Source organism: Telluria sp. GW821-FHT07G12 (assembly GCF_059418525.1).
Genome location: NZ_JBWKQA010000003.1, coordinates 564817 through 679424 on the forward strand (window position 1 = coordinate 564817; position 114608 = coordinate 679424).

98 protein-coding genes, 2 tRNA genes and 1 pseudogene (2 of these 101 only partly in view) are annotated in these 114608 nt (G+C 65.5%); 53 read left to right on the top strand and 48 right to left on the bottom strand.

Features of this window, described 5'->3' with window-relative positions; genetic code table 11:
• Both AC07PE_RS15040 and AC07PE_RS15045 read right to left on the bottom strand, forming a co-directional pair.
• Positions 1-2216, bottom strand: partial view of an ATP-binding protein gene (locus AC07PE_RS15040; RefSeq protein WP_498765761.1) — the 5' portion only. It extends 646 nt beyond the left edge of the window; only the first 2216 of its 2862 coding nucleotides appear in the window; the start codon lies at positions 2214-2216; the stop codon falls past the left edge of the window.
• Positions 2217-2422: 206 nt separating this feature from the next.
• A complete protein-coding gene (locus tag AC07PE_RS15045; RefSeq protein ID WP_498765763.1) occupies positions 2423-3517 on the bottom strand; it encodes an alkene reductase in 1095 nt (364 codons plus the stop codon).
• A 486-nt stretch (positions 3518-4003) separates the two neighbouring features.
• On the opposite strand from AC07PE_RS15045, the gene AC07PE_RS15050 reads away from it, so the two are divergent.
• The gene (locus tag AC07PE_RS15050; RefSeq protein WP_498765765.1) at positions 4004-5584 is read left to right on the top strand and encodes an ATP-binding protein; all 1581 of its coding nucleotides are present in this window, start codon (positions 4004-4006) and stop codon (positions 5582-5584) included.
• Positions 5585-5594: 10 nt separating this feature from the next.
• On the opposite strand, the gene AC07PE_RS15055 is transcribed toward AC07PE_RS15050, so the two are convergent.
• On the bottom strand, positions 5595-6008 hold the full coding sequence (locus AC07PE_RS15055; RefSeq protein ID WP_498765767.1) for a GFA family protein: 414 nt from the start codon (positions 6006-6008) through the stop codon (positions 5595-5597).
• A gap of 113 nt (positions 6009-6121) precedes the next feature.
• Here AC07PE_RS15055 and AC07PE_RS15060 point away from each other — a divergent pair, with 113 nt between their 5' ends.
• From AC07PE_RS15060 to AC07PE_RS15095, 8 genes are all read left to right on the top strand, one after another.
• On the top strand, positions 6122-7033 hold the full coding sequence (locus tag AC07PE_RS15060; RefSeq protein ID WP_498765769.1) for a LysR substrate-binding domain-containing protein: 912 nt from the start codon (positions 6122-6124) through the stop codon (positions 7031-7033).
• Positions 7023-8711: an FAD-dependent oxidoreductase gene (locus AC07PE_RS15065; RefSeq protein ID WP_498765771.1), complete on the top strand. Its 1689-nt coding sequence runs from the start codon at positions 7023-7025 to the stop codon at positions 8709-8711. Before AC07PE_RS15060 ends, AC07PE_RS15065 begins: the two co-directional genes overlap by 11 nt.
• A gap of 112 nt (positions 8712-8823) precedes the next feature.
• A complete protein-coding gene (locus AC07PE_RS15070) occupies positions 8824-9309 on the top strand; it encodes a (2Fe-2S)-binding protein (protein WP_498765773.1) in 486 nt (161 codons plus the stop codon).
• A complete protein-coding gene (locus AC07PE_RS15075) occupies positions 9306-11480 on the top strand; it encodes a xanthine dehydrogenase family protein molybdopterin-binding subunit (protein WP_498765775.1) in 2175 nt (724 codons plus the stop codon). Before AC07PE_RS15070 ends, AC07PE_RS15075 begins: the two co-directional genes overlap by 4 nt.
• Positions 11477-12091, top strand: a complete 615-nt coding sequence (locus AC07PE_RS15080) for an Isoquinoline 1-oxidoreductase subunit (protein ID WP_498765777.1) — start codon at positions 11477-11479, stop codon at positions 12089-12091. The genes AC07PE_RS15075 and AC07PE_RS15080 overlap by 4 nt, the downstream gene beginning before the upstream one ends.
• A 289-nt stretch (positions 12092-12380) precedes the next feature.
• Positions 12381-13373, top strand: a complete 993-nt coding sequence (gene dusA / locus AC07PE_RS15085; RefSeq protein WP_498765779.1) for a tRNA dihydrouridine(20/20a) synthase DusA — start codon at positions 12381-12383, stop codon at positions 13371-13373.
• Between the two features lie 347 nt (positions 13374-13720).
• On the top strand, positions 13721-15529 hold the full coding sequence (locus AC07PE_RS15090) for a methyl-accepting chemotaxis protein (RefSeq protein ID WP_498765781.1): 1809 nt from the start codon (positions 13721-13723) through the stop codon (positions 15527-15529).
• Positions 15530-15604: 75 nt separating this feature from the next.
• On the top strand, positions 15605-15946 hold the full coding sequence (locus tag AC07PE_RS15095) for an energy transducer TonB (protein ID WP_498765783.1): 342 nt from the start codon (positions 15605-15607) through the stop codon (positions 15944-15946).
• A 55-nt stretch (positions 15947-16001) separates the two neighbouring features.
• Here the strand turns inward: AC07PE_RS15095 and AC07PE_RS15100 are convergent, their stop codons facing one another.
• Complete coding sequence (locus tag AC07PE_RS15100) at positions 16002-16604, bottom strand: vanadium-dependent haloperoxidase (protein ID WP_498765785.1); 603 nt, start codon at positions 16602-16604, stop codon at positions 16002-16004.
• A 1193-nt stretch (positions 16605-17797) separates the two neighbouring features.
• Here AC07PE_RS15100 and AC07PE_RS15105 point away from each other — a divergent pair.
• Together AC07PE_RS15105 and AC07PE_RS15110 are read left to right on the top strand one after the other, a co-directional pair.
• Positions 17798-18172, top strand: coding sequence for a YXWGXW repeat-containing protein (locus tag AC07PE_RS15105; protein ID WP_498765787.1), 375 nt, complete (start codon positions 17798-17800; stop codon positions 18170-18172).
• Between the two features lie 127 nt (positions 18173-18299).
• Entirely contained in the window at positions 18300-18707 is a 408-nt protein-coding gene (locus AC07PE_RS15110) for a hypothetical protein (protein WP_498765789.1), read from the top strand.
• 58 nt (positions 18708-18765) lie between these two features.
• On the opposite strand, the gene AC07PE_RS15115 is transcribed toward AC07PE_RS15110, so the two are convergent.
• Together AC07PE_RS15115 and murI are read right to left on the bottom strand one after the other, a co-directional pair.
• Positions 18766-18841: transfer RNA gene (locus AC07PE_RS15115), tRNA-His, on the bottom strand.
• 74 nt (positions 18842-18915) lie between these two features.
• Positions 18916-19779 carry a glutamate racemase gene (gene murI / locus AC07PE_RS15120; protein WP_498765791.1) on the bottom strand — a complete coding sequence of 288 codons (864 nt, stop codon included), beginning with the start codon at positions 19777-19779 and terminating at the stop codon, positions 18916-18918.
• A gap of 75 nt (positions 19780-19854) precedes the next feature.
• Between murI and AC07PE_RS15125 the strand changes: the two genes are divergently transcribed.
• Positions 19855-21237 carry a serine hydrolase domain-containing protein gene (locus AC07PE_RS15125; protein WP_498765793.1) on the top strand — a complete coding sequence of 461 codons (1383 nt, stop codon included), beginning with the start codon at positions 19855-19857 and terminating at the stop codon, positions 21235-21237.
• Positions 21238-21289: 52 nt separating this feature from the next.
• On the opposite strand, the gene AC07PE_RS15130 is transcribed toward AC07PE_RS15125, so the two are convergent.
• Positions 21290-22825: a fumarate hydratase gene (locus AC07PE_RS15130; RefSeq protein WP_498765795.1), complete on the bottom strand. Its 1536-nt coding sequence runs from the start codon at positions 22823-22825 to the stop codon at positions 21290-21292.
• A gap of 16 nt (positions 22826-22841) precedes the next feature.
• Positions 22842-23450 carry a TIGR00645 family protein gene (locus AC07PE_RS15135; RefSeq protein ID WP_498765797.1) on the bottom strand — a complete coding sequence of 203 codons (609 nt, stop codon included), beginning with the start codon at positions 23448-23450 and terminating at the stop codon, positions 22842-22844.
• A gap of 198 nt (positions 23451-23648) precedes the next feature.
• Here AC07PE_RS15135 and acs point away from each other — a divergent pair, with 198 nt between their 5' ends.
• Positions 23649-25643 carry an acetate--CoA ligase gene (gene acs / locus AC07PE_RS15140; RefSeq protein ID WP_498765799.1) on the top strand — a complete coding sequence of 665 codons (1995 nt, stop codon included), beginning with the start codon at positions 23649-23651 and terminating at the stop codon, positions 25641-25643.
• A gap of 107 nt (positions 25644-25750) precedes the next feature.
• On the opposite strand, the gene AC07PE_RS15145 is transcribed toward acs, so the two are convergent.
• From AC07PE_RS15145 to AC07PE_RS15170, 6 genes are all read right to left on the bottom strand, one after another.
• A complete protein-coding gene (locus AC07PE_RS15145) occupies positions 25751-26089 on the bottom strand; it encodes a KTSC domain-containing protein (protein ID WP_498765801.1) in 339 nt (112 codons plus the stop codon).
• Between the two features lie 19 nt (positions 26090-26108).
• Positions 26109-26849 (bottom strand): SDR family NAD(P)-dependent oxidoreductase, encoded by a 741-nt coding sequence (locus AC07PE_RS15150; protein ID WP_498765803.1) that lies wholly within the window; start codon positions 26847-26849, stop codon positions 26109-26111.
• A gap of 3 nt (positions 26850-26852) precedes the next feature.
• Positions 26853-28136: a family 1 glycosylhydrolase gene (locus AC07PE_RS15155; RefSeq protein ID WP_498765805.1), complete on the bottom strand. Its 1284-nt coding sequence runs from the start codon at positions 28134-28136 to the stop codon at positions 26853-26855.
• A gap of 120 nt (positions 28137-28256) precedes the next feature.
• Positions 28257-30950 carry a polysaccharide deacetylase family protein gene (locus AC07PE_RS15160; protein ID WP_498765807.1) on the bottom strand — a complete coding sequence of 898 codons (2694 nt, stop codon included), beginning with the start codon at positions 30948-30950 and terminating at the stop codon, positions 28257-28259.
• Positions 30951-31085: 135 nt separating this feature from the next.
• The gene (locus tag AC07PE_RS15165) at positions 31086-31742 is read right to left on the bottom strand and encodes a PEP-CTERM sorting domain-containing protein (RefSeq protein WP_498765809.1); all 657 of its coding nucleotides are present in this window, start codon (positions 31740-31742) and stop codon (positions 31086-31088) included.
• A 256-nt stretch (positions 31743-31998) separates the two neighbouring features.
• The gene (locus AC07PE_RS15170; protein ID WP_498765811.1) at positions 31999-32364 is read right to left on the bottom strand and encodes a VOC family protein; all 366 of its coding nucleotides are present in this window, start codon (positions 32362-32364) and stop codon (positions 31999-32001) included.
• Positions 32365-32448: 84 nt separating this feature from the next.
• On the opposite strand from AC07PE_RS15170, the gene AC07PE_RS15175 reads away from it, so the two are divergent.
• The 5 genes from AC07PE_RS15175 (at position 32449) to AC07PE_RS15195 (ending at position 37937) form a co-directional block, all read left to right on the top strand.
• Positions 32449-32775 carry a helix-turn-helix domain-containing protein gene (locus AC07PE_RS15175; protein WP_498765813.1) on the top strand — a complete coding sequence of 109 codons (327 nt, stop codon included), beginning with the start codon at positions 32449-32451 and terminating at the stop codon, positions 32773-32775.
• 69 nt (positions 32776-32844) lie between these two features.
• Positions 32845-32935 (top strand) — tRNA-Ser (locus AC07PE_RS15180).
• A 268-nt stretch (positions 32936-33203) separates the two neighbouring features.
• Entirely contained in the window at positions 33204-33911 is a 708-nt protein-coding gene (locus AC07PE_RS15185; protein ID WP_498765815.1) for an HNH endonuclease, read from the top strand.
• A gap of 157 nt (positions 33912-34068) precedes the next feature.
• A complete protein-coding gene (locus AC07PE_RS15190; RefSeq protein ID WP_498765817.1) occupies positions 34069-35358 on the top strand; it encodes a sugar MFS transporter in 1290 nt (429 codons plus the stop codon).
• Positions 35359-35369: 11 nt separating this feature from the next.
• Positions 35370-37937, top strand: coding sequence for a family 20 glycosylhydrolase (locus AC07PE_RS15195; RefSeq protein ID WP_498765819.1), 2568 nt, complete (start codon positions 35370-35372; stop codon positions 37935-37937).
• Positions 37938-37966: 29 nt separating this feature from the next.
• Here AC07PE_RS15195 and AC07PE_RS15200 read toward each other — a convergent pair whose 3' ends face one another.
• Entirely contained in the window at positions 37967-38368 is a 402-nt protein-coding gene (locus AC07PE_RS15200; protein ID WP_498765821.1) for a hypothetical protein, read from the bottom strand.
• A 164-nt stretch (positions 38369-38532) separates the two neighbouring features.
• A complete protein-coding gene (locus AC07PE_RS15205) occupies positions 38533-39171 on the bottom strand; it encodes a PEP-CTERM sorting domain-containing protein (protein ID WP_498765823.1) in 639 nt (212 codons plus the stop codon).
• A gap of 261 nt (positions 39172-39432) precedes the next feature.
• On the opposite strand from AC07PE_RS15205, the gene AC07PE_RS15210 reads away from it, so the two are divergent.
• Positions 39433-41643: a TonB-dependent receptor plug domain-containing protein gene (locus AC07PE_RS15210; RefSeq protein WP_498765825.1), complete on the top strand. Its 2211-nt coding sequence runs from the start codon at positions 39433-39435 to the stop codon at positions 41641-41643.
• Here the strand turns inward: AC07PE_RS15210 and AC07PE_RS15215 are convergent.
• Entirely contained in the window at positions 41594-42571 is a 978-nt protein-coding gene (locus AC07PE_RS15215; RefSeq protein WP_498766072.1) for a GlxA family transcriptional regulator, read from the bottom strand. The genes AC07PE_RS15210 and AC07PE_RS15215 overlap by 50 nt on opposite strands.
• 115 nt (positions 42572-42686) lie before the next feature.
• On the opposite strand from AC07PE_RS15215, the gene AC07PE_RS15220 reads away from it, so the two are divergent.
• The gene (locus AC07PE_RS15220; RefSeq protein ID WP_498765827.1) at positions 42687-43478 is read left to right on the top strand and encodes an MBL fold metallo-hydrolase; all 792 of its coding nucleotides are present in this window, start codon (positions 42687-42689) and stop codon (positions 43476-43478) included.
• Here the strand turns inward: AC07PE_RS15220 and AC07PE_RS15225 are convergent.
• The 5 genes from AC07PE_RS15225 to AC07PE_RS15245 form a co-directional block, all read right to left on the bottom strand.
• Positions 43462-44598 (bottom strand): serine hydrolase domain-containing protein, encoded by a 1137-nt coding sequence (locus AC07PE_RS15225; protein ID WP_498765829.1) that lies wholly within the window; start codon positions 44596-44598, stop codon positions 43462-43464. The genes AC07PE_RS15220 and AC07PE_RS15225 overlap by 17 nt on opposite strands.
• 46 nt (positions 44599-44644) lie before the next feature.
• Complete coding sequence (locus AC07PE_RS15230; RefSeq protein ID WP_498765831.1) at positions 44645-46969, bottom strand: xanthine dehydrogenase family protein molybdopterin-binding subunit; 2325 nt, start codon at positions 46967-46969, stop codon at positions 44645-44647.
• A complete protein-coding gene (locus AC07PE_RS15235; RefSeq protein ID WP_498765833.1) occupies positions 46966-47982 on the bottom strand; it encodes an FAD binding domain-containing protein in 1017 nt (338 codons plus the stop codon). The genes AC07PE_RS15230 and AC07PE_RS15235 overlap by 4 nt, the downstream gene beginning before the upstream one ends.
• Positions 47979-48506, bottom strand: a complete 528-nt coding sequence (locus AC07PE_RS15240) for a (2Fe-2S)-binding protein (RefSeq protein WP_498765835.1) — start codon at positions 48504-48506, stop codon at positions 47979-47981. Before AC07PE_RS15240 ends, AC07PE_RS15235 begins: the two co-directional genes overlap by 4 nt.
• A 157-nt stretch (positions 48507-48663) precedes the next feature.
• Positions 48664-49002: a hypothetical protein gene (locus AC07PE_RS15245; protein ID WP_498765837.1), complete on the bottom strand. Its 339-nt coding sequence runs from the start codon at positions 49000-49002 to the stop codon at positions 48664-48666.
• On the opposite strand from AC07PE_RS15245, the gene AC07PE_RS15250 reads away from it, so the two are divergent.
• A complete protein-coding gene (locus tag AC07PE_RS15250) occupies positions 48991-50898 on the top strand; it encodes a sensor domain-containing diguanylate cyclase (RefSeq protein WP_498765839.1) in 1908 nt (635 codons plus the stop codon). The two genes, AC07PE_RS15245 and AC07PE_RS15250, sit on opposite strands and share 12 nt — an antisense overlap.
• Before the next feature lie 18 nt (positions 50899-50916).
• Here AC07PE_RS15250 and AC07PE_RS15255 read toward each other — a convergent pair whose 3' ends face one another.
• Complete coding sequence (locus AC07PE_RS15255; protein WP_498765841.1) at positions 50917-52797, bottom strand: potassium transporter Kup; 1881 nt, start codon at positions 52795-52797, stop codon at positions 50917-50919.
• Between the two features lie 161 nt (positions 52798-52958).
• Between AC07PE_RS15255 and AC07PE_RS15260 the strand changes: the two genes are divergently transcribed.
• The 10 genes from AC07PE_RS15260 (at position 52959) to AC07PE_RS15305 (ending at position 64699) form a co-directional block, all read left to right on the top strand.
• Complete coding sequence (locus tag AC07PE_RS15260) at positions 52959-53666, top strand: hypothetical protein (protein ID WP_498765843.1); 708 nt, start codon at positions 52959-52961, stop codon at positions 53664-53666.
• A gap of 25 nt (positions 53667-53691) precedes the next feature.
• The gene (locus AC07PE_RS15265; protein ID WP_498765845.1) at positions 53692-54447 is read left to right on the top strand and encodes a TorF family putative porin; all 756 of its coding nucleotides are present in this window, start codon (positions 53692-53694) and stop codon (positions 54445-54447) included.
• Between the two features lie 113 nt (positions 54448-54560).
• Entirely contained in the window at positions 54561-54650 is a 90-nt protein-coding gene (locus tag AC07PE_RS15270) for a potassium-transporting ATPase subunit F (protein ID WP_498765847.1), read from the top strand.
• Positions 54650-56419: a potassium-transporting ATPase subunit KdpA gene (gene kdpA / locus AC07PE_RS15275; protein WP_498765849.1), complete on the top strand. Its 1770-nt coding sequence runs from the start codon at positions 54650-54652 to the stop codon at positions 56417-56419. Before AC07PE_RS15270 ends, kdpA begins: the two co-directional genes overlap by 1 nt.
• An 82-nt stretch (positions 56420-56501) precedes the next feature.
• Positions 56502-58547: a potassium-transporting ATPase subunit KdpB gene (gene kdpB / locus AC07PE_RS15280; protein ID WP_498766074.1), complete on the top strand. Its 2046-nt coding sequence runs from the start codon at positions 56502-56504 to the stop codon at positions 58545-58547.
• Positions 58548-58561: 14 nt separating this feature from the next.
• Positions 58562-59146 carry a potassium-transporting ATPase subunit KdpC gene (gene kdpC / locus AC07PE_RS15285; protein WP_498765851.1) on the top strand — a complete coding sequence of 195 codons (585 nt, stop codon included), beginning with the start codon at positions 58562-58564 and terminating at the stop codon, positions 59144-59146.
• 10 nt (positions 59147-59156) lie between these two features.
• Positions 59157-61886, top strand: coding sequence for a two-component system sensor histidine kinase KdpD (kdpD, locus tag AC07PE_RS15290; RefSeq protein WP_498765853.1), 2730 nt, complete (start codon positions 59157-59159; stop codon positions 61884-61886).
• Positions 61879-62574 (top strand): two-component system response regulator KdpE, encoded by a 696-nt coding sequence (kdpE, locus tag AC07PE_RS15295; RefSeq protein ID WP_498765855.1) that lies wholly within the window; start codon positions 61879-61881, stop codon positions 62572-62574. Before kdpD ends, kdpE begins: the two co-directional genes overlap by 8 nt.
• An 82-nt stretch (positions 62575-62656) precedes the next feature.
• Complete coding sequence (locus AC07PE_RS15300; RefSeq protein ID WP_498765857.1) at positions 62657-64216, top strand: sensor domain-containing diguanylate cyclase; 1560 nt, start codon at positions 62657-62659, stop codon at positions 64214-64216.
• 21 nt (positions 64217-64237) lie between these two features.
• Entirely contained in the window at positions 64238-64699 is a 462-nt protein-coding gene (locus AC07PE_RS15305; RefSeq protein WP_498765859.1) for a MarR family winged helix-turn-helix transcriptional regulator, read from the top strand.
• Here AC07PE_RS15305 and AC07PE_RS15310 read toward each other — a convergent pair.
• Both AC07PE_RS15310 and AC07PE_RS15315 read right to left on the bottom strand, forming a co-directional pair.
• Positions 64696-66810, bottom strand: coding sequence for a putative bifunctional diguanylate cyclase/phosphodiesterase (locus AC07PE_RS15310; RefSeq protein WP_498765861.1), 2115 nt, complete (start codon positions 66808-66810; stop codon positions 64696-64698). The two genes, AC07PE_RS15305 and AC07PE_RS15310, sit on opposite strands and share 4 nt — an antisense overlap.
• An 83-nt stretch (positions 66811-66893) precedes the next feature.
• Positions 66894-67703 carry a hypothetical protein gene (locus AC07PE_RS15315; protein WP_498765863.1) on the bottom strand — a complete coding sequence of 270 codons (810 nt, stop codon included), beginning with the start codon at positions 67701-67703 and terminating at the stop codon, positions 66894-66896.
• A gap of 59 nt (positions 67704-67762) precedes the next feature.
• On the opposite strand from AC07PE_RS15315, the gene AC07PE_RS15320 reads away from it, so the two are divergent.
• From AC07PE_RS15320 to AC07PE_RS15335, 4 genes are all read left to right on the top strand, one after another.
• Positions 67763-68836: an aldose epimerase family protein gene (locus AC07PE_RS15320; RefSeq protein ID WP_498765865.1), complete on the top strand. Its 1074-nt coding sequence runs from the start codon at positions 67763-67765 to the stop codon at positions 68834-68836.
• A 162-nt stretch (positions 68837-68998) separates the two neighbouring features.
• Positions 68999-70705, top strand: coding sequence for a methyl-accepting chemotaxis protein (locus AC07PE_RS15325; RefSeq protein WP_498765867.1), 1707 nt, complete (start codon positions 68999-69001; stop codon positions 70703-70705).
• An 87-nt stretch (positions 70706-70792) separates the two neighbouring features.
• On the top strand, positions 70793-71488 hold the full coding sequence (locus AC07PE_RS15330) for a fumarylacetoacetate hydrolase family protein (protein ID WP_498765869.1): 696 nt from the start codon (positions 70793-70795) through the stop codon (positions 71486-71488).
• Complete coding sequence (locus AC07PE_RS15335; RefSeq protein WP_498765871.1) at positions 71485-72423, top strand: 2-hydroxyacid dehydrogenase; 939 nt, start codon at positions 71485-71487, stop codon at positions 72421-72423. The genes AC07PE_RS15330 and AC07PE_RS15335 overlap by 4 nt, the downstream gene beginning before the upstream one ends.
• A 138-nt stretch (positions 72424-72561) precedes the next feature.
• Here AC07PE_RS15335 and AC07PE_RS15340 read toward each other — a convergent pair whose 3' ends face one another.
• Genes AC07PE_RS15340 through AC07PE_RS15355 form a run of 4 tightly spaced genes read right to left on the bottom strand, consistent with a single transcriptional unit; the run spans position 72562 to position 77173 of the window.
• Entirely contained in the window at positions 72562-73719 is a 1158-nt protein-coding gene (locus AC07PE_RS15340) for an HlyD family secretion protein (RefSeq protein ID WP_498765873.1), read from the bottom strand.
• Between the two features lie 23 nt (positions 73720-73742).
• The gene (locus tag AC07PE_RS15345; protein ID WP_498765875.1) at positions 73743-75167 is read right to left on the bottom strand and encodes an efflux transporter outer membrane subunit; all 1425 of its coding nucleotides are present in this window, start codon (positions 75165-75167) and stop codon (positions 73743-73745) included.
• Between the two features lie 18 nt (positions 75168-75185).
• Positions 75186-76688, bottom strand: coding sequence for an MDR family MFS transporter (locus tag AC07PE_RS15350; RefSeq protein ID WP_498766076.1), 1503 nt, complete (start codon positions 76686-76688; stop codon positions 75186-75188).
• Between the two features lie 35 nt (positions 76689-76723).
• A complete protein-coding gene (locus AC07PE_RS15355) occupies positions 76724-77173 on the bottom strand; it encodes a MarR family winged helix-turn-helix transcriptional regulator (RefSeq protein WP_498765877.1) in 450 nt (149 codons plus the stop codon).
• A gap of 142 nt (positions 77174-77315) precedes the next feature.
• Between AC07PE_RS15355 and AC07PE_RS15360 the strand changes: the two genes are divergently transcribed.
• Positions 77316-78173 carry a hypothetical protein gene (locus AC07PE_RS15360; protein ID WP_498765879.1) on the top strand — a complete coding sequence of 286 codons (858 nt, stop codon included), beginning with the start codon at positions 77316-77318 and terminating at the stop codon, positions 78171-78173.
• Between the two features lie 275 nt (positions 78174-78448).
• Here AC07PE_RS15360 and AC07PE_RS15365 read toward each other — a convergent pair whose 3' ends face one another.
• Complete coding sequence (locus tag AC07PE_RS15365; protein ID WP_498765881.1) at positions 78449-79483, bottom strand: asparaginase; 1035 nt, start codon at positions 79481-79483, stop codon at positions 78449-78451.
• Between the two features lie 279 nt (positions 79484-79762).
• On the opposite strand from AC07PE_RS15365, the gene AC07PE_RS15370 reads away from it, so the two are divergent.
• Positions 79763-80137, top strand: a complete 375-nt coding sequence (locus tag AC07PE_RS15370; protein WP_498765883.1) for a hypothetical protein — start codon at positions 79763-79765, stop codon at positions 80135-80137.
• Between the two features lie 49 nt (positions 80138-80186).
• Here the strand turns inward: AC07PE_RS15370 and AC07PE_RS15375 are convergent, their stop codons facing one another.
• On the bottom strand, positions 80187-81044 hold the full coding sequence (locus AC07PE_RS15375) for a pirin family protein (RefSeq protein ID WP_498765885.1): 858 nt from the start codon (positions 81042-81044) through the stop codon (positions 80187-80189).
• 118 nt (positions 81045-81162) lie between these two features.
• Here AC07PE_RS15375 and AC07PE_RS15380 point away from each other — a divergent pair, with 118 nt between their 5' ends.
• The 7 genes and pseudogenes from AC07PE_RS15380 to AC07PE_RS15410 all read left to right on the top strand — a co-directional run bounded on the left by AC07PE_RS15380 (position 81163) and on the right by AC07PE_RS15410 (position 91847).
• Complete coding sequence (locus tag AC07PE_RS15380; protein ID WP_498765887.1) at positions 81163-82695, top strand: dipeptidase; 1533 nt, start codon at positions 81163-81165, stop codon at positions 82693-82695.
• Positions 82696-83045: 350 nt separating this feature from the next.
• Complete coding sequence (gene galT, locus AC07PE_RS15385) at positions 83046-84140, top strand: galactose-1-phosphate uridylyltransferase (protein WP_498765889.1); 1095 nt, start codon at positions 83046-83048, stop codon at positions 84138-84140.
• Positions 84137-85240, top strand: a complete 1104-nt coding sequence (locus AC07PE_RS15390) for a M24 family metallopeptidase (protein WP_498765891.1) — start codon at positions 84137-84139, stop codon at positions 85238-85240. Before galT ends, AC07PE_RS15390 begins: the two co-directional genes overlap by 4 nt.
• Positions 85237-86349, top strand: coding sequence for a galactokinase (gene galK / locus AC07PE_RS15395; RefSeq protein ID WP_498765893.1), 1113 nt, complete (start codon positions 85237-85239; stop codon positions 86347-86349). Before AC07PE_RS15390 ends, galK begins: the two co-directional genes overlap by 4 nt.
• Complete coding sequence (locus AC07PE_RS15400) at positions 86336-88141, top strand: glycoside hydrolase family 2 protein (RefSeq protein WP_498765896.1); 1806 nt, start codon at positions 86336-86338, stop codon at positions 88139-88141. Before galK ends, AC07PE_RS15400 begins: the two co-directional genes overlap by 14 nt.
• Positions 88142-88238: 97 nt before the next feature.
• The gene (locus AC07PE_RS15405; protein ID WP_498765898.1) at positions 88239-90854 is read left to right on the top strand and encodes an FAD-dependent oxidoreductase; all 2616 of its coding nucleotides are present in this window, start codon (positions 88239-88241) and stop codon (positions 90852-90854) included.
• A gap of 75 nt (positions 90855-90929) precedes the next feature.
• Positions 90930-91847, top strand: a pseudogene (locus AC07PE_RS15410) (TraB/GumN family protein).
• On the opposite strand, the gene AC07PE_RS15415 reads toward AC07PE_RS15410, so the two are convergent.
• From AC07PE_RS15415 to AC07PE_RS15445, 7 genes are all read right to left on the bottom strand, one after another.
• Entirely contained in the window at positions 91848-92576 is a 729-nt protein-coding gene (locus AC07PE_RS15415) for a hypothetical protein (protein ID WP_498765900.1), read from the bottom strand.
• A 165-nt stretch (positions 92577-92741) separates the two neighbouring features.
• Positions 92742-93143, bottom strand: coding sequence for a VanZ family protein (locus AC07PE_RS15420; RefSeq protein ID WP_498765902.1), 402 nt, complete (start codon positions 93141-93143; stop codon positions 92742-92744).
• A gap of 122 nt (positions 93144-93265) precedes the next feature.
• Positions 93266-93586, bottom strand: coding sequence for a hypothetical protein (locus AC07PE_RS15425; protein WP_498765904.1), 321 nt, complete (start codon positions 93584-93586; stop codon positions 93266-93268).
• Positions 93587-94049: 463 nt separating this feature from the next.
• A complete protein-coding gene (locus AC07PE_RS15430; protein WP_498765906.1) occupies positions 94050-94835 on the bottom strand; it encodes an SDR family NAD(P)-dependent oxidoreductase in 786 nt (261 codons plus the stop codon).
• A 54-nt stretch (positions 94836-94889) separates the two neighbouring features.
• Positions 94890-95411 carry a TPM domain-containing protein gene (locus AC07PE_RS15435; RefSeq protein WP_498765908.1) on the bottom strand — a complete coding sequence of 174 codons (522 nt, stop codon included), beginning with the start codon at positions 95409-95411 and terminating at the stop codon, positions 94890-94892.
• Positions 95411-96268, bottom strand: coding sequence for a TPM domain-containing protein (locus AC07PE_RS15440; protein WP_498765910.1), 858 nt, complete (start codon positions 96266-96268; stop codon positions 95411-95413). Before AC07PE_RS15440 ends, AC07PE_RS15435 begins: the two co-directional genes overlap by 1 nt.
• Positions 96269-96283: 15 nt before the next feature.
• On the bottom strand, positions 96284-96907 hold the full coding sequence (locus AC07PE_RS15445) for a LemA family protein (RefSeq protein WP_498765912.1): 624 nt from the start codon (positions 96905-96907) through the stop codon (positions 96284-96286).
• A gap of 145 nt (positions 96908-97052) precedes the next feature.
• Here AC07PE_RS15445 and pyrF point away from each other — a divergent pair, with 145 nt between their 5' ends.
• On the top strand, positions 97053-97874 hold the full coding sequence (gene pyrF / locus AC07PE_RS15450) for an orotidine-5'-phosphate decarboxylase (protein WP_498765914.1): 822 nt from the start codon (positions 97053-97055) through the stop codon (positions 97872-97874).
• A 45-nt stretch (positions 97875-97919) separates the two neighbouring features.
• Here pyrF and sbcB read toward each other — a convergent pair whose 3' ends face one another.
• Both sbcB and AC07PE_RS15460 read right to left on the bottom strand, forming a co-directional pair.
• Positions 97920-99368, bottom strand: a complete 1449-nt coding sequence (gene sbcB / locus AC07PE_RS15455; RefSeq protein WP_498765916.1) for an exodeoxyribonuclease I — start codon at positions 99366-99368, stop codon at positions 97920-97922.
• An 88-nt stretch (positions 99369-99456) separates the two neighbouring features.
• Entirely contained in the window at positions 99457-100416 is a 960-nt protein-coding gene (locus AC07PE_RS15460; protein ID WP_498765918.1) for a GGDEF domain-containing protein, read from the bottom strand.
• Positions 100417-100523: 107 nt separating this feature from the next.
• Here AC07PE_RS15460 and AC07PE_RS15465 point away from each other — a divergent pair, with 107 nt between their 5' ends.
• Positions 100524-101330 (top strand): helical backbone metal receptor, encoded by an 807-nt coding sequence (locus AC07PE_RS15465; RefSeq protein WP_498765920.1) that lies wholly within the window; start codon positions 100524-100526, stop codon positions 101328-101330.
• Here the strand turns inward: AC07PE_RS15465 and AC07PE_RS15470 are convergent.
• The 5 genes from AC07PE_RS15470 to AC07PE_RS15490 form a co-directional block, all read right to left on the bottom strand.
• Positions 101324-101707 (bottom strand): HPF/RaiA family ribosome-associated protein, encoded by a 384-nt coding sequence (locus tag AC07PE_RS15470; protein ID WP_498765922.1) that lies wholly within the window; start codon positions 101705-101707, stop codon positions 101324-101326. The genes AC07PE_RS15465 and AC07PE_RS15470 overlap by 7 nt on opposite strands.
• Before the next feature lie 76 nt (positions 101708-101783).
• A complete protein-coding gene (locus tag AC07PE_RS15475) occupies positions 101784-102494 on the bottom strand; it encodes a DUF1345 domain-containing protein (protein WP_498765924.1) in 711 nt (236 codons plus the stop codon).
• On the bottom strand, positions 102494-103753 hold the full coding sequence (locus tag AC07PE_RS15480; RefSeq protein ID WP_498765926.1) for an MFS transporter: 1260 nt from the start codon (positions 103751-103753) through the stop codon (positions 102494-102496). The genes AC07PE_RS15475 and AC07PE_RS15480 overlap by 1 nt, the downstream gene beginning before the upstream one ends.
• 58 nt (positions 103754-103811) lie before the next feature.
• Positions 103812-104549 (bottom strand): class I SAM-dependent methyltransferase, encoded by a 738-nt coding sequence (locus AC07PE_RS15485; RefSeq protein WP_498765928.1) that lies wholly within the window; start codon positions 104547-104549, stop codon positions 103812-103814.
• 32 nt (positions 104550-104581) lie between these two features.
• Positions 104582-105610: a CDP-6-deoxy-delta-3,4-glucoseen reductase gene (locus tag AC07PE_RS15490; RefSeq protein WP_498765930.1), complete on the bottom strand. Its 1029-nt coding sequence runs from the start codon at positions 105608-105610 to the stop codon at positions 104582-104584.
• A gap of 12 nt (positions 105611-105622) precedes the next feature.
• Between AC07PE_RS15490 and AC07PE_RS15495 the strand changes: the two genes are divergently transcribed.
• Both AC07PE_RS15495 and AC07PE_RS15500 read left to right on the top strand, forming a co-directional pair.
• Positions 105623-106510, top strand: coding sequence for an NAD-dependent epimerase/dehydratase family protein (locus AC07PE_RS15495; protein ID WP_498765932.1), 888 nt, complete (start codon positions 105623-105625; stop codon positions 106508-106510).
• Between the two features lie 261 nt (positions 106511-106771).
• The gene (locus tag AC07PE_RS15500; protein WP_498765934.1) at positions 106772-107041 is read left to right on the top strand and encodes a hypothetical protein; all 270 of its coding nucleotides are present in this window, start codon (positions 106772-106774) and stop codon (positions 107039-107041) included.
• Positions 107042-107106: 65 nt separating this feature from the next.
• On the opposite strand, the gene AC07PE_RS15505 is transcribed toward AC07PE_RS15500, so the two are convergent.
• The 3 genes from AC07PE_RS15505 to AC07PE_RS15515 all read right to left on the bottom strand — a co-directional run bounded on the left by AC07PE_RS15505 (position 107107) and on the right by AC07PE_RS15515 (position 112041).
• Positions 107107-107880 carry a glycine-rich domain-containing protein gene (locus tag AC07PE_RS15505; RefSeq protein WP_498765936.1) on the bottom strand — a complete coding sequence of 258 codons (774 nt, stop codon included), beginning with the start codon at positions 107878-107880 and terminating at the stop codon, positions 107107-107109.
• Between the two features lie 293 nt (positions 107881-108173).
• On the bottom strand, positions 108174-110024 hold the full coding sequence (locus AC07PE_RS15510) for a sensor histidine kinase (RefSeq protein WP_498765938.1): 1851 nt from the start codon (positions 110022-110024) through the stop codon (positions 108174-108176).
• Between the two features lie 259 nt (positions 110025-110283).
• Positions 110284-112041, bottom strand: a complete 1758-nt coding sequence (locus AC07PE_RS15515; protein ID WP_498765940.1) for a glutamine--tRNA ligase/YqeY domain fusion protein — start codon at positions 112039-112041, stop codon at positions 110284-110286.
• 124 nt (positions 112042-112165) lie between these two features.
• Between AC07PE_RS15515 and AC07PE_RS15520 the strand changes: the two genes are divergently transcribed.
• From AC07PE_RS15520 to AC07PE_RS15540, 5 genes are all read left to right on the top strand, one after another.
• Positions 112166-112315, top strand: a complete 150-nt coding sequence (locus tag AC07PE_RS15520) for a hypothetical protein (protein WP_498765942.1) — start codon at positions 112166-112168, stop codon at positions 112313-112315.
• Between the two features lie 61 nt (positions 112316-112376).
• Positions 112377-112667: a DnaJ domain-containing protein gene (locus AC07PE_RS15525; RefSeq protein ID WP_498765944.1), complete on the top strand. Its 291-nt coding sequence runs from the start codon at positions 112377-112379 to the stop codon at positions 112665-112667.
• 60 nt (positions 112668-112727) lie between these two features.
• Positions 112728-113243 carry a hypothetical protein gene (locus AC07PE_RS15530; protein WP_498765946.1) on the top strand — a complete coding sequence of 172 codons (516 nt, stop codon included), beginning with the start codon at positions 112728-112730 and terminating at the stop codon, positions 113241-113243.
• Entirely contained in the window at positions 113240-114022 is a 783-nt protein-coding gene (locus AC07PE_RS15535) for a hypothetical protein (protein ID WP_498765948.1), read from the top strand. Before AC07PE_RS15530 ends, AC07PE_RS15535 begins: the two co-directional genes overlap by 4 nt.
• Before the next feature lie 17 nt (positions 114023-114039).
• On the top strand, positions 114040-114608 hold the 5' portion of the coding sequence (locus AC07PE_RS15540) for a hypothetical protein (protein WP_498765950.1). The gene runs 316 nt beyond the window's last position; the window shows 569 of its 885 coding nt (coding positions 1-569); the start codon lies at positions 114040-114042; its stop codon lies beyond the right edge, outside the window.

Below are 114608 nucleotides of genomic sequence, written 5' to 3' on the forward strand. Positions count from 1 at the left end.
CCGGAAAGCCGCGCATTGCGCACCGCTTCGTCCATCGTCCGTTTTGCCTGGTCCGGATAACCGAGCACCCACAGGACATTTCCGAGGACCGACAAGGTGGCGATGCGCTGATCCACCTGAAAGCGTGCAATATGGCGGTCGTGCGCCGCGATTTCGGTGCGCTCCAGCATGAGCTCGAGGTGGCGCCGTGCGGCGGGTTCTTCGCCCAATGAGTGGTAGGCCGTGCCGACCAGGCGCTCGACGCTGGCGCTGGCAGCACGATCGCCGATGCGCACGGCGATCGCACGGAAGCGTTCGGCCAGCAGCAATACCGAGCGGAATTCCCCGACGTAGCCGCGATGCATCCCCAGGCCCCACAGCGCACGAAGCTGGTATTCGTCGTCTCCGAGGCCTTCCGCGAGTTCGAGCGCGCGGATCCAGGCATCGCCGGCTTCATCCAGCGGGCCGCGGGTGTGCAGCGTAGCGCCGGCATGCGCCGCGTACAGCTTCATCAGGTCGGCGGGCGCGGGCTGGTGTTCGCCATCGCCGGCGGCAAGTGCGCGCAGTGTCGCTTGGCGGCATTCGTCGACCAGCGACAAGTGCATCCATAGGGGAATCGCCGTCACCGTCAGTTTGATGCCTAGCGGGATGTCGCCGCTGGCGGCGTAAGCCCATCCGAGCGCGCCGCGGACGTCCTCGAGCCAGCGGCTCTGTTCGCTTTTAGGGCCGGCGCCGCCCGCGAAGCGGCCATCTTCTCCGGCGCGGCGCAGCCAAGCCAGCACGAATTCCGCATGGCGCCGGCGCAGTACCGATGTTTCATCGGACGCATCCAGCTTTTCGAGGGCATAGGCTCTGGTGGTGTCGAGCAGGCGATAGACCGCCCCGGCGCCGCCGAGGTCCGCCACCAGCAGTGATTTCGCCACCAGGTTGCCTACGCCATCGATGATCGCCGCCGTGTCGAGCTCAGGCGAGGACAGCACTGCGGTTGCCGCGTCGATCGTGAAAGCATCGGCAAATACGCCTAGGCCGCGTAAAATCTTGCGCTCGCTCTCCGGCAGGAACTCATAGCTCCAGTCGAGCGCGGCTGCAAGCGTGCGGTGGCGTATCTGCGCACCGCGGCGTCCGCGCTTGAGAAGGCGGAAGCGGTCGTCCAGGCGCGCCGCGAGTTCGATGGCACCGAAGGCGTCGATGCGGGTCGCCGCCAACTCGATGGCAAGCGCGATGCCTTGCAGCCGGCGACAGATTTCCGCCACCGCCGGTGCATCGGCGTCGCTCAGGCGATAACCTGCGCAGCTGTCGGCTGCGCGTTCGACGAACAGTTGCACGGCGGCGTACTGCAGGGCTTCCGTTGCGCGCAGTGGCACATCGTCGACCGGATAGTTCAGCGGAGCAAGGTGGTGGACTTGTTCGCCACTGATCCTCAAGGGTTCGCGGCTGGTCGCCAACAGCACCGTGCCCGGCGCTTCGGTCGCGATGCACTGCACCAGATCGGCTGCGGAATCGATCACGTTCTCACAACTATCGAGCACGAGCAGATGCCTGCGCGGGCGTAGCCAGGTCAAGACAGCTTGTACGGGGTCGCCTGAGTGGATGGTAAGCCCAAGTGCCGTTGCTACAGTTCCGGCAGTAAATTCTCCGCTCGAGATGCGGCTGAGGTCGACGAAACAGACCTCTACGCCGGTTTCGCTGGCGAAGGCGGCGGCGGTTTCCACCGCAACGGTCGTCTTGCCGATACCGCCCGGACCGACGACGGTCAGCAAGCGGCGCGGCGCCAGCGCTTCCACCAGTGCCGCCACCACCTCCTCGCGTCCTATCGTGCGTGTCAGCGGCGGCGACAGATACCGTGTCGGCAGAGCGGCGGCGGGTACGATGCCGCGACCGTCGTCCGGCCCGGTACTGACCGGCGTGACGAAGCTGTAGCCGCGCCCGCTGGTCGTGACGATGTGGCTGCGCTCCGGGTCGACGTCGCCGAGCGCACGCCGCAAGGCGGCAACGTGCACCTTCAGGTTGCTCTCTTCGACGACATTGACAGGCCATACTCGCGCAATCAGCTCACGTTTTGAAACCAGTTCGCCGGGCCGCTCGAGCAGGGTCAGGAGTATGTCGAGCGCGCGCGCGCCCACGCGCACAGGCTGGCCTTCGTACAGCAGTAGTTGCCTTGCCGGAATAAAGCGAAATGCACCGAAATGGAATTCACGTTCAGTGGGGGAGGAAGCGGGTTCGCTGCGTGCTTGCATGGGACCACCGATGTCGAGCGGCGTGCGGAAAGCGCACGCCGTGACTGCAGAGTCTAGCACCGCGACGGAAGTTGGGCAGGCAGCCGTAGGCTCAGGGCATGTAGTGGTTTGCATGCCACGCATCCTGCGGCATGCCGGGGGAACACGCAAATCGAATAAATGTATGACCGGTCATCCACTTGGCAAATACATGCGCGGCAGGCGTGTCAGGCGAGCCTTGGGTAGTCGGTATAGCCATGGGCGCCGCCCCCGTAGAAGGTCGTATGGTCGGGTTCGGCAAGCGGGAGGTTGCGGTGCAGCCTCTCGACCAAGTCGGGGTTGGCGATCATCGGGCGGCCGAACGCGACCATATCCGCATGGCCGGATGCGACTGCTGCGATCGCCATCTCGCGGTCATAGCTGTTGTTGGCGATGTAGGCGCCTCCGAATGCCGCGTGCAAACGCTTGAAGTCGAAGGCTGCGGCGGCATTGCTGCCGCGGGTCTGTCCTTCAATACAGTGCAGGTAGGCCAGCCCCAGCTTGCCGAGTTGTTCCGCATAGTAGCCGTAGGTGCCTTGGGGATCGCTGTCCAGGGGCGTATCGCCGACCGCGCGGGTGATCGGCGACATGCGCACGCCGACCCGCCCCGGCTCCCAGACCTCGGCAACGGCGCGCACGACCTCGATGGGAAATCTGGTGCGGTTTTCCACGTTTCCGCCGTACTGGTCGGTGCGGTGGTTGGTGCTGTCGCGTACAAACTGTTCCAGCAGATAGCAGTTCGCCGAATGCACTTCCACGCCGTCGAAGCCCGCCGCCTTCGCGCACCGGGCGGCATGCCGGTAGTCTTCGATGACGCGGGGTATTTCAGCGGTGTCGAGCGCGCGCGGCATCGAAGGAGCGGCAAACGTATTTGATGCGAGGAAGATCTGCTCGCCGGCGCGAATGGCCGACGGCGCGACAGGTGCGGCGCCGTTTTCCTGCAAATCGACGTGCGACATCCGGCCGACATGCCAAAGCTGGCAAACGATCTTGCCGCCTTCCTGATGCACGGCCTCCGTCACGCTTCGCCAGGCGTCGATGTGTGCCTCGGTAAAGATACCGGGGGTCAGCGCGTAACCCTGGCCCTCACGCGAGATGTTGGTGGCCTCGCTGATGATCAGCCCCACCGAAGCGCGCTGCCGGTAATACTCGACCGCCAGCGCCGAGTGGACGCCGGACAGGCTGGCGCGTGAACGCGTCAGCGGCGCCATCGCGATGCGGTTGGCGACCATGATGTCGCCGATCCGGGTGGGAGAAAATAGTGTCGATTCGCTCATGGACATGCAGCCTCCGAAAAAATGTCACTTACCTTAGCCCGTACGAAACGCGGTTTGAAGTTAAGTCTGGTTTATTTCCGTTGACGGCGGGTCTCCCTGTTTTTAACCAAATGCGCCGAAAAATAACCGGACACGGCGCTGTCGCAGGCATTAACTGCTTGCTTGAGATTGGAAAGGAATCTTCATGAAGTTGCAGCTCGACGATATGGCGCGCGTCATCCAGTTCACCGCAACCACCTCATCCGGCTTGTCAGTGTGCGTGGTCATTGCCACGCTCTTCCCGGGGAATAGCACAAGCCTACCGCTCGCACGCCGCCGAGCTCGGCGATTCTCCTGTGGTGGTGTCGATAGGCGCAGGTATCGGATCAGCAGGATGAGGCGGAACGGGAAGCGAATTGTTGTTAAGCCGCTGGTCATCTGCCGGGGTAGCTTTTACCAAAATTTACTGGAACTTACTGGACCAGGTAGCGGGTTTTGGTGTCCCTTATACGGATGCTAACAAAGACCAACAAAGACGCATGGCTGCCGGTCGCGCACGAGCGGCGGCCGTCAGGGATCGAGCGGGAATACCGCTTCGGGCCTTTCCGTTACATGCCAGCGCGCCAGCGTCTACTTTGTGGCGACACGCAAGTGCGGGTTGGCGGCCGGGCGCTGGATATCCTGGCCGTCCTGTTGGAGTACCCTGGGGAAGTCGTATCAAAAAGCGAGTTGATCAAACGGGTATGGCCGCGTACCGTCGTCGAGGACAGCAATCTCAAGGTCCAGCTGTCTGCCCTTCGGCGAGCACTTGGGGAAGGCGAGGATGGAAAAAGTTACGTCGTCACCGTGAATCGGCGCGGATACCGTTTCGTCGCGCCCGTGACCTACAGGCTGACGAGCAAATCGGATGCGGTGCTGATGCTGTCCGCAAGGTCCGACGCCGACAGCGGCGACCATCTGCCGGTCTCACCTGTGAAAGCGATAGGCCGGCGTGAAGCGATCGAAAGCCTGGCCGGGATCCTGGCGCTGCGCCGGGTGGCGACCATCGTCGGTCCCGGGGGCGTCGGCAAGACGACCGTTGCACTTGCGGCCGGCGAAGCATTGGCGGAACAACAATCGGCGCGGCTCTGCTACGTCGATCTGGGGGAGGTGGCGGGGCATGCGGGGGGCACTGCGGCGCTGGCCGGGGCACTGGGCATCGCCGACCGCGAAGGCGACGCCATGGCCGCCGTGCTGGCAACCCTGCGCAGACTGCCCGCGCTGCTGATCCTCGACAGCTGCGAACGTGTGCTGGATGCGGCCGCCGTGTTGGTCGAGCTCATCAGCGTGAACGCGCCGGGAACGAGCATACTCGCCACCAGCCGCGAAGCACTCAGGATCCCTGGCGAATATGTCTACCGCCTTCCTCCTTTGGCCGTGCCCCCGCAACAAGCCAGCTTGAGCGCACTGGAGGCGATGGCGTTTCCAGCAGTGCGCCTGTTTGCGGAGCGCGCGGCCGAATGCGTCGAAGGCTATCAGTTGAGCGATGCCGATGCACCGGCTGTCGCGGAGATCTGCCGCCGTCTTGACGGCATGCCGATGGCAATCGAACTGGCCGCCATACGCATGGATGCCCTCGGTGCCTGCGAGCTGGCGGCTCGTCTCGACGAGCGATTCCGGCTGCTGGGAAGAGGACGGCGCAGCATCCACGCACGGCACCGTACGCTGGTGGCAACGCTCGACTGGAGTTATGCGCTGCTTCCCGCCGACGAACAGCGGATCCTGCGCGGCCTGGCCGTGTTCGGGGGCGCGTTCACGCTGGATGCCGCGCTCGCGCTGTTCGCGGACAGTGGACTCGATGCGAGCCAGGTCGTGGATGGCGTGGCGAATCTGGTCGAAAAATCCTTGTTGTCGGCGGACCTGGGCGAGACGATCGTGCGCTACCGTTTGCTTGCAACGACGCGCGCCTGTGCGATCGACAAGCTCGAGGCGTCCGGCGAAGCGCAATCGATACGCTGGCGCCATGCCGAGCTGCAGTATGGGGCGCTGAACCTTGCGGCCCAGGCCGAATGGCATGCCCATGAGTATGGAACCGAGCATGTCCTGCCGGGATAGCCGCGCGGTTTCAGGACGGCATGGCCGAAAACTGCGGCACGTCCATGGGACGCACCCATTCGAGCCTGCGCTTCGTGAACATCTCGAGGCCGGGGCGGATGCCGGACGGATCGACGAGGCTGCCAATCGTGACGAATACCATGCCGGGGAAAGACTCCAGATTCGACGTGAACAGCCGGGCGCCGCAATCCGGACAAAAATTCCGGTCCAGCTTCTTGCCGGATTCGCTCACATAAGAAAACGATATCGGCGTCCCGCGCAACAAGGTGAAATCGCTGGTTGGAACGCCAAAAAAGGTCGCCATCGCACCGCCAGTGGCGCGTTTGCAGTCGTTGCAATTGCAATTGGCGATGAAGTCCGGATCGGTGTCGAACTCGAACGCGATCTTGCCGCAGGCGCACTGGCCTTGGTGCTTCTTGCTCATGGGTTCTCCAAGTTGGGTAGACGCGCTTCGATGGCGCTCTGTAAAAGTCTAGGATGGCCGGCATGGCGTGTCCAAGACCGAATTTGCATCAACCGAGTCTTCGTGGGTCTCATATGCTGGATCTTCGCCAACTTTCCTATTTTGTCGCCGTCGCAGAAGAGGAGCATGTCGGACGCGCGGCGGTCCGGCTGCATATGTCGCAATCGCCGCTGAGCCGGCAAATCGCCCAGCTCGAGGACATGCTGGGCCTGGTACTGTTCGAGCGCATACAGCAGCGCATCCGCCTGACGCGTGAAGGGCGGGCGTTTCTGGCGGAGACCAGGCTGGTCCTCATGCAGGCGCAGCGCCTGGAAGCACTGGGCCGCAGTCTTGGCTGCGGCACGGATGGCGAACTGCATATTGGCTATGTCGAGAAAGCAGTTCACGCCGGCATCCTGCCAGCCGGCCTGCGAGGTGTACGCGAGCGGGAGCCCGCGGTGCGCGTCGGGCTGCACAGCTTGCGAGCGGGCAGTCAGCTTCTGGAACTGCGACAGCGCAGTCTCGACATCGGCATCGTCGGCGATAAGCCTGCCCCGGAGTACGGCGAGCTCGCGGCAGCACGGGTATTCGGTGACCCTGTCGTGCTGGCCCTGTGCGCGTCGCATCCGCTGTGCGTCACACCGCTGGTGAGCCCGGCGGACTTGCGCGGCCATCAGTGGATAGGCGCCGGCTTCGAAGACGGTGCGTCCGGCCGCGACGATTTCGTCGGCGCCTGCGCCCGGGCCGGGTTCCACCCGCGCTTCGAGGTGGAAGCGGGCGACCCGGCCACGGCATTGGGACTGGTCGCCGCGGGGCTGGGAATGGCCATGGTGCCGCAGGGTGTGAGCGCGCATGCGCCGTCGGGTGTCGTCCTGCGCGCAGTGCCGTGGCTGCGTTACCGGATTTCCCTTTGGATAGTTTGGCACCGCGCTAACACGCGCCCCCTGGTGACGCTATTCCGGAAAACCCTGCTGGAAAATATCGAGGAGTCGACACATGAGCAATAAGCCACCATTGCCAACAGCAAGCCTGGAAAAGCGCCGGCAACAGATCTACCCCGTGCTGACCGATGCGGAGCTGCGCTACGTCGGCCGTTTCGCCATCGAGCGCAGGTTCCACGACGCCGAGCAGGTGTTCGCAGCCGGGCAGGCGTGTCCCGATATCCTTTTCATCCTGCAGGGGCAGCTGGTGCTCCGGCGCCATGACGGCCTGGGCGGCAGCGAGCCGCTCGCCATCCTCGGTCCGGGCGAGTTCAGCGGGGAGGAGGGCCAGCTGGCCAACCGTCCAGCGATGGAAAACGCGTGGGCGCAAGGTGAACTGGTAACGCTAGCCTTGTCGTCCGGCGCCTTGCGCACCCTCCTCATCACCAACGCCGACCTTGGCGAGCGCATCGTCCGGGCAATGATATTGCGTCGCATCGCGCTGATCGAACGGAACTCGGGCGGCCCGCTGATCGTCGCGCCTCAGGACAACCGGTGCGTGCGCGACATCGAACACTTTTTGACGGCCAACGGTCATCCGTACACGGTGCTCGATCCCACCCAAGATGTGCGGGCGGCGGCATTGCTGGAAGCCGAAGCGCCAGCGGCGGGCGAATGGCCGCTCGTGCTCTGTCCCGGCGCACCGGCGAGCTGGAATCCATCCTTGAGCGACCTGGGCCGCTGCATCGGACTGTTACAGGAGACGGATCCAGGCAAGATCTGGGACGTCATGGTGGTAGGCGCCGGTCCCTCCGGCCTGGCCACGGCCGTGTATGCCGCCTCGGAAGGACTATCGGTCATCATTCTCGAAACGTTCGCGTATGGGGGGCAGGCCGCCGCCAGCGCGCGTATCGAAAACTACCTTGGCTTCCCGTCAGGAATCACCGGCGCCGCGCTGACCGGACGCGCCTATGTGCAGGCCGAAAAATTTGGTGTCGAGGTGGCGATTCCTGCGTCGGCCGCTTCCCTGATGGCGGACGCCGGACCGCTTGCCGTGGCGCTTTGCGGCGATAAGCGCGCGTTGCGCGCCAGGACCGTGGTGCTGGCATGTGGCGCCCGCTATCGCCGGCCGGCGCTGGCGAACCTGAAGCGCTTCGAGGGACGCGGTGTGTATTACTGGGCCTCGCCCCTTGAGGCCCGCTCGTGCCGACAAGTCGAGGTCGTGCTGGTCGGCGGCGGAAATTCGGCCGGCCAGGCAGCAGTGTACCTTGCTGCACATGCCTCGAAAGTGCACATGCTGGTACGCCGCGACGGACTGTCGGCGACGATGTCGAGCTACCTTGTCAGCCGCATCGAGGCGACATCGAACATCGAACTGCATGCCCACACCGAAATCGTTGAACTGCTCGGCGACAACGAGGGCTTGTGCATGGTCCGGGTACGCGATGCCCGCGAGGACGTGGAGCGCGACTTCGCGGTGCGCCACCTTTTCCTGTTCATCGGGGCGGACCCGAACACCGGCTGGCTGGACGGCAGCGGTATCGCCCTGGACAGGAACGGCTTCATCCTGACGGGGCAGGACGCCGGGAAAGCACCTGGCGACCGGCCACGCAAGGAACTCGAAACCAGCCTGGGCGGGGTGTTCGCGATCGGTGACGTGCGCGCCGGCTCGACCAAGCGGGTGGCGGCCGCCGTCGGCGAAGGCGCCGCGGCGGTGGCGCAAATCCATGCGTTTTTGGCGGACGCGCCGTCTTACCAAAATTAACCAACATTTACTCGCTTACATGAGCTTCGATTGATCATGATCATGTTGGCAAAGCTTCTGCCAACTAATCGGAGAAATAGATCATGAACATCGAGATGCTGCGGGTGATGCCATGAGCTACAAGCTCAGCGTCAACGGCAAGACGATGCAAGCGGATGTCGACGCCGATACCCCCTTGCTCTGGGTATTGCGCGACACACTAGGCATGACCGGCACCAAGTTCGGTTGCGGCGCAGCCCTGTGCGGTGCGTGTACCGTCCACATCGACGGGGTGGCGAAGCGCTCTTGTGTCACCCCGGTGTCGCTGGTCGAGAACGGCAAGGTGCAGACGATCGAAGCCTTGAACCAGAGCGCCACCGGACGTGTGGTCCAGCGAGCATGGCTCGATCTCGACGTCGTCCAATGCGGCTACTGCCAGTCCGGCCAGTTAATGCAGGCAACAGCCTTGTTGGAAAATAATCCTTCGCCCAGCGACGAGGATATCGACGACGCCATGTCGGGCAATATCTGCCGTTGTGGGACCTACCAGCGCATCCGCGCAGCGATCAAGCAAGCCGCGCGCGCGCTCGCCGATCCGAATCAGCGGAGGGAAGCATGAAGCCCGGCGATGTAGCCGATCCGCAGCGGCGAGTGCTGCTGGTGGCGACGCTCGGCGCCGGTGGCAGCTTGCTGCTCGGTGGCTGGCCGTCGCTGCTGGCGGCGGCGCCCGGACGTCCCACCATGCCCGCTGCGGGACTGGCGCCGAACGCTTTTGTCCGCGTCGATCGGGACGGCACCGTCACAGTCTTCGCACCTTATGTAGAAATGGGGCAGGGCGCCTACACCTCGCAGGCAATGATCGTCGCCGAGGAACTCGAGGTCGCCCCGGCCAGTGTGAAGATCGAAGCGGCGCCGGCGGACGAAAAGCGCTACGGCAGTCCGACGCTCGGCGGCCAGATTACAGGCGGGTCGCAATCGATGGCCGGCGCCTGGATGACTATGCGCACCGCGGCGGCTGCGGCGCGCGTCATGCTGGTCCAGGCGGCGGCCATGCAATGGCGGGTCGCGCCGTCCGAATGCGCGGCGCTCGATGGCGCTGTGGTACACCAGGCATCGGGCCGCCGGCTTGGCTACGGGCAATTGACGGCAGCTGCAGCGAAGCTGCCCGTGCCGGCCGAGCCGCCGCTCAAGGAACGCAGCGCCTTCAAGGTCATAGGCCAGCCCGTCAAGCGAGTGGACAGCGCAGCCAAGGTCGATGGGAGCGCCAAATTCGGCATCGACGTCGCGTTACCGGGAATGCGTTACGCGGCGGTGGCGGCGTGCCCGGTCTTCAATGGCAAGCTGCGCTCGGTCGACGGGACCGCCGCGCTGCGTATCAAGGGCGTGCGCCAGATCGTCAAGCTGGACGATGCCGTCGCCGTGGTCGCCGATTCCACCTGGTCGGCGATGAAAGGCCTGGCAGCGCTGGATATCGACTGGGACGAAGGCGTGAACGCCAGACTCAGCACGGCGGATTTGGTTGACGCCGCCGACGCCGCCTTACGACGGCCCGGCCTGGTCTTTAAGAGCGTCGGGGACGTGGCCGCCGCCGAGGCCGCTGCAGTACGGCGCTACGATGCGGTTTTCCGTTTGCCGGCTCTTGCTCACGGCACCATGGAACCGATGAACTGCACAGTGCATGTGCGTGCCGATGGTTGCGACGTATGGTGCGGCAGCCAGGTCGTAGGGCGGGCGCAGCGGGTGGCGGCAGAAGCCACCGGCCTGCCGCTCGAAAAAGTGCATGTGCATAACCAGTTGTTGGGCGGCGGCTTTGGCCGGCGGCTCGAAACCGATTATGTCTCGCAGGCAGCTCGCATCGCGCGCCAAGTCAAAGGACCAGTGAAAGTAACCTGGAGCCGCGCCGAGGACTTGCAGCACGATTACTACCGCGGCCATAACCATAGCAGGGTAAAGGTGGCCCTGGACGCGCGCGGCATGCCGCAAAGCTGGCGGCATCGGGTCGCAGGACCAAACATCATGGCGCGTTTCCTGCCGGTTTACCAGAAGGACAATATCGACCTCGACGTGGTAGAGGCGGCCAATGGGCATTACGACATCCCTAACCTCCACATCGACTTCACCCGGCACGAAGCGCCAGAGGGCATGCGTACCGGTAACTGGCGTGGAGTGGGACCAACCCGCAACCTGTTCATCACCGAGAGCGTAATGGACGACCTCGCTGCGGGTGCGAAGATGGACCCGATTGGCTTTCGGCGCGCGCTGATGGGCAAGGCGCCGCCGCGGCTGCACCACGTTCTTGATGTCGCCCAAGCCCAGTCCGGCTGGGGCACACCGCTGCCGACTCGTAGCGGACGCGGTGTGGCGCTGTTCGAGGCTTTCGGCAGTTTCCTCGCCATCGTAGCCCGGGTCCGGGTCGCCGAATCGGGCCAGATCCGTGTAGAGCACGTGACCTGCGCGGTCGATACCGGGGTCGCCGTGAATCCGAACGTCATCCGAGCGCAGATCGAGGGTGGCATCATGTTCGGCATTTCGGCGGCATTGCACGAGCAGGTCATCGTGGCCGACGGCCGCGTGCAGCAGGCGAATTACGACAGCTATCCGGTACTGCGTATCGGCGAGGCGCCTGCGGTCGACGTGCACATTGTCGACAGCGCGGAAAAGCCCGGTGGGGTGGGCGAACCCGGAACCTCGGGCGTAATTGCCGCGGTGGCCAACGCCGTATATGCCGCCACGGGCGTTCGTAGCTATTCTCTGCCGCTCGATCCAGCCAACTTCAAGGTGCCAACATGAACGTTCGTCCGTTCTGCTGCATTGCGGCCATCGCTTTTGCCATCACAGCGTCCGCCCAGGACTCCGAGATACAAGGCCAGTTGAAGCCCCCTGCGGCCTTCAACGCGATCAAGGACCCTGGCGAGCGCTCCGTTGCCATCTTCATCGAGGCCGGCAAGGTGATCCTGAGCCCGCGCTGCCTCAATTGCCACCCGTCCTTGCGCGCGCCAACACAAGGCAATGACCTGCATGCACACGTGCCGCCCATGGTTGCAGGCGCGTCCAACATGGGGAAGCCAGGCCTGCTATGCGCCAGTTGTCACCAGACCGCGAACGTCAGCGCGCCCGGCACCAAGTTCCGTTCGATTCCAGGCCACGAACACTGGAGCCTGGCACCGGCGTCGATGGCTTGGCAAGGCCTTAGTCTTGGCCAGATTTGCGAGCAGTTGAAGGATATTAATCGCAACGGCGGGCGCAGCCCGGCTCAGATCACCGAGCACATGGGCAAGGACAAGCTCGTGGGCTGGGCATGGCATCCGGGCGAGGGGCGCAGGCCGGCGCCCGGCACGCAGAAGGTCTTCGGCGAACTCATCCGAGCCTGGATCGACACCGGAGCGCGGTGTCCGCGCTGATGCGTGGACAAGCTGTTGGCGAAATACCGGCCCGGCGCTTACGTGTCCAATACAAGGTGGGTCGCCTCGTGCTCGGTACGGAGCAGGATCTTGCCGCTCGTGACACGGGTGAAAAGGAGGGGGATTGTTCGAAGTTGGCCTGCCGAACAAGATCGTGAACGGTTACTCCGCCGACGCCACGCTACGGTCGATTGAAGATAGCCTCATCAGCATGTTTCCCATTCATGTCCTGCAAATCAAGATAAACTATCGGGTTGCGTTAGAAGCTGGGCATGAGGACTTGAGGAAGATGAAATACGGCAAACGAAGGCTGAGTGTTGCACCCATGATGGACTGGACGGACCGCCACTGCCGCGTGTTCCATCGCCAGATCACCCGCCACACCTGGCTGTACACCGAGATGGTGACGACCGGCGCGCTGGTATACGGCGACGTCGAGCGCCATCTGCGCTACGACGGCATCGAGCACCCGGTCGCCCTGCAGCTGGGCGGCAGCGAGCCGGCCGACCTCGCCAAGAGCGCGAAGCTGGGCGAGCAGTGGGGCTATGAAGAGATCAACCTGAATTGCGGCTGCCCGTCCGAGCGCGTGCAGAAGGGTGCGTTCGGCGCTTGCCTGATGAACGAGCCGCAGCTGGTGGCCGACTGCGTGAAGGCGATGCGCGACGCCGTTTCCATCGACGTGACCGTCAAGCACCGCATCGGCATCGACTACAACGAAGAATATGGTTTCGTGCGCGACTTCGTCGGCAAGATCGCCGATGCCGGCTGCCAGACCTTCATCGTCCATGCCCGCAACGCCGTGCTGAAGGGCCTTTCGCCCAAGGAAAACCGCGAGATCCCGCCGCTGCGCTACCACGTCGCCTACGAACTCAAGCGCCAATTCCCCGACCTGGAAATCATCATCAACGGCGGCATCAAGACCAACGACGAGATCGAAAGCCACTTGCAGCACGTCGACGGCGTGATGATCGGCCGCGAGGCTTATCACAATCCCTGGCTGATGGCCGACTGGGACGCCCGTTTCTATGGCGATGAAGAGGGCGGGCCGGCCTCGCGCGAACAGGTGCTGGAAGCCATGATCCCCTACATCCGCGCCGAACTCGAACGCTACGGTCCGCTGGGCCTGCGCCTGAACAGCATCACCCGCCACATGCTGGGCCTGATGGCCGGGCTGCCGGGCGCACGCGCCTTCCGCCAGCTGCTGTCCGACTCGCGCCGCCTGGCCGAGGGCAATCCGGAACTCCTGCTGGAAGCCGCCGGCCGCATGGGAAAAGCAGCCTGATCGATTAACTTTTTGTTACGGCGGCGCCAGGCAGGGCCGCCTCATCTGTTCATAATCCGCCACAGGGCCTGTTGTCCAGACAGCTGCCCCTCTTCATTTTCCTTGCTCAACAGCAAGAATAGACCCATAATTCGGGCTCTTCTCCCCGCATGGCCTCCGATATTGTTGTAGTAGCGAAACAGTATTGAGCAGGATCATGTTTACTCGATGCAAGCGTCGAGTTTTGATTTATCCTGACGGAAATACACAAAAGTTCACGGAGAGGTTGAACTTTTAGTAACAAACAGCGACGCGCGGCGCAGAAGGTTCCGGGCGGATCCAATCATTTGAACCAGGGAAGACAGTAAATGAATTTATCCAACATGAAGGTCGGCATGCGTCTGGCGCTGGGCTTCGCTCTCGTGCTCGTGCTGATGGTCATCCTGACCGTCGTCGGCGTGGTGCGTATGGCGCAGATCCAGAACCGTCTCGACCATGTCGTGAGCGTGAACAACGTCGTGACCCGCCTGGTCGTCGACATGCGCAATAACGTCAGCGAACGCGTCACCTCGCTGCGTACTCTGACCCTGATGACCGACCCGGCCGACATGGAGCCGGAGCTGAACCGTTTCAAGGAACAGACCGCCAAGTACGACGCCCTCCAGCAAAAACTGGAAGGAAAGTTCGCCGTCGAAGCATCGGCTGAAGAAAAGGGCCTGCTGACCCAGGTCAAGGATGCGGAAGCCGTGGCCATGCCGGCCATCGCCAAGGCATCGGCACTGTACCTGGCCAACAATGCCATGGACGCTACCCGCGTGATGGTCAAGGAAATCCGTCCGGCCCAGAAGAAATGGCTGGACGCACTGGACCAGCTGGGTGCACTCGAAGACAAGCAGAACAACCAGACCCAGGTGGACGCGGAAGCCCAGTTTGCCAGCGCACGTAACTTCATGCTGGTCCTGCTGGTCCTGGCCGTCGCCATGGGCGTCGCCGCCGCCGCCGTGATCACCCGCGGCCTGCTCAAGCAACTGGGCGGCGAGCCGGGCTACACCTCGAAGATCGCCACCAGCATCGCCGAAGGCGACCTGTCGATCGCCATCGACACCAAGTCGTCGGATCGCGGCAGCCTGCTGAGCGAAATGAAACAGATGCGCAACAGCCTGGTCGACATCGTCAGCCAGGTCCGTCGCGGCACCCACACCATCACCACCGCGTCGCGTGAAATCGCCGCCGGCAACACCGACCTGTCGTCGCGTACCGAACTGCAAGCCAGCTCGCTCGAGAAGACCGCATCGGCCATGGAAGAGCTGACCTCGACCGTGAAGCAGAACGCCGAGAACGCCCGTGAAGCCAACCACCTGGCCGCAACCGCATCGGACGTGGCACGCAAGGGCGGCGAAGTGGTGTCGCAAGTGGTCGGCACGATGGGCGAGATCAATAGCTCCGCCAGCAAGATCGCCGACATCATCGGCGTGATCGACGGCATCGCCTTCCAGACCAACATCCTGGCACTGAACGCCGCCGTGGAAGCGGCACGTGCCGGCGAACAGGGCCGCGGCTTCGCGGTCGTGGCATCCGAAGTGCGTAACCTGGCCCAGCGTTCCGCAGCGGCTGCAAAAGAGATCAAGACCCTGATCGGCGACTCCGTCGAGAAGATCGGCCGCGGTTCCAAGCTGGTCGGCCAGGCCGGCGTGACCATGGACGAAGTGGTGGGCAGCGTCAAGCGCGTGACCGACATCATGAGCGAGATCGCCAACGCCAGCGCCGAGCAGAGCGCCGGCATCGAGCAGGTCAACCTGTCGATCATCGAGATGGACGGCATGACCCAGCAGAACGCCGCCCTGGTCGAGCAGGCAGCCGCCGCCTTCCAGAGCCTGCAGGACCAGGCAGCCGAACTGCAGCGCGTGGTCAGCATCTTCAAGCTGGAAGGCGAAGAAGCGGGCGCTGAAGCAGCACCGGCGCCGAGCACGATGGCCGTCGCCACCCGTGCAGTCGTCGCCCGCCCGGCCCCGGCCCGTCGGCCAGCCGCATCGCCGCAGCTGAAGAAGCCGGCTGCCGCCCGCAAGCCGGCAGCGCCGAAGGCAGACGACACGCAGGCGCCGGAGTCCGGCAGCAGCTCGTCGACCTCGAAGAAAGTCGCCGCGGCAGCCGCCAGCGACGACTGGGAAGAATTCTGAGCCAGGACGGCTCGTCAAACGGCCGGTAAAGCTACCGGCCTTTTAAAAAAACTTTGTTATTTAGGGGAAATTAAAATGTCCAACAAGAAATTCGCCGCTGTCCTGTTTGCCAGCCTCTTCGTCACCGGCTTCGCTGTCGCCGGCGAAACCCCGGCCTCCTTCGATCCGTCGAAGTGCAAGGTCGAATACCCGAAAGCTTCGCTGATGAACGAAGAGCAGGGCGTCACCTCGATGTCCTTCCAGATCAACGCCGACGGTTCGGTCGCCGATTCGAAGCTGGAAAAGTCGAGCGGCTTCAAAGGCCTGGACAAGGCAGCCCTGAAAGGCCTGTCGGCATGCAAATTCAAGCCGGGCACCAAGGACGGCGCACCGGCCCAGACCTGGACCAAGGTCGACTACGCATGGAAGCTGGACTGATCCTGCGCTTTCTCTAGAAGTACAAGAAACCGGCCCGCAAGGCCGGTTTTGTCGTTTACGGCGCCGGCCGCAGGCCGCGCCTGAAGATCGTGTCCACGACCTGGTGCCCGACCGCCAGGCCGCTGGTCTTGTCGAACTGCCAGTGCACGCCGAGGTAGATGCGGCTTTGCCCGTTTTCTTCCTCGGCCTGCGAGAGGCTGCTGTAGGTGCGCGCCCATCTGGGTCTGGTCCAGCCCTGGTTGTCGTGCGTGACGCCGTTCCATTCGTCCGAGAGGAAGGTGAACCTGAGCTTGTCGCCGTACAGCCGCCGCAGGGTGTGGAACAGCGAGCCGCCGGCGACCGCATGGCCAGACGGGTAGGCGGGGAAGGGCGGCGTGAAGTCGGGGCCGACCAGGTTGCTGGCCGGCGCACCCAGCGGCGTCCAGTTCGGGTCGCCCAGCGTGTCCAGGTTGCCGTCGCCCCTGCCGGTCGGGCCGCTGCCGGGACTGCCTTCGCGCACGCCGTGCACCGGGCGCCAGAAGCGGTAGTAGTACTTGGCTTCCCAGCAGGCGATGACGCTGTCCGCCAGCGCCGCATTGACCAGGCCCAGGGCGCGCGCCTGTTCGAGCACGTCGCCCGTCTGCGTACGGATCACCTGCAAGGCGATCTGGTTGTACATCCTCATCGGCGTGCCGAGCCAGGCCGTGCTGTCGTAACCCCAGTAGACGCCGATCCGCGTCTGTTCCTGGGTGCGCCTGGTTGCGGGACCGTTGCCGCCCAGCTGTTTGACCTCGTTGAAGGCGCGCGTGTAGGCATCGCTGCTCAGGGCCGGCGGCGGGGGGCGGGCGGAATGCGCTGGCCGACGGGATCACGAAAGGCTTCACCTGGCCCCAGTAGGCGCCGAACGCGACCTGGCGCTGGCTGACCGGATCCGGGCGCCATTTGCCCGGTGCCGTGTCGAGCGGGTAGTCCTCGCCGACGATGGGTTCGGGCCGATCGGAACCGTCGTTGGCGCGCAGCGCAAGGATGGCCGCCGCCGCCCGGCGCCCGATATCCATGCCGTTCAACTTGCTGCGGCCGCCAGGAATCCGGGCAAGATCGGCGCTCAGCTGGCCGTGCAGGCGCTCGGCCTGGTGCGGGTACAGGGCGGCCAGCGTATCGTGAGCGGCCTGGGCGATTGCCGCGTCTGGCGAGCTGTCGGCAAATGCCGGCAGCGGCCCGCTGTAGCCGGGATAGCGGCGGTAGATCGCGTTCAGGGCGTCATGGATGGCGATATGGAAGATCGCCAGCGCGCGGCTGCTGCGTGTCGGCCCCGCCTGCTCCGGTTCGGCAGACGGGCCGGCGGGCGGCGGCGTATGGTCGATGGCGATCGTATGCCAGGCCAGGTCGCTCCAATAAGCCAGCCGGGCCGTCGCATTGGCCCCGGGCGGCGCTGTGTAGCGCCATGGCGATTCATGGGTATTCGCTTGCGAGGGGTAGGCAACGGGGTCGTTAGGACCGGTGCCGGCAAAGGCGACCAGCGTTGGAAGAAGCAGCAAACAGAGCAGTGGCTTGATGCGCAATTTCATGGCAGAACTCCGGTCGGAAACGCGAAGGGGCCGACGCGCGCACTGCGCCGCGCGAACGCAATGGCAGGCTCGGTCATTCGACCTTACGGGGTCGGCCTTGCGAGGACAAGCGCAACAGCAAGCGGAGTTGATCCGGGACAGTCGAGATTCCACCCGGAATCAAAAGAGGCTTAACTTACCGCAACACGTACCCCTGTTACATATTTGTCGCGCTATGTGTCGATTGTAAAAACTTGCATCAAACGCACTGTGCGGTGGTTCGGATCGCTATAGTGGAATCACACCAACCGAAAGGAGAAGCATCATGAAACGAATCCTCTGTGCCGCTGCCGCAGCCCTGATCAGCACCGCCGCGTTCGTCCCGGCGCAGGCCTTCGCGAAAGGTGACGTGCTGGTCGTCCGTACCGCGCCGCCGGCGCCGCGCCATGAAGTCGTGCCCCATGCACGCCGCGGCTACGAGTGGGCCCCGGGCTACTGGAACTGGAACGGCCACCGCTACGTGTGGGTCAAGGGCCACTACGAGAAAGTTCGCAAGGGCTACACCTACCACCGTCCGGAATGGCGCCAGGGCGATAACGGCTGGACGCTGGAGCGCGGCGGCTGGCAACGCGGCGACCGCGACGGCGACGGCGTGCCGAACCGCGCCGACAGCCGCCCGAACAATCCGAACCGTTCGTAAGCCGTCCCTGCTGAAGCAAAAAGCCAGTCCGAGCGACTGGCTTTTTGTTTTGACAAATGAGGATGCGCAAGTCGGCCGTATGCTGCGTGCCTAGCATGGGAAGTCCGAATGTTATAGGAATTACACCATGCTTTGCATTTCTTTCAAGAAAACTGCCTTGGCTGCGCTGCTGCTGGCGTGCTCGGCACATGCGGCGGTGCTCGAATGTCCCATCAATGCACCGGCCGATTGGAAGACGCCCAGGTCGAAGCTGGACCGGGCGCGGGTATTTGCCTATCTGCCCAGCACGCGGGCGGATGAGCGGGCGCTTGCGGAGGGATTGCCGGAGAAGGAGTGGCAGACGGGCGGGACCTTGTACCAGCTATGGAACATGAAGGCAGGGTCGCGGGCGATGGTTCGTCAGGTGTATTGCAGCTATACCGGGACGGGGCGGTTCATTCGCTTCGATGCGCGCAGTACTGCGCGTTGCCTGGCCAAGCGGCGGGTGCGGGGGGATGCGTTGATGCCGGGGTCGCTGGAGTTTCGGTGCAGGTGAGGGACCGAAAAACAAAAAGCCCGGAACTTTCGAACCGGGCTTTTCATCGTATTTTTTTTGGGGTGGCTGATGGGACTCGAACCCACGACAACAGGAATCACAATCCTGGACTCTACCAACTGAGCTACAGCCACCACTGTCTTACTTGCTGTCTCGTTGTTGCCGAGACAGAACGAGATTATAGCGGCGACTTCGCCATCTGGCAAATCTAAATGTGCCCAGCAGTGCGAGGCAGCGCGAAGCTGGTCTCCTGTACCGGCGGGTCGACGCCGATCAGGCTGTTAAACGCCGCCGACAGGGCAGTGGCGCTGGCGCTCGTATAAGCCGCCAGCCGCGCCGGCACCTGGGCGTCGAAAGCGCGCAGCAAGCCGCCGGCTTCCAGCAAGCGGCCCAGCTGGCGCGCCACGGCGTCGCCGGTGTCGACCAGCACCACGTCCTTGAAACCTTCAGACGCGATCACGTCCTCGATCGAGGCCTGCACCAGCGGGTAGTGCGTACATCCCAGTACCAGCGTATCCGCCCCCTGCGCCAGCAGCGGCGCGATATAGCGCCTCAGCATGGCGGACGTCTCCTCCGAATCGAGTTCGCCGAATTCGATCTGGTCGGCCAGGCCCTGGCAGGGCTGCAGCAGGAATTGGGCGCCGGTCGCTTCGGCGATTTCGTCGCGCAGTTTCAGGAACTTGGCGCCGGCCAGGGTCCGTTCGGTGGCCAGCACGCCGACCTTGCCATTGCGCGTGGCCGCGGCGGCCGGCTTCAGGCCTGGTTCGACGCCGACGATGGCCAAGTCCGGATAGCGCGTGCGCATGCGCCTCACGGCCGACACGGTCGCGGTATTGCAGGCCACGACCAGGGCCTTGGCGCCCTGTGCAAGCAGGAAGTCGGCAATCGCGAAACAGCGTTCGGCAAGCACGTCTTCCGGCTTGTCGCCGTAAGGAGCGAAGCCGGAGTCGGCCACGTAGATCAGGTGTTCGTGCGGCAGCAGGGCGCGGATATGGCGCAGCACCGACAGGCCGCCGACGCCGGAATCGAAGATGCCGACCGGGGCGTCGCGGGACGGGAAGAGCAGATTCATGGGCTCATGTTAGCACGCGCGGATGCACCATGGCTGGGGGGATGCGGCGCCGCGCATCGCTGCTATATTGGCCTGATGAAGACGACAACGAGAACCCTCATCGCCGGCCTGTCCCTGGCCTGCGCCGCCGCCACGCCTGCCCATGCCGACCGCGTCGACGACTACATGAAACAGCAGATGGCGCTGAATCACGTGCCGGGCGCCGCGGTCGCCATCGTCAGGGACGGCAAGATCGCCAAGCTGCAGACCTATGGCCTGGCCAATCTGGAATGGCAGCAGCGCGTCACGCCGGACACCATGTTTCAGCTGGCCTCGTCCACCAAGCCTTTCACCGGCATGCTGCTGATGCGGCTGCAGGAGGCGGGCAAGCTGTCGCTGGACGCCAGCATCGCGCACTACGTGCCGAACGCGCCCGAGAGCTGGCGTGCGATCACGGTGCGCCACCTGGCCGATCACTCGTCCGGCATCCCGGACAATGTCCACGTAAAACCGGATGCCACGCTCGACGACTACGTCGACGCGGCCGCTGCGATGCCGCTCGCGCACGCGCCGGGTGCGTCCAGCGAATACGGCATTGGCGGCTACACGGTGCTCGCCAGGGTGATCGAAGCGGCGGCGGGCATGCCGTATCCGCAGGCCCTCAGGCATTACGTCACCGGGCCGCTCAAGCTCCAGGCGAATTTCGAGTACAGCAGCGGCGAGCCGAACATGCGCAGCGTGGAAGTCGTGCCGAAACGGGCCGCCGTCTACGACTGGGATGGCGGCCGCCATAAAAACTTCAGCTTCCATTTCGGTCCGCTCGCGTACGACGCCGGCGGCCTACTGGCGTCGGTCGGCGATCTCGCCAAGGTGGCGGTGGCGCTCGACAAGGGCACCTTCCTGCGCAAGGAGTCGATGCAGGCGATGTGGACGCCGGCGCAGCTGGGCAACGGCACCGTGAACGGCTTCGGCATCGGCTGGGTGGTCAAGGAGCTCAACGGCAGGCCGACGGTCGGGCATTCCGGCGGACCAGCGCTGTCGGACATCCTGCGCTTGCCGAACGAGCGCGCGACTTTCATCGTGCTGACCAATGGCGCGAAGCTCTATCCCTATCTGGCGCAGGGCGTGTCCGAGCTGTTCTTCCCGCCGCCGCCCGTGCGCATGCCGGAAGGGATCGCGGACTCGAAGCCTGAACTCAGCGCGGCGCTGCGCCAGGTGGTCGCCGACGGCATCGCCGGCAAGGTAGACGAAAGCCGTTTCAGCGAGGGCGCGCGCAAGGACTTCGTGCCCGCCTACCAGCGCTTCCTGGCGCCCTACCTGCGTTCGCTGCCGCCGGTCGACGAGTTCGTGCTGGTGTCGGAGACGCCGATCGAGAAGGGCGTGAAGCGCGTCTACCGCGCGCGCCATGGCAGGAAGGCGCAGGGCTGGGGTTTCGACGTCGACCAGGACGGCAAGGTCCTCGGCTTCGGCCCCAAATGAAAAAAACCGCCGCGGCCGGAGCCGGGGCGGTTTTCAATGATGCGAACCTGAATTACGCAACGTTGACCGGAATCCCCTTCAACGACTCGATCTTCGCCGCCCATTCCTTCGGCCCGGTCGTGTGTACCGAGGTGCCAGTGGAATCGACAGCCACGGTCACCGGCATGTCCTTCACTTCGAACTCGTAGATCGCTTCCATGCCCAGGTCTTCGAAGCCCAGCACCTTGGCCGACTTGATCGCCTTCGACACCAGGTAGGCCGAACCGCCCACCGCCATCAGGTAGGCCGACTTGTGGTTCTTGATCGATTCGATCGCCGCCGGGCCGCGCTCGGCCTTGCCGATCATCGCGATCAGGCCGGTCTGCTCGAGCATCATGTCGGTGAACTTGTCCATGCGGGTCGCGGTGGTCGGGCCTGCCGGGCCGACCACTTCGTCGCCGACCGGATCGACCGGGCCGACGTAGTAGATCACGCGGTTGGTGAAGTCCACCGGCAGCTTCTCGCCCTTGGCCAGCATGTCCTGAATGCGCTTGTGCGCGGCGTCGCGGCCGGTCAGCATCTTGCCGTTCAGGAGCAGGGTCTGGCCCGGCTGCCAGGAGGCGACTTCTTCCTTGGTCAGGGTGTCCAGATTGACGCTCTTCGACTTCTGGGTGTCCGGAGTCCACTGCACGTCCGGCCAGGTCGACAGCGCCGGCGGTTCGATGTACGAAGGACCGGAGCCGTCCAGCACGAAGTGGGCGTGGCGGGTGGCGGCGCAGTTCGGGATCATCGCGACCGGCTTCGAGGCGGCGTGGGTCGGGTACATGTTGATCTTCACGTCCAGCACGGTGGTCAGGCCGCCCAGGCCCTGCGCGCCGATGCCCAGTGCGTTGATCTTGTCGCACAGTTCGATACGCAGTTCTTCCAGCTTGTTCTGCGGGCCGCGCTGCTTCAGTTCGTACATGTCGATGTCTTCCATCAGCGACTCTTTCGCCATCAGCATCGCCTTCTCGGCGCTGCCGCCGATACCGATGCCCAGCATGCCCGGCGGGCACCAGCCGGCGCCCATCAGCGGCACGGTCTTCAGCACCCAGTCGACCAGCGAGTCGGACGGGTTCAGCATCACGAACTTGGTCTTGTTTTCCGAGCCGCCGCCTTTTGCGGCGACCATCACGTCGACGGTGTTACCCGGGACCAGTTCCATGTGCACGACGGCCGGGGTGTTGTCCTTGGTGTTCTTGCGCTCGAAATGCGGGTCGGCCACGATCGAGGCGCGCAGCTTGTTGTCCGCGAAGTTGTACGCGCGGCGCACGCCTTCGTTGACGGCGTCCGTGATCGAGCCGCTGCCGAAACCTTCGAAGCGCACGTTCATGCCGATCTTCAGGAACACGTTGACGATGCCGGTGTCCTGGCAGATCGGGCGCTTGCCTTCGGCGCACATTTTCGAGTTGGTCAGGATCTGGGCGATGGCATCCTTGGCGGCCGGGCTCTGCTCGGCTTCGTACGCGCGCGCCAGGTGCTGGATGTAGTCGGCCGGGTGGTAGTAGCTGATGTACTGGAGCGCGGCGGCGACGGATTCGATCAGGTCGTCCTGTTTAATGACAGTCATTTCGTTCTCGTTCAGGTTAGTGTTTGGTGCTGCTTGCGGTGTTGGTCATGATGCGGTCGGTGTAGGCGATGGCCATGGCCGACAGCAGGAATGTGATGTGGATGCCGGTCTGCGCCAGTATCGTCTGGGCGTCGTATTCTCTGGCGTTGATGAAGGTCTTCAGCAGGTGGATCGAGGAGATGCCGATGATCGCCATCGCCAGCTTGGTCTTCAGGACGGACGCGTTCACGTGCGACAGCCATTCCGGCTGGTCCGGATGGTCTTCGAGGTACATGCGCGACACGAAGGTCTCGTAGCCGCCGACGATCACCATGATCAGGAGGTTCGAGATCATCACGACGTCGATCAGGCCCAGCACGACCAGCATGATGGTGGTTTCGTTCAGCTTCTTGGGCGGCTGAGCGCCAGGCACCGTCACGGCTTCGAAGATGTGCTGCAGGGCGTCCTGGTTGCCCATCGCGGCCAGCACCAGGTCCTTCAGCTCGACCCAGAAATGGAACACGTAGACGCACTGCGCCAGGATCAGGCCGAGATAGAGGGGCAGCTGCAGCCAGCGGCTGGCGAACATGAAGCTGGCGAGGGCGCTGCGCTTGCGTGGTACGGAGGAGGGTTGTGATTCGATCATCTGTGTTGAGTGCCGGTCCGGCGCGGACCAAGGTCGGGGTCAAGACAGCTCAACATTCTACACCCGGAACGGATGGCTGGCTTGCCCTTCGTTGTTCCGCAAAGTTGGTAGAATGGCCTCAGGGATGCCTGTAAGGGCTCAGTAAGCGAGCCCCGATATGGTATGTGGCAAAACTACTACTATCCTAAGGAGACTAGAATGGCTGAGAACGAGACCAACCAGCAGCAGGGCTTGCAGGAACACCGCGTGTTCAATCCGCCCGCTGACTTCGCCGCCAACGCAACCATCTCCGGCATGGACGCGTACAACAAACTGTGCGCAGAAGCTGCGAATGACTACGAAGGTTTCTGGGCCCGTCTGGCGCGCGAGAACCTGAGCTGGCAAAAGCCTTTCACGCAAACCCTCGACGAATCGAACGCCCCGTTCTACAAGTGGTTCGCCGACGGACAACTGAACGCTTCGTACAATTGCCTCGACCGCAACCTCGAGAACGGCAACGCCGATAAAACCGCGATCATCTTCGAGGCCGACGACGGCCAGGTGACCCGCGCCACCTATCGCGAGCTGCACGAGCGCGTCTGCAAATTCGCCAACGGCCTCAAAAGCCGCGGCATCAAGAAGGGCGACCGCGTCATCATCTACATGTCGATGTCGATCGAAGGCGTGGCCGCGATGCAGGCCTGCGCCCGCATCGGCGCGACCCACTCGGTGGTGTTCGGCGGCTTCTCGGCGAAATCGCTGCAGGAACGCATCATCGACGCCGGCGCCGTGGCCATCATCACCGCGGACGAGCAGATGCGCGGCGGTAAATCGCTGCCGCTGAAATCCATCGTCGACGAAGCGCTGGCGATGGGCGGCTGCGAGACCATCAAGGACGTGATCGTCTACAAGCGCACCGGCGGCAACATCAACTTCCAGCAAGGCCGCGACCTGTGGCTGCACGAGCTGGTGGACGGCCAGTCCGCGCAGTGCGAGCCGGAGTGGGTCGACGCCGAACATCCGCTGTTCATCCTCTACACCTCGGGCTCGACCGGCACGCCGAAGGGCGTCCAGCACAGCACCGGCGGCTACCTGCTGTGGGCCGCGCTGACGATGAAGTGGACCTTCGACATCAAGCCGGACGACGTCTACTGGTGCACGGCCGACATCGGCTGGGTCACCGGCCACACCTATATCTGCTACGGCCCGACCGCCGTCGGCGCCACGCAAGTCATCTTCGAAGGCGTGCCGACCTTCCCGCATGCCGGCCGCTTCTGGGAAACCATCGCCAAGCACAAGGTCTCGATCTTCTACACCGCGCCGACCGCGATCCGTTCGCTGATCAAGATGTCGAACGCGGACGAAGCGGTGCATCCGAAGAGCTTCGACCTGTCCAGCCTGCGCCTGCTGGGCACCGTGGGCGAGCCGATCAATCCGGAAGCCTGGATGTGGTACTACAAGAACGTCGGCAACGAGCGCTGCCCGATCGTCGACACTTTCTGGCAGACCGAAACCGGCGGCCACATGATCACCCCGCTGCCGGGCGCGACGCCGATGGTGCCGGGCTCCTGCACGCTGCCGCTGCCGGGCATCATGGCCGCCATCGTCGACGAAGCCGGCCATGACGTCCCGAACGGCAACGGCGGCATCCTGGTCGTGAAGCGTCCGTGGCCGTCGATGATCCGCACCATCTGGAACAACCCGGACCGCTTCCGCAGCGCCTACTACCCGGACGAGCTGGGCGGCAAATACTACCTGGCCGGCGACGGCGCGATCCGCAACAAGGACACCGGTTACTTCACCATCACCGGCCGCATCGACGACGTGCTGAACGTCTCGGGCCACCGCATGGGCACGATGGAAATCGAGTCGGCCCTGGTGGCGCACCCGGTGGTGGCGGAAGCCGCCGTGGTCGGCAAGCCGGACGAGACCACCGGCGAAGCCGTCTGCGCCTTCGTGGTGCTGAAGCAGGCCCGTCCGACCGGCGAGGAAGCGAAGAAGCTGGCCGCCGAGCTGCGCAACTGGGTCGGCAAGGAAATCGGCCCGATCGCCAAGCCAAAGGAAATCCGCTTCGGCGACAACCTGCCGAAGACCCGCTCCGGCAAGATCATGCGCCGCCTGCTGCGCGTGCTGGCCAAGGGCGAGGCGATTACCCAGGATGTGTCGACGCTGGAAAACCCGGCGATTCTGGACCAGCTGAAGGAATCCGCTTGAGTGCTCAAATGAGCAATTCAAACTGATCGATTGATAGCAGAGTTACGCCGCACTATGAAAATGGTGCGGCGTTTTTTTTGCGCCATCCCGTCGTGATCGGCGCGGTGCTAGGACGCGCCGTCGTCCTTGTCCGGAGAGCCGAACAGCGCATCCAGCGGGTTCGGCTTTTTCGGCGCCGCCGCATCGCCACCGCCGAACAGCGCGTCGAGTTCGGCACGCTGGCCGGCGACCGCCGCGCGCCCGCGCGTGCCCGCGAACTCTTCCTCGATATTGTCCCGATAAAAACTCCAGGCCGCGCCCGAGGTCGAGAACCGTCGCCAGACCTCGCTGCCCACGTTCGCGTAATCGATGGCGCTGCCGTCGTCGAATTCCACACGCAGCGTGCGCGCCTTGTTGTCATAGCCGATGGCGCGGAGTTTGCCGGCGTTGATGCGTTTCATGTCCATGTGTGGCTTCCGGTATGCGTCAGAGACGTGCCAGTCTACCGCCATCGACGAGCAGCGACGCGCCTTGCACGAAGCGGGCCTCGTCCGATGCCAGGAAGGCGACGACGGCGGCGACGTCGTCTGGCTGGCCGACATCGGCCTTGTCGACGATTTCGATCCCGGAGCGCACGTTCGGGTTATCCCACAACATGGGTGTATCGATGGCGCCCGGCAGCACGGCGTTCACGCGGATGCCCTTGGGCTTGCCCTCCAGCGCCGCCGAGCGCGTCAGCGACAGCAGGGCTGCCTTGGCGGCGGCGTAGGAAGACACCATGGGCTCGGTTTCGATGGCGTGCACGCTGCCGACATTGACGATGGCGCCGCCCCCCTTCATCCGCAGGAAGGCCTGCTTGATGAAGTAAAAGGCGCCGACCAGGTCGACGTTGAGGATGCGCGTCCAGTCCTCGCCGGTCTGCTCCTCGAGCGGCTTGAAGATCATCAGGCCGGCATTGTTGACGACGATGTCGATGCTTCCGAAGTGCTGCACGGCGGTGTCGACGGCAAGCGCGACGTCGGCTTCTTTCGAGACGTCGCAGCGGACGGTGGCGATGCGCGCCGCATCGGCGTCCCTGGCCAGTTCGGCGCTGGCGGACGCGAGACGCGCTTCATCGAGATCGGCCAGCACCACGCTGGCGCCTTCGCCCAGCAGGCGGCGTGCGATCGCCAGGCCGATGCCGCCGGCGGCGCCGGTAACGATGGCGGATTTTTTTTCCAGGCTCATGGTTTACTCCGTGTTTTTGGGAGCGGCGGTGGCCGCTTCGCTGTTCTCGTGGGCGGGCACGGGGGCGGCCTGCGGCGCCACGTAATCCTGCGGCAGCGACACCGGCACCTGCAGGCAAACGCTCTGGGTCGGCAGGACTTTTCCCCAGGCGCGGATCAGGTCGCGATAGGCCGTGCCCACCGGCCGGATGTTGCGGTCGAGGTCGAACAGGCCCAGAGGGTTGACCGTGCCATTGTTTTCCCTCAGTGCGCTGTCCCAGTCGACCTGGTCGGTCAGGGAATACCATGTGAACCCGACCACCGGCACACCGCTGTTGCGGATGCTGAGGACGTTCGCCCATTCCTTGCGTAACCACTTGACGGCTTCGTCGCCGACCGGGCCCTGGACCAGATTGGTCTCGGTATGCATGACCGGCAAGCGGTAGCGGTCGTAGTATTGCTGGGTAATCACCGCATACCCGAACACTTCTCCGGACGGCCAGGTGTTGCCGTCTTCGTCGACGAAGTGCTCATTGGTCTGGTAGTAATCGTTCCCCATGAGGCAGTGATGCTTCAGGTTGTTGTTGAGGAAGAAGTGGTACTCGTCGGGTGTCATCCCGTTGGCCATCAGGTATTCGTACATCTGCGAATCCACGCGCCGGCCGTAATTGAGGTCGAGGGACAGGAAACGGCTGGCGTTCTTCATTTCCGCCGGGCCGATCGCTTCCGGACACTCTGCATGGAAGTACTCGCTCGATTCGCTCTGCACGAACAGGGCGTCGGGCCGCACCTCCAGGATTTCGCGCATGGCCAGGATGTTTGCCTTGACGACGTGCTTCAGCGCGGTGACGAACGTCCGGTCGGTAGTGCCTTGCTCGTTCCACCAGCCATACAGGCCGGAGAAGAGGGCGCAGATCGACATCTCGTTGACCGGCGTGTACATCTGAACCCAGGGAAAGCGCGCGGCGAATGCGCGCGCATAGTCCGCGAACAGAGCGGGGAAATCCGGATTCTGGAAGTTGCCGATCCAGTCCGGCACGCCGAAGTGGCAGAGGTCGACAATCGGAATGATATTGCGCCGATGCAGTTCGTTGAAGGTTTCGTCAGCGAAAGACCAGTCGTAACGCCCCGGGCCGAGCCAGGAAAGATGCAGGGGCGGACCATAGCGCAGGACGCGAATGCCGAGTTCCTGCACCAGGTCGAAGTCGGTGCGCCAATGCTTGTAATGCCCGCATTTCTCCATTTCATCGACCCGGAACTTGCCGTTGCCGATCATGGGAATGCTGTTCTCGATGCCGGTTGCAAACATGAATCCAGTAAACACCTCGTCCCCCGTTCAAAAACTCGGGACAAGCTTACTGGTCCGTCAGCAATTCCTATGTTCGAAAGCGAACTCAACTGGCATAGCGTTACAAATTGCCATGTACGGTCACAGCTTTTCCAGCTGCTGCTTAGCATACCCCGCACCGCTGCCGCCCGGCGCCAGCTCCAGGTAAGTCTTGTACGCGGACTTCGCCTTGTCGCCCTGGCCCGCGCGCGCATACGCATCGCCCAGGTTCATGTAGGCGATCGCCCGCGACGGGTCCATCTTGATCGCGTTCTCGAACCAGCGCGCCGCTTCCGCAAACTTGTCCTGCTTGTAGAACACGAAGCCGAGATTGTTGGCCGCCAGCGCGAAGTTCGGCCGCAGCTTCAGCGCTTCGGTGAACTGCGCCTCCGCCTGCGCATACTGCTTCTCCTTGTACAACTGCAGGCCGTGGTCGTTGGCGCGCTGGGCCTGCTGGCGGCCCGAGACCGGCACGGCGGCCGGCGCGGTGATGGTCGCGGTGCCGCCCTGCAGGTCCTTCACGACGACCGTGGCAGAGGGCGCGGAGGTTTTCGCATCCAGCTTGGTATTCAGCGCGATCGCATCGTTCGACAGCTGCGCCGTGTTCGTATTCAGGAACTCGGTTTCTTCCGGCAGCTCGAACACGAAGTCGCCGCCCTCCGAACCCGGCAGGCTGCCGAAGGCCGGGGTCTGCTGCGAGACGCTGGACACCGCCGGCGCGACATAGGCCGCCAGTTCGGTCGCCGTGATCATGCCGTCGCCGTTCAGGTCGGCCTTGCCGCCCAGGCCCTGCAGCAGGGTCCAGGTGAACACCGAGTGGCCATTCGGGCCGCCGTCGGACACTAGCTGGTCGGTGCCGCCGGCGGTCAGCATCTGGCGGCCGAGGCGGCGTCCGTTCTCGCGCAGGAAGGCTGCGTTGCCGCCGCCACGCGTCAGACCGAGGCCGCTGTAGCAGGCGTCCATCACGAACAGCTCGTGCTTGGCCGGCAGGCTTTCGGCGATGTTCTGGATTTCCGTCATCGGGATCGCATCTAGGGCCAGGTTGTCCGGATCGGCGTCGAAGGGAACGATGTAGCCGAGATCGCGGCCCGAGCTGAGCTTGCGCGTGGCGCCGTGGCCGGCGAAGAACATGAAGACGCGGTCGTTCGGCTGCAGGCCGCCCGCGTTCTTCCCGCGCTCCATGAGGTCGTGGAAGGCGCCGAGGATGCCGGCGCGCGTCGCCTGCTCATTCTTCAGCGTGATCACGCGCTCGGGCGCGAAGCCGAACTTCTGCACCAGCACCTGGCCGACGCCTTCGGCATCGCGCACCGCATACTGCAGGCGCGGCCACTTCTTGTATTCGTCGATGCCGACCAGGATCGCCCAGGAATTCGCATAGCCGGTGGCGGCGGCGCGCGGCACCGGCGTCGCTGCGGCGGTGCCGCTGACTTTGAAGCTGCTGCCATCCCAGCCCGCAAACTGGTAGCCCTCGGCCGCCAGCTTCTCCAGCACCAGCGGCAGCGCCTTCACGGTGCGCTCGTGGATGTCGTGGAACAGGATGATGCCGCGGCCTTCCTTGTCGACGGAGCGCAGCACGCGGTCGGCAATCGAGGACGGCACCGGGTCGGCCCAGTCCAGCGAATCGATATTCCACATCACCGACTTCAGGTGCGCATCGGCCAGCATGTGCATGCCTTCCTTGTTGCGCGCGCCGTAGGGGAAGCGGAACAGGGCCGAACGCTGCGGATTGACGGCGCGGAGCAATGTATCGGTGCCGAGGATCTCGGTCTTCAGGCCGTCGCCGCTTTGCTTGGACAGCTGCGCGTGCGTGAGGCTGTGATTCGCCAGCACATAGCCGTCCGCCATCAGCTTGCGGCTGACTTCCGCGCCGGCGTTCAGGTGCGCCTCGCCCTTCGCATCGAGCGTGCCGATATTGCGGCCGACGCTGAAGAACACGGCCGGCGCGTTGTACTGCTTGAGGATGGCCGCGATCTCCTCGCTGTAGCGGCGGTGCGGGCCGTCGTCGAAGGTCAGCACCACGGTCTTCTTCGGCAGTGCCTTGCCGAAGATCTCGTCTTCGTCCTTCGCCGGCTGCTGGGCTTGGGACGGCGCGCCCGGCTCGGCAGGTTCCGGCTTCGAAGGGTAGGGCAGCACAACGCCGTAATCCTTGAGGATGCGCTCGCGCTGGTACAACGTTTTCAGATAGGCCGTGTAGCTGTCCCACTTCTCGCGCTTGAGGGCGATGGAGCGCGACTCGAAGCGCCCGAACACTGCGCGGATCTCCCTCTCGTAATTGCGCTCGATTTCGGCCAGCGCATCGAGGTCTTCCGAAACACGCTTGTGCAGCTTGATGGCCGGCAGCGACGAATCCTTGGCCACCTGCCCGAGCAGCGACTGCATCAGCTCACGGAAGGCGAGGCGGTCGGCGTCGTACAAGCCTTCGCCCGACTCGACGTAATCGAGCAGGCTACCAACCGCATCGAAGCGACGCGGGTCGCCGGACGCCAGCAGTTTGGTCAGCGCTTCATCGACCTTGGCGATGCGCTCCTGGTTCTCGTGGAAGAGCTGCTGGCCGACTTCGTGGGTCTGGGCCTTGGCGGCATCCGACAGCTTGTCTTCGTCTAGCGTGAGCACGATCATCTTGCGATACGCATCGAGCATGCGCGCCAGGTCGGCCGAGATGGCGCTGACGTTCATGCCCGGCCCGGCGGCTTGCGGCACGGGCGTGTTCGGTTTGCGGGAGGCGATCCAGGTGCCGGAACCGGCGCCGGCAGCGGCGACGGCGAAGATGACGAGATAGAGGGCTTTGCGTTTCACGGCCAAGTGGTGAAAGTTTTAATTTGGCAACAATATCACCAGTCGGCGGATCTGGAACAGGGAAATGCGCAAGCACCGTGGGACGCTACGAAAAAAGCCGCCTCGCGGGCGGCTTGCGTTACTTTTACGCGTCGCTCAAGCGCGGCGCTTATGCAAGGCGGCCAGGGATCCCAGGCCCAACAGAACGAGGGCAATGCTGGCCGGTTCGGGCACGTCGCCCTGCTGGTTCTGGTTCGGATCGGTCGGCAGGTCGCCGCCGATCAGCGTGAGCGAGTTGTCGTCGATGAAGGAATCCAGATCGATGCCGAAGTTGCGGTGGAAGTTCATCGTGTAGTCCACCGACCAGGCCGACAGGGGCACGTCGAAGATGCCCTGGTACTGCTTCCAGACGCCGTCATGCGCATCGATGGTAGCCGTGGACAGGCTCGAAATGACGCTGCCGGCTTGCGTGCGCCAGGTCAGCGAGACCCAGGCATCGTCGCTGGGGATGTCCTGGTCCAGACCCTGTTCCCAGAACGACAGCGCGACCTGGCGCGCCTGCCCGAAGCCCGGCAGCAGCACGTTCTGCGTCAGCGTGCCCCAGGCGCCGCTGTAGCCGCTGAACATGTAGCTGCCGCTGCGCGGATTGATGCCCGGGTCGAAGCTGCCGTCGTCGACGCGCGGGTTAGAGACGCCGCCGACGGTCCAGCCCAGCAGACTGCCGGCCTCCGCGCCGCCATTGGTCAGCAGGGTGGCGTGGCCGGTCATGGAAACCATCAGGGAAGCGAGGGCAACAGCAAGCTTGAGGCGCATGGGAACTCCGAATAAGGTTGTGAAATGGGATGCTGGAAAACGCCGTACGGCACGCATGACGCAAGCTGTGTTCGGTAGTTCGAGGGAGTTTTTGGCCCATGGATCCGATAACGGTGCGCGTGCGTTGACGACGGTTACCGGCAGGGATGGGGCCGATGAGATGCTGGAGCAAGCATCCGACTCGGCTGGCAGGGAGTGGACGCGGTGGGGCTCTGCTGAGCAGTGTAGCATGAAACAGAGCCTTTAAGACAACCGATCAGGACGAGGACAGCACGAAGGTGTTGCCGTCCGGGTCCTTGAACTTCGCAAACGAACCCCAGGGCTGCACGGTCGGCGGCTCGATGAACTCGACACCGCGCGCGCTGAGCTGGCGGTAGGTCGCCTCCACGTTATCGCAGCCGAACGCGCCATTGAAGAAGGTACCGATGCGGTCTTCCTGGCCGTCCATCGTGAACAGCACGACGCGGGTGGACGAGTGCGCCACGCGCAGCTCGATCCAGCGCTTGCCCGGGCCCATCGGCTGGTCGGTGGAGATCTCGAAGCCGAGCTTCTCGGTGTAGAAGGCGAGGGCGCGGTCCTGGTCGGAGACGGGGATGCTGACGAACTTGAGTTGGGTGATCATGGTGGCGTTTCCTGTTGAACTTGTTCCGACCGGCATTATCGTGTCAGTATCACCTCCGGTGTGCTTTTAACGACTATAGTACTTATGACTACCCTGCTTACGCGTCAGTCTACGCTCGACGCCTATGTATTCGATGTCCTGATGCCGGACCTGGTCGGCCACGACCGGCGCCCGGCTGCCTTTGTCGTGTATCTGTTCCTGATGCACAGTGCGCAGGCGCTGGGACGGGACCAGGTGCCGGCCAGTCTGCAGACGATCGCGGTGAAGACGGGCTTGTCGAAGTCGGCGGTGCAGGTGGCCTTGCGGCACCTGAAGCGGCGCGGGCTGATCGGCGCGGAGGAGGTGGGCACACAGGTCAACCCGGTGCGGCAAGTGCTGCGCCCCTGGCGACGGCGCCTGGAGGCTGCGTGACGGTTGCTATTGTGCTGCTGGGAATCCTTGCTATAATAGGCGGCTTCGCAGCCATGCGAAAACCCATCAGGAGAGATGGATGAGTGGTTTAAGTCGCACGCCTGGAAAGCGTGTATAGGTTCATAGCCTATCGGGGGTTCGAATCCCCCTCTCTCCGCCAAGAACATGTATCAGACGATCGAGAGTCGTCTGCCAAACCCGCGTAACTCCCTGTGAGTACGCGGGTTTTTTGTTCGTTAAGTACCGTCAACGGCTTTCAAAACCCGATCATCATTGGCACATTTTTGTGGATGGGTGCCAGAAGTCTGGAACAGCTTCCATGGGACCCCAACGTTAGATTGCGAACAAGCAACGTTAGTGCTATAACTACTGGCGAGTCTGTTTATAGGCAGATATCCGCAGTCACAATTATAGGGCTAATAAATTCGATGGCTACATGGCGGTCTGACATAATAAAAGCGCTTGAGCAGAGTGGCGGGGTTGCCCGTCTGGTCGATATTTATGCGTTGGTGAAGAGCTATCGGACGAATGTGCCGCCCTCTTATCAGGCAATGATACGAGGAAGTATAGAGGCCGCCTCCAGCGATTCAGAGGTCTGGCATAAAAATCCAAACAAAAAGCACGATCTGTTTTACTCCGTGGATGGGATCGGAGGCGGTGTCTGGGGTCTGCGGTCGATGTTGGATGAAACCCCAGTCGCTATCGATGTAGTAGAGCCAATGATAAGCGGCGGAACGGTGGTTCCAGGAAAATCATTAATTCAGACATATCGGATCATCCGAGACACCAAGTTATGTCGCCACATTAAGAAATTGCACAACTACGAGTGCCAAATATGCGGTTTGGCGATAAACCTTCCCGAAGGAGGAAAGTATGCAGAAGCTCATCATATTATTCCTCTTGGATCGCCACATAATGGCGCAGATAAGGCTGAGAATATTATTGTCGTCTGCCCGAACCACCATGCCATGTTGGATTATGGCGTACTCAAACTAGAGCTTGCGCTTATTATCACCCGAGAGCCACACAGCATTTGTCAAAATTCTATAAATTACCATAACATAAAAATTTACGGAGATTCGAAGAAGGCGTTGTCTCTCGATGAAAACGTCAAACTTGACCTAAGTGAAGCTTGAGATTCGATCTGCAGACCGAACATTCGCCTAAATCGCAGGGCTTAAGGCGGATGTTTAGTACCACTTACGAGACATCCGCCAACAAGTCCATCACGTCTAGACTTGCCCCCAAGCCACTGCTAGCATGCCATATCGATAATTTTCGAGGTGCCGCAGCATGGAACTAAGCGCAAGCCCAAAAGAAGAACCCGCCACCAGCTCGACCCGCGATGTCATCACCGGCATGCTCTTCGTCGGCCTGCTGTTCTTCATCCTCGGCTTCGTCACCTGGCTGAACGGCTCCCTGATCCCGTTCCTGAAGATCGTCTGCCAGCTGACCAACTTCCAGGCGCTGCTGGTCACCTTCGCCTTCTACATCGCCTACACCGTCATGGCCCTGCCGTCGGCGGCGGTGCTGAAACGGACCGGCTACAAGAAGGGGATGACGCTGGGCCTGGGCATCATGGGCGTCGGCGCCTTGCTGTTCGTGCCGGCTGCGCAGACCAAGCACTATGAGCTGTTCCTGGCCGGGCTGTTCACGCTGGCCACAGGCATGACCCTGATGCAGACCGCGATCAATCCCTACATCGTCTGCATCGGCCCGCGCGAAAGCGCCGCCATGCGCATCAGTATCATGGGCCTCTTCAACAAGGGCGCCGGGATCGTCGTGCCGATCATTTTTGCGAGCCTGATGCTGAAGGATATCGATACCGCGTCCCAGTCCGTACTGGCGCAGCGCCTCGTGTTCCCTTATGTGTGCATGGCCGCGGCGCTGTTCGCGATCATGGTGTTCATCCATTTTTCGACGCTGCGCGAGATCCCGCCCGAAGTCGATGGCGCCGACGGCCGCATCGATGCGAGCTCGGTGCTGCAGTTTCCGCAGCTGGTGCTGGGCGCGCTGGCGCTGTTCGGTTATGTTGGCGTGGAGGTGATTGCCGGTGACACCATCGGCTTGTACGGCCACGAACTGCAGGTCGCGAACTTCGGCGTGCTGACCTCGTACACGATGGTGTGCATGGTGCTCGGTTACCTGGTCGGCGTGGTGGCGATTCCGCGCTGGTTGTCGCAGCAGCGCGCGCTTGTCTTGTCGGGTCTCGTCGGCATCCTGCTGGTCGTCGGCGTGGCCACAGGATCGACCACGGACACCGGCCTGTCGCAGGCCCTGATCGGGTGGGCCGGTGCGCCACTGGTGCCGAATACCGTGATGTGCCTGGCGCTGCTCGGCCTTGCCAATGCAATGGTGTGGCCGGCCATCTGGCCGCTGGCCTTGCAGGGACTGGGGCGCCATACCGCCAGCGGCTCGGCCGTGCTGGTGATGGCGATCGCCGGCGGTGCGCTGCTGCCGCTGCTGTACGGTCATCTGTCGGACATCGTCACGCCGCGTAGCGCCTACTGGCTGATGCTGCCTTGCTATGCGCTGATCCTGTGGTATGCCGCGGCCGGCCACAAGATCCGCAGCTGGCGCTAAAGGAGAACACCTTGAGTCACCGACCACTGGCTGCGCGCACGCTGGCCTTGTTGATTGCGCTCGCCGCGCCGATGGCCATGGCGGAAGCGCCGGCGCCCGCAAAACAGCAGGCGTCTGCGTCCCCGAACCAATACGCCAGCGCCGGCAAGCTGCAGCTGCGCTGGGACCTGCAGCGCAACCTGTTCACCGCCCAGGCCCCGCACGGCCGCACGCAGGCCCGCCTGATCCTCACCAACCATGACAGCCGGCCCTTGCCGGCGCAGGGCTGGTCGCTGTACTTCAATTGCCTGGACCGCCTGCAGCCGGGGCCCTTGAAAGGCAATCTGCTGCTCGAGCAGGTCGCGGGCTCGCTGTTCCGACTGCGCCCGGCACCGGGTTTCGAAGGCGTGGCGCCGGGGCAGACGCTGGACATCGACTACACCTATGCAGGCATGGTCATCAAGCTGTCCAAGGCGCCGGTCGGCTTCTACCTGGTCTACGATGCCGCGCCCGAGGTCGGCCTACCCATTACGGACTTCGCGCTGCTGCCGGTCACGCGTCCCGAGCAGCTGGACCGCGGCACCAGCGGCCACAAGCCGGTCGTGACGCCCGCGGACACCTATCGCCGCAACGCCCAGGCCGACCTGCTGCCTGCGGCCGAAGTGCCGCCGGTGCTCCCCACGCCGCTGCAGATGCAGACCGGGGAAGGGAAGCTGCTGCTGACCGCGCAGCCGAACGTGCAAGCACCCGCCGCGTTGAAAAACGAAGCCGCGCTGGCACGCTCGCTGTTCCCGCAAGCCCTGCCGGCAAATAAAGGCCCACTACTCAAACTGCGCATCGGCACCGTCGACGGCCAGTCCTCATCCGAAGCCTACCGCCTGACAATCGCTGCCGACAACGGCATCGCCATCGTCGGCAACAGCGCCGCCGGCGTCGCCTACGGCCTGCAAACCCTGCGCGAGCTGCTGCCGCTGCCGGATGCAAAAGAGCTGTCGCTGAAAGAAGTGAGCATCGTCGACGCCCCGCGCTTCGGCTACCGCGGCTTCCAGCTCGATGTCGCCCGCAACTTCCACGGCAAGCAGACCGTGTTCAAGTGGCTGGACTTGATGGCGCGCTTCAAGCTGAACAAATTCCACTTCCACCTGACCGACGACGAAGGCTGGCGCCTCGAGATTGCCGGCCTTCCCGAGCTCACGACAATAGGCGCGGTGCGCGGCCACAGCGCGAAGCCAGGCGTGCGCCTGCAGCCGGCCTATGGTTCCGGCCCGGATCCGCGCGACCCCAGCGGCAGCGGCTACTTCAGCCGCGCCGACTACATCGAGATCCTGCGCTACGCCCAGGCGCGCCACATCGAGGTGATCCCGGAAATCGAGATGCCGGGCCACGCGCGCGCCGCCGTGCAGGCGATGGAAGCCCGCTACCATCGTCTGAAGGCGGCAGGGCGCAAGGACGCCGCCAAATACCTGCTCAACGACTTCGAAGACCAGTCGAAATACAGCTCGGCCCAGTACTTCACCGACAACGTCATCAACCCCGGCCTCGACTCGACCTTTACCTTCATCGATCACGTGGTCGCCCAGGTCGTCGCCCTGCACCGCGAGGCGGGCGTGCCGTTGCGGACCCTCCACATGGGCGGCGACGAGCTGGCCAACGGCGCCTGGGAGCGCTCGCCGGCGAGCCTCGCGCGCATGAAGAAGGAAAAGCTGGCGAGCACGGAAGACCTGTGGGACTACTTTTATGACCGCGTCGACGGCATGCTGCGCAAGCACGGTGTGTCGACCTCCGGCTGGGAAGAGCTGGCCGCGCGCAAGACGAAGCTGGCCGGCCGCAACAAGCTGATTCCAAACCCCCGTTTCACGCAGCGCGGCTTCACGGCCTGGGTGTGGAACAACACGCGCGGCGCCGAGGACCTCGCCAACCGACTGGCCAACGGCGGCTACGACATCGTGCTGGCGCCGGTTTCAAGCATGTACCTGGACATGGCGGCCAATCCGAATCCGGAGGAGCCGGGCGTCAACTGGAACGATTACGTCGAGCTGGACACCGTCTACGACTTCGTCCCCTACGACATGCTGAAGAACCTGGGCGAGACTGCGCGCCTCGGCAAGGATGGCCTGACCGATTACGGCAGGGGCCATGTGCGCGGGCTGGAAGCGACCCTGTTCACTGAGACCGTGCGCGACGCCGGCCGCATCGACTACATGGTCATGCCGCGCCTGGTCGCGCTGGCGGAACGGGCCTGGGCTGCAGACCCGGCCTGGGCGCTCGAAGCGGATCCTGCCAGGGCGTCCGCGCTGCACCGGCAGGCATGGTCGGGCTTCGTGAATGCGCTGGGCCAGCGGGTGCTGCCGCGCCTGGATCTCGAGCAGCCTGCCGTCGCTTACCGAATTGCGCCGCCCGGCCTGATGCTGGATGGCGAGCAGGTGCTGGTCAACCACGTCCTGCCCGGCATCACGCTACGCTACACCAGCGATGGCAGCAATCCATCCGCCGCCAGCAAGCTGGTAACGGGACCGATTACCGAGCGTGGCCTGATCAAGGTGGCGGCTTTCGACCGCAAGGGCAGGTCGGGACTCGTCGCGAGTATCGACCGCCGTTAAAAGGGCCAGAAGCAGTCCGGGCAAGATGCTCAGCGCTGCTGCGTGCGGCGCGGTCCGCCGCGGCGGCGTTCCTCGCGCGGCGCCGGCTGGATCGCATGGGCCGGCATCGCACCGTTGCCGTCGATGCCGAATTCGATCACGCGGCGCAACGCGCGCAAGGTGACCGGCTTGGGCAGCACCGCGACGCGGCCCGCGTGGTAGTGCGGTGCGTGGCTCTTGTCGTCCAGTAGCAGGACCACCGCGGCCTGCGGCGCCAGCCGGGTGATCTCGCCGATGAAGGAGCGGCGGTCGTCTGCGTTGAAGGTGGTGTAGGTCAGGACCAGGTCGATGCGCACCGTCTGCGCCGTGTTCAGGGCCGCGCGCGGGCTTTCCGTGGTCGCCACGATGTATCCGAGCGACTTCAGCAGGGCGGCAATTTCCCCACGGGCCACGGGATCATGTTCTACGAGCAGTGCACATCTCATTGGGTATCCTCCTATAAGGTGGATGACGACTCCCAAGAGAAGTTCAAGCCTCAAGTTGTAACAATTTACCTCATCCATACGCCGCCGACGGCGTCCCGGCCAGGCGGCCGGGATAGCGGCGCAGGAGGCGATCAGCGCTTCGTGCGCTTGGACGACGCGCCGCGGCGGCGTGCGAACCAGCCGGCCAGGCCGCCCGCCGCAAGGATCGCGAGGCTGCCCGGTTCTGGCAGCGCTTGGCCCTGGTTCTGTACCGCGGCCCTGTGCAGCAGGCCGCGTTCGCCTTCGCAGAACTGGTAGGCAAAGCCGCAGCCTTCGCCCTCGTCGCTGTGCGCCCACAGCATGCTGAATTCCTTGCCGCTGCTCTCCATCGTGAAATCCGAATAGCCGCTGTTGACCATGATGCTGCCGCCCAGGTAGCCGCCCGCCAGGAATTGCAGCGTCATCGACAACTGCAGCAGGCCAGGCTGCATCTCGTCCTGGTAGCGGTAATCGATCAGATTCCACTGCTGCTTGCCGTCGGCGCCCGCGTACCAGTAGCGCAGCGATACCAGGCTGTCCTGCTGTTCATCGCAAGCATCGGACCAGCACTGGGAGACGTTCAGCGTAGCCTCGCCCCTGGCGACGGCGGCATCCGTGAAGGTGAGCTCGAGGTGCAGCCCCTCCGGCATGGAAGAGGAAGGTGCCACCTGCTGCCAGGTGTAGAGAACGTTGGCCGAAGCGGCTTGGGTAAAGAGGGCGGTGGCGGCCAGGCAGAGAATCTTGCGCAACATTTTGTGTCTCCAAAAAAGATTCTATTTAACAAGCAAGGATTGCGCCTGCTTGTTCATGTTCTTGATTTGAAAAAGAATTTAACAATACGCATCATTTTTCCGACACAAAATGTAAAGCACACCGACAGTGCCCAACCGTACATAGCGCCATGCAGCATTTCGCGCCCGATTTTCAGCATTTCGTCGCATGGGCCTGTTGAGTGTAAGTACCGCAGGGCATGATGCGGGCTCGATCAACGCTCATCGCCCATAACAAGAACCATGTCACGCCAGAATACGAATACCCTCGTCCGCCTGCTGCTCGCTTCCCCAGTCATCTTCGGCATGTTCAGTGCCTATGCCGCCGACCAGGCCACCACCAGCGCCGACAAGCCAGCTGCCGACAAGGCCGCCGCCATGCAGAAGGTCGAAGTGAAAGGCCAGGCCGCCACCTACGACGCGCGCCGCGACGACACCGCCACCAAGATCGTCGTCAACCAGGAGGAGATCCTGCGCCATGGCGACACCACGCTGGGCGAGGTGCTGAAGCGCCTGCCCGGCATTACCGTGGGCGGCGTGCAGGGCCGCGGCGGCGACGTCCGCATGCGTGGCCTGGGCAACGGCTATACCCAGATCCTGCTGAACGGCGAGCCGGCGCCGCCGGGCTTCTCGCTGGACCAGGTATCGCCGGAGATGGTCGAGCGCATCGAGATCATGCGCGCCGCCACCGCCGAGTACAGCACCCAGGCCATCGCCGGCGGCATCAACATCGTGCTGAAGCGGCGGGTAGAAACGGCGCAGCGCGAACTGAAGACCGGCGTGCAGGTGGAGAACGGCGCGTACGGCGCGGTGTCGACCTTCCAGCTGTCGGACAAGAGCGGCAAGATGTCGTACGCGATGAGCGGCAACCTGCTGTACGGCCGCCAGGACCGGCCTTCGCAGGTCGTCACCGAAGGCTATGACGCGGCCGGCCGCGAAGTGCTGCACCGCGTCGCTTACGATGGCAACCGCGGCCGCCTGCTCGGTATCGGCCTCTCGCCGCGCATCAACTGGAACATCGGTCCCGGCGAAGTGATCACCTCGCAGAACTTCATCAACATCGCCCGCTCAAAGGGCGATGCGCCGGAGACCGTGGTGACCTCGCTGGGCGCGCCGCCGCGCTACGTGGCCACCGCCACCGATGCCGAGAACAAGATGGAAATGCTGCGCAGCGACCTGTCCTGGACCAAGCGCCTGGAGCAGGGCGCCAAGCTGGACGCCAAGTTCGGCGTCAACTACGCGCACCGCGACAGCGGCGTGGGCCAGCAGCAGTACTATGCCAATGAGGTGCTGGCGCTGGACCGCGACATCGATAGCGACTTCAGCGACAAGGGCTGGAGCAGCACCGGCAAGTATTCGCGCCCGATCGGCGACGGCCATGCGATCGCGCTCGGCTGGGATGGCGCCTACAGTCTTCGCAACGAGACCCGCCTGCAACTGGAAACCACGACCGTGGGCGCGCCAGTGAGCAACCGTGACGAGAGCTTCGACGCCACCGTGCGCCGCCTGGCCCTGTTCGCCCAGGACGAGTGGACCGTGAGCAAGCAGTGGTCGGTGTACTTCGGGCTGCGCTGGGAAGGCATTCAGATCAGGAGCGAGGGCAACAGCTACGCGGCCATCGACAACAAATCGAGCGTCTTCAGCCCGCTGTTCCAGACCCTGTACAAGATTCCGGGCTCGAAGAACGACCAGCTCCGCGGCGGCATTACCCGCACCTACAAGGCGCCAAACGTGGCGCAGCTGGTGCCGCGCCGCGGCATCGCCTCGAACAACAGCCCGACCACGCCGGACACCATGGGCAACCCGCAGCTGAAGCCGGAACTGGCCTGGGGCCTGGACCTCGCGTACGAACACTACCTGCCGGGCGGCGGCCTGCTGAGCGCCAGCACCTATGTGCGCCACATCGACGACATCACGCACTCGCGCGTATTCTTCATCGATGGCCTGTGGGTGTCGATGCCGGTGAACGACGGCGCCGCCAATACCCGCGGCATCGAGCTGGAAGCCAAGCTGCCGCTGCGCCAGATGTTCCCGGGCTGGCCGGCGCTTGACCTGCGCGCCAACGTCTCGCGCAGCTGGTCCAGCCTGTCGATGGTGCCTGGCCCGAACAACCGCCTGGACCAGCAGACGCCTCTGAGCGGCACCTTCGGCTTCGACTACAAGTTCGACAGCTTGCCGGCCACCTTCGGCGGCAGCCTGAGCTTCCAGAACGGCGGCCCGGTGCGCATCTCGCAGAACCAGTACGGCTATGCCGGCGTGAAGCGCTCGCTCGACCTGTACGGCGTGTGGAAGTTCACGCCCAAGGTGCAACTGCGCACCTCGCTGGCGAACACCCTGCGCCAGGAGAACGTCACCGCTTCCACCTACGTCAGTGGCGACGGCAGCCGCCTGACCGACACCACCATCACGCCGACCTTCCTGCAGGTGCGGGCGATGCTCGAGACGAAGTTCTGAACTGCTTGCGGTAGGCCGCCGGCGAGGTCTGCAGCGTGGACCTGAAATGCTGGCGCAGCGACAGGGCCGAGCCGAAGCCGGCCTGCTGCGCCACCAGTTCGACCGGCGCCTCGCTGGTTTCCAGCAGCGTGCGCGCATGCTGCAGGCGCTGCTCCAGCAGCCACTGCTTGAAGGACATGCCGGTGGCCTGGCGGAAGTGGCGCGTGAAGTTACGCCGGCTCATGGCGGCGCGCTCGGCCAGCGTGTCGAGGTCATGCTCGGCGTCGAGGTTGCGGCTCACCCATTCCAGCACCCGCGCCAGGCGGCCGTCGCTGGGCGATACCGGCAGCGGTTTTTCGATGAACTGGGCCTGGCCGCCCTGGCGGTGCGGCGCCACCACCAGGCGGCGCGCCACCGCATTCGCCGCATCGGCACCGCACAGGCGGCGCAGCAGGTGCAGGCAGCAGTCGATGCCGGCCGCGACGCCGGCCGAGGTCAACACGTCGCCTTCGTCCACATACAGCACTTCCGGGTCCACCTTCACCTTCGGATAGCGGCGCGCCAGCTCGGAGGCCGCCGCCCAGTGGGTCGTGGCCGCGCGTCCGTCCAGCAGGCCCGCCTCCGCCACCGGGAAGGCGCCCAGGCACAGCGCCATCACACTGGCGCCGCGCGCGTGCGCCCGGCGCAGCGCCTCCAGCAGCGCCGGCGGGGCAGGGCGGCAGTCGTCGTGCCAGGCCGGCATGACGACGATGTCCGCATCGTTCAATCCATCGAGTCCGTGATCGGGGCGGATGCCGAAGCCGGCGCTGGTGGCCAGCATCTCTTCGCCGAGGCCGCACACGCGCAGCGAAAAGGCCGGGCGGGCGCCCAGGCTGCTGCCGAAGACCAGGCAGGGCACCGACAAATGAAAGGGCGTCATGCCGTCGAAGGCGATGACGGCGACCTGGATGTGGCGTGATGTGCGCATGGCCCGATTCTATCGCATAGTGGCTTGCGGGCCACTGTCAGCCCTGATAGCTGCCGCGCACAATGCTCCTGTCTTCACTTTCAACACAGGAGCTTTCATGTTCGTTCAACAGATCCGCAATGCCACCCTCCGCATCGACTATGCCGGCAAACGCTTCCTGGTCGACCCGCTGCTCGCCGAGCAGGGCGCCTACCCGGGCTTTCCCGGCACCGCCAACAGCCACCTGGCGAATCCGCTGGTCGGGCTGCCGGTGCCGGTGGCGCAGCTGCTGGACGTCGATGCCGTCCTCGTCACCCACCTGCACGCGGATCACTGGGACGAGGCCGCGCGCCGGCTGATTCCGCGTGGCTTGCCGCTGCTGGCCCAGAACGAGGCCGACGCCAAGGCCCTGCGCGCGGACGGCTTCGAGGACGTGCGCATCTTCGGTGACGGTTCTTCCTTCGACGGGATCACCCTGCACCGGACCGGCGGCCAGCACGGCAGCGACCAGGTGATGGCCGCGATCGGCGAGCGCATGGGCGAGGTGAGCGGCGTGGTGTTCAGCCACCCGGACGAGCCGACTTTGTACGTGGCCGGCGACACGGTCTGGAACCGGTACGTCGCTGACGCTTTGGCCACTTACAAGCCGGACGTGGCGGTGCTGAACTGCGGCGACGCACTGGTGCCGGGCCTGGGCGCCATCATCATGGACGAACACGACCTGGTGAAGGTGGCGCAGGCGGCGCCGCAGGCGACCATCATCGCCAGCCACCTGGAAGCGGTGAACCACTGCGTGCTGTCGCGCGCCGCACTACGCGCCTTCCTCGACGAGCAGGGCCTGCGCGCCCGCGTGCTGGTGCCCGAGGATGGGGAGGTGTGCGTCTTCGAGGTCCTCAGCGCGGCGGCGTGAAGTTGTATTCCCAGGCCCAGGGCATGTCGGTCTCGCCCAGCACGCGCCGCGCCAGTTCCGGGTAGATGCGCTCGGCGCGCACGTCGTTGGCCAGCATGACCACGCAGCGGCGCCTGGCGTCCAGGCAGATCACCATGTTGGCGGTGATCTCGTTGTGGCCGCCCTTGAACCAGCCGGCGCCGCCGCTGCGGTCCTGAAAGCTGACCACGCCCAGGCCTGCCGCCAGTTGCTGCGGCCAGCTGGCGCTGCCTTCTTCCAGCGTAGGGAACTGGTGCTTCGATACGATAGGCAGCCAGCCATTCACCATGGCGGCGCGCGAGGCGGGGCTCAAGCCGTCGCCGCGCACGATGCCGGCCCACAGTTTCGCCTGGTCTTCTATCGTCGTGTCCATCGAGCCGGCCGCGCGCACGCGGCTGCGCTCGTCGTGCGGCTCGAACTTGCCGTTTTCGTCGTAGCCGTCGGCCAGGTTGGCGGCGAAATCCGGGCGCCACTTCATGCTGGTGTTGCGCATGCCGAAGCGGTCGAACACGCGGCGCTGCATTTCGGCGCCCGTATCCAGTTTCAGGCCTTGGTCGACGATCAGCTGCAGGATATACAGGCCTTCGCCGGAGTAGGCATAACGGGTGCCCGGATCGAAGTGGAAGCGCAGCTTCTTGTCTGGCTCCAGCCAGCGGAAGTTGGCGAAGCCGGCGGAGTGGGTGAGCAGGATGCGCGGGGTGAGCTTGCGCCAGCGTTCGTCGCCGGCCAGGTCGCTGTAGTCGTCGGGCTGTTTGTACGAGGGCAGCGGCTGGGGCAGCAGGCGTTCGAGCGGCGCGTCGAGATCGAGCTTGCCCTCGTCGACCAGCTGCAGCAGCATGTAGGCAAAGGCGGCCTTGGTCAGCGAGGCGCCGTACATGATGGTGTCCGTTTGCAGAGGCAGCCGCTTTTCGGCATTGCGCCAGCCCCAGCTGCGCACGCTCTTGATCTGGCCATCGTCGATCACGGCCAGGGCCAGGCCCTGCAGGTTCTCGCGCTGCATGAGCTGGACGACGTCGGTGTCGGGAGGGATGGGCGCCTGCGCGGGCGGTGTGGACGCGCAGGCGGAGAGCAGGACGGCGAACAGCGGCAGCAGGCGTTTCATCGGCATCTCCGGTTGGGCTCGCAGATGCCGATGATGCCATAGATTGTTACTCGAACTGCGGCGGCTTCTGCACCGGCACCTCCTGGTCGCCCAGCAGCAGCTTGTCCGGCGACATCGGCGTGCTGCGCAGGCGCTTGCCGGTGGCGTGGAAGATCGCGTTCGAGACCGCTGCGGACACGCCTACGAGGCCGATCTCGCCCACGCCCTTGGCGCCCAGCTGCTTGCTGACCACGCGGTCGTCCTCGTCCGCGAAGATGACCTGGATGTCGTGGATGTCGGCGTTCACGGCCACGTGGTATTCGGCATAGTTGTGGTTCATGAAGCGCCCCAGCCGGTGGTCGGTGTAGGTCTCTTCGTGCAGGGCCTGGCTGATGCCCCACACGACGCCGCCGATGATCTGGCTCTCGGCGGTCTTGGCGCTGATGATGCGCCCAGCCGCCACCGCGTTCACGACCCGCGTCACGCGCACGATGCCGAGCTTCTCGTTCACCCGCACCTCGCAGAATACCGCCGAGTGGACGGCGCGCGTGTACTTGCGCTGCTTGAGCATCTGCGGCGTCATCAGGAATTTTTCTTCGACCCTGTCCTTGCCCGCGTGCGCCAGCACTTCGGCCAGATCGATGCCGTTGGCCGGCTGGCCGCGCAGGTGGAGGCGGCCGTCGTTGAATTCCACCTGGCGCAGCTGCAGCTTTTTGAAGATGGAGTCGGGCATGGCCTGCGCCATCTTGAGCAAAGCCTTCTGCAGCTTCTCGCAGGCGCCCACCACGCCGGAGCCGACCGTCGCCACGTGCGAGGACCCGCCCTCGATCGGCGCCAGCGGCAGGGTCGAATCGCCCAGCTGGAAGGTCACTTTTTCCATTGGCAGGCCCATGGCTTCCGCCGCGAGCATGGACATCACGGTATAGGTGCCGGTGCCGATGTCGGAGGCCGCGCTGGAGACCACCAGGCGCCCGTCCGCGTGCAGCACGGCGGAGACCCGCGCCACCATCACCAGCGAGTCCCACATGCCGGTCGCCATGCCCCAGCCGACCAGCTCTTCGCCCTCGCGCATGGAACGCGGCTCGAGCGGCCTGTCTTTCCAGCCGAAGCGTTCGGAACCCAGCTGGTAGCACTGGCGCAGCTCCTTGGTGGAGTAGGGCTTGTCGTCCATCGGATTGACTTCCGCGTAGTTCTTCAGGCGGAAGGCCAGCGGGTCCATCTTCAGCGCGTAGGCCATCTCGTCCATCGCCACTTCGATCGCATGGACGCCGTGAGCGGCGCCGGGGGCGCGCATGTCGATCGGCGAGTAGCGGTCCTGGCCCACCAGCTTGTAGCCCAGCTTGATGTTGTCGCAGGCGTACATCTGGCCGGACCAGTTGACCACCACCTCGACGTAGTCTTCCAGGCGCGAGGTCTCGTGCACGGCGTCGTGCAGGATGGCCTGCAGCTGGCCGTCCGGGTTCGCCGCCAGCTTCACGCGCTGCCAGGTCTCGGGCCGGTGGCCGAAGCTGAACATCTGCTGGCGCGTCAGCACCACGCGCACCGAGCGTTTCAGCTGCAGCGCCGCCATCACCGCCAGCGGCAGCTGGTACTGCGGGCGCAGGCCGGAGCCGAAGGCGCCGCCCACGTAGGGGTTGCGCACCGTGACCTTGTCCTTGGACAGACCGAACACGTGCGAGACATACCAGCGGCAGTTCTGCGAGCTCTGGTTCTTGTCGTAGATGGTCAGATGGCCGTCCTCGCTGCGCACTACGGTGGAAGCGAACATCTCCATCGGGTTGTGGTGCTCGACCCCGTGGTAGAACTGGGACTCGATTTTTACCGGCGCTGCTTCGAAGGCCTTGTCCGCATCGCCTTTCGAGCTGGGTGGCACGAAGCCAGCCTTCATCTTGCGCGGCTCGTAGGCGCGGTCCAGGCTGGCCAGCATGTCGGTATCGTGTTCCTCGACCTCGTAGGTGAGCTTCACCAGTGCAGCCGCGTGGCGCGCGGCTTCGAAGGTCTCGGCCACCACCAGCGCCACCGGCTGGCCGCTATAGAAGATGCGGTCACTGTATAGAACACGGAAGGGCGAGCCGCTAGGGGCCGTCATGTCCTTGTAGGCCAGGTCGTTGCCGCGCATCTTGACCTTGCGGTTCTCGTGCGTGATCACGGCGATCACGCCCGGCACGGCTTCGGCTTCGCGGCAGTCGATTGTCTTGATGCGGCCGCGGGCCACGGTGCCGCTGACCACCACGCCATAGGCCAGGTCGGGCGCTTCGTGCTCGGCGGCGTACTTGGCGGCACCGGTCACCTTGGCGATGCCGTCTACGCGCGAGACGTGCATGCCGCTGCGCACGCGGCCCGTGCCTTCCGGCGCGCTCGGGGTACGCAGCTCGGGAATCAGATCGGTCATTCTTTTTCTCCCCTGGCGTAGGCGGTACCGCGCGTGGCGGTCATGAGTGCCTGCACGATGGCGTTCTTCGCCAGCAGCAGCTTGAAGTCGTTCTGGCCCCAGCCGCGCGCGCCCTGCAGGATGCGTTCGGCAGCGACCGCGAACGCGGCCTCGCCGGCCTGCTTGCCTTCGAGTTCGCGCTCAGCTTCCTCGACGCGCCAGGGCTTGTGGGCGACGCCGCCCAGTGCGATGCGGGCGGCGCGGATGGTATCGCCGTCGAGGTCCAGCGCGGCCGCCACCGACACCAGCGCAAAGGCGTAGGACAGGCGTTCGCGCACCTTGATGTAGGCGGAGTGATCGACGAAGCGGGCGGCGTTCGGCAGGGCGATGTGGGTGATCAGCTCGCCCTGCTGCAGGGTGCTGTCGAGCTCCGGGCGTTCGCCGGGCAGGCGGTGGAATTCGGCAAAGGGGATTTCGCGCGCGCCGCTGCTGGAGCGCACGTGCACGATCGCGTCCAGTGCGCGCAGGGCCACACACATGTCGGATGGGTGGGTGGCGATGCATTGCTCGCTGGCACCAAGGATCGCATGCTGGCGGTTGAGACCGTGCTTGGCGGGGCAGCCGGTGCCGGGCTCGCGCTTGTTGCAGGGGACGCCGACGTCGTAGAAATACACGCAGCGGGTGCGCTGCAGCAGGTTGCCGCCGTTGGTCGCCATGTTGCGCAGCTGCGGCGAGGCGCCGGCGAGGATCGCGCTGGAGAGCAGGGGATAGCGCTCGCGTACCAGCGGGTGGTAGGCAGTATCGGCATTGCGTGCCAGCGCGCCCAGGCGCAGCCGGCCGCTGCCGAATTCTTCGATCTGGTCGAAGCCCGCGGTGGCGATCGCATTGATGTCGACGACCTGTGGCGGGGTCATGACACCTTCCTTCATCAGGTCGAGCAGGTTGGTGCCGCCGGCGATCGGCCGCGCACCATCGGCAAGTCTGGCAAGGACGCCATCGACGTCCTTGGGTTGGGTAAAGGCGAAGGGATTCATACCAGCACCGACCCGGTCGTGAAGGGTTTGCCCTCGTCGAGGGCGGAGGCGTCGAGTTCGAGCACCTGCGCCACCGCGCGCACGATCTGCGGATAGGCGCCGCAGCGGCACAGGTTGCCGCTCATGAGTTCGCGCACGTCGGCGATGGTCCTGGCCTGGCCTTCGGCAATCAGGCCGGCGGCCGAGCAGATCTGGCCCGGCGTGCAGTAGCCGCACTGGAAGGCGTCGCAGTCGATGAAGGCCTGCTGCAGCGGATGCAGTTCCTCGCCCTTGGCCAGGCCCTCGACGGTGGTGACTTCGTGGCCGTCCTGCATGACGGCCAGGGTCAGGCAGGCGTTCACGCGGCGGCCGTCGAGCAGGACAGTGCAGGCGCCGCACTGGCCGTGGTCGCAGCCTTTCTTGGTGCCCGTCAGGCCCGCGCGCTCGCGCAGGAGGTCGAGCAGGGTAACCCAGGATTCGACGTCGAATTCCCGGTCCTGCCCGTTGAGGTGCAGGCGGATCGGATGCTGCTGGTGAGGGTCCATGGCCGTCCTTTCGTCGTAAGACGCTCACCTTACGGGGCCGGCCTTTCCGGCTCGGTTAGATGACACACACAATGTTTGATTACTTTGACGATGCATGGTTTGTCGTTAAATTTATGTTCCTCGGTCCAATTCATTAAACGAAATGCAAGTTCTTCCCTCATTGCAAACCGGTCGGCAAATCGGGCTGTTGTGCCGCGCCAACTGGGCGGCAGGATGAGGCGAGGCGGTCATGGATCGATAAATTTGGTAAATCGAGAAGGCGATCCCTAGCAATGCACAGTGGAAGAATAGAAAAATCGCGAAAATGAATTGCAGAATAACCAATAATTTCCACGTGGAAAGCATAGTGGATATACTGCACAGCTCGGTTGAAATCCTCTAGAATCCTTCCGCTGGGAAAAGCGTCAAATGTCATCGCGCTCTTCCATCCTCCGGCTGGATTCTGCCGGTTCATTTGCTGGCCGCTCAGCGGCAAGGACGATTCATGCTCAGTCAACAGGAACTTGCAGAAGAGGGGCGCATCAACGCCCTACACGCGCTGGGCGTGCTGGATACCCCTCTCGAAGACCGTTTCGACCGCTTTACCCGGATCGCCTCTGCCGCCTTCGGCGCACCGATCGCGCTGGTGTCGCTGATCGACGCCAAACGCCAGTGGTTCAAGTCGCGCGTCGGTCTCGACATCTGCGAGACGCCGCGTTCGATGGCCTTCTGCAGCCACGCGGTGGCGCTGGACGATCTGCTGGTGGTGCCCGACACGCATCTCGACGAGCGCTTCGCCGACAATCCTCTGGTGGCCGGCGCGCCTTTCATCCGCTTCTATGCCGGCCAGCCGGTGCACAGCGTGGATGGCCAGCCTCTGGGCACCCTGTGCGTCATCGACCAGCAGCCGCGCATGTTCAGCGATGCCGAGAAGCGCATGCTGCGCGACCTTGCGCAGATGGTGCAGGACGAGTTGAACCGCGGCGTGCTGGTGGCCGCGCGCGATGCGGCCCAGATGGCGCTGCGTGAGCTGAACGTGCAGCTCGAGCGCCGTGTCGAGGACCGCACCCGCGAGCTGCACGCCAAGAACCGCCTGCTCGAACAGGAAGCGCAGCAGCGCATGCTGGCCCAGCAGACCCTGGTGCAGAAGCAGGAGCTGCTCGACGCGCTGCTCGAATCGGTCGACGTCGGTGTGGTCGCCTGCGGGGCGGACGGCGCCCTGACCCTGTTCAACCGCGCCGCGCGCGACCTGCATGGCGTGGACGTCGCCGGCCTGAGCTCGGCGCAATGGGCGGCGCATTACCAGCTGTTCGAGGAAGACGGCATGACGCCGCTGGAAGAAGCCCGGATTCCGCTGGCGCGCGCCCTGCGCGGCGAGAACGTCAAGGATGCGCCCATGGTGGTCGTGCACCGCGAAGGCGGCGCCCACCGCGTGCTGGCCAGCGGCCGCGCGCTGAAGGGGCCGAATGGCGAGGCGCTCGGCGCCGTGGTGGCGATGAAGGATGTTACCGAGCTGGCCGAGTCGCGCGCCCGCGTGGTCGAGAGCGAGGAGCGCCTGCGCACCATCGCCGACAACGTGCCGGCCCTGATCGCCTACATCGACACCGGCATGCGCTATGCCTTCGCCAACCAGCGTTACCAGGAATGGTTCGGAGTGAAGTGCGCCGACATGCTGGGCAAGACCGTGCCGGAAGCCATGGGCGAGGCCTTCTACGCGCCGCGCCGCGCGGCCCTCGAGCGCTGCCTGGACGGCCATGCCTCGGCCCTGGAAATCGAGGAAGAGCGCCGCGGGCGCCGCCGCGTGCTCAGCACGACCTACCTGCCGCACGTGCGCGACGGCATGGTGCAGGGCATCTACGTGCTGTCCACCGACGCCACCTCGGCGCGCGAATACGAACGCCAGCTGCACGCGCTTGCGCACTCCGACCACCTCACCGGCCTGCCGAACCGCCGCAGCTACGAGGAGCGCCTGGTGCAGGCGATCGCGCGCGCACGCCGCAGTGCGATGGCGATGGCCCTGGTCTACCTCGACGTCGACCACTTCAAGCAGATCAACGACAGCCTGGGCCACGCCAGCGGCGACGCCGTGCTGCGCGAGTTCGCCAAGCGCCTGTCCGCCACCGTGCGCGCCACCGACACCGTGGCGCGCCTGGCCGGCGACGAATTCGTGATCGTGCTCGAGCAGGTGGGCTCGGCGCGCGAATGCGGACGCATCGCCGACAAGCTGCTGGAGGCGATGCGCGCCGACTTCCTGGTCGACGGCCAGCCACGCCAGGTGTCGGCCAGCATCGGCATCGCCTGGTCCGCGCATCCGGAGCAGGCGGCGCTGGCCCACACCGCCGACGAAGCCCTGTACCAGTCCAAGCGGGCAGGGCGCAATACCGCCTCGGTGCTGGTGGCCGGCGGCCACTGAGCACCGGCTGGCGCCGGCCTAGATCTCGATCTGCGTTCCCAGTTCGATGACGCGGTTGGTCGGAATCCGGTAATAGTCGGCGGCATCGCGCGCATTGCGCTGCATGGCCACGAACAGGTGCTCGCGCCAGGGCGCCATGCCCTCGCCGGGCGTCGAGATCACGGTCTGGCGCGCGATGAAGAACGAGGTCTGCATCATGTCGAAGGGCTGCTCCTGCCAGGTGCAGGCCGCCAGCATGGCCGGAATGTCCGGCTCGTCCTTGAAGCCGAAGACGATGTCGATCTGGTAGCAGCCATGCCCGAGCGGTGTGACGCGAAGCTGTGCCTCACGCCCGGCGTAGGGCGTGTCGGCAATGTGCACGGTAAGGAAGACGATACGTTCGTGCAGCACCTTGTTGTGCGACAGGTTGTGCAGCATCGCATGCGGCACGCCATCGCTCTCTCCACGCAGGAATACCGCGGTGCCCGGCACCCGTACCGGCGGTGCGATGAACAGCGACTCGAGGAAGGCATCGAGCGGAATCGCGTGCTTCTGCAGGTTGTCGAATACCAGCTGGCGGCCCCTGCGCCAGGTCAGCATCAGCGTGAACAGCAGGGTGCCGAGCAGCAGCGGGAACCAGCCGCCGTGCAGGACCTTGAGCACGTTGGCGGAGAAGAAGGCGGTGTCGATCGCCAGGAAGAAGGCGGTCGCGCCGAGGCATAGCAGCAGGTTCATGCGCCAGCGGTAGCGGATCACGAAATACGTCAGGACCGTCGTCGCCAGCATCGTCGCCGTGACGGCGATGCCGTAGGCCGAGGCCAGCTGCTCGGAGGAGCCGAAACCGATCACCGCCAGCAGCACCGCCACCAGTTGCAGCCAGTTGACCGAGGGGATGTAGATCTGCCCGATCTCGTGTTCCGATGTGTGCACGACGCGCATGCGCGGCAGGAAACCGAGCGCGATCGCTTCCTTGGTCATCGAGAAGGTCCCGGAGATCGTCGCCTGCGATGCGATCACCGTCGCAATGGTAGACAGCACCACCAGCGGATAGATGCTCCAGCTCCCCAGCTGCTGGAAGAACGGGTTGGCGATCGCCTCCGGACGCGCCAGCAGCAGGCCGCCCTGCCCAAGATAATTCAATGCCAGTGCCGGAAAGGCCACCAGCGTCCAGGCGAGACGGATCGGCCTGCGCCCGAAATGCCCCATGTCGGCATACAGGGCTTCGGCGCCCGTGAACGCCAGCACGACCGCGCCCAGCGCAAGGAAAGCGGTGCCGCGGTTCTCGATGAAGAAGCTGAGCGCATGCCAGGGATTGACCGCCACCAGGATGCCCGGGTGATGCGCGATGTTGACCATGCCCATTCCCGCCAGGACCACGAACCACAGCAGCATGATCGGACCGAACCAGCGTCCAATGCCGGCGGTGCCATGGCTTTGCACGGCATACAGGCAGACCAGGATGACGATCGTCAGCGGCACTACGTAGGGCTGCATTGCGGGGGTGGCGACTTCCAGGCCTTCCACCGCGGAGAGCACGGAGATCGCCGGCGTGATGACGCTGTCGCCGTAGAACAGGGATGCGCCGAATACGCCGATCAGGAGCAGTGCGACATGCAGGCGCCCGCGGCCGCCGACGGCCCCTAGCGCCAGCGCCAGCAGCGCCATGATGCCGCCTTCGCCGCGGTTGTCGGCACGCAGCACCAGCGTCACGTACTTGAAGGACACGATGATGCTCAAGCCCCAGAAGATCAGGGACACGACGCCGATCAGGTTGGCCGGCGTGAGAGCCAGCCCGTGCGCCGGATCGAACACGGTCTTGAGGGAGTAGAGCGGGCTGGTGCCGATGTCGCCATACACGATGCCGATGGCGGCCAATGCCAGTCCGGCGATGTTCCTGTTCCTGCCTTGTTGCGTTTCCAAATCCAGCCTCTTCGCCATGTTGAAGAGCGCCATCCTACCGACCGCTGCATAAAAATTTTGTAAATAAACCGTTTATCCGGGGCGTACGTCTTTTTAGAAAATCTTTATGCCTCCCTGCCTACACTTCATTGCATCGCAACATAGCAAGGAGTGCCGCAGACATGATCGTCACCATCGCCACCAGTGAACCTCAGGACGCCGCCGGACTGGTGGCCGAGAACCTGGCGCTCCTGCGCGCCCGCAGCGGCCGCAAGGTCCTCCTGATGGACGCCACATCGCGCCAGGCCTGCCAGCAATGGGCTACGGAACGCGAACGCCTGCACCTCGGCCCGGCGCTGACGGCCCGTGCGGTGCGCGGATTCGGTTTGCCGGAGGAGCTGGAGCGGCTGTATCCACGCTTCGCGGACGTCGTCATCGCCACCGACGGCGGCAACGGCCATGAGTGCCGCTCCGCCCTGATCATGGCGCAGGTCGCCGTCGTACCGCTGGCGCCGGCGCAGGCCGACATCGATGGCCGCTACGACCTGATCGCGCGGCTCAACAGCGCACGCATGTTCAATCCTGGCCTGCGCGTGCTGTTCGTCACCGCCGGCAGCGAGCACGACCCTGCGCCGCGCGAGCTGCTCGCCATGCGCGGCTACGCGGCGCAAGTGATGGCGGGCGGACTGGCCGGCACCATCCTGCATTTGCCGGCGCTCCTGTGGGGCGCGGACCGCCCCGGTCGCTGCGCCAGCGACAACGAAAGCAGCACCGGCGCCGCCGAGATGGCGGCGCTGTACGAGGAGGTCTACCAGGCCTCCTGCGCGATTCCGCCGGCCCGGCGGAACGCATCGATCGGTCCGGCCCCCGCGGCCGGCCGGCAGTCCTGACAAAAACAAGGAAGCAGAGTTCAACATGAAAAAAACCTTCGCCCTATTGGCGTCGCCTGTGGTCTTCGCCGCACTGGCGGCGCCGCTGCACGCCCAGGAAGCCCAGCCGGAGCAGACTGTCAGCTACAACGCCTCGCTCGTTTTCGACTACCGCTACCGCGGCATCTCGCAGACCCGCCTGCAGCCGGCGCTGCAGGGTGGCGCCGACACCACGCACAATCCCAGCGGCCTGTACGCCGGCACCTGGCTGTCCACCATCAAGTGGACCAAGGATGCGGGCGGCGGCGGCGACATCGAGTGGGACCTGTATGCGGGCAAGCGCGGCAAGCTCGGCGAGGATGCCGCCTACGACCTCGGGGTCCTGGGCTATGTCTATCCGTCGAATGGCTTGAAGCACGTGACCGGTTTCGCCGACGCCGACACGGCGGAGATATACGGCCAGCTGGGCTACGGGCCCGCCTACGCCAAGTACTCGCTGTCGCTGACCAATCTGTTCGGCTTCGTCGACAGCCGCCACAGCGGCTACCTGGACCTCGGCGCCAACTTCGATCTCGGCAAGGGCCTGACCTTGAACCTGCACGCCGGCCGCCAGGATGTGCGCCATAACGATGCGGCCAGCTACACCGACTACAAGCTCGGCCTCACCAGGGACTTCGGCGTCGCCAGCCTGGCGGTCGCCTTCGTCGGCACCAATGCCGGCGATACCGCCTACGCCTCGCCTGCCAACGGCAAGTTCCTCGGCAGGAAAGCGCTGGTCGCCAGCATCAGCAAGACATTCTGATCAACCCGTCATTTCGAGGTGCACATGGATATCCTCTTCATCGGCGCAATCGTCTTGTTCACGGCCCTGATCCTGGGCATGGCAAGCGCTTGCGCGAAACTGGGAGAGCGCAAATGACGCTCTTTTACCTGATCGGCGCACTCGCCTCGGGCGGCCTGCTGGCGTACCTGCTGTACGCCATGTTCAACGCGGAGGCGCTGTGATGAACTTCTCAACACTGGCGCCGGGTGCGCTCCTGCTTGTATTGTTTCTGGTCGTGCTGCTGGCCTTGTCCTGGCCGCTCGGCATCCTGCTGGCCCGCGTGGCCGAGGGCGGACGCATACGCGGCTTCGGCTGGCTGCACCGGATCGAGGCGGGGCTGTATCGCGCCGCCGGCGTCGATGCCGCGCAGGGCATGGGCTGGAAGGCTTATGCCGTCGCTCTGCTGGTCTTCAATGCCGTCGGCGCGCTGGCTGTCTACCTGCTGCAGCGCGTGCAGGCCTGGCTGCCCCTGAACCCCCAGTCGCTGGGCAACGTCAGCCCGGACTCGGCCTTCAACACCGCGGTCAGCTTCGTCGCCAACACCAACTGGCAGGGCTACAGCGGCGAGCAGACCATGAGCTACCTGACCCAGATGCTGGCGCTCACCTGCCAGAATTTCTTCTCGGCGGCCACCGGCATCGCGGTGGTGTTTGCCCTGATCCGCGGCTTCAGCGCCAGGTCGGCCAGGTCGATCGGGAATTTCTGGGTCGACCTGACCCGTTCCACCCTGTACGTGCTGCTGCCGCTGTCGCTGGTGTTCTCGGTGTTTCTGATGGGGCAGGGCGTGGTGCAGAACTTCTCGAGCTACCAAGAAGTGCAGCTGCTGGAGCCGCTGACCTATACCCAGCAGGACGGCGCCGTCGTGACGGCCGCCACGCAGACCATCGCGATGGGACCGGTGGCGTCCCAGGAATCGATCAAGATGCTGGGCACGAATGGCGGCGGCTTCTTCAACGCCAATTCGGCCCATCCCTACGAGAACCCCACGCCGCTGAGCAATCTGTCGCAGATGGTGGCGATGTTCCTGATCCCGGCCGCCCTGTGCTTCGCGTTCGGGCGCCTGGTGGGCGACCGCCGCCAGGGCTGGGCGATCCTGGCCGCCATGACGGTGCTGTTCGTCGTCCTGGCAGCGGGCGCGATGCTGGCCGAGCACCAGGCGCATCCGGCCCTGCAGGCGATGGGCATCGACCAGGGCGCAAGCGGCCTGCAGTCGGGCGGCAACATGGAGGGCAAGGAGACCCGTTTCGGCATCGACGCCTCGGCGCTGTTCGCCGCCATCACCACCGCCGCCTCCTGCGGTGCGGTGAATGCGATGCACGATTCGTTCACGCCGCTGGGCGGTGCGGTGCCCCTGGTCCTGATGCAGTTCGGCGAAGTGATCTTCGGCGGCGTCGGCTCCGGCCTGTACGGCATGCTGGTGTTCGCGATCATGGCGGTCTTCATTGCCGGCCTGATGATCGGCCGCACCCCGGAATACCTGGGCAAGAAGATCCAGGCCTACGAAATGAAAATGACCTCGATCGCGATCCTCGTCACGCCGGTGCTGGTGCTGGCCGGCACGGCGATCGCCGTGATGGCCGATGCAGGCAAGGCCGGCGTCGCCAACCCCGGCGCCCACGGTTTCTCGGAAATGCTGTACGCGTTCACCTCGGCCGCCAATAACAACGGCAGCGCCTTCGCCGGCTTGTCCGCGAATACGCCGTTCTACAACTGGATGCTGGCGATCGCGATGTGGTTCGGTCGTTTCGGCGTCATCGTGCCGGTGCTCGCGATTGCCGGCTCGCTGGCGGCCAAGCAGCGCCTGCAGACGACCGGCGGCACCATGCCCACCCACGGCCCGATGTTCGTCGGCCTGCTGGTCGGCGTGGTGGTGCTGGTCGGCGTGCTGAATTACGTGCCCGCGCTGGCCCTGGGGCCGGTCGTCGAACACCTCCAGCTCTTTGCAAAATAATCAGGAGTAGCCCATGACTCAACTTCCCCAGCCGACGGCGAACCTGCCTGCCGGCGCTCCCGCTTCGAACCGCCGCCTGAGCATGTTCGACACGTCCCTGGCCGGCCCGGCGCTGGTCGACGCCTTCAAGAAACTCGGCCTGCGCACCCAGTTGCGCAGCCCCGTGATGTTCGTGGTCTACGTCGGCAGCATCATCACCACGCTGCTGTACGTGCAGGCGCTGTCCGGCACTGGCGAAGCGCCCAGCGGCTTCATCCTGGCCTGCGCCGTCTGGCTGTGGTTCACGGTGTTGTTCGCGAACTTCGCGGAAGCGCTGGCCGAGGGCCGCAGCAAGGCCCAGGCAGCTTCGCTGCGCGGCCTGAAAGAAAGCGTGATGGCCAAGAAGATGGCTGCGCCCAAGTACGGCACCGGCTGGCTGCCTTGCCCGGCCACCGACCTGCGCAAGGGTAATCACGTGCTGATCGAAGCGGGCGACGTGGTGCCGATCGACGGCGAGGTCGTCGAAGGCGTCGCTTCGGTCGACGAAAGCGCGATCACCGGCGAATCGGCGCCCGTGATCCGCGAGTCGGGCGGCGACTTTTCCAGCGTCACCGGCGGCACCCGCGTGCTGTCGGACTGGCTGGTGGTGAAAGTCAGCGCCAATCCCGGCGAAACCTTCCTGGACCGCATGATCGAGATGGTCGAGGGCGCCAGGCGCAAGAAGACGCCCAACGAGATCGCCCTGACCATCCTGCTGGTGGCGCTGACCATCGTGTTCCTGGTGGTGACCGTGACCCTGCTGCCGTTCTCGCTGTATTCGGTCGAGGTGGCCAAGGCCGGCACGCCGGTCACGATCACGGTCCTGATCGCGCTGCTGGTATGCCTGATTCCGACCACGATCGGCGGCCTGTTGTCGGCGATCGGCGTGGCCGGCATGAGCCGCATGATGCGCGCCAACGTGATCGCGACCTCCGGCCGCGCAGTGGAGGCAGCGGGCGACGTCGACGTGCTCCTGCTCGACAAGACCGGCACCATCACGCTGGGTAACCGCCAGGCCAGCGTCTTCCTGGCGGCCCCCGGCGTCAGCGAACGCGAACTGGCGGATGCCGCGCAACTGGCGTCGCTGGCCGACGAAACGCCGGAGGGCCGCAGCATCGTGGTGCTGGCCAAACAGAAGTTCAACATCCGCGAACGCGCGCTGGAGGGGCTGCATGCGGCATTCATCCCGTTCTCGGCGAATACGCGCATGAGCGGCATCGACTGCGGCGAGCGGCAAATCCGCAAGGGCGCCTTCGACGCGGTGCGCCGCCACGTCGAGGCGCTCGGCGCGCCGTTCCCGGCCGAGGTCCAGCGCATCGTCGAAGATACGGCGCGCCGCGGCAGCACGCCCCTGGTGGTGGCCGACGGCGCCCGCGTGATGGGTGTGGTCGAACTCAAGGACATCGTCAAGGGCGGCATCAAGGAGCGCTTCGCGGAGCTGCGCCGCATGGGCATCAAGACCGTGATGATCACCGGCGACAACCGCCTCACTGCCGCCGCCATCGCCGCGGAAGCGGGTGTCGACGACTTCCTGGCCGAAGCGACGCCGGAGGACAAGCTCAAGCTGATCCGCGGTTACCAGGCCGAAGGACGCCTGGTGGCGATGACCGGCGACGGCACCAACGACGCCCCGGCGCTGGCCCAGGCCGACGTCGCGGTGGCGATGAACTCCGGCACCCAGGCGGCCAAGGAAGCGGGCAACATGGTCGACCTCGACTCGAATCCGACCAAGCTGCTCGAGATCGTCGAGATCGGCAAGCAGATGCTGATGACGCGCGGTTCGCTGACCACCTTCTCGATCGCCAACGACGTCGCCAAGTATTTCGCGATCATCCCGGCTGCTTTCGTCGGCACCTATCCGCAATTGAAGGCGCTCGACATCATGCATCTTGCCAGCCCGGCTTCGGCGATCATGTCGGCTTTGATCTTCAACGCCCTGATCATCGTGTTCCTGATTCCGCTGGCCCTGCGCGGCGTACGCTACCGCGCGATCGGCGCCACGGCCCTGCTGCGGCGCAATCTGCTGGTCTACGGTATCGGCGGTATCATCCTGCCATTCATCGGCATCAAGCTGATCGACATGCTGCTGGCGGCGCTCAATCTCGTCTGAACAAGGAGTTTTCCATGTCTTCCCTTATCCGCCCCGCACTGGTGCTGTTCGGCGCCCTCACCGTCGTCTGCGGCGTGCTCTACCCGGCCGCCGTCACCGGCGCCGGCCGCGTCGCCTTCGCCCACCAGGCGAACGGCAGCCTCGTCGAGACGAACGGCAGGACGGTCGGCTCGTCGCTGATCGGCCAGCCGTTCTCGAAGCCAGGCTATTTCTGGGGCCGGCCGTCGGCCACCGCGCCGATGGCGAACAATGCCGCCGGTTCGAGCGGCGCGAACCAGGGCCCGACCAATCCGGCGCTGCTGGACGCCGTCAAGGCCCGCGTGGAAGCCTTGCACCGGGCCGATCCCGGCAATCTCGCGCCGGTGCCGATCGACCTGGTTACGGCCTCGGCCAGCGGGCTCGATCCGGAGATCAGCGTCGCCGCCGCCGAATACCAGGCAGGCCGCATCGCCGCTGCGCGCAATCTCCCGGAGCAGCAGGTCCGCGCGCTGATCGAACGCTTCCGCAAGGAGCCGGCGCTGGGTGTTCTGGGCGCACCGCGCGTGAACGTGCTGGCGCTGAACCTGGCGCTGGACGGCAAGACGCCGCGAGCGGAATGAGGCCGGCCGCATGAGTTTTCCCGGCGAAGAAGCGCGGCGCGACCCGGACGTGCTGCTGGCCCAGGTGCAGGAGCAGGAGCGCAGGGCGGCGCGCGGCCGCCTGCGCATCTATTTCGGCGCATCGGCCGGCGTCGGCAAGACCTATGCGATGCTGTCCGCGGCGCGCCAGCTCGCCGCGTCGCGCGAGCTGCTGGTCGGGGTGGTCGAGACGCATGGGCGAGCCGAGACCGAGGCTTTGCTGGAAGGGCTGGACGTCCTGCCGCGCAAGCGCATCGACTACCGCGGCAAGATCCTGAGCGAGTTCGATATCGACGCCGCCCTGGCGCGGCGGCCGGCCCTGGTCCTGGTCGACGAACTGGCGCACTCGAACGTCGCCGGGTCGCGCCACCCGAAGCGCTGGCAGGATATCGAGGAGCTGCTGGCTGCCGGCATCGACGTCTTCACCACGGTGAATGTGCAGCACCTGGAGAGCCTGAACGACGTGGTCGGCGGCATCACCGGCGTCCGGGTCGGCGAGACCGTGCCGGACACCGTGTTCGACCAGGCCGGGGAGGTGGTTCTGGTGGACCTGCCGGCGGACGAGCTGCTGGCGCGCCTCAAGCTCGGCAAGGTGTACCAGGGCACGCAGGCAGAAAGGGCAGGCCAGAACTTCTTTCGAAAGGGGAATCTGATCGCCCTGCGCGAACTGGCGCTGCGCCGCACCGCCGAACGCATCGGCGACGACGTCCGCGCCTATCGCGTCGAGAAGTCGATCGATACGGTATGGCGGACCGGCGCCGCCCTGCTGGCCTGCGTCGGTCCCGGCGCCGGCGCGGAAGCCGTGGTGCGCGGCGCCGCACGCCTGGCGGCCCAGCTGGGCGCCGACTGGCACGCAGTGTATGTCGAAACGCCGGCGCTGCAGCGCCTGGACGGCGGCCGGCGCGGCGGCATCATCGACGCGCTCGAGCTGGCGCGCGATCTCGGCGCCACCACCGCCGTCCTGTCGGGCGACCGCATGGAGCAGGCAGTGGTCGACTATGCGCGCAGCCATAACCTGTCGCGGATCGTACTCGGCCGCGGCCGGGGGCGCTGGACCTGGCAGGCGCCGGGAAGCCGGCGCATCGCGCGCCTGGCGCCCGACATCGAACTGGTCGAGGTCGCAGCGCCGCCGTACATGGCGGGCGCCTTGGCGCGGCCGCCGGCAGCGGAGAGCGGGGCCGGCGGCCGCGGCCGCTCCCTGCTGCTGACGCACGGCCTGGCGGCCGCGGCCAGCATCGCGATGGCGCTGGCCGCCACCCCGGCCATCGGCTACCTGGATCTGGCCAATATCGTCATGCTGTTCCTGCTGGTCGTGCTGCTGGTCGCGGTGACGCTCGGCCGCGGCGCATCGGTGACCGCGACCTGCGTCGGCGTGGCCTGCTTCGACTTTTTCTTCGTGCCGCCCCGCTTCACGCTGGCGATCTCGGATTTCCAGTACCTGGTGACCTTCGGCGTGATGCTGGCGGTCGGCTTGATCACGGGACAACTGACGGCCGGACTACGCTTCCAGGCGCGGGTCGCCGCCCGGCGCGAGAGCCGGACACGCGCGCTGTACGAGTTTGCGCGTGCCTTGTCCGGCGTGCTGCAGACGGAGCAGATTCAGGAGGCCACCCGGGACGCCGTTGGCCGTAGCTTCGGCGTGCGCACGGTACTGTTGCTGCCGGATGCCGAAGGACGCCTGCGGCCCGCCGAAGGGGAGGACGTCACCGCCATCGCCGCCCTCGACGCCGGCATCGCCCAATGGGCCTTCGACCGGGGGGCGGGCGCCGGCCTGGGCACGGATACCTTGCCCGGCAGCCCGGTCTTCTATATGCCGCTGGTGGCGCCGATGCGCACCAGAGGCGTGCTGGCGATTGCACCCGAAGCGCCGCGCTGGCTGCTGACGCCGGAGCAGCGCCAGCAGCTCGACACCTTTGCCGCGCTGGCCGCCATCGCACTGGAGCGTGTGCATTACATCGAGGTGGCCCAGGAGGCGCTGGTGAAGATCGAATCCGAGCGCTTGCGCAATTCGCTGCTGGCGGCGCTGTCGCACGACCTGCGCACGCCGCTGACCTCCCTGATGGCGCAAACCGAATCGCTGGCGCGTTCTTCGCCGCGGCTGGCGCCGTCGCAGGAGGCGATGGCCGATGCGCTGCGCGAGGAAATGGTCCGTATGAGCATGCTGGTGACGAACCTGCTCGACATGGCGCGCATCGAGAGCGGCGAGGTCAAGCTCAAGCTGCAGTGGCAGCCGGCCGAGGAGGTCATCGGCAGCGCATTGCGGGCCAGCCGCGCCGCGCTTGCCGGCCGCAGCGTGCGCACGGAGGTGCCCGCCGACCTGCCGCTGGTGCAGTACGACGCCGTGCTGATCGAACGGGTGCTGTGCAACCTGCTGGAGAATGCCGGCAAGTACACGCCGCCGGACGCCACGATCACGGTCTCGGCGGCGCCGCGCGGCAGCTGGCTGGAAGTCGCCGTAAGGGACAATGGGCCTGGCCTGGCGCCCGGCCAGGACGAGGCGGTATTCGAAAAATTCATGCGCGGCGAGCGCGAGTCGGCCAAGCCCGGCGTCGGCCTGGGGCTGGCGATCTGCCGCGCGATCGTCGGCGCACACGGCGGCACGATCCATGCCGCCAGGCCGGCGGGCGGCGGCGCGGCCTTCGTCTTCACGCTGCCCCTGGGTACGCCGCCCGAGATGCCGCTGCTGGACGACGAACTGGAAATCGAGGATAAGGATGAGTGAATTTGTCGGTATTGCCCTGCTCGTGGAGGACGAGCCCCACATCCGCCGCTTCGTCCGCGGCGCGCTCGAGCAGGAGGGGTGGCAGGTACACGAAGCCGCGAACCTGCAGCGTGGACTGGTCGAAGCGGGCACCCGCAAGCCGGATGTCGTCATCCTCGACCTCGGCCTGCCGGACGGCGACGGCGTCGATTTCATCGCCGATCTGCGCAAGTGGTCCGCGGTACCCGTCATCGTGCTGTCGGCGCGGGTCAACGAGGACGAAAAGATCCGCGCGCTCGATCAGGGGGCCGACGACTACCTGACCAAGCCCTTCGGCGTCGGCGAACTGTTGGCGCGGGTGCGCGCCTCGCGCAGGCGCCAGCGCGGCCCGGCAACAGGTGGAGACGGCAAGGTGCGCTTCGGCGACGTCGAAGTGGATGTGCAGAACCGCAGTGTCGTCAAGGCGGGCAAGGCGGTTCGCCTGACGCCGACCGAGCACCGCCTGCTGGCGGTATTGCTCGCCAACCCCGGGAAGGTGATGACGACGCCGCAGCTGTTGCGGGCGGTATGGGGGCCGCACCAAGGGGAAAATGCGCATTACCTGCGTGTCTACATGGGCCATTTGCGGCATAAACTGGAAGACAACCCGGCGCAGCCGCGCTACATGATGACGGAAACCGGCGTCGGCTACCGTTTCCAGCTGCCCTGAGATCGCTCTTCAGGCGTGACGCGTTGGACTTCTTCGGGGACTCGGTCTATCCTGCCGGACAGTCAATTCTTTTCTGCTGCCGATGCCGCCGAGTTCCGCGCCCCGCCTCAATCACCTGAACCAGATACGCCGTCCGATGGTGGGCCGCTCGATCGCCCTGCTGGTGGCGTTCTGCGTGCTGCTGGCCGGCGTCTACGGCTGGAGCCTGTGGACGGCGCGCCAGGGCGATCTGGCCCAGACCGCGGCCAGCACCTCGAACATGGCGCGTGCGCTGGCGGCCCAGGCCGAGACCTCCTTCAAGATCGCCGACGCGATCCTCGCCGAAACCGTGGAACGGGTCGAGCATGACGGCATCGAGGGCGCGGCCGGCGACCGTCTGCACGAGCGTTTCCTGCACATCGCGGCCTACACGGCGGAAGTGCATGGCCTGTTCGTGTACGGCGCCGACGGCAGCTGGCGCGTGACCGCGCTGGCCAACGCGGTCAACGCGAACAATGCCGACCGCGACTACTTCCGCTATCACCAGAGCCATCCCGACCGCCGCACCCACGTCGGCCGGCCGGTGCGCAGCCGTTCGAGCGGCGTGCTGGTGATTCCGGTATCGCGCAGGATCGATCGCCCCGACGGCAGCTTCGGCGGGGTCGCGCTGGTGACCCTGGACCTGGGCTACTTCGGCCGCTTCTACGACCGCTTCGACGTCGGACGCGAGGGCACGATCGTGCTGGCCCTGGACGACGGGACCCTGATGTACCGGCGTCCGTTCAACGAGAGCGTGGTCGGCCGTGATATCAGCAAGGGGCCGGTGTTCGAAATGCTGCGGACCGTGGGGCCGGTCGGCACCGCCATGCTGAGGTCGTACATTGACGGCATCGAGCGCCTGTACAGCTACCGCCACCTCGAGGGCTACCCGCTGGTGGTGGCCAGCGCACAGTCGAAGGAAGAGATCCTCGGCGACTGGTGGGGAACGGTGATCAAGACGAGTGGCGTGATGGCCCTCGCTCTCGCCCTGATGGCATGGGGCAGCGCGCGCATGATCCGCCAGATCCGCATCCGCGAACAGCTCGAGGATGAGCTGCGCCGCGCCGGCGCTGCGCTCGAACAGCACAACCAGGCGCTCAAGACCCTGGCCGAAAGCGACGGCCTGACCGGGCTGGCCAACCGCCGCCTGTTCGAGGACGCCCTGGCCGGCGAACTGGCGCGGGCGCGCCGCAGCGGCAGCGAATTCGGCCTGATCCTGTGCGACGTCGATTTTTTCAAGAAGTACAACGACCGCTACGGCCACGTGGCCGGCGACGATTGCCTGCGCCATGTGGCTGCGGCGATCGCGGGCGGCGCGCGCCGGCCGGGCGACCTGGCGGCGCGCTACGGCGGTGAGGAATTTGCCGTGATCCTGCCGGACACCGGCCTGGAAGGCGCGATGACGGTGGCCGACGCCATTCGCGCCTGGGTCGCCGCGCTGGACATCGAACATGCCGATAACCCTGCAGGAACAGTGAGCTTGAGCCTGGGTGTGGTGGCCGGCAAAGTCGGCGCCGAGGCGGACAGTGCCTGGGTCGAAGCCGCCGACAGCCTGTTGTACGACGCCAAGGCCGGCGGCCGCAACCGCGTGGTCGCCTGTTCGGCATCGCTTGCAATTGGATAGCGCGCGATCTACCATCTGTGCATGGAATCGAACGAATCGAACACGACCCCCTTGCTGGATAACCAGGTGTGCTTTGCGCTGTACTCCACCGGGCTGGCGATGAACAAGCTGTACCGCAAGCTGCTGCGCAAGCTCGACCTCACCTATCCGCAATACCTGGTGATGCTGGTGCTGTGGGAGCGCGACGGCGTCACGGTATCGAGCATCGGCGCGCGCCTCTTCCTCGATTCCGCGACCCTGACGCCGCTGCTCAAGCGTCTCGAAAGCGCCGGCCTGGTGACGCGGGCCCGTTCCGCGCAGGACGAGCGCCAGGTGGTGATCGGCCTGACCGAGGCCGGCCGCGCAATGCGCCAGGATGCCGCCGCGGTGCAGGAAGGGGTGATGTGCGCAGCCGCCTGCGCGCCGGCCGACCTCATTGCCCTCAAGGCCCAGCTCGAGATGTTGCGCGGGAAGCTGGCCGCGGGCGCCGACGACGGCACCTAGCTGGCCGGCCCGGCCTGCTCGCAGCCCGGATCCGCCTGCTGCGGCGTGGCGCTCTGGGCCAGCAGCAGGGCCTGGAATTCGGCGGCGCGCATCGGCTTGCCGATCAGGTAGCCCTGCAGTACGTCGCATTCGGTGGAACGGATCGCGCAGGCCTGGGCCTCGGTCTCGATCCCTTCGCAGATCACCGACAGCTTGAGCGACTTGGCGAAGGCGATCACGCCGTTGACGATGTCCAGGCAGCGGCGGTCCTGCTCGATCTCCTGGACGAAGGAGCGGTCGATCTTGATCGCCGTGATCGGGAACTGGCGCAGGTAGGACAGGTTCGAGTAGCCGGTGCCGAAATCGTCGAGGGCGATGCGGAAGCCTTCCGCCTGCAGCGAGCGCAGCACGGCGGCGGCCTTGTCGATGTCCTGGGTCAGCATGCTTTCCGTGACTTCCAGCTTGATGCAGCCGGTGTCCAGCCCGTAATGCGCCGCCAGGTTCTTCAGCAGCAGCGGCAGGTTCTCGTCGGTGAGCTGGCGCGGCGAGACGTTCATCGCCATCTGTAGCCGGTAGCCGAGCAGTTCCCATTCGCGCGCCTGGCGGCAGGCTTCCTCGCAGACCCAGGCCCCGACCGCCGTCATCGCCGGCGAATCCTCGAGCATGGACAGGAAGGCGCCGGGCGCGATCACGCCCAGGCGTGGATGCTCCCAGCGCAGCAGGGCCTCGGCGCCGACCACGGCGCCGTTGGCGGCGCTGATCTGCGGCTGGTAGAACAGCACGAACTGGCGCCGCTCGAGCGCGGAAAAGACTTCCTGGCGCAGCTGCAGGCGCTCCTTGATCATCTGCGCGGACTGCGGCGAGAACACGCTGAAGGTGTGGCGGCCGTTGGCCTTGGCCACATACATGGCGGCATCCGCATTGTTGAGCAGTTCGTCGGCTGTGTGCTGGCGCGCCGCGCCGAGCGCGATGCCGATGCTGGCGCCGACCGCGACCTTCAGGTGGTCGAGTGCGATCGGCTCGGCCATGCGCTGCAGCACGGTGGCCGCCAGCGCCGTGGCCCGTTCGACACTCGCGTTGGCCAGCACGATCACGAATTCGTCGCCGCTGATGCGCGACACGGTGGTCTCGCCATTCGCAAAGGCGCCAAGGCGGCGCCCGATCTCCTGCAGCGCCATGTCGCCCGCGCGGTGGCCGTGGGCGTCGTTGACCTCCTTGAAGTGGTCGAGGTCGATGAACAGCACGCCGACCATGCTGTCCGCGGCCAGGCACTGGTCGAGCGCGCGCAGGCAGCTGAAGCGGTTGTGCAGGCCGGTCATGCTGTCGTGGGTCGCCATGTGGACCAGGCGCTTCTCCGCTTCCTTGCGCGCGGTGATGTCGGCGAAGAACACCGTCAGCCCCTCCCTGGACGGATAGGCGCGCGCTTCGAGCCACATTTTCAGCGGTTCGTAATAGGTTTCGCAGCTGGCGTATTCCTGGCAATCGATAGCGCGATGATAGGTTTCGTAGAAAGGGCCGCCTACCGCTTCCGGAAACTCGTCCCAGATCACCTTGCCCAGCAACTGGCCCACCGAGCGCCCAAGCCAATGCGCGCCTTTGCTGTTCACGTAGGTGATGCGCCATTCATGGTCGAGCGAGAAGAAGCCGTCCGATATGCTTTCCAGCACGGTGCTGATATGTTCGCGCGCACTCGTCACCTGGGCCTGGGCGCGGACCGCTGCGCCGACATCTTCCAGGAAGGCGGCGAAATTCACGACATGGCCGCCGTCGTCCCGCATCGGGAACACGTGCATGCGGCTCCAGAACAGGCTGCCGTCCTTGCGATAGTTGCGCAGCGTGCAGATGTGGCTGCGGCCGGCGGCGACGGCCGCGTGCAGCATGGCGATTTCGGGCTGGTTGCGGTCGCCGTTCTGCAGGAACCGGGGATTGCGGCCTATCGCCTCCGCCGGCGTGTACCCGGACACTGCCTCGAAGGCCGGATTCACCCAGGCGATCGGGTTATCGTCCCGCAGCGCGTCGGTGATGATGATGGCCGTGCTGCTGGCGCGGATCAAGCCCTTGAAGAAGGCTGCGGGCTTGTCCTCGAGGTTGACGGAGGGAAGCTGGTTGTATTCCCACGAAAAAGTCGACATGTTCCCTGCCTTTGGACTGGACGCTGGACAGTCCCAGTGTAATCGCGGCAGTTAAACTGCGTAGCACGCAAGCGAGCCCGGCCTTAGGCCAGGGCCGACATCCCCAGGGCCGCCATTTTCGCGCGCAGGGCCAGGCGGTCGGCGTCGATCTGGGCGCCGTTCGTACGGCTCGACAAGGCGTTTTTCTCCTTGCGGCCGAGGAAGTAGGCGATGCGTTCCGCGTTCGCCCCGGAAGGGTGGGGCAGTCCATGCAGGATACGGCCTTCGTCGAGCATACCGCGTCGCGCCAGCCAGCTCAGGGCCAGGCTGACTTTGGGGCCGAGCGGCACGAACACGGCGTCCCGCATCAGGCCCGCTTCCTGGCTGAAATAGTCGAGCAGCTGCTCCTGCAGCAGCGGCGTGGTCAGCATGTTGGGATTCGCGCCATTGTAGTTAAGCCTGGTCTCGTCCGGGCCGTCGACGAAGACCGCCTGGCGCAGCGCCCCCGTCACGTGCATCAGGTGGGCGTGCTGGCCGAACAGGCTTGCGCAGCTGGCGATGCCGAGCCAGTGCTGCAGGCCGACGTGGTCGAGCAGGGCCACCAGGTTGGGCCGGATCGCGCCGCTGAAGGCGCCCGTGTACTTGGCCGCGCGCAGCAGCTCGGGCAGGGGCAGGCCGTCGCGCAAGCCCTGCTGCGCGGCGCGCATCGCATTCTTCCACTGCACGAAACCGGGCGAGATCCCGACCAGCACCACGCGCGCGCCGGGATTCACGTAGTCGAAGGGGATGTAGCGGGCCTCGACGCGGCCGGCGCGGGCGAGCAGGAAGGCATCCGGGATGCGGGCGGCGCTGGTCACGAGCTCGAGGTCGGTGGCGGCGATGAGGTCGGCAAATTGGGCAAACTGGGCAGGCATGCCCCATTGTGCCATGGCGCGCCCGCGTTTCCGGGCCTCGTGCTAGGATCGGGGCCATCATGAAAACCGACTCCACCCCAGGCATCACCAAGGCGCCGTTCGGCAAGCTGCCCGACGGCGCGCCGGTAAGCGAATACACGCTCGTCAACCGCCACGGCATGAAGGTGGCGATCCTCGATTTCGGCGGCATCGTCAGGCGCATCCACGTGCCCGACCGCGACGGCCGCTTCGCCGACGTCGCCCTCGGCTTCGACGAACTGCAACCCTATCTCGAGGACAGCCCCTACTTCGGCGCCCTGATCGGCCGCTACGGTAACCGCATCGCCAAAGGCCGATTTGTGCTTGACGGTCACAAATACGAACTGGCGACGAACAACGGCAACAACCACCTGCACGGCGGCAATCGCGGCTTCGACAAGGTGCTGTGGCAGGCCAGCGTGGCGGGAAACGAACTGCAGCTACGCTACCTGAGCCGGGACGGCGAGGAAGGCTATCCGGGCAACCTGGACGCCCAGGTCGTCTACAGCCTCACGGACGACAACGAGCTCGTGGTGCGCTTTTCGGCCACCACGGACCAGCCGACCCCGGTGAACCTGACCCAGCACAGCTACTTCAACCTGGCCGGCATCGAAGGCTGCGGCGACATCCTCGGCCACGAGCTCTTCATCGACGCCGCCGGCTTCGTGCCGATCGACGCCGAATCGATTCCGCTGGGCGGCGTGCGCGCGGTGGACGGCACCGCCTTCGACTTCCGCCAGCCGCGCACGATCGGCAGCCAGATCGGCCGGCAGGACGAGCAGCTCGCCAACGGCCAGGGCTACGACCACTGCTTCGTGCTCGACCGCCCGGCCGGCAGCCGCGAACTCGCGCGTGCGGTGCGCGTGCGCGATCCGGGCACGGGCCGGGTGCTGGAGCTGTTCACCCAGGAGCCGGGTGTGCAGTTCTACAGCGGGAACTTCCTCGACGGGACCCTGGCCGGCAAGGGCTGCGCCTATCCCTTCCGCGGCGGCTTCTGCATCGAGCCCGAGCATTTCCCGGATTCGCCGAATCGGCCGGATTTTCCGGGGACCATCCTGCGGCCCGGCGAGACCTATGCGACCGAGTCGCGCTTCAGGTTTTCAATAGACAAGTGAACAATCTCGTATAGATGAGTGTTGTTGTAACTACTCATCACAAAGAAAAATTGCCCTCAATTAACTTTTCTCCATCGACTCTGCACCAATTTGGGACGTAACCTGTATTGCTCTGGGCGATTTGGACCGTTCGCCCGCTTGATACGGATTTCGGAGAAAAGAATGAAAATCACGGACTTGAAGATCGGGACGCGCCTGGGCATCGGCTTTGGCGCGATCTGCCTGGCGTTGGTGTGCACGGTGGGACAGGGCGTAGCCAACCTGAGCCGGGTCAACGACGCCAGCGACACCATCGTCCTGAAGCGCATGCCGCGCATCGACATGACAAGCCGTTTGCTGGCAGAAGTCAACGACATCGCTATCGCGCTGCGTAACGCAATGCTGTTCGACGATCCCGCAGACCGGGCCAAGCAGATGGACGAAGTCATGTCGTCGCGCAAGCAAGTCGAGACCATCCTTGCCGGGCTGGACAAGTCGCTCGAAAGCGAGAAGGGACGCGCACTGCTGCGTCAGAAGCAGGAGCTGAACGGCAAGTACACGAAGGCGCAGGACGAACTCATCCGCTTGATCAATGCCAACGACCATGAAGGCGCCGTAGCGCAGCTGAAGAGCATGCGTCCCGTGCTCATGGAGTACAAGAAGGCGATCGCCGACCAGATCGAGATGCAGAAGGCGATGGCGTCCGAGGATTCGGACCAGGCTACCGACACGTATCTCTTCGCCCGCAACCTGATGCTGGGCTTGGGCGCGCTGGCGCTGGCCGTCGCCGGCGTCCTGGCCTGGTGGATCACAGCCTCGATCACGCGTCCGGTGCGCCGTGCGCTGGACGTCGCGAACGCCGTCGCCGCCGGCGACCTGAGCACCCGCGTAGAGGTCGATAGCCGCGACGAGATGGGCCAGCTGCTGCAAGCCCTCAAGACCATGAACGACAACCTGGTGAAGACGGTGACCACCGTGCGCAGCGGCACCGAGGCGATCGGCACCGCGTCCAGCGAAGTCGCGGCCGGCAACCAGGACCTGTCGAGCCGCACCGAGCAGCAGGCCGGCTCGCTGGAAGAGACGGCGTCCTCGATGGAAGAGCTGACCTCCACCGTCAAGCAGAATGCCGACAATGCGCGCCAGGCCAACACCATGGCCGCGGCGGCATCCGGCGTCGCCGCCCGCGGCGGCCAGGTGATCCACGAGGTGGTCGCCACCATGGAACAGATCCACGAAGCCTCCGGCAAGATCACGGACATCATCTCGGTCATCGACGGCATCGCTTTCCAGACGAATATCCTGGCGCTGAACGCGGCCGTGGAAGCGGCGCGCGCCGGCGAGCAGGGCCGCGGCTTCGCGGTGGTGGCGGGCGAGGTGCGCAACCTGGCGCAGCGTTCGGCAGCCGCCGCCAAGGAGATCAAGCTTCTCATCGACGACTCCAGCGAAAAGGTCGGCACCGGCAGCCGCCTGGTGCGGGAAGCCGGCAGCACCATGGGCGAGATCGTCGACAGTGTGCGCCGCGTGACCGACATCCTCAACGAGATCTCCTCGGCCAGCCAGGAGCAGAGCGCCGGCATCGAGCAGATCAACGAAGCCATTACCCAGATGGACACTGTGACCCAGCAGAATGCGGCGCTGGTGGAGCAGGCCGCAGCGGCCTCGCAATCGATGCAGGACCAGGCCGCGCGTCTGTCGGCGGCGGTGGCAGTGTTCAAGCTGGAGCAGGGATCGGCCCATGTGCCGGCTGCTCCTGCGACCCCGGCGGCGGCCCGCGTGGCACTGCCGCCGGCACGTCCGGCGCCAGTGAGGCGTGCGGCTCCCGTCAAGCCTGCGGCGGCCGGGCGTCCGGCCAAAGCTGCGGCGGTCGAAAGCGATTGGGAAGAGTTCTAAGCTGCCAACCCGCCGGCGCCGATTATGTTAGGCTGTCCGACGCGCCTCCCGCAGGCGCGTCCGGACATTGTCTTTACAAGGATCAGCATGACTGGCTTCGTCATCACCCCGCCCGACACCCCCGCGCTTGCCATCGCAGGCTCCGACCAGACCTTCCCGCTGCGCCGCGTCTACTGCGTCGGCCGCAACTACGCGGCGCACGCGCGCGAAATGGGCGCGGACCCCGACCGCGAACCGCCGTTCTTCTTCTCCAAGCCCGCCGACGCGGTGGTGCCGGCCAGCGGCACGCTGCCTTATCCGCCAGCCACCAAGGACCTGCACCATGAGGTCGAGCTGGTGGTGGCCCTGAAAGGCGGCGGCGCCAACATTGCGCCCGAACAGGCGCTGGACCTGGTGTGGGGCTATGCGGTCGGCCTGGACCTGACGCGGCGCGACCTGCAGGCCGTCGCCAAGAAAGATGGCCGGCCGTGGGACATGGCCAAGGGCTTCGACGCCTCGGCGCCCTGCAGCCCGCTGCAGCCGGTGTCCTGCACCGACCATCCGAAAGAAGCGCGCATCTGGCTCGAGGTGAACGGCCAGCTGAAGCAGGAGGGCAACCTGAACGAGATGATCTGGCCTGTGCCCGACGTGATCGCCTACCTGTCGCGCTTCGTGACCCTGGCGCCGGGGGACCTGATCTTCACCGGCACGCCGGCCGGCGTCGACGCCCTGAATCCGGGCGACCATGTGCGCGGCGGCGTCGATGGCGTCACCACCTTCGAACTGACCGTCGGCGGCCAATGACGGGCTTGCGGCCCGGGTTGCTGCAGATCGGCAGCTTCCCGCCCGAGGTGCAGTCGCAGATCGATGCCGAGTTCGAACGCATCGATGTCCAGGACTTCGAGCGCGATCCTTCTCGCGCCGGGGACATCCGCGCCATCGTCACGCGCAGCAACCTGGAAGTGCCGGCCGCGCTGGTCGAGCGATTGCCGAAGCTGGAGATCATCGCCACCAATGGCGTCGGCTACGACCTGATTCCGCTGGCACTGGCGGCGCGGCGCGGCATCGCGGTGTCGAACACGCCGGACGTGCTGAACGCCGCGGTGGCCGAGCTGTGCATCGGTTCATTGCTGTCCCTGCTGCGCAAGCTGCCGCAGGCCGACCGCTACGTGCGCGAAGGGCGCTGGCCCGGCGCCAGCTTTCCTTTGACCGCCAGCCTGGCCGGCAAGCAGGTCGGCATCGTCGGCCTGGGCCGCATCGGCAAGGACATCGCGCGCCGCCTGGAGCCCTTCGGCGTGGCGCTGGCCTACCACGGCCGCAGCGACCAGCAGCTCGCCTGGCGCTTCGAGCCCGACCTTCTGGCGCTGGCGCGCGGCGTCGACATCCTGATCGTGGCGGCGCCGGGCGGCCGCGAGACCGCGCGCATGATCGATGCGCGGGTGCTGGCGGCGCTCGGGCCGCGGGGTATTCTCGTGAATGTGGCGCGCGGCTCGCTGGTCGACGAGGAGGCGCTGCTGGCTGCGCTGGCGGACGGCCGCATCGCCGGCGCGGCGCTCGACGTCTTCGACAGGGAGCCGGACATCGATGCGCGCTTTTTCGGGCTGGAGAACGTGCTCTTGACGCCGCACATCGCCAGCGCCACCCAGGAGACACGGGCGGCGATGGCGCAGCTGATGCTGGATAACTTGCGGAGTTACTTCAGGAGTGGGCGGGTGCTGACGCCGGTGCCGCTGCCGTAGTCGTTAGCGCTTGCACGTCGTTCCCGCGCAGGCGGGAACCCATGCTGAGCTACCGAAGCTGGTGGCACCGGCGTTCAAGCGTGTTTTCCGAGTTCCGATGCTCATTATGGATTCCCGCTTTCGCGGGAATGACGGTTTTTAGTTGGCCATATTTTTTGCCACGATCGCATCCGTCGCCGACTGCGCCTGCTGCAGCGGCTGGCTCAGCACATTGGTCGCATAGGTCGGCGCCGGCGTCGCCACGGCGCCCAGTGCGCCGCCGCCCTGGTTGGCGATGTCGATGTCGACCGTGGCCGAGAGGCCCACGCGCAGCGGATGCTGGGCCAGTTCCTTCGGATCGAGCGAGATCCGCACCGGCACGCGCTGCACCACCTTGATCCAGTTGCCGCTCGCGTTCTGCGCCGGCAGCAGCGAGAAGGCGCTGCCGGTGCCGGCCGCTAAGCCGACCACCTTGCCGTGATAGACCACCTTGCTGCCGTAGATGTCGGCCTCGATCGTGGCCGGCTGGCCGACGCGGATGTCGCGCAGTTCCGATTCCTTGAAATTGGCGTCGATCCACAGCTGGTCCAGCGGCACGATCGACAGCAGCGGCGCGCCCGGCGCGATGCGGCTGCCCACCTGCACGCTGCGCTTGGCCACATAACCGCTCACCGGCGCCACGATGGCGTTGCGGCGCGCCGCCAGCCAGGCCGACAAATAATCCGCTTTCGCCGCCAGCACGTTCGGGTGCTGGGCCGGCGCCACGCCGGCCACCGCCACGCGGGCCGCCGCCGCCTGCTTCAGCGCCACGTCCAGCGCGGCTTTCGCATCGTCGACGGCGCGGCGCGCGTGCGCCACGTCTTCGCCGGAGACGACGTTGTCGGCCGCCAGCGGCGCGCGGCGCGCCAGGTCTTCCTGGGCCGATTTCAGGGCCACGCGGCGCTGGTCGACCACGGCGTTCAGCTGCTCGACGTTGGAATAGCGCTCGCGCTGCTGGCGCACGGCCGTGCCCAGGCGGGCTTCGGCCTGGGCCAGCGCCACCTCGGCGTCTGACGGGTCGAGGCGGACGATCTCGGCGCCGGCTTGCACCAGCTGGGTCTCGTCGGCGCGGATCTCGACCACGCTGCCGGTCACCTGCGAGGACACGTTGACGAGGTTGCCGCCCACGTAGGCGTTGTCGGTTTCGACGCGCTTGGAGGCGACCAGCATGTAGTAGGCGGCATAGGCCGCGCCGGCGGCGAGGAAGGCGACGGTGATGCCGGCCAGGACGACGCGGCGCTTGCCTTTGTTCGGGACTTGATTGGTATCGGTGCTCATGGTCTTGGGTTCTGGATTATTAATTAATTAGCGCGATAGCCGCCGCCGAGCGCCTTCGCCAGCGCCGCCTGGGTCTGCAGGCGCGCATCCGTCAGCTGCAGGTCGGTGTCCTGCTGGCGCAATAAAGTCATCTTCGCCTGCAGCACGCCGGCGCGTTCCAGCAGGCCGCGCTTCATGCGCGCCTCGGCGCTGGCGACCAGCTTGCGGCTGGCGTCGAGCGCCGCCTGGTGCGTCTGCGCTTCCTGTTCGAGGCCCTGCAGGGTCGCGCCTTCCTGGGCCACGTCGCGCACGGCGGCCAGCACGGCGTCGTTGTACTCGGCCACCAGCTCGTCGCGATTGCTGCGGGCCACGCCCAGCGAGGCTTTCAGGCGGCCGCTGTCGAACAGCGGCAGGTCGAGGGTGGCGCCGAGCAGCGGCGTGCGGCTGGGCCAGCGCAGCAGCTTGCCGAGCGAGACTGCGTCCAGGCCAAGCGCGCCGACCAGGTTGATGTCGGGACGGAAGGCGGCTTCGCTGGCGGCCACGCGGCCGAGCTGGGCCTCGACGCGCCAGCGCGCGGCCTGCAGGTCCGGACGGCGCGCCAGCAATTCCATGCCGAGTTCGCGCGGCAGCGCGTTCGCGGCGGGCGCCGGCTTGAAGCGGGCGAGGTCGGTCAAGGCCTGCGCATCGCCGCCGATCAGGGCGCGCAGCGCTTCGCGTTCGCGCAGCGCCTGGGTGCTCAGGCGCGCCGACTGTTCTTCCAGCACGCCGAGGTCCAGCTCCGCGCTGCGCAGCTGCTCGTCGGTGGCAAGGCCGTGGGCGATGCGGGACTTGCGGCCGGCCAGGATCTCGCGCTGCACGGCGGCGATCGCCTGCACGTTGTCCTGGCGCGCCCACATCATCTGCAGGCGGAAGTAGCTCTGGGCGACGCTGGCGGCGATCGCCTGGGCGGCCTGCGCGGCTTCGGCCTTGCGTGCATTCTCTTCGCCCAGCGCTGCGGCGACCAGCGAGCGGTGCTTGCCCCACCAGTCGACGTCATAGGACGCGCGCAGCTGCACGTTGGCGTCGTTGAACCAGGCGCCGCCGATCGGGGGCGGGAAGAAGCCGTTCGAGGAATAGCGCTGGCGATTCAGGCCGGTGGCCAGGCCCACCCTGGCGCCTTCGTCGGCGCGTTCGGCGCTCACGATGGCCTGGGCGCCGGCCACGCGGGCCTGCACCACGGCCAAACTTGGGTTGTCCTTGAGGGCGCGCGCCACCAGGGCGTTCAGCTGCGGGTCGCCGTAGGTCTGCCACCATTGTTCGGCCGGCCAGGCATCGGCGGGCAGGACGATGCCCGGTGCGTGCTGGGCGCGCGCGGCCAGGTCGATGTTTGCCGGCTTCGCGGTATCGGCCGGCACGCTGATGCAGCCGGCCAGCAGCGCCAGCACGGCGCTGGCGATCGCTGCGTTTTTATAGATGGATGAGTGTCGCACTTGTTCTGGCTTTCCAAATTAATCGAGGTGCGCCGCTTCGACCGGCGCCGGGCCGGACGATGCTTTCGGCGGGCGGATCAGGATCAGCAGCGGAATCACGGCCGCGGTGAGCAGCATCATCAGCCAGTAGTCGTCGACGTAGGCGATCATCGAGGCCTGGCGCGTGACTTCGTTGTTGATCATCGCCGCGCCCAGCTGGCTGCCCATGTTGTAGACGCTGGACGGATCGTTCAGGGCCGGGTTGGCGCTGGTGATCTGGGTCGTCAGCGAAGCGTGCGCGATCTGCGTGTTGCGGACCAGCAGGGCCTGCACCATCGCGATGCCGATCGAGGAGCCGATGTTGCGGACCAGGCTGTACAAGGCCGTACCTTCCGCCCGCATCTGCGGCGACAGGGTCGCAAAGGTGGCGGCCGACAGCGGCACGAACACCAGGCCCAGGCCCACGCCCTGGATCACGCCGGGCCACACGATGTCGCCGGTCGACAGCACCAGCGTGTACTGGGTCATCTGCCACAGCGAGAAAGCGGTGATGGCAAAGCCGGCGCCCAGCAGCAGGCGGAAGTCGACCTTGCCGGTCAGCTTGCCGACAACCAGCATCGCCGCCATCGTGCCCAGGCCGGAAGGCGCCGTCACCAGGCCGGCCAGCGCCGCCGGATAGCCCATCAGGCCCTGCAGCATGGTCGGCATCAGCGCGCGGGTCGCGAACAGCACCATGCCGACGATGAAGATCAGCAGCAGGCCGGTGACGTAGTTGCTGTTCTTGAGCAGGCGGAAGTCGACGAAGGACTGGCCGGCAGGGCGCGTCAATGTGTGGCCGATGAAGTAGGAGGCGGACAGCAGCATCAGCACCAGCTCGATCCAGGTCTCCATCGACGCGAACCAGTCGTTCTGTTCGCCGCGGTCGAGCAGCATCTGCAGCGCGCCGATGGCGATCGACAGCGTGAGGAAGCCGAACATGTCGAAGCGCACGCGGCGCGCGGCGGCGGTCGGGTGGATGTAGCGCCAGATGCCGTAGAAGGCCACCGCGCCGATCGGCAGGTTGATGAAGAAGACCCAGCGCCAGCTGTAGCTGTCGGTCAGCCAGCCGCCCAGCGTGGGGCCGAGGATGGGGCCGATCATCACGCCCATGCCCCAAACCGCCATCGCCGAGCCGTGCTTCTCTTTCGGATTGATGTCGAGCAGGACTGACTGCGACAGCGGCACCAGGGCCGCGCCGAACACGCCCTGCAGCATGCGCGAGATGACGATCTCGGTCAGGTTCATCGAGAGTCCGCACAAGGCCGAGGCGATGGTGAAGCCGGCCACCGAGAACAGGAATACCTTCTTCAGGCCGAAGCGGTCGACCAGCCAGCCGTTCAGCGGTGTGGCGATGGCGGCGGCGACGATGAAGGAAGTCAGCACCCAGGTGATCTGGTCCTGCGAGGCCGACAGCGCGCCCTGCATGTGCGGCAGGGCGACGTTGGCGATGGTGCCGTCCAGCGCCTGGATGATGGTCGCCAGCATGATCGACACCGTGATCATGGTGCGGTTGATCGGCGGATTTGCCGAGGCTGCGCTCACAGCTGCTCCTCGATGCGGGTGCGCAGCAGCTCCAGCAGTTCGGTGGCGGCTTTGAGCTGGGCCGGGTCGATATCGCCGAGCAGGGCGGTGCGCACGGCTTGCGCCTGCTCGCGCACCTGCTGGTAGAGGGTGGTGCCGGCCTCGGTCAGGTGCACCAGCTTGACACGGCGGTCGGTGGGTGAGGCTGCGCGTGTGACCAGGCCTTCGCGTTCGAGGCGGTCCAGCATCGACACCATCGACGGGCCTTCGACGCCGACCAGGTCGGCCAGGGCGCGCTGCGACATCGGCTCGTTCGACTTGGCGACCATGGCGATGGTCATCCAGCCGGCCTGGCCGATACCCAGGTGCTTCAGTTGCTTGTCGATCAGGAGGCGCCAGCCGCGCGCGGTGCTGTGCACGGCGGCGGAGAAGCGCTCGCCGAGCGGGGATTCAGGTAGATCACTCATCGTTAGGCATCGAATCGATAGGAATCTATCGATTTTATGTTATGCAACTTGAGTTGTAAAGAGCGAGGCCTGGCATGCGGTCGTGTCAGAATTGTCTTAACGTCGAGTCAATGGGCTCGTGATCGCCGAAAAGGAGGCCGCCATGTCACAGACCGCACTGCTGACTGTCCACGGGATGGGGGAAACGCCGCGCGAGTACGCCGAGAAGCTGTTCCACGCGGTGGCGGGACGGCTGGGTGCGCTGGCGGCGCAGGTCGATTTCCGCTCGGTCTATTACCAGGACATCCTGAAACCCAACCAGGAGACGGTGTGGGCCAGGGTGGGCGAGACCACCCACCTGCGCTATGCCGAGCTGCGCCGCTTCCTGCTGTTCGGCTTCGGCGACGCCGCCGGGCTGGAGAACCGCAAGGAGATCGACGGCTCGGTGTATGAACTGGCGCAGGAAGCGATCGCGCGCCAGCTGCTGGGCGTGGCGCGGCACGACCCGTCGACCAGCATCGTGTTCCTGGCGCAGTCGCTGGGCGGCCAGGTGCTGTCGAGCTATATCTACGATGCGCAGAAGGCGCTGTCCGGCGGCCATGTCGGGGCCGGGATCTGGAAGGACATCGACGCCTGGGCCCTGCGCGCGCTGGGCGAGCGGCTGACCGAGCCGGAGAAGCGCTTCCTGGCCGGCGCTACCTGCGCGGCCTTCGTCACCACCGGCTGCAACATCCCGATCTTCTGCGCCGCGCACAAGCAGATGGACATCAAGCCGATCGCCCGGCCCACCGCGCGCTTCGAGTGGATTAACCTGTACGACCCGGACGACGCGCTGGGCTGGCCGCTGCAGCCGCTGTCGCCGGGCTACGCGGCGCTAGTCGACGACCGCCCGATCAACGCCGGGCAGGGCGCCGTGACCTGGATCCTGAAAAGCTGGAACCCGCTGTCGCACTCGGCCTACTGGGACGACGCCCAGGTGCTGGACCTGCTGGCCCAGCGCCTGAAGCTCGAGGTGGCCTGACCCATAAATTCGGGGTCAGAGCACTTTTTGCCGAAAATTCGGGGTCAGAGCACTTTTTGTATCAATGTTCTGAGAACACTTTCAATGCTTGCCAGTGCAGGCCTTCCCGCTGCATGCGCCCACAGCGCTGCCAAAGCGCAGCGGTCAATTTATGCGCCTGAGCTATTTCTCAAAAAAGTGCTCTGACCCCGAATTAAAGAGAAAAAGTGCTCTGACCCCGAATTTATTTGGCGGACATTTCCAAAAAACGGAGTCTGACCCCGGTTTGCGTTTGCTTAAATCGGGGACAGTTCGGGCTTGAGCGTGAAGACGGCGCGCACTTCGCCGGCGACGTTGCCGCGGGCGTTGCGGATGGCGGGGGCGCGCCAGGGTTCGAGGAGTTCGCGGCGGTGGGCGTCCAGCAGGCCGAGTTGTTCGAGCACGCTGAAGGTGGCCGGATGCAGGGCGCGCACGGCGCCGTCGGCGACCTTGATCGCTATCCCCAGGCCGGCCGAGCGGATGCCGATCGCCTGCACCGCGTCGGCGCCGATCTTTGCCACCCAGTCGCCCTGGCCGGCGGTCATCCAGGCGAGGTCGGTGCGCGCTTCGCCGGACACCATGTCGGGCCGCTTCGTCATCGCATCGAACAGGTCGCCCAGCGCGCTGCCCAGGCGGGCGTCGCGGCTGCCTTGCGCCAGCCGCGCATACAAGTGGGCCAGGCGCGCAAGCGGCATCGCGTAGTTGGGCGCCGAGCAGCCGTCGATCCCGGTCGGCAGCTGGTCTTCGCCCATCTGCACGGCCTCGGCCAGGGTGCTGCGGATGGCCCGCTGCAGCGGGTGCTGCGGGTCGACATAGCCCTGGATCGGCGCGTCGTGCAGGCGGCACCAGGCCAGGAAGCCGCTGTGCTTGCCCGAGCAGTTGTGGTGCACGGTGCGCCAGCGCCGCCCGGCCGGCGGCGGCAGGCCGACCGCGTCGTAGTACAGCGGGGTCGCGCAGCCGCATTCGAGCTGGTGCTCGTCCAGGCCGATCTTGCCGAGGATGGATTCGACGCCCGCCAGGTGCTTTTCCTCGCCCGAGTGGCTGGCGCACAGCAGCGCCAGTTCGTCGAGCGTGAGGCCATAGCGTGCCGGGCCGTCGGCCAGCACGAAGGGCAGGGCCTGGAAGGGCTTCAGGGCCGAGCGCGTGAAGACCATCGCGTCGGGGTCGCCGCTCGAATACAGCAGGCGGCCGGCGGCTTCGACCACGGCAATCGAACCGAAGTGGATGTTCTCGACCGGATAGCCGGTATCGGGATAGCCACGCGAGGTGGCGACGAGCGGGACTGGGTGCATCCGCCTAGTCTAGCGGATCGTGCCGGGCGGCGGTGCACGCCTTTTTTTGTATGCATCGCCAGCAATCCGACGCCCCTTTTCGACGTTTCATCCCGCGTTTTCGACGCTTCGGCGGATGCCCGCTGACGCTTGCAGGAAGCCTGCCTACACTTGCATCACTCGCCGCACATTTTGGGATGCGGCGATATGAAAAACGGTGGGCCTCAAGCGTAGTAGACGATTGTTTTGTTCAAGCGCAACTGGTCCGTTATTTATATCGAAAAGTGAATGGGAGCAATCATGCGTATCAAACAAGTCCTGGCCTTCATCGGCGCCGCCGCCGTCTCGACCCTGGCCCTGGCGGAGCCCGCCGCGCCGGTCTCCGTCAGCGCCGACGGCAACACCGTGTTCGTGCAGGGCGACCCCAGCCCGGTATTCCGCCTGTCTCCCGGCCAGGCCGAGGACATCGGCGGCTCGTTCAGGCTGGACGATGGACGCATGCTGAGGCTGACCCACCACCAAAACAAGGTCTTCATGGAAATGAGCGGCAAGCGCGAACAATTGCTTCCCCTGTCGCCCACCGAATTCGTGGCCGCGAAGACCGGCGCCCGGGTCGAGCTCGACGAAGAAGCCTTCGCCAGCAAAGTGACCCTGACTGAGATCCCGAGAAAGTAAAGAACGACGGCCGGCCTGGCCGCTGGGACCGGGCCGGCGAATTATTCCCTCAGATGGGCGCGCCGAAGCGTCCCGTCTGGTAGTCCAGGATCGCCTGGTTGATTTCCTGGCGCGTGTTCATGACGAAGGGGCCGTGCGACACCACCGGTTCGCGGATCGGTTCGGCGTGTCCGAGCAGCAGCACGCAATCCTGCTCGGCGCGGATCTCCAGCTCGTCGGCAACGGTATCGAGTTCGGCCAGGTGGAAGGCGCTGATGGTATCCGGCGCAATGTTGATCACGCCGCGCACCACGTACAGGAACACATTCCGCTCCAGCAGCTTGTCGAGGTAGAGCAGGCCGCCGGCCTTCATCTCCACCGTGCTCATGAACACGCCCGTCAGCGATTCGATGGGGCCGGTCACGCCGCCGTATTCGCCCGACACCAGCTGCATTCGCACCTTGCCGTCCGCGGATTCGATGACCGGGATCTGGTCGCGCTGCAGGCCGATGTAGCGCGGCGCCGTCATCTTCAGCGCGGGCGGCAGGTTCACCCACAGCTGCAGGATTTCGAGCGGGCCGCCGGCCTGCATGAATTCGCGCGGCGACACCTCGGCGTGCACGATGCCGCGCCCCGCCGTCATCCATTGCACGCCGCCCGGCCCGATCACGCTTTCGTGGCCGGCGCTGTCGCGGTGGGCCAGCAGGCCGTCGAGGATGAAGGTGACGGTCTCGAAGCCGCGGTGCGGATGCGGGCCGAAGGGCAGGCCGCGGTTGTGCGGCGGGTAGACCTGCGGCCCGTGGTGGTTCAGGAACAGGAAGGGATCCACCTGCTCGATATGCGGTCCCGGCACCGGGCGCTGCGTGATCAGGTCGCCGATGTCGTCGCGCGTGGCCGGATGCAGGCGCTGGACGGTCTTGTAGCTCATGCCTTTCCTTTTTCGTGTTGTTCGCTTGCCCTCCACGATACCCGATTGCGCCGTCGTGCGGCGGGTGGGACCCCGTGCTATGCTCCTTGCGCTTTTGCAATAAGGAGACAAGCTGCACATGAAAACAAGAATCACCATTGCCGGCCTGCTGCTGGCGCTGATCGCCGGCGCCACCAGCGCCGCCCCGGCCGCATCGGCCGTGCCCGGCGAGGCCGCGGTCAAGGCCGCCAAACATGCCGTCACCGCTTACCGCGACGACGTGGTCGACACCCTGGCCAAGCTGGTCAGCTACAACACGGTGGCCGACAAGGATGTGCCCTTCGAGCGCAATCCCCAGCACCTCGGTTTCAAGAAATTCATGAAGGACGAGGCCGCGCGCCTCGGCCTCGATTTCGCCGACTACGGCCACGTGCTCGTGATCGGCCTGGGCCCCCAGGAGGCCCAGGAAAAGGTCGGCATGATCGCACACGGCGACGTGCAGCCTGTCGACCCTGGCAAGTGGAAGAAGTCGCCCTTCGAACTCGATCGGTCGAGCGAGCCGGGCAAGCTGCTGGCGCGCGGCGCCGAGGACGACAAGGGACCGATCGCCACCGCCCTGTACGCGATGAAGTCGCTGAAGGATGTGCAGGTGCCGCTGTCGAAGCGCATCGAGCTCTACGTCTACATGGCCGAGGAATCGGACTGGGAGCCGCTGGTCGCTTTCGTCAAGACGCACCCGCTGCCGCAGGTGAACATCACCCTCGACGCCGAGTACCCGGCGGTGACGGCGGAGAAGGGCTACGGCACCGTGGCCGTCAGCTTCCCGAAGGCAGGCGTCGATGTGCCGGCGGGCGAGCCGGCCGTCGCGCAGTTCGGCGGCGGTTTCTTCGGCAGCCAGATCCCCGAGGATGCGCAAGCCCTGGTCGCGAATGCCAGCCCGGCCCTCGAAGCCCAGATCAAACAGCGCGCTGCGAAGCAGACCGGCATGCGCTACACCTTCGAGCGCAAGGGCAATGACCTGATGGTCAATGCCAAGGGCGTGTCCGCGCATTCCTCCAAGCCGGAAGACGGCCTGAACGCGATCAGCATGCTGGCCGATGCGCTGGCCGTGCGCACCTGGCCCGACACCTCGGCCGGCGCGATGGTCAACTTCCTCAACGAGATGGTCGGCACCGGCTACCTCGGCGAGAGGTTCGGCAACATCGCCTACCGCGACAACTTCATGGGCCCGATGACCTTCGCGCCCACCGTCATCCGCCAGAAAGAGACGGGCGGCGAACTGGCCATCAACATCCGCCGTCCGCAGGGCAAGACCGCGCAGCAGCTGAGCAACGAGATCAATGCCGCGCTGGCGCAATGGCAGGGCGCGCACCAGGCCGTGCAGCTGGCGGACGTCAAGGTCGAGCTCAGCGACCCGTGGATCCAGCAGGACGCGCCGCAGCTGCCGGTGCTGATGAAGGTGTTCGCTTACTTCACCGGCGTGAAGGATCCGAAGCCGGTGGCGGTCGGCGGCGGCACCAATTCGCGCCTGTTCCCGCATGCCGTCAGCTTCGGCCCGGCGATGCCGCACACGGTCTATACCGGCCATTCGGAACATGAGTTCATCACCCTCAAGCAACTGCTGCTGAACCTCGAGATGTACACGGCCGTCCTGGCCGAGCTCGCGCAGTAATCCGCTCTGCCGTTCCCGGTCCCGCGGCCTGATGCGCGGGACCCTTCCAACCCCCCGCCGTCCGCTTCGATCCCGCGTTTCGATGTGTAGGTCGAAGTCTCGCCAAAACCTGCGAAGTTTTCTAATCGTTCTGTAGGTTTGGGCCTACAAGAGCCCTTGCTTCATAGGGAAAATTGACCCCTGTTTCAGGCTCTCCCTAGGAGGACAGGCAAGCGGGCCTGTCGCTGCTTTGACGACTCCGCATGAGCTTGTTGATACCTGGAAAAGCTCTCGCTGACACTTGGAAACTGTGTCGAAAACGCCATGATAGGATCGCTCACCGACACGATATGCGGACCTATTCAATCGCCATGCACATCCAAGAACTCGTAAAACCAGACGGACGTCCACTTACCCTCTACAGTAACCAGCCGATTCCGGCCGGCCTCGTTGCGCCAAGCCCATTTCCCGACCCGCAAAATGCGAATCCGCACCTGCGCTGGCATCCGCTGCGCGGCGAGTGGGTGACCTATGCGGCGTTCCGCCAGAACCGGACCTACCAGCCGCCGCCGCAGTACAACCCGCTGGCGCCGACCGTCGATCCGCAGCACCCGACCGAGATGCCGGCAGGCGATTACGAGATCGCGGTGTTCGACAACCGCTTCCCTTCGCTGGCGCTGGACTCGCACGACCCGCCTACGCTGACGGTGCCGACCGCGCCCGCCAACGGCCATTGCGAGGTGGTGGTGTTCACCCAGGATCCGCAGGCCGCACTGAGCCGGCTGCCGCTGTCGCGCATCGAGCTGCTGCTGCAGGTGTGGGGCGACCGCACCACGCGCATTGGCGGCAAGCACCATATCCAGTACGTGCTGCCCTTCGAGAACCGCGGCGCCGAGGTCGGCGTGACCCTGCACCATCCGCACGGCCAGATCTACAGCTATCCCTTCGTGCCGAGCGTGCCGGCGCGCCAGCTGGCGCAGGAGCGCGAGTACTACCTGCAGCACGGCTCGAGCCTGCTGTGCGACATGGCGCGCGACGAGGCTGCCGACGGCAAGCGCGTGCTCTACCACGACGAATACGCGATCGCCTTCGTCCCGCCCTGCGCGCGCTACCCCTACGAAGTGTGGGTGATGCCGACCGGGCCCTGCAAGGATTTCGCGGCCCTGACCCCGCCGCAGCGCGAGAGCCTGGCGCGCGCCCTCAAGACCGTGCTGCTGAAGTACGACAACCTGTGGGACCGTCCTTTCCCTTACCTGATGGCCTGGTACCAGGCGCCCACCGACGGCGCCGAGCATCCGGAAACGCAGCTGCACTGCCAGTTCTACCCGCCGTACCGCACCCGAGACCGCCTCAAGTACCTGGCCGGCACCGAGCTGGCGGCCGGCATGTTCGCGATGGACGTGCTGCCCGAGACCACGGCCTACGAGCTGCAGCAGGTCGAAGTCACGCTGGAGGACCACGCATGAGCGTCACGGCCGACCCGCTGGCATTGCGCGGTGCGGAGGCCGCGGCCAAGCTGGCCCTGCTGCGCGAAGCGCTGGCCCAGCTTGGGGCCGGCGCGATCCGCCTGCGCGGCGAGGATTGGTTCGCCTGGGCGACCGCCGGCGGCCAGGTGCTGGCGCCGGGCGGCTGCGAGACCGGCAGCGCCGAGCTGCTGGTGACCGCGGACGAAGCCTGCGTCCTCACCGACGAGGTCGAGGCCGAGCGCCTGCGGCAGGAAGAAGTGCCGCCGGGCTTCACCTATCACATCGCGCCCTGGACCGACACCGAACTGCACGAAACCTATGCGCTGGGCGCGGCCGCCGGACGCGCGGTGCTGTCCGACCGCCCGCACAATGGCGAGCTGCCGCTGCCGGCCAGCCTCAAGCTGCGCCGCATGGTGCTGGGCCCTGAAGAGCAGGAACGCTACCGCACGCTGGGACGCGCCGCCGCCGAGGCGATCGGCGAAGCGCTGCGCGCCGCGCGCCCGGACTGGACCGAATACCAGCTGGCCGGGGAGGGCGCACGCGCCCTGCTGCGGCGCGGGATCCAGCCGGCCCTGATGCTGGCAGCGGGAGAGCGCCGCGCCGCGCGCTGGCGCCGGCCGACGCCCTCGCACGAGGCCCTCGGCGCACGCGCCACGCTGGCCTGCTGCGCGCGCCGGCATGGGCTGGTGGCCAGGCTGTCGCGCTCGGTGAGCTTCGGCGCGGCGCCCGAGACCCAGCAGGAGCTGCTGCGGCTCGAGGCCACCGGCCTCGACGCGGTGCGCCCCGGGCAGTCGCTGGCGGCCGTCTACCACGCCTTCGACGCCGCCTACCGCCACGCCAACCAGCCGGACGCGATCCGCGAGCGGCGCCAGGGCGGTATCGCCGGCTACCAGGCCTGCGAGCTGGCCGCCAGCCCGAGTACCGCCACCGGGCTCGAGACCGGCATGGCCTTCGCCTTCAACCCCGGCTTCGACGGCATCGGCATCGAAGACACCTTCCTGCTCGGCGGCGCCGGGCTGGAGAACCTGACGCTGGACCCGACGTGGCCGGCGGCGAACATCGGCGGCCGCGTACGGCCGCTTTGGCTGGAGTCGACATGACTAGTGCAGAAACCTTCTTCGGCGGCGCCCCGGAGGCGTGCGCACAGGCGCCCGGCCGGGTCAACCTGCTGGGCGAACATACCGATTACAACGACGGCTTCATGCTGCCGGTGGCGACCCCGCAGGGCACCACCGTGGCGCTGGCGCGCAGCCAGGACGACCAGCACCACCTGTACTCGGGCACCCTGGACGGCAACGTCACCTTCGCCGCCAAGGGCGGCAGCGCGCCGCAGGGCTTCGGCAGCTACATCGAAGGCTGCATCCGCCTGGTCGAGGCGCTGGGCGTCGAGATTCCGCCGCTGCGCGTGTTCGTCACGACCAACCTGCCGGTCGGCTCCGGCCTGTCCTCGTCGGCGGCGCTGGAAGTGGCGACCCTGCGCGCGCTGCGCCAGCTGCTGCGCGATCAGTTGGAACCTCTGCTCGACGACGTCAAGCTGGCGCAGATCGCCCAGCGCGCCGAGATCGACTACGCCCACGTCAACTGCGGGATCATGGACCAGATGGCGTCCAGCCTGTGCGACGAAAAGCACATGCTGTTCATCGACGCCCGTTCGCTCGAGCACCGGCTGGTCGAAATGCCCGCCGGGACCGAGCTGATCGTGATCGATTCCGGCGTGCCGCGCACCCTGGCCGCCAGCAAGTACAACGAGCGCCGCGCCGAGTGCGAGGAAGCCTCGCGCAAGCTGGGCGTGAAGGCGCTGCGCGACGTCACCGATCCGCAGGCGGTCGAGCAGTTGCCGGACACGCTGCGCCGGCGCGCGCGCCACGTGGTGCTGGAAGACCTGCGCGTGCTGGAAGCGGCGAAGGGCGTCTCGGCCGAGCGTTTCGGCGAGCTGATGAACGCCTCGCACGACAGCCTGCGCGACGACTATGAAGTATCGATACCCGAGCTAGACAAGCTGGTGGCCGCCCTGCAGGCCGCGCCCGGCGTGCTCGGCGCACGCCTGACAGGCGCCGGCTTCGGCGGCGCCTGTGTGGCGCTGTGCCGTGCCGGCCAGGCCCGGCAGGCAGCAGAAACCGCACTCTCCAATTACAACAAAGAGGGACGCAAGGGACGCATTCTGATCCCGGTTCCCGCCCAAGGAAAGGAAAACAATGAGCCAGTTTGAGTACCCCCGCCCGCAGCTGGTACGCGACAATTGGATCAACCTGAACGGCAAGTGGCGCTTCCGCTTCGACGACGAGGTGAGCTGCAGAATGCCGCAAGGCGTGACCGGCTGGACCCATGAAATCAACGTGCCCTTCTGTCCCGAAACGGAGATGTCCGGCATCCAGGACACCGGCTTCCACCGCTTCTGCTGGTACGAGCGCGACTTCGAACTGCAGCCGTCCGAGCGGCGCGTGATCCTGCACTTCGGCGCGGTCGATTACTCGGCCAAGGTGTGGGTCAACGGCCAGCTGGTGGCCGAGCACGAGGGCGGCCATACGCCGTTTTCGGCCGACATCACCGAGGCCCTGAAGGCCGACGGCAAGCAGGTCGTGACCGTGTTCGTCGAGGACGACCCGGCGGATCTCGCCAAGCCGCGCGGCAAGCAGGACTGGCTGCTGGAGCCGCACTCGATCTGGTATCCGCGCACCACCGGCATCTGGCAGACCGTGTGGGTCGAGCAGGTCTCGCGCACCTTCATCCGTTCGCTGCGCTGGACCCCGATCTTCGAGACCTTCGAGATCGGCTGCGAAGTGTTCGCCGGCGGCGACATCCAGGAGAACATGTTCGTCGAGGTCAAGATCTGGCACGGCGAGCAACTGCTCGCGGACGACAACTACAAGCTGCTGCAGGGCGAAGCGAACCGCAAGATCGCGCTGTCCGACCCCGGCATCGACGACTCCCGCAACGAGTTGCTGTGGAGCCCCGAGCGTCCGACCCTGCTGGACGCCGAGGTGATCCTGCGCTGCGGCGACAAGGTGGTCGACCACATCAAGTCCTATACCGCGCTGCGCTCCTTCCACATCAACCGCGACCGCCTGCTGCTGAACGGCCGCCCGTATCCGCTGCGCCTGGTGCTGGACCAGGGCTACTGGAACGAATCCTTCATGACGGCGCCCAGCGACGAGCACCTCAAGCGCGACGTCGAACTGGCCAAGCTAATGGGCTTCAACGGCGTGCGCAAGCACCAGAAGATCGAAGACCCGCGCTACCTGTACTGGGCCGATAAACTCGGCCTGCTGGTGTGGGAAGAGATGCCTTCGGCCTACCGTTTCAGCCCGCATGCGATCAAGCGCATCGTCAAGGAGTGGACCGAGGCGATCGAGCGCGATTACAGCCACCCCTGCATCATCGTCTGGGTGCCCTTCAACGAATCCTGGGGCGTGCCGAACCTGACACTGACGCAGGCACATCGCAATGCGGTCGAGGCGCTCTACCACCTGACGCGTACCCTCGACGCCACCCGCCCGGTAATCGGCAACGACGGCTGGGAAGCCTCGGCCACCGACATCCTGGGCATTCATGACTACGACAGCGACCCTGAAAAGATCAAGGCGCGCTACGAGGTGTCCGACCCCGTGCGCACCCTGTTCGATCAAAGACGTCCCGGCGGACGCATCCTGACGCTGGACGGCTTCCCGCACCGCGGCCAGCCCATCGTGCTGACCGAATTCGGCGGCATCGCCTTCGATCCGAACGCGACCCCCGAGGACGGCACCTGGGGCTATACCCGTGCCCACACGGCCGAGAGTTATCACGCGCTGTACGAAAGGCTGCTGAAAGTGGTCAACGAGACCTTCATGTTCAGCGGCTTCTGCTACACCCAGTTCGCCGACACCTTCCAGGAAGCCAACGGCCTGCTCAATGCCGACCGCACGCCCAAGCTGCCATTCGAGGTGATCAGCGCCGCAACACGCAACGTCCCGCGACAACCGCAGGACGTCGAGAAGGAGGGCGAAGGTCCAGCTGTCTGACGCGCTCTTCGCAGCGCAGGCGGTCGGTCCGTAATGCCGAATTTTTCAATCAACCGACCGCCCGCCGCACCTCGCGGGCGCTGAAGGAGCTCATGTCATGACTACGATCGTCGTTTTCAGCCATCTGCGCTGGGATTTCGTATTTCAGCGGCCGCAGCACCTGCTGTCACGGCTGGCGCAGCATTATCCGGTCCTGTTCGTCGAGGAACCGGAGCACGATGACGGCGCGCCGTTCATGCAGCGGTCGAATCCCGCCCCGAACGTGACCGTGTGCCGCGCGCACACCCCGATCCATGCCATCGGCTTCCATGACGACCAGCTGCACCTGCTGCAGCCCATGATCGCGCAGCTGGCACCACCGGGTGAGCGGGTCATCGCCTGGTTCTACACGCCCATGGCCTTGCCTTTGCTGCAGTCGCTGCAGCCCTCGCTGGTGGTCTACGACTGCATGGACGAACTGGCGTCCTTCAAGAATCCGCCGAAACAGCTGCTGCAGCGCGAGAGCGCGCTGCTGAACATCGCCGACCTGGTGTTCGCCGGCGGCCCCAGCCTGTATGAAGCGAAAAAACACCGGCATCCGAACGTGCACTGCTTTTCCAGCAGCGTCGACATGCTGCACTTCCAGCAGGCCCTCGACCGCACCCGCGTCCATCCGCAGCAGGCCGACATTCCCCATCCGCGCCTCGGCTTCTATGGCGTGCTGGACGAGCGCTTCGACCCGGAGCTGGTTGGCGAACTCGCCGACGCCCATCCGGAATGGCAGATCGTGCTGGCCGGCCCGGTGGTCAAGATCGACCCCGAGCGCCTGCCGCGCCGCGCCAACATCCATTACCTCGGCCAGCAGCCATACACCGCCTTGCCCGACCTGCTGGCCGGCTGGGACGTCTGCCTGATGCCCTTCGCGATCAACGAAGCGACCAAATTCATCAGCCCGACCAAGGTACTCGAATACATGGCGGCCCAGCTGCCGATCGTGAGCACGCCGATCGCCGATGTCGCCAACCCCTACGGCCATGTGGTCGCCATCACCACCGGCGCGCGCGAATTCGTCGCTGCCTGCGAAGCGGCGCTGGCCATCAGCCCGGAGCAGCGCGCACACATGGTCGCAGCCATGAAGGCCGTGGTCGCCGCCACCTCCTGGGACAACACGGCGAAGCACATGCACGAGCTGCTGGAATCGACGCCCGCCCGCAGCGAGGGCACCGCCGCGCAGCGCGCCGCCAGTGCGCATGCCACCGCGCAGCCGGTGGCGCAGCCCGCCGGCGCCGTACAGAAGCTCAATGCGCTGCGTGGGCAGGGTGCGCGCCACGTCGGCGCCGTGATCGTCGGCGGCGGCCCGACCGGGCTGTCGGCCGCCTACCATCTGGGACCGGATGCGCTGCTACTGGAGCGCAACGAGAGCGTGGGCGGCTGGTGCCGCTCGATCGAGGACAAGGGCTTCACCTTCGATTACGCCGGCCACATCATGTTCTCGAACGACCCCTATGTGCTGAAGATGTACGAGCTGCTGCTGGGCGATAACGTGCACTGGCAGAACCGCGAAGCCTGGGTGTACAGCAAGGGGGTATTCACCCGCTACCCCTTCCAGGGCGCGCTGTATGGCTTGCCGCCGAAGGTCATCACCGAATGCGTGATGGGGGCGATCGAAGCTCGCTACGGAACCAACGATGCGCAGGCCTTCGGCGCCGCGGAGGTCGAGGACTGCTGCGCCGACGGCACCACCGACGTGTGCAATACCGACCGTTCCGTCAGGGGCGAGGTCAAGAATTTCGAGCAGTTCATCTACAAGGTCTGGGGCAAGGGCATCGCGAAGCACTTCGCCATCCCCTACAATCGCAAGCTCTGGACCGTGCCGCCGTCCGAGATGGAAACCTCGTGGCTGGGCGGGCGGGTGCCGCTGCCGAATCTGGAAGAGATCGTCCAGGGCGCCCTGGAGCCGGCGCCCAAGCCGGTCGGGCCGAACGCGCGCTTCGGCTATCCGCGCAAGGGCGGCTTCCAGGCCTTGATGAACGGCTTCCTGCCGCACATCAAGGGCAAGGTCGAGCTGGGCGCCGAAGTCGTGCGGGTGCTGCCGCGCGAGCACATCGTCGCCCTGGCCGACGGCCGCCGCTTCCGCTACGACGATTTGATCTCGACCATGCCGCTGCCCGAGCTGATCAAGGCGATCGGCGAGGAAGCGCCGGCAGAGGTCAGGCAGGCGGCGAGGGGGCTGCGTCATGTGTCCATCCGCTGCGTGAATATCGGCATCGACCGTGTCGCTACCGACAAGCACTGGATCTACTATCCGGAAGACACGATCTTCCACCGCATCTTCGTACAGGGGAACGCTTCGCCGCAATGCAATCCGCCGGGCGGCTTCGGCTTCACCTGCGAGATCTCGTATTCGCCCACCAAGCCGCTGCCGCTCGACGGCGACGAGCTCATCGCACGCGCGATCGAGGATTGCCGCCGGGTCGGCATGATCCTGGACGGCGACCGCATCCTGGCCGCGAACCAGGTCGACCTGCCCTACGCCTATGTGCTGTACGACCACCAGCGCGCGCGCAATGTCGAGACCTGCAAGGCCTGGCTGAAGCAGTTCGACATCACCCTGGTCGGCCGCTACAGCGAGTGGGAGTACTACAACTCCGATCACGCCCTGCTGGCCGGCAAGCGCGGCGCGGAGGCCGTGCTGGCCAAGCGCAGCCGCGCCCAGAAAGTCGGCGCGGAGTAAGCGATGCTGCCGTCCGCCTGGCGCCGCCGGGCGGCGGTCGACTGCGCCGCGCTGTTGCTGGCGATGCTGCCGGCAATGCTGGCCTGCGCCGGCGCGCGGGCAGGGAACTCCACCTCGGCGGAATACCTGCCCTATGGATCGGTGGTGGACAACCCACGTCCGGTGGCGGCCCCGCACCAGGGCGGCCTGTTCCGCGTCAGCCACGGCGGCCGCGTGACCTATCTGTTCGGCACCGCGCACGTGGGCATGCGCGGCTTCTATCCCTTGCCGCCCGAGGTGGAGCGGGCGCTGATGGGCGCCAACCGCATCGTCGTCGAACTGGACACGCGTGCCAACACCGCTTACCAGCGCGCACTGGTCCTGCACGGCCGCTATGCGCCCGGTGACGATATCCGCCGCCACCTGCCGCCGGCCACCCTGCGTGCGCTGACGGACGCACTGCACGCGCGCGGCATCGGCATGGCCGGCATGGCCGGCTATAAACCCTGGCTGGTCGCCAACCTGCTATTGAGCATGGAGCTGGAAGGCAAGGGCTACCACCGCAGCGAGGGCGTCGAGCAGGCGCTCTTGAGTCAGGCGCGGCGGCATGGGCTGAAGGTGGCCCAGCTCGAGAGCGCCGAATACCAGCTGGCCCTGTACGACACCATGGGCGAGCTTGACGCGGCGCGCTACCTGGAAGAGGTGCTGGACGGGCTGGGGAACGGGCGCGCGCTGCGCACCGCCCAGGCCGTGATCGAAGCCTGGTCCTCGGGCGATGCGCGCGCCCTTGATGTTGTGCTGCAGTAAAGCACCATAGGCCCGGGTGTGGTGGCGGAATTCACGCGCCGCGTGCTGCTGGGGCGGCGCAATCCCGACATGGCGAGCCAGATCGAGCGTTTGATGCGCGAGGACAGCGTGACCTTCGTTGGGGTCGGCTTGCTGCACCTGCTCGGCGCCAATGGGTTGCCCCAGCTGCTTGCACAGCGGGGCTATCTGGTGGAAAGAGTGTACTGATTAGTGCTGGATCGCCCCGCCGGCCAGGTTGACCCGGTCTCCGCTGCGGAAATCCGGCGTGGTCTCCTGGGTGATCACCTGGGTGCTGCCATCGTCCATGCGCAGTGTGATGCGGTAGACGCGCTCGCTCGAGGAGCTGCCGGTGGTGCCGGTGGCGCCGCTGCCGCCCACTGCCGCCGCGCCGACCGAGCCTGCGCCGGCAACGCCACTCGCCGTGCGCGGTACGACTTCGACCGCCAGGACCGTGGAATTCGGGCTCGAGCTGGCCGCCGTGGAGGCGCCTGCGCCGGACGAGCCCATGGAGCTGGCCGTGCCGCCGCTGGTGCCGGTGGTGCTGGTGCCCGTGCCGCTGCCGCTTTCCTGCGACGTACCGGAACTGCCGGAGGTGCCCGAGCTGCCGCTGCTGCCGCTGCTGCCGGAGCTGCCCGAGGTGCCGGTGGCGGAAGAGCCGGTGCCCGAGCCGGACTGGTCGTAACCCGAGCCGGTGGAACTGCCGGACGTGCCCGAGCTGCCCGAGCTGCCCGAACTGCCGGTGCCGCCGCCCCAGCCGGCCGATCCGCTGCTGCCGGTGCCGGCGCCGGTGCCGGACATGCCGCCGCTGCCGCCGCTGCTGGTGGAGCTGCCGCTTTCCATGCTGCCTTTGTCGCCCTGCATGGATTTACACGCGGTCAGTCCGAAAACCAGCGCCAGCAAGCCTGTCAGGAGCACGCTCTGGTGTTTTAGCTTCATGATCAACTCCTTCTGATGGGATAAATATGTCAGGTATGTGCGTGACGATGCCGCGTGCCACTCGGGTAAGAGGCGCGTTTGGAAGCGACGTTCCAGCTGACTCGGGTTGAGCATGAGCCACGTCAAGGACGCGGCGAGCTTGGGGAATTCAGGAGGGCGCTGGACTCAGCGTCTGGCTTCGAGCGGCGCTTTCGGCAGCACGGCGCACAGCGCCAGCACGGCCAGGACCGCCGCCGTGCAGTCCACGGCCCAGTCGCGCACGTCAGCGCCGCGGTAGGGGAAGAAGCTCTGGATGAATTCGTCGCCGGCGCCCATCAGGGCGACCGCCAGCACCGCCTTGACGGCGCGCGCGGCCGGGCTCCCGGTGCTGCCCAGGAAGCACAGGCAGGCGAGCACGGCATAGGCGATGGAATGCAGCACGACGCCGGGCGCGAAGTGGCCGATGTCCGCGCGTGCCCCTGGAATATTGCCTGCTATGACGATCGTGAGGTAGATGAGGACGGCGCAGGTAATGCAGGCAACACGCAGGCGGGGGTGCATCAGCAACTGGGACAGCATGGCGGTCATGGCAGGTGATCGGTAAAACGTACACCTTACCATGACGCATGCCTGGAGCTTGAAACGGTTGGGTGTTTGCCCCTGCACCGGCGCACCGTGGTGCGGAACGTCGGCCAAGGGCGGGCGCGCGGTCAGATCGTGAGCGCGGGCGTCCCGTTGGGGTAATGGGCGTCGTAACAGCTTTCGCAGTCGGCGCAGAAAAGATGGGCGATGCGTACGGTCTGCTGTCGCAACACGAGCTTGAGCTGGTGTGTCCTGCACTTCGGGCAGATTTCACGGACGCTGCCGAAAGTCAGTACGTGAAGAGGCTGCTCTTCATCGTCGAGGTGGTCGATGACCATGCGCGGATTCAATTCGCTGAGGACCAGGTAGTCATCGGCGATGTGCTGTCGGCGGCGCGATGGTGGGGCGTGGTGCTGCTGGGTTGGCGACATCGTTTCAGGTAAATTCATAGGAATGGCTCCTTGAAAAAACGCAAGCGCGCGATTCATCATAGCGAAATCCTCGATCCGATCAAGTCCTTGGGTAAAAAAAAATGCCCGCCAACGGAGGACGGGCACAACCCAAGATAGGGCCAAGAGACGCAGAATTCGGTGCGGCGCACCGCGTGGCGGCACGCCTTTCTACGATCACGCATATCGGTTGCGTGTATGCAGATGAACTCAGTATAGGAGTGGAATGTGACCCGGACATGACACGCCTCAAGCGAACGCAGAGTTCATCGCGAACGATCGCGGCTGAGACTGGTCTATCGGCGATGCGGGTAAAAAAAAAGCCCGCTTGGAGGCGGGCTTCAAACTATTTTCTTGGAGGAGAATAGTGGAGACAGGTGAGATTATGTTGCGGCGCGATATATATGTCCAATTTTGAATTCGGATAGCAGACATTCGCCACAGTGATAATCACTGCGCTCCCTTATTCGGCCTGCTCTCTCACCGGCACCGTGTAGTTCAGCGCCATCCGGCCGCCGTCCGCGTACAGGGTCTGGCCGGTCATGTAGGAAGCGTCGTCGCTGGCCAGGAAGGCAGCGATGCCGGCGATCTCTTCCGGCTCGCCGCAGCGGCCCAGCGGGGTGCGCGACAGGATGGTATGGCGCGCCTCCGGGCTGCCCATCACCGCATTTTTGGCCAGCTCGGTCAGGATGGTGCCTGGGCCGATCGCGTTGACGCGGATGCCGTGCTCGGCCAGGGCAATCGCGGCCACGCGGGTCAGCTGGTTCACGCCGCCCTTCGAGACCACGTAGGGAATCTGGTTCGGGATGGTGAGCTCGGCGTTCACGCTCGACATGTTGATGATGCAGCCGCGCTTGTCCGTGTCAGTGCGTTTGACCATTTCGCGCGCCACCGCCTGGCTGCACAGGAACATCGACTTCAGGTTGATGCGCAGGACGCGGTCGAAGTCTTCCTCTGTCAGCTCGAGGAAGCTTGCGGCGTGGGTAACGCCGGCGTTGTTGATCAGGATGTCGACCTGGCCGAAGGCGCTCAAGGTTGCGGCCAGCATGGCGTCGACGTCCGATTTCTGGCTGACGTCGGCGACGACGAAGCGGGCGTTGTCGCCCAGCGCTTCGGCGGCGGCCGCGCCTTCCGGACGCACGTCAACCAGCATCACGCGCGCGCCTTCGCGCACCAGGCGCTCGGCGCAGGCATAGCCGATTCCGCGGCTGGCTCCGGTAACGATGGCGACTTTCTGGGCAAGTTTCATGGCGGGTTTCCTGGATGGCGTAAAAGAACGCCATTGTACCGGCCAGAGCACGCGCTATAGCATCAGCGGCTTGTCCGGCAGCTCGTTCTGCCTGGCGCCATTCGACGGGAAGTGCTGGCGCAGCAGCGCATTGACCTGGTTGATGGCCTCGAGCGTGGCCTCGTGGAAGCGTCCCTGGGCAAAGCCCGCCGTCATCGTGTTGCAGATCGCCTGCCAGGTGGCGGGCTCGATGCGGCGGTTGATGCCGCGGTCGGCCACGATGTCGACCTTGCGGTCGGCCAGGTTGACGTAGATGAGGACGCCGCTGTGCTCCTCGGTATCCCAGATCCCGTAGTCGGCAAACAGGGCCAGCGCGCGCTGGCGGTTGCTCATCGCATCCCACACCGCCGACAGCGGCAGGGATTTTTCGACGATCAGGCGGACCTCGCCGCGGTGGGTCTGTTCGCCGGCCGTGATCGCTTCGGCGATGGCTTCCAGGGTGGCCGGCGGGAACAGGCGCGCGGCTTCGGTCCTGGTGCTGAGCAGGTGACGCAGGCTGCGCTTGAAGCGGCCGGGAGTGTGCTGTGCCGAGTCCATTACCAGTCTCCCGAGGCGCCGCCGCCGTCGAAGCTGCCGCCTCCGCCGCCGGAAAAGCCGCCGCCATCCGAAAAGCCGCCGCCGCCCGAAAAGCCGCCGCCACCACGGGAGCGGTTGTTCATGTTGCCGAGGATGCTGCCGAGGATGAAGCCGGTGGCGCCGCTGTTCCAGCCATTGTCGAAGCGCCGGCCGATGCCAGGCTGCGACAGCCGCGAGCGGCGCGGGCTGAAGATCGAGCGCAGCACCGTCAGGCCGATGACGATCAGGAAGATGCTCATCACGATGCCCGGACCGCCGTCCTCTTCCTGGGGCTGCTGGTGCGCCTGGCCAGGCTGGGCCTGGGGCGCGGGGAATTTTTCCTGGTTGAGGAGGGCGGAAATCGCGCCGACCCCGGCGACCAGGCCGCCGTAGTAATCGTTCTGGCGGAAATGCGGGGCGATCGTGTCCTGCAGGATGCGCTTCGACTGGGCATCGGTCAGCACGCCCTGCACGCCGCGCCCGGCCTCGATGCGCAGGCGCCGCAGCGAGGACGGATTGTCGCGCGCGACCAGCAGCAGCACGCCGTCGTCGACGCCCTTGCGGCCCAGCTTCCAGGCCTCGGCCACGCGGATGCTGTACTGCTCGATGACCTCGGGCTCGGTGGACTTCACCAGCAGCACGGCGATCTGGCTGCCGGTCTGGGTCTCGTAGTCGGCCAGCACGCGTTCCAGTTTCTGGCGCTGCTCCGGGGTCAGCATGCCGGCCTGGTCGGTAACGCGCGCCGTGTATGCGGGCACGGTTTTCAGCTGCGCCGATGCCTGCCCGGTGCAGAGCAGGGCAAGCGCAAGGATCCAGAGCAGGCGCAGCAGCGGTTTCATCGTCGGGGCGTCCGCTTATTTGCCGAAGTCGACCTTGGGCGCCGTCGAGATCGAGCGCTCGTTCTCCACCGTGAACGAAGGCTTGGGCGCATAGCCGAACATCTTGGCCGTCAGGTTGGTCGGGAAGCTGCGCGCCAGCACGTTGTAGTCCTGGACCGCGGTGATGTAGCGCTGGCGCGCCACGGTGATGCGGTTCTCGGTGCCTTCCAGCTGCGACTGCAGGTCGCGGAACTGGGTGTCGGCTTTCAGGTTGGGATAATTCTCGGACACCGCCATCAGGCGCGACAGCGCACTCGACAGCTCGCCCTGCACCTGCTGGAACTTCTGGAAGGCTTCCGGATTGTTCAGCACTTCCGGCGTGATCTGGAAGCTGGTGGCGGCGGCGCGCGCACGGGTGACGGCTTCCAGGGTTTCGCGCTCGTGGCTGGCATAGCCCTTGACGGTGTTGACCAGGTTCGGGATCAGGTCGGCGCGGCGCTGGTACTGGTTGACCACTTCGCCCCAGGCGGCCTTGGTCGCCTCGTCCTTGGCCTGGAACTGGTTATAGCCGCAGCCGGACAGCAGGGCGCTCGCCAGCAGCGCGGACAGCAGCATGGCAGCCCAGCGCGTGAACAGGGAAGGCGTCGAAGATTTCTTCATAATGAAGTCCATCGCGAGTTGTCGAATAACTAAAAATATACCTGAATTGGCCGAACGGCGGCGTCCGGCCGAAGCACGGGGCGGCCGGTCGCTGGCGTGGCGAGTTACAATAGAGGGTTTGCAACAAGAGACGAGAGGGCCTGCCATGAACTTCATCGACAAGCTGAACGCCGCCTGGCGCAGCAACGATTCCCTGCTGTGCGTGGGACTCGACCCGGACATCGAGCGCTTCCCCGCGCACCTGCGCGATCACCCGGAAGGCATCGCCGAATTCTGCAAGGCCATCATCGATGCGACCGCCGACCTGGCCTGTTCCTTCAAGCCGCAGATCGCGTATTTCGCGGCGCTGGGCGCGGAAGACCAGCTGGAAACCGTGTGCCGCTATCTGAAGGACCGCTATCCGCACATCCCCCTAATTCTCGATGCCAAGCGTGGCGACATCGGCGCCACCGCGCGCCAGTATGCACGCGAGGCCTTCGACCGCTACGGCGCGGACGCCGTTACCGTGAACCCCTACATGGGCTTCGACTCGGTGGAACCCTATATGGAGTGGGCGGACCGCGGCGTGATCGTGCTGTGCCGCACCTCGAACGCGGGCGGCTCCGACCTGCAGTTCCTCGACGCCGGCGGGCGCCCGCTGTACCAGCACGTGGCCCAGCTGGTGGCGGACAAGTGGAACAAGAATGGCCAGTGCGCACTGGTGGTCGGCGCCACCTTCCCGCAGGAGCTGGCCGAAGTCCGCACCATTGTCGGCGACATGCCGCTGCTGGTGCCGGGCGTCGGCGCCCAGGGCGGCGACGTCGAGGCGACCGTGAAGTCGGGCCGCACGGCGAATGGCGCCGGGATGATGATCAATTCCTCGCGGGCGATCATTTATGCGCAGCCGCAGGGGGGCGAAGATTTCGCCGCCGCGGCGCGCCGGGTGGCGATGGAGACGCGCGACGCGATCAACCAGTATCGCGGGTAGTCACCGCGTAATGTGCACGTGGGCACCCAGTGCCCACGTTCACCATCAATACCGCTGCGGCGCAATGGACTCGGCGTAGTCGTACAAAGCCCCCAGGATCTGTTCGGCCCGCTCATCCGCCGTCTCCGACAGCGCATCGATCTCGGCAAACAGCTGGTCGATCGTCCTCGCCCCGCCGGCGCCTTCGAACAGGCGCGCCGCGCGGTGCGCTTCCCAGGTTTCCATTTCCTGCTCTTGCAAGGTGTGCGGGAAGTTGCGGCAGCGGTAGCGGAACAAAATCTCCGACAAGCGTTCGTCCTCGAAGCTCGGCTGCCGGTCCACCAGACGGGTCGGGTGTTCGGCCCGCAGCGATTCCAGCTGGCGCCGGTCGCCCTGCGAGACGAAGCCGTTGTACAGGTCTTCGTCGACGTCGTTCCCGGCGCCGGAGGCTTCGCGCTGGAACACCTTCTGCCAGATCGCGCTCATGTCCGGCCCATCGGCCGCGATGCGCGCATGCGCCATGCACTGCTCGATGTCCAGCTGCCATTTCGCCGCCAGCTTCGGGTCCAGGGTGCGCAGGTTCCCGACCAGCATCGGCGATTTGTTCAGGTGCACGCTCTTGATCGGCAGGCGGGATACGCCTTCCGGCATCTCGGCGGCGCGCGTGAACAGACGCTCGCGGATGGTGTCCACGCTCAAGGCGAACAGCTCGGACGGGTTGTGGCGGCAGTCCCAGACCAGCACCTCGTTCTTGTTGGTCGGGTGCGAGGCCAGGGGGTAGACCAGGCCCAGGCAGCCGCGCTCGGCGGGGAACATGCCGGACACGTGCAGGAAGGGCTTGCGCTGGCTGCGCTCGAGGTGCAGGCCCATTTCGCTGGCGACCTTGTCCTTGCGGCGCAGCTCGAGGCAGAAGTCGAACAGCTTCGGCTGCTTGCTGCGGATCAGGCGCGCCATCGCGATGGTCGCGCGCACGTCGGACAGCGCATCGTGCGCGGCCTCGTGCACCAGGCCGTTGGCGCGGGTCAGGTCCTCCAGGCGGAAGCTGGGCTTGCCGTCTTCCTTCATCGGCCAGCTGATGCCGTCCGGGCGCAGCGCATAGGTCATGCGCACCACGTCCAGCAAGTCCCAGCGGCCGCACCCGTTCTGCCATTCGCGCGCATACGGGTCGATCATGTTGCGCCAGAAGAGGAAGCGGGTGACTTCGTCGTCGAAGCGTATCGTGTTGTAGCCGACCCCGACCGTGCCCGGCTCGCTGAAGGCTTCGCACACCCGCTTGGCGAACTCGTGCTCCGGCACGCCGTGCTCCAGGCAGTGCTGGGGCGTGATGCCGGTGATCAGGCAGGCCTGCGGATCCGGCAGGTAGTCGGGCGCCGGCTGGCAGTAGATCATCACCGGCTCGCCGATCTCGTTCAGCTCGGCGTCCGTGCGGATCGCGGCGAACTGGGCCGGGCGATCGCGCCGCGGCACCGCGCCGAAGGTTTCGTAGTCGTGCCAGAGGAAGGTATGGTTGCTCACGGAGGGGCTGCTCAAGAATTACGATGGGCCATTCTAACGTGCCGGTCCAAGCATGCCCAGCCCGGCCGCAAGCGATGGCCGGGAACCTTCAGGTATGGATGCGGTCCCGCCCGGCTTCCTTGGCGCGGTACAAAGCCGCATCGGCGGCCTCGACCAGGCTGCGCTCGTCCTGGTCCCCGACCAGGCTGGCCACGCCGAAAGAGCCCGTCAGGTGGGGCAGGGCGATGCGCATGTCGTCGAACACGACCGCCTCGCGCAGGCGCCCGCACAGGCGCTCGGCCACCATCACGGCCAGCGTGCGGTTGGTGTTCGGCAGGATCGCCATCAGTTCCTCGCCGCCGTAGCGCACCGCAAAGTCGGACGGGCGCAGGGCCGCGCGGATCACGGCGGCCGCGGTGGCCAGGGCCGTGTCGCCGGCCATGTGGCCGTGGGTGTCGTTGAAGCGCTTGAAGTGGTCGAGGTCGATCATCACCAGCGACAGCGGCGTGCCGTCCATGCGGCTACGCGCCACCAGCTTGGGCAGCATGTCGTTCAGCCAGGCGCGGTTGTAGAGCCCGGTAAGGCTGTCGTTCATCGACAGCTGGCGGTAGAACTCGCCCAGCTTCTGGCGCCGCCGCAGCAGGGCGTTGGCGGCGCGGATGCGGAAGGACAGCAGGCGCAGCAGGTTGCGGGCGACGCCGTTGCCTTCGTCGATCAGGCGCCAGACCAGGGCCGGCTCGATCACCAGCAGCTCGCTGTCGTCGAGCGCCGTGATGGCGTCGAGGTTGGCGGCATCGTCCAGCACCGACTGCTCGCCCACGCTCTCGCCGGGCAGGACGCGCTGGACCTCGCCTTCGCCGGCGGCCGTCGCCGGCTGCACGCCGAGCGAGCCGGACAGCACGACATAGAGGCGGGCCCGCAGGCCGTCCTCGACCGGTTCGCCCTTCGCCACTTTCACCACCGGGCAGGCGGCCAGCAGTGCCGCCACGGCCGGGGTGTCGGCGTCGCGGAACAGCTCCAGGTCGCGGATGGTGTAGCGGGACGCGCCGAAGGCGCCGATGATCTTCAATGCAACCCCAGGTAGATGATGAATATTGACGAGCTCGAAATCATACCGCATTGCAACTTCCAAACGAGACTTGGCGTCCGATAAACAACAGTGTTTCAATACTGCCTATGAATTCACCGACTACTTTCACCGACGCCCTCGGGCAGCGCCACGCGCCGGCCCCGGAGGCCCGCATCGTCTGCCTGGTGCCTTCGATTACCGAACTGCTGTGCGAACTGGGCCTGGCAGATCGCGTGGTCGGGCGCACCGGCTTCTGCATCCACCCGAAGGAGCTCGTCGCCGGCATCCCCAAGGTGGGCGGCACCAAGGACGTCAACATCGAGAAGATCCGCAAGCTGGCGCCGACCCACGTGGTGGTCAACATCGACGAGAACGAGAAGCCGACCGTGGACAAGCTGGCCGAATTCGTGCCGCACGTGGTGGTCACGCACCCGAATGCGCCACGCGACAACCTGGACCTGGCGCGCCTGATGGGCGGGATCTTTGGCGTCGAAGCGGCCGCTGAGCGCTGGTGCGACGAATTCGAAAAAGAGTACGCGGCCTTGAAAAAGCTGCCGTCGGGGCCGCCGCGCACGGTCCTGTACTGCATCTGGCAGGATCCGTGGATGACGGTGTCGAACGAGACCTATATCGCCAGCATGCTGGCCGAACTGGGCTGGCAGGTGCCGCACATCGGGAAAGGCGAGCGTTATCCGCGCTTCGAATGGTCGCAAGCCCTGGTGGATGGCCTCGATGCGGTGCTGCTATCGACCGAGCCCTACCGCTTCACGGAGGAACATGCCGACGCGCTGGAAAAGCAGATCGGGATTCCGGTGCTGCTGGTCGATGGGGAGATGATGTCCTGGTACGGCAGCCGCGCCCTCGAAGGCCTGCGCTACTTGCGCAGGCTGAGGGAAATGCTTGAGACTTACTGATTATCGGTCAAGCTCTTGTCGGACAAGGCGTCGACTTCCTCGGGCATCGGCAGGGGTTCGCGCTTCGCCTTGTCGTTGAGGCGGCCCAGGGCGCTGTCCAGTGCGCGCTTGAGCTTGCCGGACGCGGCCGAGATCGACAGGTGCAGGTTTTCGGCGTGGGCATGCACGACCACCGGCTCGTAGCCTGCCACGCGGGCTTCCATCATGCAGTAATTGTCGCCGTCGGCGTGTTTCTGGCCGTTCTGGTTGCTCAGGTGGACGTCCACGCGGCGGACCTGCTCGAAACGGCTGACGCTCGATTCGACGGATTCGCGGACGCGCTCGTCGAGGCCCTGGTGGCGGTCGATGGTGTTGTCGGTATTAACGTTGATTTCCATAAATCGCTCCAATAGTTGACACTGTTGAAACGATCTTACACCGTCCGACAAATTCACCGCGTTCAGATGAAAGCGCTCAGGAGTTCACCAGGCTTGCGGCGATATTGATCGACAGGCCGAGAATGGCCAGGTTGAAGAAGAAAGCCAGCACCGACTGCCCCAGCACCAGCTTGCGCATGCTGCGCGACATCACCGTCACATCCGAGGTCTGGACCGCCACCGCGATGGTGAAGGAGAAGTAGAGGAAGTCCCAGTAGTTCGGCTCCAGGCGTCCGGGCCCCAGGTCTTCGTCGGGAAAGCGCAGCGGCAGCCGGCCCTGCGGCGAGCGGTAGTACAGGTGGGCGTAGTGGAAGCAGAACAGCACCCCGACCAGCAGCCAGGAGCCGATCACGGTCAGCGCCGTGAAGGCATAGCGCATTGCGACCTGGTCGGGCGGCAGGTGGTCCATGCGGGTCAGTTCCGAGACGATGGCGTACAGGCTCAGCATCGCGCCGACGATCAGGGTTGACAGCACCAGGCCGGCGTTTTCGTCCTGCCGGCCGGCGATTTCGCGCACCTTGCGGTGATCGGCGCGCATCATCAGCCAGGCCATGCCGAGCAGATAAATCCAGACCCCGGCATCCCATCCGATCAGGGCGCGCCGCAGCCAGGGATGGGAGTCCGGCCAGGCCACGCCGACCACCGCGCCGAACGCGATCGCCAGCGTCAAGTGCGGGCGGCTGCGGATGAAACGGTGCAGCAGACGCCGCCCCTTTTCCTTGTCCTGCCTGTGCTCGATCTCTTCCATCATCCCGCCTTTCGTGCGGCTTCTTCCGCCTCGTGGTGCGGGAATCGGTCCATGGTTGAGAGCACCGGGAAGATCTTCATCCAGGTGCCGGTGACCACCAGGGTGGCCACGCCGCCGAACACGATCGCCCGCACCAGGCCGAACCAGCTGGCGGTCAGACCCGATTCGAACTCGCCCAGTTCATTCGAGGCGCCGATGAAGACCGAGTTCACCGCGCTGACGCGGCCGCGGATCTCGTCCGGGGTCTCGTACTGCACCAGCAGGTGGCGCACGTAGACGCTGACCATGTCGCCGGCGCCCAGCAGGAACAGGGCCCCCAGCGCGATGGCGAAGCTGCTGGTCAGGCCCATCGTCACGGTGGCCAGGCCGAACAGGGCGACGCCACCGAACATCCAGGCCCCGACCTTGCGGCGGATCGGGAAGAAGGCCAGCAGGATCGAGCACAGCGCCGCGCCGGCGCCGGGGGCGGTACGCAGCAGGCCCAGGCCGGTCGGGCCGGCCGCCAGCACGTCGTGCGCGTAGGCGGGCAGCAGGGCGGTGGCGCCGCCGAACAGCACGGCGAACAGGTCGAGCGAGATCGCGCCCAGCACGATCGGGCGCGACCACACGAAGCGCAGGCCTTCCAGCAACGTGTGCCAGCTGACCGGCGCCTTGTTCATGACCTGCGGCGCGCTGCGGGTAGCCGCCATCAGCAGCACCGACAGCGCCAGCAGCACGCTCGACACGGTGTACACCACGTTCGGCCCGAACACGTAGAGCAGGCCGCCCAGCACCGGACCGGCGATCACGGCCACGTGGAAGGTCGACGAGCTGAGCGCCACCGCCTGCGAAAAATCCTGGAGCGGCACCAGGTTGCGCAGCACGGCCTGCGAGGCCGGCATCATGAAGGCGCGCGCGCTGCCGTACAGGACCAGGATCGCGAACACCGGCCACACGACGTGGCTGCCGGACAGCGTGAAGCCCACCAGCAGCAGGCTGCACAGCAGCTGGGTGCACATGCACAGCAGGATGATGGTGCGGCGATTGTGGGTATCGGCAATGTGGCCGGCCCACAGGATCAGCGCCAGGAAGGGCGCGAACTGGGCCAAGCCGATCAGGCCGAGGTCGAACAGGCTCTGGGTGATCTGGTAGACCTGCCAGCCGACCGCCACGCTTTGCATCTGGACGGCCAGGGTGCCCAGGAAGCGGGCAGAAAGGTAGAAGGAGAGGTTACGGTTGCGCAGGACGGCCAGGCCGCCCGTGGGGGAATTCAGTGACATGAGATGGAAAGAGGGTGCCGGCAGGGATACCAGCACCTATTGTGCCCGATGTGCGGAATTATTTTTTGAAGCGGACGGCGAATTTATCGTCCGGCTTATCCATCTTGAAGAAGGGCTGCTCGCGCGGATCGTCGGCCACGTGCAGGTAGTCGCTGCGGCCATCGACCTTGAAGCCGGCCTTGGTGACTTCCTCGACCAGCGTCTCTTCGTCGATGCGGTGCAGGGTCTTGGTGGCGGACAGGCCGGCGCCCTTCTTGGCCGCGTTGTCGACGATGACGAGCGTGCCGCCCGGCTTCAGCGCTTCGTACAGGCGCTTGTTCATCGCCGCGCGGTCGGCAGGCGTGTTGGCGATGTCGTGGTAGGACATGTTGATGGTGATGAGGTCGAGCGGCGGCGTGCCTTTCGGGACCGGATCGTTGAAGTCGGCCACCACCGCGTGCAGGTTGGGCAGGGTCGCATTGCCCACGCGCTCCTGCAGCTTCGGGTTCGGCTTCGCGTTCTGCGCCCACACTTCGCCCTTCGGTCCCACCGCCGCGGTCAGCAGGGCTGCGGTGGCGCCGCCGCCGGACGCGACGTCGAGCGCCTTCATGCCCGGCTTGACCTGCGCGAAGGCCAGGAACTCGGCCGGCTTGCGCTTGGCGTCGTCCTTGTGGTCCTCGGCGCCGCGGATCGGGCTGGACACAGCGGCCTGGTAGCTGGCGGCGGCCTGCTCGGCGGCCTGGACGGGCCAGGCGCCGGCCAGCAGAGCGGCCGAGATTGCAGAAAAAGCGAGGGCGGAACGAAGCGAATTACGCATGGATGAACCCTTTCATCGATTTGAGAAAGCAATCAGGACTGCGCCAGGTCGGCCTCCGTCGTGAACGCGTCCGCGTAGAATTCCTCGGCCGGCAAGCCGCATTGCGCCACGTAGTCGGCTCTGGCCGAATCGACCATGATCGGCGCACCGCAAGCATACACCTGGTAGCCCGACAGGTCGGGGATATCCTGCATCACGGCGGCGTGCACGTAGCCGCTGCGTCCGGTCCACGCATCTTCGGGAAGCGCATCCGAGATCACCGGCACATAACGGAAGTGCGGCAGCTCGCGTGCCCACTGTTCGCACAGCTCGTGCATGTACAGGTCCTGCGGGCGGCGGCCGCCCCAGTACAGGTGGACCGGGCGTTCGGATTTCAGGTGCAGCATGTGCTCGACCAGGGCCTTGACCGGCGCGAAGCCGGTGCCCGAGGCCAGCAGGACGATCGGCTTGTTCGATTCCTCGCGCAGGAAGAAGGTGCCGAGCGGACCTTCGAAGCGCAGGATGTCGCGCTCCTTCATGGTCGAGAACACGTGGTCGGTGAACACGCCGCCCGGCAGGTGGCGGATGTGCAGTTCCAGCGGGCCGCTGAAGGAGGGCGCGTTGGCGATCGAATAGGCGCGGCGCTTGCCGTCCTTCAGCAGGAATTCGACGTACTGGCCGGCGCGGTAGGCGAGGGCTTCGTTGGCCGGCAGCTGCAGGCTGAGGATGGCGACGTCGGGCGCGGCACGGCGGATGCCGGTCACGCGGGTCGGCATCTTGCGCACCGGGTAATCGGTGCTGCCGCCCACTTCGCGCGCCTCGATCGTCACGTCGCCCTCGGGCACGGCGCAGCACATCAGCGCGTAGCCCTGCAGCTTTTCCTGCTCGGACAGGGCGCGCGGCTGGTGCGGCTTGTGGTGGATCCTGCCTTCGACGACCTTGCCCTTGCAAGAGCCGCAGGCGCCGTTCTTGCAGCCGTACGGCAGTCCGATGCCCGAGCGGATCGCCGCTGCGAGCACGGTTTCGTCCTGCTCGCAATCGTAGTGGTGGCCGCTGGGCTGGACAGTGATCTGGAACGTCATACAATCCTCGGAATGAATACTTTAAATAATGTCAGGTTCAATAAGCCACGCCTGCTGATCGTGGGCTGCGGCGATGTCGGCATGCGCCTGTTGCCGCTGGTCGTGGAGCGTTTTCGCGTGTTCGCCGTCACCAGCCAGCCAGCGCGCTGCGCGGAGCTGCGGGCGGCGGGCGCGATTCCCATCGTGGCCGACCTCGACCGGCCGGCAACGCTGAAGCGCCTGGCGCGGCTCGCGCCGTGGGTGGTGCACCTGGCGCCGCCGCCGCGGCAGGGCGCGCTGGACATGCGCACACGAAATTTGACCGCCATTCTACCCGAGGGGACCCATGTCGTTTATATCAGCACATCGGGCGTCTACGGCGACCGCGACGGCGCCCTGATTGCCGAGACCGCGCCGCGCGCGCCGAAGAATGCCCGTGCGCAGCGCCGCGTCGACGCCGAGCAGGTGCTGCGCGCCTGGGCCGTCGGCACCGGCGGCAAGGTGGCGATCCTGCGCGCGCCCGGCATCTATGCCAGGGAACGCCTCCCGCTCGAGCGCCTGCGCCAGGGCACGCCGGCGCTGGCGCCGCAGGACGACGTTTACACCAACCACATCCACGCCGACGACCTGGCCCGGCTGGCGCTGCTGGCGCTGTTCCGCGCGCGTCCCGGCCGCGCCTACAACGCCAGCGACGATACGCACATGAAGATGGGGGACTACTTCGACATGGTGGCCGATGCCTTCGGATTGCCGCGCCCGCCGCGCCTGGCGCGCGCCGAGCTGGAACAGGCGGTGTCACCGATGCTGCTGTCCTTCATGTCGGAGTCGCGCCGGCTCGACAATGGCCGCATCAAGCACGAGCTGCGGACCGGTCTGCGCCATCCGCGGGTGGAGGAAGCGGTGGCGAAAATGGCGAAATAAGGCGGTCGTAGAGCGCCTGACAAAACCTTCCTGGCAAGGCGCATCGTCGAAGACAGTACGCTAGTACGGCGAGACGGTGCAACGCGGCCAGGGAGGTTTTTCAGGCGCTCTTAAGCAAAAGATAAGAGGTCCGTGTATCATTCGGGGTTGCTGCTCCGCAGCCATATAAATACTACATATACCCCAAAACTAGCTTATTTTTCACGATCCCATGAGGGAAGTGAAGAATATCCCACGGATTGTCATTTTCGAAGGAAGACCATGCCCATCAGAAGGATACCGGAGGGTGGCGTCTACGACCCCAACCGGGTTCTCGACGCCATCATCAACAAACTCAAGCTGAAAAACGACGCCGCGCTGTCGCGCCTGCTGGAAGTCGCGCCGCCGGTGATCAGCAAGATCCGCCACAACACGCTGCCGATCGGCGCCACCATCCTGCTGCGCATGCACGAGGAGTCCGATTTCAGCATTCGCGAACTGCGTGAGCTGATGGTGCGTCCGGACGCGGATGCGGGCATGGGCATGGCTTGAACGGCCAATAAAAAAGTCCGTCCCGGTGAGGGGACGGACTTGGCTGGCGCCTGCCGGCGCTGGCGTCAGGCTGCGAGCGCCGCTTCGGCCTCGCGGGCGCCGGCCGCAGTGATCGCCGCGCCGCAGTAGGCGGTCGAGGCCTTCACCGCTGCGCCATAGTAAGCGGCGTCGGCCCTGCCGGCGATTCCGCAGTAGGCGGTTCGTGCCTTGATGGCCGCGCCACAATACGCCGTCTGCGCTTTAACGGCGCCGCCGCAATAGGCCGTTGCGGCCTTCACGGCAGCACCGCAGTAGGCAGTCTGCGCCTTCACGGCCGCACCACAGTAAGCGCTTGCCTTCACGGCAGCGCCGCAGTAGGCCGTTTGCGCCTTCACGGCAGCGCCGCAATACGCGCTGTCGGCCTTTACCGCTGCGCCGCAGTAGGCGGCAGCCTGGCCTGCGACGTCCGCGCGCAGTGCCGGATAGGCATCGCCGAAAGTCGCCTCATACAGCTCGCGCATCCGTTCGCCGCTGTCGATGCGCACCTGCTCATCGGCTTCGCCGCCCATGCCGACGTAGGGATAGTGATGCAGGAAGTAGCCGAATACCTGTTCGCAGTCGGCCGCGTATTTCATGGTGTCGAGAATGTGGTAATGCCAGAAGGTGTCGACGTCCACCAGCGGAGCGGTATCCTCATGCGGGTATTTTTTCATGAGGCAAAGGAAACGGCGGTATTCCTTTTCGACGGCATTGGCCTGTTCCAGGCTCCAGCCTTCACCAGATTCGACATGCATGAGCTTTACCTTGATCGGTTCCAGATCGAGTTCCATTACTGCTTTGAATTGGTCGTTCGCATTCATGGTCGTCCTCATTTTTCGAATGATTTTATGGAATTGCAGTCCCTAGTTGTGGTTGTCGACGTGCTGAATGGGTGCGTCCTCTCTTTCTGCTGTCAGCCAGCAAATTGGATTGTTGTCATTGAGCTGCGTTGCAGGAATTCAATGTAGTAGAGTGAAAACTGGGAGCGCTTGTGCCGGCGCAAGTCTTGCCGAGATGATTCCTAAACGTTGCGAAACTGACCTACAGACAAAAGAATAGTTTTGAAAGCGTGCAACCAGAATATTCTTATTGACTAACTGCAGTAAAAGTCCGGTTAGACAACAATTGGGCTTGGCATTGGATCCTCCAGGGGCACCGCTGCCGTGTCCTGTACATGGTTGACCGGTACCGAAACGTGGACCACCGTACCGCCTTCCGCACCGCTGTAGATGGTGCAACTGCCACCAAGAATGTGGACACGTTCCTCGATCCCGACCAGGCCGAACGAGCCGTGTTTGTTGCGCCCGCCGGGCGGCAGGCCGCAGCCGTTGTCGTATATCTTCAGGGTCAACAGGTTGTCCTGCACTTTCAGATCGACCGTGACCTCGGTGGCGTGCGCATGCCGCACGATATTCGTCAGCGATTCCTGGAGGATGCGGAAGACTGCCGTCGCGCAGTGGTCGCTGAGTGCGATTTCCTGGTGGTCGTCGCGCAGGGAGCAGGCGATGCCCGTGCGCCGCTCGAACTGCTTGACCTGCCATTCGACTGCGGCGGACAAGCCGAGGTCCAGCACGGTCGGGCGCAAATCGTTGATGATCTGGCGTACGCTCTTGATCGTGGTATCGATCTGCTGGAGGGTCGTGTAGGCGCGCTTGTGCAGGTGCGGGTGTCTGGCTTTGGTACGCTCGGCGAGCATCTCGGCCTCGATCCGTAGCGCGAGCAGGTTCTGGCCCAGGTCGTCGTGGATTTCACGGGCGATCCGCTTGCGTTCGAGTTCCTTGATCTGGTACGCGTGATCGGCCAGGCGCCGCAGCTTATGGTGCGACAACTGCAGCTTGTGCTGGCTCTCCCTGAGTTCCCTGGTCATTTCCTGTGCGATGCTCAATGCCGCCCGCCGCGACGACGCCAGCGTGTACAGCAGCGCGTACAGCAAGACCGAGCCAATGAAGCCGAAGCCCATCATGAACTTCGGCGAGTAGGTATCGAGCCCGGTGTACAAGGCCGACTTGCGTACGCTGTAGGTGGTCTTCCAGGGCCGGCCGATGAAGTCCAGCGGCAGGGTGATGGAGAAGGCGTCATCGTCGTTGTCGAGCGGGGGCGTCGGATTGCCATGGCTCCCCTTGCTGTCGAACAGGATCCGGGGACTGGAGCGCGCCGCGTCCTTCGTGGCGTCGGCGCGGGGACCGGTGTCGAACAGGGTCATTCGCATGCCGGGCACCGGCGTTTCGTCGAGCACGCCCTGCAGCAGTTTGGGCACGCTGAAGGCGATGCCGATCGAGCCCTGGTAGTAGGCCCGGCGCTGCTCCAGCGTGTCGAGCGGCGCGCCATGCCGGTAGATCGGCATGCGGATGCCCAGGAAGATATTGTTCGGGCCCGACAGTGCGGCAATCGGCGTGCCCGACGCCTGCATCCGGCCGGAGTCGCGCGAGGCCAGGATCTGCCCGGCCACCCACTGGTTGGCCATCAGGTCGATCCCGTAGTGCTCCGTCGTCGACGGCACGGGTTCGATGAACAGCGTCGCCAGGTAGTGCCCGCGTATGCCTGGCGGCTTGATGAGGCCCTGCATCGGACGGCCCATCAGGTCGCTCATCACCTTGGTCAGCCTGGCTTCGAAAGCGGGGCGCTGGGCCTCGCTGATGTAGACGCCATAGTTGAGGGTCTCGACCGCCGGATAATGGCTGTCCAGGTGCAGCCGCTGCACATAGTCGTGGAACTGGCGGTAGTCGACATTGTCGGCGCTTCCCAGCATGCTGCCCGCGTTGCGCAGGAGGTCGCTGTACGACTTGAGGCGCACGCTGATGATGCCCTGGGCTTGCCTGGCGTGGTTGGCGAAGCGTTCCTCGGCGTCGCTTTCGATCGAACGCTGGGTGACCTCGTACAGCAGGCCGCCTATCAACGAAGACAGCAGTATCCCGCTCCAGAACGAAAACTTGGTGACCGAGAACCTGTCTCCCAGTACCCTCATGACTAGACTCCCTGGCAACGTCCCGGCAAGCACTGCCGTAGACCGCGTTTCCTAAAATTACGGAATTCAGGGGCGCTTGCCAGCCTATCAGTTTGGAGGGTTGTAAATCCTTTCGCACACTGGCGGGCTAGTTGATTTTCGTCAACTTTGTGTCTTGGTGTTCAAATTCGGGTTTGCGTTTCCGCATACGGCCGCGATGAAAAAAGCCCGGTTCGCAAACCGGGCTTCGTCGAAGGTCTCAAGCAAGCTGGCGGCAGGCTTACTTGCCCCAGCTGTCCTTCAGCGTGGTCACGCGGTTGAACACCGGCTTGCCCGGCTGCGAATCGACACTGTCCGCCACGAAGTAGCCATGGCGCTCGAACTGGAAGCGCTGCTCCGGTTCGGCAGATTTCAGGCCCGGCTCCAGGTAGGCGGTGACGGTTTCCAGCGCGTTCGGGTTCAGCACTTCCTTGAAGTCCTTGCCGCCTGCGTCCGGGTTCGGATCCAGGAACAGGCGGTCGTACAGGCGCACTTCAGCCTCGAGCGCGTGCGAGGCGCTGACCCAGGTGATGTTGCCCTTGACCTTGTAGTTGTCGGCGCCCGGTGTGCCCGATTTCGAATCCTCGAAATAGTTCACGTGGACCGCGGTTACATTACCGTCCGCATCCTTGTCGAAGCCCGTGCACTCGACCACGAAGCCGTACTTCAGGCGGACGCGCGCACCCGGCTTGTCCGCTGTCGGCGGGGTGAAGCGGTGGTAGCCCTTGGTCGGGACTTCCATGAAGTCTTCCTGCTCGATCCACAGCTCTTTCGTGAACGGGAAGGCGCGCTGGCCCATCTCCGGATGGTGCGGGTGGACCGGGGCGCTGCACTCGACGACTTCACCTTCCGGGAAGTTGTCGACGATGAGCTTCAGCGGACGCAGCACGGCAATCGCGCGCGGCGCCTTCGGGTCGAGGTCGTCGCGCAGCGCGCCTTCCAGCGTGCTCATGTCGATCCAGCCGTCGGCTTTCGACACGCCGATGCGCTCGGCGAACAGCTGGATCGATTCCGGCGTGTAGCCGCGGCGGCGCAGGCCGACAATGGTCGGCATGCGCGGGTCGTCCCAGCCGGTGACGATCTTGTCGTCCACCAGCGCGCGAAGCTTGCGCTTGGACATCACCACATAGGTCAGATTCAGGCGCGAGAATTCGTACTGGCGCGGCACCGGGCGCTGGAAGAAGCCGCCGTCGGCCAGGGTCTCGACCAGCCAATCGTAGAAGGGGCGGTGGTCCTGGAACTCGAGCGTGCACAGCGAGTGGGTGATGTTCTCCAGCGCATCCGAGATCGGGTGCGTGTAGTCGTACATCGGGTAGATGCACCACTTGTCGCCGGTACGGTGGTGATGCGCGTGGCGGATGCGGTACAGGGCCGGATCGCGGTTGGTCATGATGGGCGAGGCCATCGCGTCTTCGCTCATCTTGGCGCGCAGGATGTGCTCGCCGTCCTTGTACTTGCCGGCCTTCATGTCGCGGAAGATCTGCAGCGATTCCTCGACCGGGCGGTTGCGGAAGGGCGAGTTGGTGCCCGGCGTGCCGAAGTTGCCGCGGTTGCGCGACATGTCCTCGGCGCTCTGGCTGTCCACGTAGGCCTTGCCTTCCTTGATCAGGTACTCGGCCATCTCGTACAGCTTGTCGAAGTAGTCGCTGGCGTAGTGCAGGTGTTCCTGACCGCCTTGCTCCCAAGAAAAGCCCAGCCACTTGACGCTGTCCTTGATGGTGTCGACGTATTCCTGGTCTTCCTTCTCCGGATTGGTGTCGTCGAAGCGCAGGTTGCAGCGGCCCTGGTAGTCGCGCGCCAGGCCGAAGTTCAGGCAGATCGATTTTGCGTGGCCCACGTGCAGGTAGCCGTTCGGCTCCGGCGGGAAGCGGGTGATGACCGAAGGCATGCCTTCACGCTTGTGGGTGCCTGCCGCGAGGTCGGATTCGACGATCGCGCGAACAAAATTCGACGACGGCGCGGGCGCAGCCGCCGCCGCGGAGTTCTTATCAATGCTCATTGAAAACGTGTCTGGATGGGTTAGATGACAGGCATTTTACCGTAGCTATGTGGTCAAGCGCACGGTTTGCAAGGGAGGCCTCTGGGCATACTTGGGGATATTGTCTCCCACCACAAGGCCAACCATGCACACGCCTGCCACCCACCGCGACCTCGTCACCGCTTATCTGCTGGCCCTGGCAGGGCTGCCGTTCGCGCTGAGCCGCGACGCCGCCGGCCGGCACCTAGCCCTGCCGCTGCCGCAGCCGGCAAAGCTGGCCCGCCTGTCAAGATAGCGTTTTCTATAGCATAATCGCGGATTATTGTTTTTTTCGGGCACCTGCCGGAGACTTCCAAGTGGAAAATTTATACGCGATCCTCGGCGTCGCGCCGAATGCGACGGATGACGAAATCAAGAAAGTCTACCGTTCGCTCGCGATGCGCTACCACCCGGACCGCAACCAGGCGCCGGGTGCGGAGGCGCGCTTCAAGGCCGTCACCAAGGCCTATGAAGTGCTGTCCGACCCGGCCAAACGCGCCGAATATAACCAGAGCGTCAACCACCGTATCGTCCTCGATGCCGAAGGCGAGGCCTTCGAATTGTGGCGCTCGGTCTTCGCGCTGAATGGCGTAAATTTGCCGCAATGAGCTGCCGGCGTGAACCTCCCGCCCAGAGTGCGGCATTAACAGACAGAGATTGAAGCAACCATGAAAAAAGTACATCCGGAATTCGCTTTCCAGTCGCGCGAACTGGAAGGCCAGATCGAAGGCACGCTCGGCGATCCGCCCAACCGCAAGAACTACGACATGATGGTGCAGGCCCTGGTGTCGGAGTACGGCAACGGCGACGGCCTCGACGATGTCAACATGATGGCCTTCGCCCTGGTCGACCGCATCCGCTTCACGGACCCGAAAGGCCTGGTCCGCGAAGCCATCGACTATGAAAGCGACGACCCATCCAAAGTCTTCGGCATGGCCAACTGCGACGGCGACGATGAAGGCAAGGCCATGTACGCCGCCATCTGCGAAAACCATCCGGAGCTGGCGCGCCAGGCCATCGTTACCGCCTTCCTGTACAAGAACCAGGCGCGCTGGGAAGACGACGACCAGTCGCTCGACCAGCTGGCGCGCGGCGACGAAGGTGACGACGACGAGCTGGACGAAACCGCGGCCGGCGACGACTTCATGCAGATCTTCGACCAGGACGGAGGTGATCGCGAATGAGCGACGAAACCAAATCCAATCTGCCGGCGCTGACCAGGCAAGTCAATGAGCTGGTGCTGGCCGGCTCCCTGCAGCACGCCGAGGAAGCCCTGTCCAAGGCCGCCGACGAGCACGGCGACTATGCCGTGGCCGAAGTGCTGTCCACCCTGCCGCCGCAGGTGACCGCGCTGCACCTGGCCGGCTTCGACGGCGCCAAGACCTCGGTCGCGACCCTGCTGGTGCCGCCCAAGGCCTGGGCCGAGAGCCTGGCCTACCTGGCCGCGACCTGGCCGGACGACATGATCGAGGACGATCCCGAGCGTATCGCCGAGAACCTGTTCAACCACATGCACGGCGTGGTCTACGCCACCGACGACGAAGACCGCCGCCACGAGCTGCTCAGCGAAGCCTCGAGCTCCGACTGGGGCGCGACCGCGTTCGCGATCGTCTGGTCGCTGGCGCCGAAAGAGATCCTCGAAGTCGCGGGCGAAATCGGCAGCAAGGGCCGCTACGTGACCGGCCAGACGACCTCCGACAGCGACATCGTGCCGCTGGCGATCGACCTGGCCAAGGCCAGCGAAGACGGCTGGGAGCGTTCGCTGCTGGAGCTGTTCCCGGAATTCCGCAACACCGCCGACCTGGCCGACGTCGAGCTGCCGGACGACGAGGACGAAGAGTCCGAGTTCCCGCACCGTACGACCCGCGAACTGCTGTACCGCCTGCGCAAGCAGGTGCCGTCGGTGCGCAGCGCGCCCAAGCGCAGCAGCCGCCGCAGCATGGGCACGGACATCTTCTCGTGAACGGCGCCACTGCAAGCATGCTCCCGGCAATCGTCATCGAGAAGCTGCCGCGCCTGATCCGCGCGATCCGCCACCTGGCGCAAATCGCGAGCCCGGAGGAGGCCGCCGGTGTGGCCGACGAGCTGGCCGGCATCACCGCCATGGTGGCCGAGAAGTTCACCAACGACCGCACCGCCGAAGGCATCCAGCGCGCGCAGCTCCTGACCGTCGGCGGCATGTCGCTGGGCCTGGAATACCTGCTCGAAGACGAAACCGACGACGAAGTCGGCGACAAGGCCGCGGCCGCGCTCCTGATCTCGGAAGGGGCGGAACTCGTGTTCCAGCAGGGCTTCCGCCTGATCCGCGAACTGTCCGCGCTGCCCGAGGACAGCCTGGTGGGCGAGTACGACACCGACCCGGTGTATTCCCAGCGCCGCCTGAAGGAACTGTTCGTCGACATCTGCACCGCCGACCCGGGCGAGACCTGGTCGGGCTACGAGCGCTACCTGGCGCAGCTCAAGCAGCGCCAGGCGGTGCAGGCGATCGTGCGCGCAGCCCAGTGGCTGCGGCGCCATCACTTCGACGGACCGGTCCAGGATCCGGACCT

Coding starts and splice junctions, on each gene's coding strand:
- AC07PE_RS15045 (WP_498765763.1), bottom strand. CDS start 3,517: ATGTCCATGAGCGAATCGACACTATTTTCTCCCACCCGGATCGGCGAC.
- AC07PE_RS15050 (WP_498765765.1), top strand. CDS start 4,004: ATGCTAACAAAGACCAACAAAGACGCATGGCTGCCGGTCGCGCACGAG.
- AC07PE_RS15055 (WP_498765767.1), bottom strand. CDS start 6,008: ATGAGCAAGAAGCACCAAGGCCAGTGCGCCTGCGGCAAGATCGCGTTC.
- AC07PE_RS15060 (WP_498765769.1), top strand. CDS start 6,122: ATGCTGGATCTTCGCCAACTTTCCTATTTTGTCGCCGTCGCAGAAGAG.
- AC07PE_RS15065 (WP_498765771.1), top strand. CDS start 7,023: ATGAGCAATAAGCCACCATTGCCAACAGCAAGCCTGGAAAAGCGCCGG.
- AC07PE_RS15070 (WP_498765773.1), top strand. CDS start 8,824: ATGAGCTACAAGCTCAGCGTCAACGGCAAGACGATGCAAGCGGATGTC.
- AC07PE_RS15075 (WP_498765775.1), top strand. CDS start 9,306: ATGAAGCCCGGCGATGTAGCCGATCCGCAGCGGCGAGTGCTGCTGGTG.
- AC07PE_RS15080 (WP_498765777.1), top strand. CDS start 11,477: ATGAACGTTCGTCCGTTCTGCTGCATTGCGGCCATCGCTTTTGCCATC.
- dusA (WP_498765779.1), top strand. CDS start 12,381: ATGAAATACGGCAAACGAAGGCTGAGTGTTGCACCCATGATGGACTGG.
- AC07PE_RS15090 (WP_498765781.1), top strand. CDS start 13,721: ATGAATTTATCCAACATGAAGGTCGGCATGCGTCTGGCGCTGGGCTTC.
- AC07PE_RS15095 (WP_498765783.1), top strand. CDS start 15,605: ATGTCCAACAAGAAATTCGCCGCTGTCCTGTTTGCCAGCCTCTTCGTC.
- AC07PE_RS15100 (WP_498765785.1), bottom strand. CDS start 16,604: ATGTACAACCAGATCGCCTTGCAGGTGATCCGTACGCAGACGGGCGAC.
- AC07PE_RS15105 (WP_498765787.1), top strand. CDS start 17,798: ATGAAACGAATCCTCTGTGCCGCTGCCGCAGCCCTGATCAGCACCGCC.
- AC07PE_RS15110 (WP_498765789.1), top strand. CDS start 18,300: ATGCTTTGCATTTCTTTCAAGAAAACTGCCTTGGCTGCGCTGCTGCTG.
- murI (WP_498765791.1), bottom strand. CDS start 19,779: ATGAATCTGCTCTTCCCGTCCCGCGACGCCCCGGTCGGCATCTTCGAT.
- AC07PE_RS15125 (WP_498765793.1), top strand. CDS start 19,855: ATGAAGACGACAACGAGAACCCTCATCGCCGGCCTGTCCCTGGCCTGC.
- AC07PE_RS15130 (WP_498765795.1), bottom strand. CDS start 22,825: ATGACTGTCATTAAACAGGACGACCTGATCGAATCCGTCGCCGCCGCG.
- AC07PE_RS15135 (WP_498765797.1), bottom strand. CDS start 23,450: ATGATCGAATCACAACCCTCCTCCGTACCACGCAAGCGCAGCGCCCTC.
- acs (WP_498765799.1), top strand. CDS start 23,649: ATGGCTGAGAACGAGACCAACCAGCAGCAGGGCTTGCAGGAACACCGC.
- AC07PE_RS15145 (WP_498765801.1), bottom strand. CDS start 26,089: ATGGACATGAAACGCATCAACGCCGGCAAACTCCGCGCCATCGGCTAT.
- AC07PE_RS15150 (WP_498765803.1), bottom strand. CDS start 26,849: ATGAGCCTGGAAAAAAAATCCGCCATCGTTACCGGCGCCGCCGGCGGC.
- AC07PE_RS15155 (WP_498765805.1), bottom strand. CDS start 28,136: ATGTTTGCAACCGGCATCGAGAACAGCATTCCCATGATCGGCAACGGC.
- AC07PE_RS15165 (WP_498765809.1), bottom strand. CDS start 31,742: ATGCGCCTCAAGCTTGCTGTTGCCCTCGCTTCCCTGATGGTTTCCATG.
- AC07PE_RS15170 (WP_498765811.1), bottom strand. CDS start 32,364: ATGATCACCCAACTCAAGTTCGTCAGCATCCCCGTCTCCGACCAGGAC.
- AC07PE_RS15175 (WP_498765813.1), top strand. CDS start 32,449: ATGACTACCCTGCTTACGCGTCAGTCTACGCTCGACGCCTATGTATTC.
- AC07PE_RS15185 (WP_498765815.1), top strand. CDS start 33,204: ATGGCTACATGGCGGTCTGACATAATAAAAGCGCTTGAGCAGAGTGGC.
- AC07PE_RS15190 (WP_498765817.1), top strand. CDS start 34,069: ATGGAACTAAGCGCAAGCCCAAAAGAAGAACCCGCCACCAGCTCGACC.
- AC07PE_RS15205 (WP_498765823.1), bottom strand. CDS start 39,171: ATGTTGCGCAAGATTCTCTGCCTGGCCGCCACCGCCCTCTTTACCCAA.
- AC07PE_RS15210 (WP_498765825.1), top strand. CDS start 39,433: ATGTCACGCCAGAATACGAATACCCTCGTCCGCCTGCTGCTCGCTTCC.
- AC07PE_RS15220 (WP_498765827.1), top strand. CDS start 42,687: ATGTTCGTTCAACAGATCCGCAATGCCACCCTCCGCATCGACTATGCC.
- AC07PE_RS15225 (WP_498765829.1), bottom strand. CDS start 44,598: ATGAAACGCCTGCTGCCGCTGTTCGCCGTCCTGCTCTCCGCCTGCGCG.
- AC07PE_RS15230 (WP_498765831.1), bottom strand. CDS start 46,969: ATGACCGATCTGATTCCCGAGCTGCGTACCCCGAGCGCGCCGGAAGGC.
- AC07PE_RS15235 (WP_498765833.1), bottom strand. CDS start 47,982: ATGAATCCCTTCGCCTTTACCCAACCCAAGGACGTCGATGGCGTCCTT.
- AC07PE_RS15240 (WP_498765835.1), bottom strand. CDS start 48,506: ATGGACCCTCACCAGCAGCATCCGATCCGCCTGCACCTCAACGGGCAG.
- AC07PE_RS15250 (WP_498765839.1), top strand. CDS start 48,991: ATGCTCAGTCAACAGGAACTTGCAGAAGAGGGGCGCATCAACGCCCTA.
- AC07PE_RS15260 (WP_498765843.1), top strand. CDS start 52,959: ATGATCGTCACCATCGCCACCAGTGAACCTCAGGACGCCGCCGGACTG.
- AC07PE_RS15265 (WP_498765845.1), top strand. CDS start 53,692: ATGAAAAAAACCTTCGCCCTATTGGCGTCGCCTGTGGTCTTCGCCGCA.
- AC07PE_RS15270 (WP_498765847.1), top strand. CDS start 54,561: ATGACGCTCTTTTACCTGATCGGCGCACTCGCCTCGGGCGGCCTGCTG.
- kdpA (WP_498765849.1), top strand. CDS start 54,650: ATGAACTTCTCAACACTGGCGCCGGGTGCGCTCCTGCTTGTATTGTTT.
- kdpB (WP_498766074.1), top strand. CDS start 56,502: ATGTTCGACACGTCCCTGGCCGGCCCGGCGCTGGTCGACGCCTTCAAG.
- kdpC (WP_498765851.1), top strand. CDS start 58,562: ATGTCTTCCCTTATCCGCCCCGCACTGGTGCTGTTCGGCGCCCTCACC.
- kdpD (WP_498765853.1), top strand. CDS start 59,157: ATGAGTTTTCCCGGCGAAGAAGCGCGGCGCGACCCGGACGTGCTGCTG.
- kdpE (WP_498765855.1), top strand. CDS start 61,879: ATGAGTGAATTTGTCGGTATTGCCCTGCTCGTGGAGGACGAGCCCCAC.
- AC07PE_RS15300 (WP_498765857.1), top strand. CDS start 62,657: ATGCCGCCGAGTTCCGCGCCCCGCCTCAATCACCTGAACCAGATACGC.
- AC07PE_RS15305 (WP_498765859.1), top strand. CDS start 64,238: ATGGAATCGAACGAATCGAACACGACCCCCTTGCTGGATAACCAGGTG.
- AC07PE_RS15310 (WP_498765861.1), bottom strand. CDS start 66,810: ATGTCGACTTTTTCGTGGGAATACAACCAGCTTCCCTCCGTCAACCTC.
- AC07PE_RS15315 (WP_498765863.1), bottom strand. CDS start 67,703: ATGCCTGCCCAGTTTGCCCAATTTGCCGACCTCATCGCCGCCACCGAC.
- AC07PE_RS15320 (WP_498765865.1), top strand. CDS start 67,763: ATGAAAACCGACTCCACCCCAGGCATCACCAAGGCGCCGTTCGGCAAG.
- AC07PE_RS15325 (WP_498765867.1), top strand. CDS start 68,999: ATGAAAATCACGGACTTGAAGATCGGGACGCGCCTGGGCATCGGCTTT.
- AC07PE_RS15330 (WP_498765869.1), top strand. CDS start 70,793: ATGACTGGCTTCGTCATCACCCCGCCCGACACCCCCGCGCTTGCCATC.
- AC07PE_RS15335 (WP_498765871.1), top strand. CDS start 71,485: ATGACGGGCTTGCGGCCCGGGTTGCTGCAGATCGGCAGCTTCCCGCCC.
- AC07PE_RS15340 (WP_498765873.1), bottom strand. CDS start 73,719: ATGAGCACCGATACCAATCAAGTCCCGAACAAAGGCAAGCGCCGCGTC.
- AC07PE_RS15350 (WP_498766076.1), bottom strand. CDS start 76,688: ATGATCACGGTGTCGATCATGCTGGCGACCATCATCCAGGCGCTGGAC.
- AC07PE_RS15355 (WP_498765877.1), bottom strand. CDS start 77,173: ATGAGTGATCTACCTGAATCCCCGCTCGGCGAGCGCTTCTCCGCCGCC.
- AC07PE_RS15360 (WP_498765879.1), top strand. CDS start 77,316: ATGTCACAGACCGCACTGCTGACTGTCCACGGGATGGGGGAAACGCCG.
- AC07PE_RS15365 (WP_498765881.1), bottom strand. CDS start 79,483: ATGCACCCAGTCCCGCTCGTCGCCACCTCGCGTGGCTATCCCGATACC.
- AC07PE_RS15370 (WP_498765883.1), top strand. CDS start 79,763: ATGCGTATCAAACAAGTCCTGGCCTTCATCGGCGCCGCCGCCGTCTCG.
- AC07PE_RS15375 (WP_498765885.1), bottom strand. CDS start 81,044: ATGAGCTACAAGACCGTCCAGCGCCTGCATCCGGCCACGCGCGACGAC.
- AC07PE_RS15380 (WP_498765887.1), top strand. CDS start 81,163: ATGAAAACAAGAATCACCATTGCCGGCCTGCTGCTGGCGCTGATCGCC.
- galT (WP_498765889.1), top strand. CDS start 83,046: ATGCACATCCAAGAACTCGTAAAACCAGACGGACGTCCACTTACCCTC.
- AC07PE_RS15390 (WP_498765891.1), top strand. CDS start 84,137: ATGAGCGTCACGGCCGACCCGCTGGCATTGCGCGGTGCGGAGGCCGCG.
- galK (WP_498765893.1), top strand. CDS start 85,237: ATGACTAGTGCAGAAACCTTCTTCGGCGGCGCCCCGGAGGCGTGCGCA.
- AC07PE_RS15400 (WP_498765896.1), top strand. CDS start 86,336: ATGAGCCAGTTTGAGTACCCCCGCCCGCAGCTGGTACGCGACAATTGG.
- AC07PE_RS15405 (WP_498765898.1), top strand. CDS start 88,239: ATGACTACGATCGTCGTTTTCAGCCATCTGCGCTGGGATTTCGTATTT.
- AC07PE_RS15415 (WP_498765900.1), bottom strand. CDS start 92,576: ATGAAGCTAAAACACCAGAGCGTGCTCCTGACAGGCTTGCTGGCGCTG.
- AC07PE_RS15420 (WP_498765902.1), bottom strand. CDS start 93,143: ATGACCGCCATGCTGTCCCAGTTGCTGATGCACCCCCGCCTGCGTGTT.
- AC07PE_RS15425 (WP_498765904.1), bottom strand. CDS start 93,586: ATGAATTTACCTGAAACGATGTCGCCAACCCAGCAGCACCACGCCCCA.
- AC07PE_RS15430 (WP_498765906.1), bottom strand. CDS start 94,835: ATGAAACTTGCCCAGAAAGTCGCCATCGTTACCGGAGCCAGCCGCGGA.
- AC07PE_RS15435 (WP_498765908.1), bottom strand. CDS start 95,411: ATGGACTCGGCACAGCACACTCCCGGCCGCTTCAAGCGCAGCCTGCGT.
- AC07PE_RS15440 (WP_498765910.1), bottom strand. CDS start 96,268: ATGAAACCGCTGCTGCGCCTGCTCTGGATCCTTGCGCTTGCCCTGCTC.
- AC07PE_RS15445 (WP_498765912.1), bottom strand. CDS start 96,907: ATGAAGAAATCTTCGACGCCTTCCCTGTTCACGCGCTGGGCTGCCATG.
- pyrF (WP_498765914.1), top strand. CDS start 97,053: ATGAACTTCATCGACAAGCTGAACGCCGCCTGGCGCAGCAACGATTCC.
- AC07PE_RS15465 (WP_498765920.1), top strand. CDS start 100,524: ATGAATTCACCGACTACTTTCACCGACGCCCTCGGGCAGCGCCACGCG.
- AC07PE_RS15470 (WP_498765922.1), bottom strand. CDS start 101,707: ATGGAAATCAACGTTAATACCGACAACACCATCGACCGCCACCAGGGC.
- AC07PE_RS15475 (WP_498765924.1), bottom strand. CDS start 102,494: ATGGAAGAGATCGAGCACAGGCAGGACAAGGAAAAGGGGCGGCGTCTG.
- AC07PE_RS15480 (WP_498765926.1), bottom strand. CDS start 103,753: ATGTCACTGAATTCCCCCACGGGCGGCCTGGCCGTCCTGCGCAACCGT.
- AC07PE_RS15485 (WP_498765928.1), bottom strand. CDS start 104,549: ATGCGTAATTCGCTTCGTTCCGCCCTCGCTTTTTCTGCAATCTCGGCC.
- AC07PE_RS15490 (WP_498765930.1), bottom strand. CDS start 105,610: ATGACGTTCCAGATCACTGTCCAGCCCAGCGGCCACCACTACGATTGC.
- AC07PE_RS15495 (WP_498765932.1), top strand. CDS start 105,623: ATGAATACTTTAAATAATGTCAGGTTCAATAAGCCACGCCTGCTGATC.
- AC07PE_RS15500 (WP_498765934.1), top strand. CDS start 106,772: ATGCCCATCAGAAGGATACCGGAGGGTGGCGTCTACGACCCCAACCGG.
- AC07PE_RS15505 (WP_498765936.1), bottom strand. CDS start 107,880: ATGAATGCGAACGACCAATTCAAAGCAGTAATGGAACTCGATCTGGAA.
- AC07PE_RS15510 (WP_498765938.1), bottom strand. CDS start 110,024: ATGAGGGTACTGGGAGACAGGTTCTCGGTCACCAAGTTTTCGTTCTGG.
- AC07PE_RS15515 (WP_498765940.1), bottom strand. CDS start 112,041: ATGAGCATTGATAAGAACTCCGCGGCGGCGGCTGCGCCCGCGCCGTCG.
- AC07PE_RS15520 (WP_498765942.1), top strand. CDS start 112,166: ATGCACACGCCTGCCACCCACCGCGACCTCGTCACCGCTTATCTGCTG.
- AC07PE_RS15530 (WP_498765946.1), top strand. CDS start 112,728: ATGAAAAAAGTACATCCGGAATTCGCTTTCCAGTCGCGCGAACTGGAA.
- AC07PE_RS15535 (WP_498765948.1), top strand. CDS start 113,240: ATGAGCGACGAAACCAAATCCAATCTGCCGGCGCTGACCAGGCAAGTC.